Origin of the sequence: Bacteroides intestinalis, assembly GCF_003464595.1 — a bacterium.
GTDB lineage: Bacteria > Bacteroidota > Bacteroidia > Bacteroidales > Bacteroidaceae > Bacteroides > Bacteroides intestinalis_A.
Genome location: NZ_QRZF01000001.1, coordinates 230,687 through 346,029 on the forward strand (window position 1 = coordinate 230,687; position 115,343 = coordinate 346,029).

86 protein-coding genes (2 of these 86 running past the window's edge) are annotated in these 115,343 nt (G+C 42.8%); 40 read left to right on the forward strand and 46 right to left on the reverse strand.

What is annotated here, in order from left to right:
• The 9 genes from DWW10_RS00865 to proB form a co-directional block, all read left to right on the forward strand.
• A protein-coding gene (locus tag DWW10_RS00865) for a BamI family beta-barrel-assembly machinery protein (RefSeq protein WP_022394312.1) crosses the window boundary here: on the forward strand, nucleotides 1-1,285 show its 3' portion. The gene continues 116 nt to the left of window position 1, outside the view; the window shows 1,285 of its 1,401 coding nt (coding positions 117-1,401); its start codon lies off the left edge, out of view; its stop codon occupies nucleotides 1,283-1,285.
• Nucleotides 1,286-1,339: 54 nt separating this feature from the next.
• The gene (porG, locus tag DWW10_RS00870; RefSeq protein ID WP_022394311.1) at nucleotides 1,340-2,035 is read left to right on the forward strand and encodes a type IX secretion system protein PorG; all 696 of its coding nucleotides are present in this window, start codon (nucleotides 1,340-1,342) and stop codon (nucleotides 2,033-2,035) included.
• 6 nt (nucleotides 2,036-2,041) lie between these two features.
• Entirely contained in the window at nucleotides 2,042-2,776 is a 735-nt protein-coding gene (locus DWW10_RS00875; RefSeq protein WP_022394310.1) for an isoprenyl transferase, read from the forward strand.
• Nucleotides 2,777-2,804: 28 nt separating this feature from the next.
• Nucleotides 2,805-5,447 (forward strand): outer membrane protein assembly factor BamA, encoded by a 2,643-nt coding sequence (gene bamA / locus DWW10_RS00880; RefSeq protein ID WP_022394309.1) that lies wholly within the window; start codon nucleotides 2,805-2,807, stop codon nucleotides 5,445-5,447.
• Between the two features lie 23 nt (nucleotides 5,448-5,470).
• A complete protein-coding gene (locus tag DWW10_RS00885; RefSeq protein ID WP_022394308.1) occupies nucleotides 5,471-5,986 on the forward strand; it encodes an OmpH/Skp family outer membrane protein in 516 nt (171 codons plus the stop codon).
• A gap of 133 nt (nucleotides 5,987-6,119) precedes the next feature.
• Nucleotides 6,120-6,623, forward strand: a complete 504-nt coding sequence (locus tag DWW10_RS00890; RefSeq protein ID WP_118221809.1) for an OmpH/Skp family outer membrane protein — start codon at nucleotides 6,120-6,122, stop codon at nucleotides 6,621-6,623.
• Nucleotides 6,624-6,791: 168 nt separating this feature from the next.
• Nucleotides 6,792-7,631, forward strand: coding sequence for a glutamate racemase (murI, locus tag DWW10_RS00895; RefSeq protein WP_022394306.1), 840 nt, complete (start codon nucleotides 6,792-6,794; stop codon nucleotides 7,629-7,631).
• An 85-nt stretch (nucleotides 7,632-7,716) separates the two neighbouring features.
• Complete coding sequence (locus tag DWW10_RS00900; RefSeq protein WP_021968041.1) at nucleotides 7,717-7,953, forward strand: DUF2007-related protein; 237 nt, start codon at nucleotides 7,717-7,719, stop codon at nucleotides 7,951-7,953.
• Nucleotides 7,954-7,999: 46 nt separating this feature from the next.
• On the forward strand, nucleotides 8,000-9,082 hold the full coding sequence (gene proB, locus DWW10_RS00905) for a glutamate 5-kinase (RefSeq protein ID WP_022394305.1): 1,083 nt from the start codon (nucleotides 8,000-8,002) through the stop codon (nucleotides 9,080-9,082).
• A 120-nt stretch (nucleotides 9,083-9,202) separates the two neighbouring features.
• Here the strand turns inward: proB and DWW10_RS00910 are convergent, their stop codons facing one another.
• Nucleotides 9,203-9,649 carry a hypothetical protein gene (locus tag DWW10_RS00910; protein WP_118420629.1) on the reverse strand — a complete coding sequence of 149 codons (447 nt, stop codon included), beginning with the start codon at nucleotides 9,647-9,649 and terminating at the stop codon, nucleotides 9,203-9,205.
• The gene (locus tag DWW10_RS00915; protein WP_022394303.1) at nucleotides 9,646-11,127 is read right to left on the reverse strand and encodes an RHS repeat domain-containing protein; all 1,482 of its coding nucleotides are present in this window, start codon (nucleotides 11,125-11,127) and stop codon (nucleotides 9,646-9,648) included. Before DWW10_RS00915 ends, DWW10_RS00910 begins: the two co-directional genes overlap by 4 nt.
• Nucleotides 11,128-11,191: 64 nt before the next feature.
• On the opposite strand from DWW10_RS00915, the gene DWW10_RS00920 reads away from it, so the two are divergent.
• Nucleotides 11,192-11,380 (forward strand): hypothetical protein, encoded by a 189-nt coding sequence (locus tag DWW10_RS00920; protein ID WP_147350448.1) that lies wholly within the window; start codon nucleotides 11,192-11,194, stop codon nucleotides 11,378-11,380.
• Between the two features lie 404 nt (nucleotides 11,381-11,784).
• On the opposite strand, the gene DWW10_RS00925 is transcribed toward DWW10_RS00920, so the two are convergent.
• The 26 genes from DWW10_RS00925 to DWW10_RS01050 form a co-directional block, all read right to left on the reverse strand.
• A complete protein-coding gene (locus tag DWW10_RS00925; protein ID WP_022394301.1) occupies nucleotides 11,785-14,994 on the reverse strand; it encodes a DUF6443 domain-containing protein in 3,210 nt (1,069 codons plus the stop codon).
• A 13-nt stretch (nucleotides 14,995-15,007) separates the two neighbouring features.
• A complete protein-coding gene (locus DWW10_RS00930; protein ID WP_022394300.1) occupies nucleotides 15,008-17,776 on the reverse strand; it encodes an RHS repeat protein in 2,769 nt (922 codons plus the stop codon).
• 113 nt (nucleotides 17,777-17,889) lie between these two features.
• Entirely contained in the window at nucleotides 17,890-17,997 is a 108-nt protein-coding gene (locus tag DWW10_RS25940; protein ID WP_369905645.1) for a smalltalk protein, read from the reverse strand.
• A gap of 72 nt (nucleotides 17,998-18,069) precedes the next feature.
• Nucleotides 18,070-18,513 (reverse strand): N-acetylmuramoyl-L-alanine amidase, encoded by a 444-nt coding sequence (locus DWW10_RS00935; protein ID WP_022394299.1) that lies wholly within the window; start codon nucleotides 18,511-18,513, stop codon nucleotides 18,070-18,072.
• Nucleotides 18,514-18,660: 147 nt separating this feature from the next.
• Nucleotides 18,661-19,173: an HU family DNA-binding protein gene (locus DWW10_RS00940; protein WP_022394298.1), complete on the reverse strand. Its 513-nt coding sequence runs from the start codon at nucleotides 19,171-19,173 to the stop codon at nucleotides 18,661-18,663.
• A 544-nt stretch (nucleotides 19,174-19,717) separates the two neighbouring features.
• Nucleotides 19,718-19,996 carry a DUF4248 domain-containing protein gene (locus DWW10_RS00945; RefSeq protein ID WP_022394297.1) on the reverse strand — a complete coding sequence of 93 codons (279 nt, stop codon included), beginning with the start codon at nucleotides 19,994-19,996 and terminating at the stop codon, nucleotides 19,718-19,720.
• A 111-nt stretch (nucleotides 19,997-20,107) separates the two neighbouring features.
• Complete coding sequence (locus DWW10_RS00950; RefSeq protein WP_022394295.1) at nucleotides 20,108-22,537, reverse strand: DUF3987 domain-containing protein; 2,430 nt, start codon at nucleotides 22,535-22,537, stop codon at nucleotides 20,108-20,110.
• A gap of 740 nt (nucleotides 22,538-23,277) precedes the next feature.
• The gene (locus DWW10_RS00960; RefSeq protein WP_022394294.1) at nucleotides 23,278-24,558 is read right to left on the reverse strand and encodes a hypothetical protein; all 1,281 of its coding nucleotides are present in this window, start codon (nucleotides 24,556-24,558) and stop codon (nucleotides 23,278-23,280) included.
• Nucleotides 24,559-24,740: 182 nt separating this feature from the next.
• Nucleotides 24,741-26,153, reverse strand: coding sequence for a glycoside hydrolase family 30 protein (locus DWW10_RS00965; protein WP_022394293.1), 1,413 nt, complete (start codon nucleotides 26,151-26,153; stop codon nucleotides 24,741-24,743).
• Nucleotides 26,154-26,161: 8 nt separating this feature from the next.
• Nucleotides 26,162-27,148, reverse strand: a complete 987-nt coding sequence (locus DWW10_RS00970; RefSeq protein ID WP_022394292.1) for a family 43 glycosylhydrolase — start codon at nucleotides 27,146-27,148, stop codon at nucleotides 26,162-26,164.
• A 40-nt stretch (nucleotides 27,149-27,188) separates the two neighbouring features.
• Nucleotides 27,189-29,561, reverse strand: a complete 2,373-nt coding sequence (locus tag DWW10_RS00975; RefSeq protein ID WP_022394291.1) for a glycosyl hydrolase family 95 catalytic domain-containing protein — start codon at nucleotides 29,559-29,561, stop codon at nucleotides 27,189-27,191.
• Between the two features lie 11 nt (nucleotides 29,562-29,572).
• Nucleotides 29,573-32,365: a glycoside hydrolase family 2 protein gene (locus tag DWW10_RS00980; protein WP_022394290.1), complete on the reverse strand. Its 2,793-nt coding sequence runs from the start codon at nucleotides 32,363-32,365 to the stop codon at nucleotides 29,573-29,575.
• 6 nt (nucleotides 32,366-32,371) lie between these two features.
• The gene (locus tag DWW10_RS00985) at nucleotides 32,372-34,966 is read right to left on the reverse strand and encodes a beta-glucosidase (protein ID WP_022394289.1); all 2,595 of its coding nucleotides are present in this window, start codon (nucleotides 34,964-34,966) and stop codon (nucleotides 32,372-32,374) included.
• 24 nt (nucleotides 34,967-34,990) lie between these two features.
• Nucleotides 34,991-37,255: a GH92 family glycosyl hydrolase gene (locus tag DWW10_RS00990; protein WP_022394288.1), complete on the reverse strand. Its 2,265-nt coding sequence runs from the start codon at nucleotides 37,253-37,255 to the stop codon at nucleotides 34,991-34,993.
• 131 nt (nucleotides 37,256-37,386) lie between these two features.
• A complete protein-coding gene (locus DWW10_RS00995) occupies nucleotides 37,387-39,036 on the reverse strand; it encodes a family 43 glycosylhydrolase (RefSeq protein ID WP_022394287.1) in 1,650 nt (549 codons plus the stop codon).
• Between the two features lie 6 nt (nucleotides 39,037-39,042).
• Entirely contained in the window at nucleotides 39,043-40,011 is a 969-nt protein-coding gene (locus DWW10_RS01000) for a family 43 glycosylhydrolase (RefSeq protein WP_022394286.1), read from the reverse strand.
• A 75-nt stretch (nucleotides 40,012-40,086) separates the two neighbouring features.
• Entirely contained in the window at nucleotides 40,087-41,799 is a 1,713-nt protein-coding gene (locus tag DWW10_RS01005) for an RDD family protein (RefSeq protein ID WP_022394285.1), read from the reverse strand.
• 27 nt (nucleotides 41,800-41,826) lie between these two features.
• Complete coding sequence (locus DWW10_RS01010; protein ID WP_022394284.1) at nucleotides 41,827-43,086, reverse strand: glycoside hydrolase family 99 protein; 1,260 nt, start codon at nucleotides 43,084-43,086, stop codon at nucleotides 41,827-41,829.
• A gap of 263 nt (nucleotides 43,087-43,349) precedes the next feature.
• Entirely contained in the window at nucleotides 43,350-44,837 is a 1,488-nt protein-coding gene (locus DWW10_RS01015) for a glycoside hydrolase family 99 protein (protein WP_022394283.1), read from the reverse strand.
• A 94-nt stretch (nucleotides 44,838-44,931) separates the two neighbouring features.
• Nucleotides 44,932-45,657 (reverse strand): DUF3823 domain-containing protein, encoded by a 726-nt coding sequence (locus tag DWW10_RS01020; RefSeq protein ID WP_022394282.1) that lies wholly within the window; start codon nucleotides 45,655-45,657, stop codon nucleotides 44,932-44,934.
• Nucleotides 45,658-45,685: 28 nt separating this feature from the next.
• The gene (locus DWW10_RS01025) at nucleotides 45,686-47,671 is read right to left on the reverse strand and encodes a RagB/SusD family nutrient uptake outer membrane protein (RefSeq protein WP_022394281.1); all 1,986 of its coding nucleotides are present in this window, start codon (nucleotides 47,669-47,671) and stop codon (nucleotides 45,686-45,688) included.
• Between the two features lie 17 nt (nucleotides 47,672-47,688).
• On the reverse strand, nucleotides 47,689-50,865 hold the full coding sequence (locus DWW10_RS01030) for a SusC/RagA family TonB-linked outer membrane protein (protein ID WP_022394280.1): 3,177 nt from the start codon (nucleotides 50,863-50,865) through the stop codon (nucleotides 47,689-47,691).
• A gap of 41 nt (nucleotides 50,866-50,906) precedes the next feature.
• Entirely contained in the window at nucleotides 50,907-52,607 is a 1,701-nt protein-coding gene (locus tag DWW10_RS01035; RefSeq protein ID WP_022394279.1) for a PL29 family lyase N-terminal domain-containing protein, read from the reverse strand.
• A gap of 431 nt (nucleotides 52,608-53,038) precedes the next feature.
• A complete protein-coding gene (locus DWW10_RS01040) occupies nucleotides 53,039-54,745 on the reverse strand; it encodes a family 43 glycosylhydrolase (protein ID WP_022394278.1) in 1,707 nt (568 codons plus the stop codon).
• Nucleotides 54,742-57,066, reverse strand: a complete 2,325-nt coding sequence (locus tag DWW10_RS01045) for a glycoside hydrolase family 31 protein (protein ID WP_022394277.1) — start codon at nucleotides 57,064-57,066, stop codon at nucleotides 54,742-54,744. The genes DWW10_RS01040 and DWW10_RS01045 overlap by 4 nt, the downstream gene beginning before the upstream one ends.
• A gap of 10 nt (nucleotides 57,067-57,076) precedes the next feature.
• Complete coding sequence (locus DWW10_RS01050; RefSeq protein WP_022394276.1) at nucleotides 57,077-59,941, reverse strand: glycoside hydrolase family 3 C-terminal domain-containing protein; 2,865 nt, start codon at nucleotides 59,939-59,941, stop codon at nucleotides 57,077-57,079.
• A gap of 213 nt (nucleotides 59,942-60,154) precedes the next feature.
• Between DWW10_RS01050 and DWW10_RS01055 the strand changes: the two genes are divergently transcribed.
• A complete protein-coding gene (locus DWW10_RS01055) occupies nucleotides 60,155-62,752 on the forward strand; it encodes a hypothetical protein (protein ID WP_022394275.1) in 2,598 nt (865 codons plus the stop codon).
• 87 nt (nucleotides 62,753-62,839) lie between these two features.
• On the opposite strand, the gene DWW10_RS01060 is transcribed toward DWW10_RS01055, so the two are convergent.
• Nucleotides 62,840-64,075, reverse strand: a complete 1,236-nt coding sequence (locus tag DWW10_RS01060; protein WP_022394274.1) for a glycoside hydrolase family 99 protein — start codon at nucleotides 64,073-64,075, stop codon at nucleotides 62,840-62,842.
• A 25-nt stretch (nucleotides 64,076-64,100) separates the two neighbouring features.
• Entirely contained in the window at nucleotides 64,101-66,530 is a 2,430-nt protein-coding gene (locus DWW10_RS01065) for a glycoside hydrolase family 95 protein (protein WP_022394273.1), read from the reverse strand.
• Between the two features lie 563 nt (nucleotides 66,531-67,093).
• On the opposite strand from DWW10_RS01065, the gene DWW10_RS01070 reads away from it, so the two are divergent.
• From DWW10_RS01070 to DWW10_RS01105, 8 genes are all read left to right on the forward strand, one after another.
• Nucleotides 67,094-68,341: a glutamate-5-semialdehyde dehydrogenase gene (locus DWW10_RS01070; protein WP_022394272.1), complete on the forward strand. Its 1,248-nt coding sequence runs from the start codon at nucleotides 67,094-67,096 to the stop codon at nucleotides 68,339-68,341.
• A gap of 66 nt (nucleotides 68,342-68,407) precedes the next feature.
• The gene (locus tag DWW10_RS01075; protein ID WP_022394271.1) at nucleotides 68,408-69,361 is read left to right on the forward strand and encodes a Rossmann-fold NAD(P)-binding domain-containing protein; all 954 of its coding nucleotides are present in this window, start codon (nucleotides 68,408-68,410) and stop codon (nucleotides 69,359-69,361) included.
• A gap of 190 nt (nucleotides 69,362-69,551) precedes the next feature.
• On the forward strand, nucleotides 69,552-70,193 hold the full coding sequence (locus DWW10_RS01080; protein ID WP_022394270.1) for a PASTA domain-containing protein: 642 nt from the start codon (nucleotides 69,552-69,554) through the stop codon (nucleotides 70,191-70,193).
• Between the two features lie 59 nt (nucleotides 70,194-70,252).
• A complete protein-coding gene (locus DWW10_RS01085; RefSeq protein WP_022394269.1) occupies nucleotides 70,253-71,326 on the forward strand; it encodes an RluA family pseudouridine synthase in 1,074 nt (357 codons plus the stop codon).
• Nucleotides 71,323-72,297, forward strand: a complete 975-nt coding sequence (locus DWW10_RS01090) for a D-alanine--D-alanine ligase (RefSeq protein WP_022394268.1) — start codon at nucleotides 71,323-71,325, stop codon at nucleotides 72,295-72,297. The genes DWW10_RS01085 and DWW10_RS01090 overlap by 4 nt, the downstream gene beginning before the upstream one ends.
• Before the next feature lie 73 nt (nucleotides 72,298-72,370).
• Entirely contained in the window at nucleotides 72,371-73,528 is a 1,158-nt protein-coding gene (locus DWW10_RS01095) for a hypothetical protein (RefSeq protein ID WP_022394267.1), read from the forward strand.
• A gap of 8 nt (nucleotides 73,529-73,536) precedes the next feature.
• Nucleotides 73,537-74,223: a NigD1/NigD2 family lipoprotein gene (locus DWW10_RS01100; RefSeq protein WP_007660539.1), complete on the forward strand. Its 687-nt coding sequence runs from the start codon at nucleotides 73,537-73,539 to the stop codon at nucleotides 74,221-74,223.
• 4 nt (nucleotides 74,224-74,227) lie between these two features.
• Nucleotides 74,228-74,617 carry a rhodanese-like domain-containing protein gene (locus tag DWW10_RS01105; protein ID WP_022394266.1) on the forward strand — a complete coding sequence of 130 codons (390 nt, stop codon included), beginning with the start codon at nucleotides 74,228-74,230 and terminating at the stop codon, nucleotides 74,615-74,617.
• A gap of 95 nt (nucleotides 74,618-74,712) precedes the next feature.
• On the opposite strand, the gene rpmH is transcribed toward DWW10_RS01105, so the two are convergent.
• Entirely contained in the window at nucleotides 74,713-74,874 is a 162-nt protein-coding gene (gene rpmH, locus DWW10_RS01110) for a 50S ribosomal protein L34 (RefSeq protein ID WP_002558970.1), read from the reverse strand.
• Between the two features lie 189 nt (nucleotides 74,875-75,063).
• Here rpmH and efp point away from each other — a divergent pair, with 189 nt between their 5' ends.
• From efp to DWW10_RS01150, 8 genes are all read left to right on the forward strand, one after another.
• Nucleotides 75,064-75,630 carry an elongation factor P gene (efp, locus tag DWW10_RS01115; RefSeq protein ID WP_022394265.1) on the forward strand — a complete coding sequence of 189 codons (567 nt, stop codon included), beginning with the start codon at nucleotides 75,064-75,066 and terminating at the stop codon, nucleotides 75,628-75,630.
• Between the two features lie 167 nt (nucleotides 75,631-75,797).
• Nucleotides 75,798-76,121, forward strand: a complete 324-nt coding sequence (locus DWW10_RS01120) for a DUF1016 N-terminal domain-containing protein (RefSeq protein WP_022394264.1) — start codon at nucleotides 75,798-75,800, stop codon at nucleotides 76,119-76,121.
• Nucleotides 76,122-76,146: 25 nt separating this feature from the next.
• Nucleotides 76,147-77,136, forward strand: coding sequence for a glycosyltransferase family 2 protein (locus DWW10_RS01125; RefSeq protein WP_022394263.1), 990 nt, complete (start codon nucleotides 76,147-76,149; stop codon nucleotides 77,134-77,136).
• Nucleotides 77,137-77,155: 19 nt separating this feature from the next.
• Complete coding sequence (gene radC, locus DWW10_RS01130) at nucleotides 77,156-77,842, forward strand: RadC family protein (protein WP_007660545.1); 687 nt, start codon at nucleotides 77,156-77,158, stop codon at nucleotides 77,840-77,842.
• Nucleotides 77,843-78,204: 362 nt separating this feature from the next.
• Nucleotides 78,205-78,516, forward strand: coding sequence for a metal-sulfur cluster assembly factor (locus tag DWW10_RS01135; RefSeq protein ID WP_007660546.1), 312 nt, complete (start codon nucleotides 78,205-78,207; stop codon nucleotides 78,514-78,516).
• A gap of 45 nt (nucleotides 78,517-78,561) precedes the next feature.
• The gene (locus DWW10_RS01140; protein WP_022394262.1) at nucleotides 78,562-79,326 is read left to right on the forward strand and encodes a UDP-2,3-diacylglucosamine diphosphatase; all 765 of its coding nucleotides are present in this window, start codon (nucleotides 78,562-78,564) and stop codon (nucleotides 79,324-79,326) included.
• Between the two features lie 46 nt (nucleotides 79,327-79,372).
• On the forward strand, nucleotides 79,373-81,232 hold the full coding sequence (locus DWW10_RS01145) for a serine hydrolase (RefSeq protein WP_022394261.1): 1,860 nt from the start codon (nucleotides 79,373-79,375) through the stop codon (nucleotides 81,230-81,232).
• A gap of 114 nt (nucleotides 81,233-81,346) precedes the next feature.
• Entirely contained in the window at nucleotides 81,347-81,556 is a 210-nt protein-coding gene (locus DWW10_RS01150) for a hypothetical protein (protein WP_007660550.1), read from the forward strand.
• A gap of 124 nt (nucleotides 81,557-81,680) precedes the next feature.
• Here the strand turns inward: DWW10_RS01150 and DWW10_RS01155 are convergent, their stop codons facing one another.
• The 3 genes from DWW10_RS01155 to pta all read right to left on the reverse strand — a co-directional run bounded on the left by DWW10_RS01155 (nucleotide 81,681) and on the right by pta (nucleotide 85,504).
• Nucleotides 81,681-83,081, reverse strand: a complete 1,401-nt coding sequence (locus DWW10_RS01155) for an alkaline phosphatase (protein WP_118420634.1) — start codon at nucleotides 83,079-83,081, stop codon at nucleotides 81,681-81,683.
• 182 nt (nucleotides 83,082-83,263) lie between these two features.
• The gene (locus DWW10_RS01160) at nucleotides 83,264-84,466 is read right to left on the reverse strand and encodes an acetate kinase (protein WP_022394258.1); all 1,203 of its coding nucleotides are present in this window, start codon (nucleotides 84,464-84,466) and stop codon (nucleotides 83,264-83,266) included.
• A 27-nt stretch (nucleotides 84,467-84,493) separates the two neighbouring features.
• On the reverse strand, nucleotides 84,494-85,504 hold the full coding sequence (pta, locus tag DWW10_RS01165; RefSeq protein WP_007660556.1) for a phosphate acetyltransferase: 1,011 nt from the start codon (nucleotides 85,502-85,504) through the stop codon (nucleotides 84,494-84,496).
• Between the two features lie 308 nt (nucleotides 85,505-85,812).
• Here pta and DWW10_RS01170 point away from each other — a divergent pair, with 308 nt between their 5' ends.
• From DWW10_RS01170 to DWW10_RS01195, 6 genes are all read left to right on the forward strand, one after another.
• Complete coding sequence (locus tag DWW10_RS01170; protein ID WP_007660560.1) at nucleotides 85,813-86,151, forward strand: CidA/LrgA family protein; 339 nt, start codon at nucleotides 85,813-85,815, stop codon at nucleotides 86,149-86,151.
• Nucleotides 86,148-86,843: an LrgB family protein gene (locus tag DWW10_RS01175; RefSeq protein ID WP_007660562.1), complete on the forward strand. Its 696-nt coding sequence runs from the start codon at nucleotides 86,148-86,150 to the stop codon at nucleotides 86,841-86,843. Before DWW10_RS01170 ends, DWW10_RS01175 begins: the two co-directional genes overlap by 4 nt.
• 54 nt (nucleotides 86,844-86,897) lie before the next feature.
• A complete protein-coding gene (locus tag DWW10_RS01180) occupies nucleotides 86,898-87,815 on the forward strand; it encodes a DUF2156 domain-containing protein (protein ID WP_022394256.1) in 918 nt (305 codons plus the stop codon).
• A 76-nt stretch (nucleotides 87,816-87,891) separates the two neighbouring features.
• Nucleotides 87,892-88,935 carry a GNAT family N-acetyltransferase gene (locus tag DWW10_RS01185; RefSeq protein ID WP_022394255.1) on the forward strand — a complete coding sequence of 348 codons (1,044 nt, stop codon included), beginning with the start codon at nucleotides 87,892-87,894 and terminating at the stop codon, nucleotides 88,933-88,935.
• Between the two features lie 640 nt (nucleotides 88,936-89,575).
• Nucleotides 89,576-90,082: a cyclophilin-like fold protein gene (locus DWW10_RS01190; RefSeq protein WP_022394254.1), complete on the forward strand. Its 507-nt coding sequence runs from the start codon at nucleotides 89,576-89,578 to the stop codon at nucleotides 90,080-90,082.
• A 27-nt stretch (nucleotides 90,083-90,109) separates the two neighbouring features.
• Complete coding sequence (locus tag DWW10_RS01195; RefSeq protein ID WP_022394253.1) at nucleotides 90,110-91,366, forward strand: cupin domain-containing carboxymuconolactone decarboxylase family protein; 1,257 nt, start codon at nucleotides 90,110-90,112, stop codon at nucleotides 91,364-91,366.
• Between the two features lie 20 nt (nucleotides 91,367-91,386).
• Here DWW10_RS01195 and DWW10_RS01200 read toward each other — a convergent pair whose 3' ends face one another.
• From DWW10_RS01200 to folP, 5 genes are all read right to left on the reverse strand, one after another.
• The gene (locus DWW10_RS01200) at nucleotides 91,387-91,851 is read right to left on the reverse strand and encodes a cupin domain-containing protein (RefSeq protein WP_022394252.1); all 465 of its coding nucleotides are present in this window, start codon (nucleotides 91,849-91,851) and stop codon (nucleotides 91,387-91,389) included.
• Between the two features lie 79 nt (nucleotides 91,852-91,930).
• Nucleotides 91,931-93,250, reverse strand: a complete 1,320-nt coding sequence (locus tag DWW10_RS01205) for a TldD/PmbA family protein (protein ID WP_022394251.1) — start codon at nucleotides 93,248-93,250, stop codon at nucleotides 91,931-91,933.
• Nucleotides 93,250-94,788: a TldD/PmbA family protein gene (locus tag DWW10_RS01210; protein WP_022394250.1), complete on the reverse strand. Its 1,539-nt coding sequence runs from the start codon at nucleotides 94,786-94,788 to the stop codon at nucleotides 93,250-93,252. The genes DWW10_RS01205 and DWW10_RS01210 overlap by 1 nt, the downstream gene beginning before the upstream one ends.
• Before the next feature lie 98 nt (nucleotides 94,789-94,886).
• Complete coding sequence (gene cdaA, locus DWW10_RS01215; RefSeq protein WP_022394249.1) at nucleotides 94,887-95,651, reverse strand: diadenylate cyclase CdaA; 765 nt, start codon at nucleotides 95,649-95,651, stop codon at nucleotides 94,887-94,889.
• Nucleotides 95,652-95,710: 59 nt separating this feature from the next.
• Nucleotides 95,711-96,577: a dihydropteroate synthase gene (gene folP, locus DWW10_RS01220; RefSeq protein WP_022394248.1), complete on the reverse strand. Its 867-nt coding sequence runs from the start codon at nucleotides 96,575-96,577 to the stop codon at nucleotides 95,711-95,713.
• A gap of 125 nt (nucleotides 96,578-96,702) precedes the next feature.
• Between folP and DWW10_RS01225 the strand changes: the two genes are divergently transcribed.
• From DWW10_RS01225 to DWW10_RS01235, 3 genes are all read left to right on the forward strand, one after another.
• Nucleotides 96,703-98,670, forward strand: a complete 1,968-nt coding sequence (locus DWW10_RS01225) for a tetratricopeptide repeat-containing sensor histidine kinase (protein ID WP_118420635.1) — start codon at nucleotides 96,703-96,705, stop codon at nucleotides 98,668-98,670.
• A 155-nt stretch (nucleotides 98,671-98,825) separates the two neighbouring features.
• Nucleotides 98,826-100,775, forward strand: a complete 1,950-nt coding sequence (locus tag DWW10_RS01230) for a tetratricopeptide repeat-containing sensor histidine kinase (RefSeq protein WP_259320395.1) — start codon at nucleotides 98,826-98,828, stop codon at nucleotides 100,773-100,775.
• 99 nt (nucleotides 100,776-100,874) lie between these two features.
• Nucleotides 100,875-102,173 carry a UDP-N-acetylmuramoyl-tripeptide--D-alanyl-D-alanine ligase gene (locus tag DWW10_RS01235; protein WP_022394244.1) on the forward strand — a complete coding sequence of 433 codons (1,299 nt, stop codon included), beginning with the start codon at nucleotides 100,875-100,877 and terminating at the stop codon, nucleotides 102,171-102,173.
• Nucleotides 102,174-102,184: 11 nt separating this feature from the next.
• Here the strand turns inward: DWW10_RS01235 and DWW10_RS01240 are convergent, their stop codons facing one another.
• Nucleotides 102,185-102,577, reverse strand: coding sequence for a VanZ family protein (locus DWW10_RS01240; protein ID WP_007660575.1), 393 nt, complete (start codon nucleotides 102,575-102,577; stop codon nucleotides 102,185-102,187).
• 104 nt (nucleotides 102,578-102,681) lie between these two features.
• Between DWW10_RS01240 and DWW10_RS01245 the strand changes: the two genes are divergently transcribed.
• Both DWW10_RS01245 and DWW10_RS01250 read left to right on the forward strand, forming a co-directional pair.
• Nucleotides 102,682-104,052, forward strand: coding sequence for a sodium-dependent transporter (locus tag DWW10_RS01245; protein WP_022394243.1), 1,371 nt, complete (start codon nucleotides 102,682-102,684; stop codon nucleotides 104,050-104,052).
• A 3-nt stretch (nucleotides 104,053-104,055) separates the two neighbouring features.
• Nucleotides 104,056-104,985 (forward strand): ComEA family DNA-binding protein, encoded by a 930-nt coding sequence (locus tag DWW10_RS01250; protein ID WP_118420636.1) that lies wholly within the window; start codon nucleotides 104,056-104,058, stop codon nucleotides 104,983-104,985.
• A 5-nt stretch (nucleotides 104,986-104,990) separates the two neighbouring features.
• On the opposite strand, the gene DWW10_RS01255 is transcribed toward DWW10_RS01250, so the two are convergent.
• Complete coding sequence (locus DWW10_RS01255; RefSeq protein ID WP_022394241.1) at nucleotides 104,991-105,530, reverse strand: hypothetical protein; 540 nt, start codon at nucleotides 105,528-105,530, stop codon at nucleotides 104,991-104,993.
• Nucleotides 105,531-105,753: 223 nt separating this feature from the next.
• Between DWW10_RS01255 and DWW10_RS01260 the strand changes: the two genes are divergently transcribed.
• Complete coding sequence (locus tag DWW10_RS01260; RefSeq protein ID WP_022394240.1) at nucleotides 105,754-108,078, forward strand: TonB-dependent receptor; 2,325 nt, start codon at nucleotides 105,754-105,756, stop codon at nucleotides 108,076-108,078.
• Between the two features lie 2 nt (nucleotides 108,079-108,080).
• Here DWW10_RS01260 and DWW10_RS01265 read toward each other — a convergent pair whose 3' ends face one another.
• From DWW10_RS01265 to DWW10_RS01275, 3 genes are all read right to left on the reverse strand, one after another.
• Complete coding sequence (locus DWW10_RS01265; RefSeq protein WP_022394239.1) at nucleotides 108,081-108,731, reverse strand: ABC transporter ATP-binding protein; 651 nt, start codon at nucleotides 108,729-108,731, stop codon at nucleotides 108,081-108,083.
• 138 nt (nucleotides 108,732-108,869) lie between these two features.
• Nucleotides 108,870-109,580: a tRNA threonylcarbamoyladenosine dehydratase gene (locus DWW10_RS01270; protein ID WP_022394238.1), complete on the reverse strand. Its 711-nt coding sequence runs from the start codon at nucleotides 109,578-109,580 to the stop codon at nucleotides 108,870-108,872.
• Between the two features lie 34 nt (nucleotides 109,581-109,614).
• The gene (locus DWW10_RS01275) at nucleotides 109,615-111,750 is read right to left on the reverse strand and encodes a cation:proton antiporter (RefSeq protein ID WP_022394237.1); all 2,136 of its coding nucleotides are present in this window, start codon (nucleotides 111,748-111,750) and stop codon (nucleotides 109,615-109,617) included.
• Between the two features lie 207 nt (nucleotides 111,751-111,957).
• Here DWW10_RS01275 and DWW10_RS01280 point away from each other — a divergent pair, with 207 nt between their 5' ends.
• Nucleotides 111,958-112,965 (forward strand): aspartate-semialdehyde dehydrogenase, encoded by a 1,008-nt coding sequence (locus tag DWW10_RS01280; protein ID WP_007217016.1) that lies wholly within the window; start codon nucleotides 111,958-111,960, stop codon nucleotides 112,963-112,965.
• A gap of 113 nt (nucleotides 112,966-113,078) precedes the next feature.
• Here the strand turns inward: DWW10_RS01280 and DWW10_RS01285 are convergent, their stop codons facing one another.
• The gene (locus DWW10_RS01285; protein ID WP_118420638.1) at nucleotides 113,079-114,128 is read right to left on the reverse strand and encodes a winged helix DNA-binding domain-containing protein; all 1,050 of its coding nucleotides are present in this window, start codon (nucleotides 114,126-114,128) and stop codon (nucleotides 113,079-113,081) included.
• 164 nt (nucleotides 114,129-114,292) lie between these two features.
• Nucleotides 114,293-115,343, reverse strand: partial view of a RagB/SusD family nutrient uptake outer membrane protein gene (locus tag DWW10_RS01290; protein ID WP_022394235.1) — the 3' portion only. The gene runs 647 nt beyond the window's last position; only the last 1,051 of its 1,698 coding nucleotides appear in the window; its start codon lies off the right edge, out of view — the gene reads right to left on this strand; its stop codon occupies nucleotides 114,293-114,295.

The following is a 115,343-nucleotide window of genomic DNA, read 5'->3' on the forward strand; positions in this document are numbered from 1 at the left end:
CTTTGGTCTTGACACCATAAAAAAAGGTATATATTATAAGTTTACGATTGACCAACTGAAAAGAGAAATTTATAATGTTGACTCACTTCCTGTTGGATCAGACACCATCATAGACAGGATATTGATTGACACACTCAATGTTACGGGTTGGGTTACATCCGGTTTACAAGATACACTATTCAACAACCTTACTGACTCCGTTGACTTGAGAGAACCGATCACCCTGAAAGTACATGCAGCTGACGGAGTTACTACCCGTGAATATAAAATCACAGTAAATGTTCACAAGCAGGATCCGGATTCACTAATCTGGAGAGAAGCGTCATCATTACCTACTTCACCTGCCGCCAACAAGCAGAAATCAGTAATTCTTAAAAATGATGCCGAAGAAGAAAATCTATTTGTCTATACTTCTACAACATCAGCATACCGCAGTTCATTAGGAAATCCAGCCCACTTATCTTGGAATCCCATCGGAGTTACGGGCATGCCTGCCAATACAGATTTGGGATCTATTGTAAGCTTCAAAAACCAACTTTTTGTAGCCACCCCAAGTGGAGAAGTATTCTGTTCAGATAATGGCAATGTATGGGTAAATGCCGGCATACAGGAAGTTAAAGAGAACAAAGAGGTGCAGTCCATGCAAATGAGCACACTGGTTGCTACACTTGAAGCTGATGCACTAACAGGCATATCAGAGGAAACGTTGATTGGTATTCTTCTGGATGGAGGTCAAAAATACTTCTGCATAAGTACTGACGGTAAAAACTGGACAAGAAGCAAAGAAACAGTATCCAATGATTTCCCGGTAAAAGACATATATGCTACTGTATTTACGAATGCAAGCGGTATCAAGCAAACAGTAGTAGTGGGTAAAACGGAAACGTCTGCCAAAGCAGTAGTCCCCTGGTTCACAATGGATGGATTGACATGGGCTGACATGAGTACCCCAAGTGATTTCTATTGTCCGGCTATGGAGAATCCAGCCATCATGTATTATGGAGGTTTGTTCCACATGATGGGTGGAAAATTTGAAACGATCTACTCTTCACGTGTAGGTATCGCCTGGAATGAATCTGCTGATAAATTCAAGTATGCAATGAAAAAGACAGTAACTCCGGGAGAAGATGAAGACGACGAAGAAGAAGTTACATACGAAAGCCTCTTCAAGGACAAAGGAGATTATTCTTTGACTATTGATAAGAATCATTATATTTGGATTGTATGGAACGACGGTAGTGTATGGCGAGGCCGTCTAAACAAACTGGGTTTCAAGATACAATAATAAAATAGTCAATTTTCCGTTTCCTTAATAAATAAGGAGTAATAAGAAAACGGTATGACTATTACAAGAAATATAAAAATAGTATTTTTTCTACTCATGTTCCCTTTCTGTTGCGTCATTGCGCAAGAGGAATATACTTGGGAACTGGGGGGAGCCATTGGAGGGAGTTTTTATATGGGAGATGCGAATAGCAGTACCCTGTTTAAGAACACAGGAATAGCGGGAGGTTTCATAGCCCGGTACTTACTGAATCCACACATGGCAATAAAAGGTAACCTGACAGCCGGCAGGATTTCCGGCGACACGAGAGATTTCAAAAATGTATATCCAAATGAAGAATACGCCACCTTCAAACGGACGATATTCGATTTAGGAGTGCAATTTGAATATAACTTTTTGGGATATGGTATCGGTAACACGTACCGGGGTGACCGTCGGTTTACACCTTATATATTAGGTGGATTAGGTTTTACGTTTGCACCAAAACCTGTAAAAACGGTCTTCACTATGAACATTCCCATTGGAGTGGGAGTGAAATTCAAAGCAACCCCGCGCATCAATATAGGATGTGAGTTTACGATGCGGTTCAGTCTTAGCGACCAGTTGGATGTTACCCAACGGGAAGGCTTGCAACTGGAAGACCCGTACCAGATAAAAGGAAAAGGTTGGAAGAATAAAGATAGTTACGCATTTACTGTCTTTTTCATCACCTACGACCTCTTCCCAAGATGTAAGGAATGTAACAACTAAAAAAAGATGCAATATAAAGAACAAATTGATTTGAGCCGGATACCCCAGCATGTGGCGATTATCATGGACGGCAACGGACGATGGGCGAAGCAGCGTGGACACGAACGCAGCTACGGACATCAGGTCGGTGCAGAGACCGTTCATGTGATAGCCGAAGAAGCCGCCAGGCTGGGCATCAGATATCTGACCCTATATACGTTCTCAACCGAAAACTGGAACCGTCCTACAGACGAAGTTGCTGCTCTGATGAGTCTTCTTTTCGATTCCATCGAAGAAGATACGTTCATGAAGAACAACATTAGCTTCCGGATTATCGGAGATATAGAAAAGTTACCCGCAAATGTACAAACCCGTTTATACAATTGCGTAGAAAATACATCTAAGAATACAGGCATGTGCCTGGTACTTGCCCTTAGCTACTCTTCACGCTGGGAAATAACAGAAGCCAGCCGGCAAATAGCTGTCTTGGTACAGAAAGGAGAATTGACACCCGAACAAATCAACTGCGATTTAATGTCAAAGCACCTGACAACCAGCTTCATGCCTGACCCCGACTTGTTGATACGCACCGGTGGAGAAATCCGCCTGAGCAATTACCTACTTTGGCAATGCGCGTATTCGGAACTTTACTTTTGCGAAACCTATTGGCCCGATTTTCGGGAAGAAGAACTTCGTAAAGCCATTTGCGACTACCAGAGACGGGAACGCAGATTCGGCAAAATCAGTGAACAAATCAGTTAAACTCAAACATATTTAATCCAAAACATAAATGCACTATCGTATTTTCTCTATACTCACAGCGTTTATCTGCCTCTTTGGTTGTGTATTGACAAGCGCGGCTCAAGATGCCAATGGCACCGATGACGATGCAGCAAAACCGGTTATTCTCTACTCGGGAGCACCCAAAAAGTATGAAATTGCAGAAATTAAAGTAGAAGGAGTAAAGAACTATGAGGACTATGTACTCATCGGACTATCCGGTTTGTCTGTAGGACAAACAATTACAATACCGGGTGAGGAAGTCACTCAGGCTTGTAAGCGTTACTGGAAGCATGGTTTATTCTCCAACGTCCAAATCACCGCAGACAAGATAGAAGGTGACAAGATTTGGCTAACAATCCATCTGACTCAACGCCCTCGTGTCTCTGAAATTCGTTACCACGGAGTGAAGAAATCAGAGCGTGAAGATATCGAGAGCCGGATCGGTATGATCAAGGGCGGACAGGTGACACCCAATGTGATCGACCGTGCCAAGACTCTTATCAAACGCTATTTTGACGATAAGGGCTTTAAGAACGCAGAAGTCATCATCGCACAGAAAGACGATGTATCCAACGAGAACCAAGTAATCGTAGATATTGACATCGACAAAAAAGAGAAGGTAAAAGTGCATGAAATCACCATCGTTGGTAATGAAGCGATCGCAACCAAGAAGTTGAAACGCATCATGAAGAAAACCAACGAAAAGAATAAATTGCTCAATCTGTTCCGTACCAAAAAGTTCGTAGAAGAAAACTTCGAGGCAGACAAGCAGTTGATCATCGACAAGTACAACGAGTTGGGTTATCGCGATGCTATGATCGTAGAAGACAGCATCAAGCCGTATGATGACCGCACCGTGGATATCTTCATGAAGATTGATGAAGGAGAGAAATATTATCTGCGTAATGTAACGTGGGTAGGTAATACTCTGTATCCTTCCGAACAGTTGAACTTTATGCTCCGTATGAAGAAAGGTGACGTATACAACCAGAAATTGCTGGAAGAACGTACCATGTCAGACGAAGATGCTATCGGTAACCTCTACTACAACAACGGTTATTTGTTCTACAGCCTTGAACCCGTAGAAGTAAATATCGTAGGAGACTCTATCGACTTGGAAATGCGTATTTATGAAGGCCGTCAGGCTACTATCAATAAGGTTAGCATCAATGGTAACGACCGCTTGTACGAAAACGTTGTTCGTCGTGAACTCCGTACCCGTCCGGGTGACCTGTTCAGCCGTGAAGACCTGATGCGTTCTATGCGTGAAATCCAGCAGATGGGACATTTCGACCCGGAACAAATTAAACCGGATATCCAGCCAAGACCGGAAGACGGAACAGTGGATATAGGTTACGATCTGGTATCCAAAGCTAACGACCAGGTAGAATTCTCCGCTGGTTGGGGACAAACCGGTATCATCGGTAAGCTGAGTTTGAAGTTCACCAACTTCTCACTTGCAAACTTACTGCATCCGGGTGAAAACTATCGTGGTATCCTGCCGCAGGGTGATGGTCAGACCTTGACTGTCAGTGGACAAACCAATGCCAAGTATTATCAATCCTATAGCATTTCATTCTACGATCCATGGTTCGGTGGTAAACGTCCGAATGCATTCTCTCTGTCAGCATTCTATTCTGTACAGACAGACATCAGCAGCCGTTACTACAACTCAGCATACATGAACAGCTACTACAACAGTATGTATAGCGGTATGTATGGCTACGGTATGTACAACTACGGTAACTATAACAGTTATGAAAACTATTATGACCCTGATAAGTCTATCAAGATGTTCGGTGTAGCCGCTATGTTCGGTAAGCGTTTGAAATGGCCGGATGACTACTTCCAGTTCACTGCTGAGTTATCCTACCAACGCTATATCCTAAGCGACTGGCAATACTTCCCTGTAACAAATGGTAAGTGTAATAACCTCAGCATCAACCTGACTTTGTCTCGTAGTTCTATCGATAATCCGATCTATCCCCGTTCAGGTTCTGAATTCTCATTGTCTGTACAGTTGACTCCGCCGTACTCACTGTTCGATGGAACTGACTACAGCAAATACAGTACCAGCAACCAGGATGATATGAACAAAATGCACAAATGGATTGAATACCACAAATGGAAATTCAAATCCAAAGTGTACATCCCGTTGATGGACCCGATAGCAGTAAAACGTACTCCGGTATTGATGGGTCGTGTTGAATTTGGTTTGTTGGGACATTACAACAAGTATAAGAAGTCTCCGTTCGAAACATTCGACGTGGGTGGTGACGGTATGACCGGCTACTCCAGCTACGCAACGGAAAGTATCGCTCTTCGTGGTTATGAAAACAGTTCATTGACTCCTTACGGCTACGAAGGTTATGCTTATACCCGTCTCGGACTTGAGTTAAGATATCCGCTGATGCTGGAAACAAGTACCAGTATTTATGCGTTAGGTTTTGTAGAAGCCGGTAATGCATGGCACGATGTAAAGAACTTCAATCCGTTCGAATTGAAACGTTCTGCAGGTGTTGGTGTCCGTATCTTCCTGCCGATGATCGGTATGATGGGTATTGACTGGGCTTATGGTTTCGATAAAATACGTGGTTCGAAAGATTACGGTGGCAGTCAGTTCCACTTTATCTTAGGACAGGAATTCTAATTGTATCACAAAAACCAAACGTTATGAGAAAGTCTGTTTTATTAATGATCTTGCTGTTTGCCGTAGGCATGACAGCCAGTGCACAAAAGTTTGCCTTGATTGACATGGAGTATATCCTGAAGAACATTCCGGCATACGAACGTGCTAACGAACAGTTGAACCAGGTTTCCAAGAAATGGCAAAGTGAAGTAGAAAAAGTTGCCGAGGAAGCCAAAACGTTGTACAAGAACTATCAATCGGAAGCCGTCTTCCTTTCTGAAGAACAAAAAGGAAAGAAAGAGGAAGCGATTGTCGCTAAGGAGAAAGAAGCCGCTGAACTTCGCCGCACTTATTTTGGACCTGAAGGGGAATTATTCAAGAAACGTGAAAGTCTGATGCAACCCATTCAGGATGAGATTTATAATGCGGTTAAAGAAATATCGGAGCAGAAAGGATATTCGGTAGTTGTAGACCGGGCATCCGCAACAAGCATTATTTTTGCTTCTCCGCGTATTGACATCAGCAATGAAGTGCTTGAGAAGTTAGGATATTCAAATTAATTTCATACATTTGCTAGTCGAATATAGGCGGCATCTCAGTATTAAAAATAAGCTGGCTTATTTTGTTTTACATTTGCTTTGCATTATATTTGCACCAAACAACGACTAATTATTAAAATAAACAATAAACATTATGCTTAAAAAAATCGCACTACTCGTAGTACTATTCGCTCTTCCGTTAGGAGCGATGGCACAAAAATTCGCTCACATGAACTCTCAGGAGGTTATTGTTGCTATGCCGGAATATACTAAAGCACAAGCTGACCTTGACGCTATGTCAAAACAGTATCAGGAAGAAATGCAGCGTTCTCAAACTGAATTCAATAAGAAAGTTCAGGAATTCCAGCAACAAGCAGACTCTCTGCCGAAGAATATTGCAGAAAGACGCCAAAAAGAATTGCAGGACATGGCTCAAAGACAAGAAGAGTTCCAGCAAGATGCTTATCAAAACATGCAGAAAGCACAGCAAGATGCTTTAGTGCCTATCTATAAGAAATTGGATGAAGCTATTCAAGCTGTAGGTAAAGCAGAAGGTGTAATCTACATCTTCGACCTGGCTCGTACACCGATACCTTATGTAGGTTCAGAAAGTGTAGATGTTACTGCTAAAGTAAAAACTCAGTTGGGTATCAAATAAGAAGACTCATCGTTTAAAGATATAAAAAGGCGTGGACTGTATGCAGTTCACGCCTTTTTATATCTTTAGATAAGATAAGCTGCATCTCAGCATAACTTTTTCATGCAAGCATGAAAGTTCTGCATTCGATTTGCATTATCTTTGCAACGTGTACTAAGCTTTTCCAGTATGAAACAAGAATTACCTACTATTCCCGGCCCTATCGGTGTATTCGACTCCGGATATGGCGGACTTACCATCTTGAGTAAGATACGTGAAGCCTTGCCTCAATATGACTATATCTATTTAGGAGATAATGCACGTACGCCCTACGGCACACGGTCTTTCGAAATCGTATATGAATTCACACTACAGGCAGTCACTAAACTGTTTGAGATGGGATGTCATCTCGTTATCCTGGCTTGCAATACGGCATCTGCCAAAGCATTACGCAGCATACAGATCAATGATTTACCCGAAATGGATCCGGCACGCCGTGTATTGGGTGTCATCCGCCCTACCGTTGAATGTATAGGCAGTATTACACAGAGTCGCCATGTCGGTGTTCTTGCCACAGCAGGAACCATTAAATCAGAATCCTATCCGTTGGAAATTCATAAGCTTTTTCCGGATATTCAGGTAGCGGGTGAAGCTTGTCCGTTATGGGTATCTCTCGTAGAAAACAACGAAGCGGAAGGAGACGGGACAGATTACTTCGTTCGTAAATACATCAATGAACTGCTGGCAAAAGACACGCAGATTGATACCGTGATTCTTGGCTGCACTCATTATCCTTTGCTATTACCTAAAATAAAGAAGCACATGCCGGACGGCATCGCTACAGTGACGCAAGGTGAACTGGTAGCCGACAGCTTGAAAGACTACTTCCGCCGACATCCTGAAATGGATGCCAAATGTACCAAAGGTGGAAACTGTACTTACTACACCACGGAAGCAGAAGAGAAGTTCATAGAGTCAGCATCCACTTTCCTGAACGAAGCGGTAACCGTACAGCGAATAGAGTTATAATCATTAATATTTGACGGTAAAACAAATCTTTTCTCCGAAATACTTGTTATATTTGTAATATATAAACCTATTAATACTTACCATTATGAAATCAACAGACTATAGCCGCACAGTTGAAGTGTTCAAAGGATCACCGTGGGAAGCAGAACTTGTTAAAGGTCTACTCGAAAACAATGGTATAGCAACTATTATCAAAGACGGGCTTATGAGCACCATTGCACCTTATATAGCACCAGATGTAACCATTCTCGTCAGTGAGGAAAGATATGAAGACGCCATGGAGATAATCCGTGAGCGTGATAAAGGGAAAGACGAAGAATAATTCTTTCACTTTCCTTCTGAAACCACATAAGAACGATATACAACACATGGAACAACAATTTTCGAGAATAGCTGTAAAGGTAGGCAGCAATGTCCTGACGCGCCGTGATGGAACTCTGGACGTAACACGTATGTCTGCCTTAGTCGATCAGATAGCCGAACTGCATAAGACAGGAGTAGAAATTATACTTGTTTCATCCGGAGCCGTAGCTTCCGGACGTAGTGAAGTGCATTCTGCCAAGAAATTGGACAGTGTAGATCAGCGTCAGCTTTTCTCTGCCGTGGGGCAAGCTAAACTTATCAACCGTTATTACGAACTCTTTCGGGAGCATGGCATTGCTGTAGGACAGGTGCTGACTATGAAAGAGAATTTTGCTACGCGCAGGCATTATCTCAATCAAAAGAACTGCATGACGGTAATGCTGGAAAATGGGGTTATACCTATTGTCAACGAAAACGATACAATCTCTGTAAGTGAACTGATGTTTACGGACAATGATGAATTGTCCGGCTTGATAGCATCCATGATGGATGCGCAGGCATTGATTATTCTTAGTAATATCGACGGTATTTATAACGGTTCTCCTGCCGATCCCGCTTCTGAAGTCATCCGGGAAATCGGCCAGGGGAAAGATCTCTCTTCTTATATACAGACTTCCAAATCCAGCTTCGGCCGTGGCGGAATGCTCACCAAAACCAATATCGCCCGCAAAGTAGCCGATGAAGGCATCACCGTTATCATCGCCAATGGTAAGCGGGATAACATTCTGGTCGATTTGATTCAGCATGCTGAAACAACATTGTGCACCCGCTTTATCCCTTCTCCGGAGCCCGTATCAAGTGTCAAGAAATGGATTGCCCATAGCGAAGGCTTTGCCAAAGGTGAACTGCACATCAATTACTGTGCTACGGAACTGCTTTTTTCGGATAAAGCAGTCAGCATTCTGCCTGTAGGCATCATCGATGTCATCGGCGAATTTGAGAAGGATGATATCGTGCGGATTGTTGACTTCGGAGGCAAACCCATTGGTGTGGGCAAAGCAAACTGCGACTCTACACAGGCCAGAGAAGCAATGGGAAAGCATGGTAAGAAACCGGTAGTACACTACGATTATTTATATATAGAATAGACAAGCCAATTCATCGAATATGAGATTCCCTGTTCACATTCAATATCATGGGTAGAACCGATGTGAACAGGGAATCGTTTTGTTTAGTGATTTAGAGTCTCTTCAAACTTGCTTATATAACTATTCTTCTAACTTTTCAATATAGTCATAAAGTTCATTTGAGATTTCATAATAGACACCATCCGAATAGATGCCACCACTATCTACACAATACTCCGTTGTATCCGAAGGGGATATAAGATAAAGTTTGCATCGAGTATCTATTGAGTTTATAGATAAAGAATCTATTCTTTTTAGATTGTCTATATATGTTTTCAACAAACTGATTTCATTAGGTTCTACAATAGTATCTTTCTTCATACTATCACAGAAGACTCTTTCAAATTCTTCACAAGATACATCAACAATAGTAAAAATACCAATTAAATTTACATGATGTAATACAACCATTTTGATGTCAACATCATTTCTGGCCATCGTAATTTCTTCTGAAACCTTCCTTTCTGTTTTTAAAGAGCAACAAGAAAAAAGTAACAGAATAAGCAAAAATACCACATTCTTCATCATTTAGGTATTATTATTATTTCATCCTTAATTTCAGTTGACGTGGAACTTTTCATTTCATACAATGTTCCACCATGATCCTTTCGGGTAACTTCACCATCTTTAATTTCTCCCATTTTTTTTGCAGTTTCTTGTTCAGAACCAGTAATGACCCTTTCCTCCTCTTTATTTGTATAAGGGTTAGTTAAATCTCTTTTCCCATCTGCTTTTTGTTGTTCCGGGTTTTGATCATGTTGTAATGCATGATCCACTTCATGATTAAGTACAGATGTTGCAGATAACATAATGCCTTCATTCGTTAAAAGTCCATGTTTTGAAGCCCAAGTAATTGTCTTATTTTCAGTATCATATTTGCTACCTGCTTCAGATGATTCTGCAATATAATACACTTTATCCGATTTTTCCAGCTTAGCTAGCATGCCTCCCGCACCACGACTATTCAAATACTGAACTGACTTAGCAAAATCTTGTTTAAATTGAGCCGAAACTCCTGGAGCAAAATAGACTTTTCTTCCATCTGGATCTACAAATATTACAGGATTATTCATGCAATACGCATACGGACTCACCTCATAATACTTCTCCGCCAACGGATCCATCGTTGTAAACCGTCCCAGCGCAGCATCATAATGCCGTGCACCGTAATCCACCCAGTTCAGCCCGTTCTTCCGTTCAAACTCCTTGCCGTTATACTTATAAGGCTGTTCATTCTGCTTTCCCTCGCTAGTCTCCGCCATGGGAAAACCGAAGGGATAGTAGTGGTTAAACTGAACAGAACTTCCACCGGCACTCAGCACCATGCTTACATTGCCAAGATGGTCATTGAAATTGTAGTAATACGTGCCACCTTCAATATAGCCACCATCAACCAGAATCCTTTTCAAAGAACCATTCTCATAAATGACACTCCCGGCATAGTCACGAGACGTGCTGCCTTGTGTCACTTTGGGCTTCCTCCCATCGGCAGCATAAGTATATTTATGTGTTACACCGTCAATAGTAAGCTGTTCAGGCAAATGTAAGGAATTATAAGATATGGCGGTTATCTTTTTATTCAAATCTTTCGTAAGGTTGCCATTTTTATCATAAGCATAGCCCGGATTGGCAGTAGAGCCTTTCTTAAAGTCATTGGACTCAGGCAGTGTCACAGTTACGGCAGCATCCGAAACGTTGGTCAGTTGGTTACCGCTGTAAGTCATCGTCAGGTTATCGACCAGACCGTAAACATCAAGATCGCTCTGAGCAGTCTTGCCATAATGCTGCAAGGAAAGGATATTGCCGTCATAATCATAAGTCAGATTCTCCACATATTGAACACTGGAAATCTCGGTGAACCACGAACTGACATTATACTCATAAGTATCGGACAAAGAAGAAACACCATTACGACTGTTCTTCTTCAGACCTCCCAAATCGTCATACGTATTGTTTGCCAACGTAACGAAACTTCCACCATTCAGTTTATAGGTAACAGTTGTCACACGGTCAGCAGTAGGTATAAGTATATGCTTCCGTGCACGTAGACTGATCGGTAGCAGTATGCGTATGAGTTACAGTGACATGCTGACTAGTAAAAGTGCATATGTTAACCTTAATACCATAGTAATACGCATATTTGAGGCTGAAAACAACAGTACTACTACTTTTCAGTATGGTAACGATGCTGCCCGTCAGGTTCCTCTTACTATAACCCAAAGCATCGTTGGGATAACTATTGTTGCCGATAGCGAATAAAAAAATGAGGCTATCTCAAACCGAGCAGCCTCATGATCTTATTTAAAAGAAATTCGGAATCCTAATGCTTGAAGCAACAAGGTGTTGCATTTCTTTTCAGCACAGTGACAATACTTCTTATCAGAAACAAATGAAGGACAAAAATCATGTACACTTACTTACAAAATAAACAAGTAAAATCACTATTACTGCTATTTCTGAAAACCAAATAATTTTCGACTTTAGCCAAATAATAAGAATACGGTCGATAAAAAGAACAATGCACATAATAAATATGAATATAAATATTGCAGGAAGACTAAAAGGAGTCCATGTCGAATAATATACCATATTGAATATAAACACTATTATCAATATTGGAAAAAGCAATAAAATAGGAGTCAATCTTATCTTTTTCATACTAACTATTTTTTCGTTTTATGTATAGTTTTTCCCTGAGGGTTATGTCTTATGATAGATTTATATAAAACACTCGGAATAATAGGATGCAAATTTTTATGTGTTACGATAAAGCTTGATTCCCCAAAACTACGATTATCCGGCACTCTATATTTTTGTTGTTTATCGTTATAAGTCTTCAAACCAGCAGCTTTCATAACTTTTTGTACTGTTGTTGCGCAATTATTTCCTAATAAATCATATTCTTTATCGTTGCTCATATTAGTAAAAGTTTCTCTCATAGTGTTATCCTGTACTTCTGAAGAAGGTATTAAATATCCTTCAGAAAATCCAAAACTATTTATTGATAAATTATCTCCATCACCTTCCGTATTATATGGGCTATCCATAAACTCTTGGGGGCTATAAAATTCTCCAACTGCTATATCATCAGCTTTACGCCCTCCTGAGAATTTTCCAGATATATATACATTATCACCATTTATTGAATAATACTGCCATTTTCCTGTTTCACTTTGAATTAACATTGCCATGTGTTGTTTTTGGTAGTACCCATAATTTAAGATGACAATACTATCTCCATTAATATCAACATTAGCCACCGGATTATTTCCTGCATACTGATACGGTGACATCGAATAATACTTCTCCGCAAATCTATCCATCGTCGTAAACCGTCCCAACGCAGCATCATAATGCCGGGCACCGTAATCCATCCAGTTCAACCCGTTCTTACGTTCAAACTCCTTACCGTTATACTTGTAAGGCTGCTCGTTCTGCTTTCCGTCGCTAGTCTCCGCCATGGGAAGACCGTAGGGATAGTAATGATTAAACTGAATATTATAATTATTCATATCGATTACAGCACGAACATTGCCAAGATGATCGTTGAAGTAGAAGTAATACGTGCCGCCTTCAATATAGCCACCCTCAACCAGAATCCTTTTCAAAGAGCCATTCTCATAAATGACACTCCCGACATAGTCACGAGACGTACTGCCTTGTGTCACTTTAAGCTTCCTGCCATCGGCGGCATAGGTGTATTTATGCGTTATACCGTCAATAGTAAGCTGTTCAGGCAAATGTAAGGAATTATAAGATATGGCGGTTATCTTTTTATTTAAATCTTTTGTAAGATTCCCATTTTTATCATAAGCATAACCGGGATTGGCAGTAGAGCCTTTCTTAAAATCATTGGACTCGGGCAACGTCACAGTTACAGCCGCATCCGAAACGCTGGTCAGTTGGTTACCGTTGTAAGTCATCGTCAGGTTATCGGCAAGCCCATAAACGCCAAGATCGCTCTGGGCAGTCTTACCATATCGCTGCAAAGAAGTGATATTACCATGCTTGTCATAAGAATAAGAGGTATTATATCGTTCAACATCCCTCCCACCAGAAAAAGTTGCAGAAACAAGGCGGGATAAAGGATCATAACCATAAGCGTATTTACGGGTGATACCGTCAAGTCGCCACTGCATAGAAGAGATATTGCCGTTATAATCATAAGTCAGGTTCTCCACATACTGACTACCGGATATACCGGTAAGCCACGAACGAACATTGTAAGTATAACTGTCAGAAAGAGAAGAAACACCATTACGGCTGTTCTTCTTCAAACGGCCCAAATCGTCATACGTATTGTTCGCCAAAGTAACGGCACTTCCGGCATTCAGTTTATGGGTAACGGTTTTCACACGGTCCGCATGGTCGTAAGTATAGGTATATACTTGTGTTTGTTGGGCCTTGCCCGTGGCAGTATGTACATGCGTCACAGTCTTGGGTTTACCTGTAAACGTATAAACAGTAGTGGTAATATCATAACCGCCCAAGTGATTGGAAGAGACAGTCTTCTCCGGACGCCCTTTTTCATCGTAATAATAAGCGGTATAAAGTTTCTTGCCGCTGCCATCGAGCAACGTAGTTACCATACCCGTCAGCAGACCGCCCGCCGGATGGCTTTCCTTGGGGAAATATGACTCATTGTCGAAACCTGTCAGACTGCGGAAACCATAATCATCATAGTAGTTGATGGTATGCACTACAGGGGAATAAAGCGTCATATTAGGATTGTAGCCGCTATTTTCCAGACCTGAAGCTATGATTTTGCCATCATACGACCGTTTTAAAGAAGTCAGCATCGCCGTAGATCCCAAAGAAGCGATGGAACCCCTGAACTCACAAGTTCCCTGAATCACCGGACGGTTGTCAATGTCATACAGGTAGAAAGTGCAGAGCGCGGGACTTTTAGCAGTCTGTTCCCCATCCTGACTGGCAATCATGCGATCGGCACGGTCGTACTCGTATCTGATCCAGTCGGCACCGGGGAGCTTTTTCCAAATACAACGGTTACGGTCATCGTACTTATACAGATAGGCATATTGCGCCAGTACACCCGTACCATCTGTTGCAACCGTCCATGTGCCCGCAGCCGCAAGCGCATCGGCCGCCAGAGGAGGAAGTACGGCACGTAAGTTACTGTAAGAGTCATAGACATAATAGGTATCATGATAACTCGTACCATTCTTGCGCCGGGTAAGGAGCAAATGGCCCTGCTTGTCTTTAAATTCCAAGCTTATCCCCGTACCTTCCTCATCCGTAGTACGGGTGACATACAGTTCTCCTGCCGGGTAATACACTTTGCCGGATTGGATACTGACCTGTACATTGCCACGGGTATCCGTAGTCCGGTACCACCTGCATGACAATTCACCATCGGCTGTATTGCTGAGATACTCGGTCTTCACACGTTTACCGTTGTTATGCCACTCCTGTCCCGGACCGTACTGTTCCAATACCCGATCCAAAGGTGAAGCCTCATAAACAGGTTTGGAATACGCTTTGCCGTCGCCATAATTGGACGACAATTGGGAACGGGATTGAACGGTGCTCAGCGAGAGCGGATTTCCGTTATTGCCCGAAGCGGCATTCACAGGAAGCCAGGAAGCCGAACTACGGCCTGCAGCGTCATATTCCTGATAAGTCACCAGGTCCAGTTGGCCGGGAGTCATTCCCACCTGAACAGTCTGCCAGGGACGGCCCAGGTCATCGAAGTATTGGTAGGAGGTGATACTGTTGGATACCGAAAGACCGGTTGTTGCGGTCGTAGCAACGGTAGGAGCGGTAGTTTTCACATAATTATTGTTTCCGGTCTGCGCCTTCGGGTGATGCAAGGAAACGCAAAGCAGCAACATGAATAATAAGTTTCGTTTCATAATCATTGCGTATTTATTGTTTGTAATTGTATTGATAACTCTCTATAATCTTTCCGTTCTGGTCTTTCACGCACGCCAGGCGTCCGAAAGAATCATATTCGTAACTGGTCTTAGTACCATTGGGCATTACGAGCTGTTTCAGATTCAGAGCAGAATCATAATAATAAGTCGTTATCCGGCTACCCTCAAGTGAAGGGTTGCTTCTAAGTGCTTCTATGATAGCCATATCAGCCGAGGAAGGAGAAACGGCACTTGTCACTCTGTCTGTCAATACGGGACCCAATGTATCGAAAGAACCACCCCGGATCTCGGCAATGACTCGCTGCCCCTGATGGCCCCAGATATAGGAGACCTCTTCAAATTCACCATCCTTAGAAATAACCGTAGGATTACCGTATTTATCATAGCTTTGATATTTTATGCGAGGCTCGTAATAATTAAGTTGCTTCACATTTTGCAGAGCAATAAAATCTCCCCAGTCCTTATATTCATTGGTTGTCTTACCGACCAATGCCTCCCCCTTATACACAGATATTTCCAGTGCCGGAGAATGTATATTTTTCCAATACATTTTATCGTATATGCTACCCGACATGGCATCTTTCCAAAAATCACAGGTATATTTCTTGCGAACAATCTGTTCGTTTCCTTCGGAATTCACCAAAGTCTCCTCAATGATCTGTCCCAATTCATTATACTTGTAGCGGACCGTTTTATACACTCCATCATTGAACTCCTTCGACTCCTTGACAACATACTCGCCGCTAGTGATATAATAATTATAATAGTCGTAAAGTGAACCCTCTGTAGCCGTAGAAAAATCAGTATGAGTACTGAAAATTTCCTTGATCCCGGAAGCCGGACCATAAATATTGCAATAGGACAATACACGCAGATTCAAGTAATCTCGACGGTTGATTTCTTCATAAGTATTACTCAAGGAATAAACTATTTTACCACTATTGTCCGTTACCGTCTTACCTACCAGTTTTCCGCATTTCCACGCGTTCGACCATTTTGGGATCTCAGTCCGGTTTCCGCGCATCGTTCCATAATACCACTCGTCCATAAAATCACTGAAACGATATTCGGTTTTCCCTTCGGGAGCAGCAGGTGTGCCCATGTACTCCGTCACGCATGAATAGACCACCGTGCTACCCTGCTGGAAGTAATCCGAAAGAGGAAAGGCATGGTATGCGTCTACGCGTGTCCGTTCACCCAGTAAAGTGATAGCACCTTCAAAACCCGGAGCCCAATATGCCTCCAGCAAATAAGACTGAGAGCAATAATCATTGGGATCAACTGTACGTATCGCCCTTCCATTACCGCTTTCATTCAGTCCGTATTTATACCATTTCTTCTCCTGTAGATTGCCGCTTTCATTGTAGACATTCATTTCTTTGATGCGCAATCCGCCGTAGAGCACACCATTCTGTCCACGATGGGGTTCATAAGTGAACGTCGTATATCCTTTGGTGGGATAGACTATTTTAGTCAATATCCCCTTCTGCATATACGCCTCATTTAGCGACCGGTTCAATCCCGGAATCGTACGGTTGTTGGGAAGTGTAAAGTTGGGCACATACAAGGCATGGGGAGAAGAGGTGCTGGGACCGTTGCAATATCCCCAATAGTCAATAGACATATATCCTTCCGGGCGTTTGCCATTGTACTCAAAGCCATAAGAGTATATCTCCTTGTTGTCACTGCCATAGAAACGCGCAGCATCCAGATAGGCATGGTCAGTCTTGGCTAGACGGACAGATTTCACCAAAGTTCCCTGCTGATAAATGCGAATCTGTTCCAATGAACGTATTTCAGTCGATGAATACTGAAATTCCACTCTATTCCCCTTATGGCTGATCTCCTTTAGGATAGGTGTGTTGAAACTCTTGCGAGTAATTCCCGTAACGCCGTCGATGCTGCTTTGAGTAGTACCCTGCATATTATCCTTGAATGAATAGGTGGCTTCTATAACGGGACGGTGAACCAATTTATCGGTCGCCCCCCAATTTATCTCCTGATAAGAGAAGTGAATGGTATCCCCCTTATCCGCCGAAATAACCTTAGTCAGATAATACGTGAAGTTCCTGGCAATGTCCCCGTCTGAGTCGCGCACACCAAATTGGTATTCGTTACCATGCTCATCACGTGCCACAGGCGTATAGCCGGAGCCGTATAAATAAGTAGTCGATACCGGAACGGTGAACTCCTTATTGTCTTCCAGCAGATAATACTGCCCGCTATGTTCCGGAAAAGAGAAATTATATACATCATACTCTGAGTCACGGTATTTGCCTTGAATTGTATAATCGGACTTACTGCCGTTGATGACGTAGTCCAGCTGCAGTTGGTCGGAATACAAAGATCCTGTTTTATCATTCTTTACGATATCCTTCACCTCCTTGATGAAAGGTTCTCCTTTTTCACCTTTGGTCAGGTAAGCACTGGCCGCCCGTGCACTGTAGCTCACCGTTCCTCCCGCCATCAGCGTCCAGCCGTATCCTACCTCCATCGGAAGATCGTCATACTTCAAACCTGAAGCGTGATACTTGAACTCGATAGGGATCTTGATCCCCTTCACCTCGATGGTATGAATAGGAATTGTAATATCCACCAGCCCCGTATACAGGTTAGTCGGATAATATCCGAAGCGGTCTGCCATCGTTGCTTTGGGCGACGGAGTGGTCAGTTGGGGCAGAGAAGGGACATCGGACGACTGCCCGTGCATGCCCGCAGTGCACAGTATGCCGAGGATAATGGTTAATATTCTTTTTTTCATATAATTCTACTTATTAAAAATGTTTGATTGATATTTTGTAAATTCAGACAGAAGATTTGTGAATGTGGAAAGAATGTGCCAAAAGAGATTTTCCGGCACACCCTCATTTTATCTTAATGCATCACATTCATTGCATTTGCTCCCACTACTCCTGCCACAGCCGAAACTACTGCGATGATCACTTTAAAGATCATACTCCATACAGATTTTTTAATTGCCATTATTTTCCACACCTCCTTTCCACCAGCCTTTAATTTTTAATTTATAATTTCTAATTTATAATTTATAATTTCTCAAAGCTCCTTCCTCACCTCGAAGCACGGACATTCCTTTATCCACTCCTCCGGCTCAATCACCCCATCCCCATTCAGGTCCGGACTGAGGTCACGATGTCCGCAAATGCAGACATTGTTTTTGAATCGTTTCAGTAATTGTGCCACCAGCAAATGCATGGCACTGCGCTGCTCCGGCGTGCGTGTATCCTTGGGACGCCCTTTCGCATCCAGACCGCCTTCATAGCATATCCCGATGCTATGGGCATTGTGTCCTTTACAATGTGCCCCCACAACCTCCAGTGGGCGGGTATTCGCCACTGTACCGTCACGACGGATATAATAATGATAGCCAATGCCGCGAAACCCACGACGACGATGTACCGTTTCCAACTCCTCTACCGTAAGACTACAATCCTCTCGGGTAGCGGAACAGTGAATAATGATATGATCAATTGTTCTCATATGAAGATTTATGATTTATAATTTATGATTTATAAGCCGCGCAATGCACCCTCACCGCTTCGTATCCGGTTTCCCGCATCGCACCGCCTTTCATTCTTTAATTTTTAATTTCTAATTTTTAATTTTCAAAGCCTCCGGCTTTAGACCCTATCCCAGCGGATCATCTTCTATGCCACCATCTCCGGAACCGCCCTGGTTGCCGCCACCTTCCTCTCCATCGGTGCCCGGCATATTCAGCCGCTTGAGCTGCGTTTCAAGGTCGACAAAGTCGATGCGGTCCTCCGCACGGGTGGTAGCAGGGTCCAGATTGGGACGGATGGCACTCGAAGCACGGAAATTGATGCGGACCGACTTGATCTTCTCAGGCAGACAATCCTTCTTCACTACCGAACCTATGGTAGTAGCAGAAAGGCTGAAAACACCAAAACCGTCGACATTGACGGAACGACCGTTGTAGAGTTCACTGCGCAAGGCTTTCACAAAATTGGTGAGTACACTCTGAATGTCGCCCAAAGTAAGCGAGCTGCTTTCTTTCATCTGGGTAGCAATACTGTTCAGGGTGGCCGACTTGCCCCAAACCAGAAGTTGGGGATAGTACTTACCCGAACCGTCCTTCAGGAACGGGTTCTTACGAAACTGTTTTTTGTATGTTACTGACATAATAATTGATTTTCTGAAGATTGATAATTTTCGTTTATCAATCGGTATGAATCGGTATCGAGCGAAGAAATGGCAGAGGCGACGTCTTATCTCCGGGAAATTCCTCACAGGGTCCCCGCATTGAGGACATCACAAAGGTACGGAGCAGAGAAAAAAGGGATGGTTGAAACGGGATGTACCGGTATGTACTTGTACGAACTTTGTCGTACTTTGTCATACAACTAGACTTCAAGCGGGCATGTTTGGTGCATTCTTGTAGGGTTTGGAGGGAAAGTTGACGAGTTAACAAGGGGACAAGGGGACAAGGTTCCATGCGGCACAGAAGCATTGCGCAGCCCCCTGTTCCCTTGTCAACTCGTCAACTGGTTTCCTTCCTTTCTTTCCCAAAAAGCACAAAAAGTGACCGTTTGAAGTTCAATCAGAAAGCAATGATATAATGAAAAACAAGCAATGCCGTGGCATGAAACATAGCTTGTTCCACGCCACAACATTGCTTGTTGACAGCCCAAGTGCGGGATGTATTACCTATGACGCGTCACCCCGTTCAGGGCGCATCCAGATATTTCACCAGTATCGCTACCTGACGCCGGCTGAAGAGCTGGTCATTCTTCCCCTCGGGGCCATTGTAAAGCTCACGATGCAGAGACGGATTGAAGTTTATCCAACGGCGGAGCTTCCTCAAAGCCGCTTCGGACGAAAGGCAGGGAAAATAAAGTTGTGCCAGGTCGGACTTCAGATATGCCCTGACCTCAAACCGGAGAGCCTCGGAACCGGATTCTTCAGGAAAAACCGTTTCGGTATTTGTGTACTTTTTTAGATTCATACTGTTTTTCTGTTTTCTATTATTCATGCTTTATTCAGGAAAAATCGGAACACCAAAAAGACCTCGGAAAGCGTTTCCGGTGCTTGTATAGGGGTCAATTTAGGGTCAGGGTCACTTATACCCCCGCCCGGAGCCCGTTTTACGTTTCTTCCGATAGCCATTCTCCTCTTTTACAAGACATTGAAGTTTCAACGCTTTACGTAAAAGCCGTTTACCCGTAGATTCGGACATACCGGTATTCTCCACTGTTTGAACAAACTCCGTATAGGTAAATTTCCTGGATAGAGATGACAAAATTTCATCCAACCGATGAAAACGGTGCATACTGACAGGGGGCTGAGTGGTATCAGGAAGCGAAGTGCTGAGCAGCAAGCTATGCTCAATCAGCGTGCGAATGATATCCATTGCCGTATGGAAATCTTCATCCGTACACCCATATTCCTTGGCATAACGGTAATCTTCCCACTTGCGGAAAACGGTGAGTACAGCGGCCAGTCGCATACCCAACAATCCGGCACGGCGGATGAGGCTGCCTGAAGAATCACGCCCCTCCACCAATGCACGACGCAGCAATTCGCTGAACATCTCCGTATGAAGCTGCCACTGTGAAAGACTGAAAGTGACCAGCGTAGGCGACTCCAAAAGTACCTTGTGCATCTCAAGCAACTCCTTTCCCAAACTCTGGAAGTAACGCCGAAGATCCACCTCTTCATCACCCGGAGCACACGATTCCCATTGTGGGTTTTGCTGCCGGGTGTAGAATGCGAAACGGGAAAAAAGCCCCACTTCGAGCGAACGGAAAAAAACGAGGAACTGCTCTTGAGTACCGGCGATATTGAGTGCCAGATGCGGATGCTGCACCACTATCGGATCGCCATCTATCTTGTACGATGAAGAGACTTCCTCATGATGGGCGGCCTTACACAGAATATCCTCATATTTGCCACAATCCTGCCCCAGCGAGGAAATCATCGTATTGATTTCTGTAGTAGTCATGCAGCATCCCACTTCACCGGCTGCTGCCAGATGTTCGATAAGACGGCTCTTGCTGGTGGTAGCCGATATTTTAAGGTACTGTACTTTCGGCTCTTCCGGTTTCAGGTTGATGTCCGGCAGGCGTTTCTCGCGTCGTGCCTGCTGCTGTTCCGCATCCCATCCCAGCAAGGCTTGTTCATAAGCTTTCTTGTTCATGCGGCGTATCTGGTCGTAATACTCCTGCGTGGGATCCAGTAAAGCAGCAGTAAATCCCAGAATACCTTTACCCGCACCGGCAGGAGCCACACTGGCCAAATAGAAATGGGGTGAATACAACGATTTCTTATAGTAGAAACGGACGTATGGAAAGAGTGCGCTGCAACTGTTCAGGCACCCCAGCAATGCCATGTCACGCTCACGCTTGTCGCTTGTATAACGGCAGCAGCGTGTCAGCAAATCGGGCAGACGGGTAAAGACATCGTCGGGAATATAAGGTGCCTCGGCACGCAAATCGTCATTTTTTTCCAACACTACTTCCGGAGCATCTTCCTCATTGGAGCTGTAGCCGGGGTTATAAGTGACCCTGACCCCTTTTTGACCCCTATCCGGCTGTTTGTTTTCTTCCTGCAACTTCCCAACGAACTGATAACCAGCCAACACGCGTTGACGAATATCTTCAGCCGTGAAATCACCCGACGCATAACGTCCGGAGAAAAGGGAGACCAACTTTTCAAGTTCTTCAAGAGAAAAACCTTTACCTCCTGCCACACGCCCCAACTTCAGTGCAAGGTCGTTGCGATTGCCGCGACGAAAGGGATTGTTCCGTTCAAATTCGTCGAGCAAACGGGAAATAAACCCGCATGCTACAGACGAAGTACCCGGATCGATAATCTGCAATGCCTTTGACTGCCCGTTTGCCGAAACCTTCGGCGGAATAGTTGCCGGAGTATCCGGTAACGCCGGACACTCCGGCATTTCAAATGCCACAGCCTCAGCATTCCAATATGCTTCCGGGTCATAACTGTAAAAACAAGGCTGAGTCAGAATCTTGCATTTCTCATCGTAAGGATGTCCTACATGGGTACTTACCATACTACCCACAGCAGCATAAAGGCGTGCATAATCTTTCTGCACATCCTCTTTCCGCACCCGAACCAGTACTTTGATTCCCTCGCCGGAAATACTGATAAACGAAATACAAGTAAAAGGTAAAGAGCGTGTCAGTTCCAACACCTCCTGTGTCCGTTCGCCGGTATGGTCCAAGTCAATGCACAGCAGTCCGCTATGCACCGACAAACACTGTACCGCATGCCCTCCCCGGCAAATGCCGGCGGGTACAATACAAGGCATTCTGTCCTTTACGGCTTGTGCTTCGGCTTCATGCCCCGGCAGAGCTTTCAACCGGCGATACTCCTGTACCTGCCGGCAATAGCCGTCGCTACGCACCGTATCTACAAATTCCCGAATAGTAATAGTACGTGATGTTTTACTCCGCACGCCCGGAAATTCAGAGACGGAACCGGGAAATTCCGAATCTACGATTTGTTTTTGATCTGTATCCTTCATCTTTTCAATGTTACAGCATCAGGCAACAGGCACTATTGTCGCTGCCACTGTAAAGGAAAACATAATAAAACAAATCACCCTTGAGTTTTTGTACACTTTTATTTTTTAATCATCTCATACCCAATGATATAAAAATCGAAAGTGTACATTTTACGTATTTACATCTTTTAATGGTTTATCCTGCTTCTTACAATCCATATTTAATTTTCTCCCTTTCTCTTTTTCTTTTTTCGTCCTCTTCCTCATAGTCCGACTGAAGCTTGGTGAGGTTCTTCAGAACGCGCTTCACTATCCTGAACGCTTCCTCGCTTAATGACTTATTCTCTGCCAGATCAGCACAAAAAGTGTCCAAATTCCTCAACTTCCTTAACTCCTCAATATTAATTTTAAGTCGCTCTTCCAAAACTTTACCCGTCTATCCTGTTGCCACATTTTATTTCAGTTTGCATCAGGTTAAGCTCGGGATATCCACAAAGGATAGACAGGGGGAAGACCTGTAGTACACACAATGACTACTTATGCATAGAGAAAATATATTATCAATTATAACAATTCCAATGATTTTTGCATGAATCGTCATAGTCAAAAAAATTACTCTGCAAAAGTACTAAAGTTTAGTCTCCCAATACGCACACATGATCATTTTCTGCAGGTAATTTATAATAAAAACCTACACGGACGAAATCTTACCTTATCCTTATCAATCATTCATTCATTTTCTTTATTACGTTATGCCTATTTTACTTAATAAGTATGCTCGCACGTTGGTCATTGAGTATATACAAGTTTTCTAAATGCTTATTGATGATGGCTTCACCACCTCCTACTTGTATACGGTTGCCACCTTCGGCACCAAAGCCTCCCAATGCCGCCGAGCGCACATCGGCCACATAGCCGGGTGAGCGTCCTTTCACATATGTATAACCAAAGAAGAGAGGAGTCACATCGGCCAGTCTGGCTTTCTCCTTCCATTCCAATTGAAGTTGTACGAACATCTCACCGGGGCAAACGGCTATTGCAAAGTCATTAATAAGGAATGTAGCGATATGGACATCTACCTTACGATTTTTGTCCTCGCGAGTAGAGAATTGCAACGAGTCTGTACGCATTTTGAAAGAAGTGTTATCACTGGAGGCATGTAGTGCATTGGCAAGTTTAATCACTTCGATTCCGAGCAATTCTCCTGTGCGCTGAATGGGCTTGTAGTCTGTTTTGATAGGATCATCGGGTCCTGAGCGTCGCCGACTAATCATCAGCCCTTCTACATTACCGCCACCACCGGCTACAAAGAGGCAGATAGCTTTGTTATCGAACGCTTCTTCCACCTTCCTACAAGCATATCCGGGATAGTCGGCCGAAATTTCATAGCTGAAACAACCAAGGTCTGCATGCATGGCATAACTCATAACAATGGCACGGGCATTGCCTTGCATATCTTCTACCTTAATTACTCCTACTTCGGGGTCAACCGGACCGAAAGGTATCCGTTCGGGGTTTTCTACATTGTAGTGTTCATCGCCTATCCACGATTCGCGAGCCTTACCGTCTTTACGGATAATAAGGCGATTGAAACCCAATTGCGGAAACGTACGTGTGCCTGCTGAAATACGTGCGGGGAACATATTGCCGATTGCCTCGCCTACTACCTTAATGATGCACTCTTCGAAGAACGGGGTATTATTAGGTTTCTTTTCACGGGGTCTGGCATCAGCCATGTTGGGGTCTTCGTGAGTATGCGAAGCACAGACCAGCAATTGCGTGATGCCATATTTCTCTTTGCAAACCTGTGCCACACGATCGCTGTGAAAACTGACCAGATCGACAGATACCTGCGCTACCCGCATATTACCTATCTCCATTACATGTGCACGTGCATACACAGAGTCGTGTAGCGGGATGTTCTGCTTGGGAGTAATGTTGATTTTAGCCGTTCCGGCCATTAGCTGTCCTTCGGCAGCATTGAGTGTGCCCGATAGAGCGAAACATCCACAGAGCAGAATGAAAAGGAATACTTTTTTCATGATTAAAATATGATTATTCAGTTAATACTTTATGTAATTCTGTATAATGAGCATTAATTATACAAGCCGTTAATAACAAGATGTTACCAACGGCTTCCAAATATTTTCCAACATATAAGAGCCGGTTTAATTTTTGCTCGGCATTATTTAAACAAGCTCTTACAGGATACCGGATGAAAAGATTATTTCTTCCAACTTACCGTATGGAAAGAATGAGGAGGCAAAGTCAATGTAACTTTTTGTTTCCCCATCTCAAGACTCATCGTTTCTTCCATATCGGTCACATTGGCAACAATCACACTGACCGTACCATCGGGATTAACGAAAGCCAGCATATTCTTATCCGACGGTGTTTCCAGCCTATAAGCACCTGTCTGTACAAAATGCCCTAAATGCTTCATCAGATAAAATTCGGGATTATACTTCACGGTTTGTTGCTTCTTGTCAATGGATACCATAGAATTCTGATTCCATCCCCAAGGACTAATGCCCGGAGTAGGAAGAATCATATTCCAATAGTGATAGGAATTGATACCATTATTGAAATAGTGCTTCATCAGGTTCCATGTATATTCAGCATAATCCCATGAGTTTGCTCCGTTGCCACATTCAGTCTCGGTTTGCATCAGGTTCAGATTAGGATATTCACGATGGATAGTCGGGATAGCCTTCTTACCATCCCACTGGAAACCAACGCCCTTAATGTACTTAGCTGCCTGTTCATCCCGCAAAGCAGTGCGCACATAATCCGGATTGGATGTATTGATAGTTCCAAAATAAATATCAGTTTTGATGTTCTCTCGCTCAAAAGTCGGCCCCAGATAATGCCCCAGGAAGAAAGTCAGATCTTCCGTGCGCCATTTACAACTGGGAAAAACCTGGTTGGAACAAGGTTCATTCTGAACATGAATACATTCCAGCGGCAATCCTTCAGCTTCATAAGCTTTGATAAAACGTGCAAAGTAATCGGCATACGTTTTCAAATAACCCTCTTCCATCCGGAAACCGGTACTGAATTCTGCTATAGCTTCACGCGGTAGCAATCCATTCACGTCTTTCTCTCCAGACGGACGGACCGCAGAAGCATAATGATTATTCGTCTTCATCCAAGCCGGAGGACACCAGGGAGAAGCCCAAATGCGCAAGTCAGGATTTATCTGGCGGGCAGCTTTAATATAAGGAATCAGAATATACCTGTCACGGTCGATATTGAAATTCACCAGATTAAAGTCTCCTGCAACATCCGCCGAAGAGTAAAAACTCATGGCAAAGTCATTGGCTCCCATCGGAAGACGGCAATAGTCGAAGCAAGCTCCATCTTTGCCAAAGATAGCTTGAAGAACAGTTTCACGATCTTCAGCCGACAAAGCATTCAGCGCATCCCAACCCATTTCATTGAAGCAGCCACCTATACCCGTAATCAATTGTAAGCGTTGAGTCGGGTCAAGCACAATCTCTGCTGCGGTAGTTGCACGTTCCGGCTTTACCTTCTGTTTCACCCACGGAGAAGTCTGAGTGGTAGTATACCACTCGACTTTCTGCGCTGACACAGTTCCACTTAGCAGGAACAGTAAAATCAGACTTATTAACCTCATAAGCTATCTTATTTTCTTTGTTTCACCATCTGGATAGTTCCGTCTTCATTGTAGTAAAGTTTATCCACACAAATAGAGCGCAACCAGTCATGATTAGATAAAGCACTGTTGTGGTAGAATGCAAACCACTGGCCTTTATATTCTACGATAGAACCGTGATTGGTATAGCTGTCGGTAGGCTCCATATAGATACCCATAGATTTCCAGGGACCGAGCGGGTTATCACTGATAGCATAGCGCATACGGTTGTCACCTTTCACACCGTCATTCCAGTTTTCATCGTGATTATCGGAATAAGAGAGATAGTATTTTCCATTATATTTATGAATCCATGTAGCTTCGTGGAAGTCTTCCAGACCTTCCATTTCCTTCATTTCTCCATCCAGTTCCACCATATTATCTTTCAGCTTGCCCCCTTTACAAATCTGGCCGCCACCGTTATAGATATAAGCCTGACCGTCATCATCCACAAATACACAAGGGTCGATCAACGGGTCCATTCCTTCAATATATCCCTGCACAGTAAAGTTAGCAGCCGGTTCTTTGCTGGTAGCTACACCGATCTTCCAACTATCATTCCACTTCGTATCACTGGGATGCGGGAAGTAGAAATAGTACGTACCATCCTTGTAAGCACAGTCGGGAGCCCACATAAATCCACCTTCTTTACGTCCCCAGGGCACTTGTGACGAATTCAGAATTTCACCATGATCTTTCCAATTTACCATATCATCCGTAGAGAACACATGATAACGGTCCATCAAATCGCAACCACGCGGAGGATCTATATCATGCGAAGCATATACATACAAACGTCCGTCCGCCCATACATGTGCCGAAGGATCGGCTGTATACATGTGCGTGATAAATGGATTGGGAGCCATACTGTCAATTCCGGCTGCCTCTTCTTTCGCCGAATTGCTTTTAGGCGACTGACAAGAAAACATAGCTCCCACCAGGAATAATGCAAAAATAGGATAAAAATGCTTTTTCATAAGTAATGTGTTTTATATTAGTAATTAATAGCAACCATTGCTATTGATAGTCTATTGTAGCTTTATAAGGTTTCCCTTGCTTCAACTGAATAGTACGATCATACAACTGCCCTGCTTTCATTCTTATCTCCCGGTCTTTCGCTGAATACAAGGTTACAGACACCTTATTCTGCGAAAGATCCCACGAAAGATGTTCAATGGTAACTCCGCAACGAGTCTTTATTACGCTGATACTGCCTTGTCGGATACCCTCCACCAAAGCTGGTAATAATTCAAGCCCTTCTTCATTGGAGCCAACCAGCATTTCTATCAATACACCGGGCACGGCATGACAAACATCAGTACAGAAAGTCCCGTGGTTCGGATAATGTGCGGTAGACAAACTGTTATAATAGAAATCCTTCTGAGTAAGCGTCATCATTTTCTTCCTTAACGAAGAAGCATCATGTAGTCCGGCAGCAATCAAGGCAGCGTGAAGATAACCATGACCGGCATTCTCATAATTATATTGATCTCGCATTTGCAATGCCCTGTGAGCAGCCTTGTAAAGTTCCGGTGTCTTATCTTCCGAGAATTCCCGATAAGGCCATACCATCATCAAGTGGCTGGAATGGCGATGATTATAACTCTCTTCAAGTCCCGGCCATCCCCATTCTTTGATAGCTCCATCCTTATTAATCCGGTAGGGAGGCAATTCATTCAATAAGCGTTGCCAACGGATTTTGCCACCATTTACGCCCTGCTCTTCTCCCAGTAAATCGCATACCTTAACCAAAGTAGACAACAGGAAGCGAGCTCCGGAAAGATCAAAAGCGGAATTATTAAGCAAAGATACCCGCAAATTGGACGGTTGGTTTTCCGGTGAAACAGATCCTGCTATAATGTAGTGTCCTTCATCATCCTTGTACTTCAGGAAGTCTTCATAGAAATCTCCCATACACTTCAGCAAAGGGAACAAACGATTTTTCAGGAACTCTTGATCTTCCGTTATCAAATAGTGTTCCCAGAAAGGATAAAGTAACCAAGCTTCTTCACCCGTTGCATAATGGTAAGGATAGAAATCATTGATAGAGGCCATCAATCCTGAAGAAAGTCCGGGCGTGTTTCCACAGGCCAACATACCCCGACAGCCCAATAGTTTGGCAGCATTGGTTTCAAAGTCTTCCCGCCACACCTCATTCAGATGGAAATAACCTTCCATCACTTCAGGCATGGCCCCCGTATTGCCACCACTGACTTGTAGATTCAGATTGGCATCCAAATGATAGTAACCGCCCCATCCGGCATTACAGTCGCCAGTCCAGATTCCTAACAAGTCAGGAGGAGTCAGTTCGTTTCCGGAAGATAGGAAATGATACCTTCCGGCCTCAAAGATACGCTCCCATAAAGCCAGTACAGGCTGATCGGTATTCTTTTGCTTCTCCAACAGTTCTTCGTTAGATAGTGAGCGTTCCTGAGGAGTCGCACCCAAATCAATCCGCACCCGGTTATAGATAGAGGTGTGGAGAGCTTTATGAGCTTTCAATAATCCATTATAATTGGCACGAACCGCATCAAGCTCTTTTTTCAGAAATCCTTTACTCCATTCAGCCTCGCAATTCTCCGGATACTTTTGAGTTCGGGACAGCAAAAGGATTTCCGAGGCATCCTTTATGTATAAGGTATCGTTACGCAAAAAAGAAGAGCCCCCTTTCTGTTTTACGCGGATACCTCCTTCATAGCCTATAGTATCCATAGGTGCGGCATAGTTCACACGGATATTCAGATAATCTTTCGTATGCAGACATTTTGTTTTCAGTTCTTTCGGGAAATTCATCTCTGCGGGCATTTGCAAACTGATGGCACAATTCAGTTTACCAGCAGAAGGTGCCTGTAGTTCGAAGACTGCAACATCGGCATCTCTTGAAACAAACGCCCGACGCTTCCATGCTCCACATTCATCACTCCACCGGACAGTAATTTCACCGGTTTCATAATTACAAATACGGCGATAATCTCTTACCGCTCCGGAAGCATCCATATCTATTTTAAGTGCAAAGCCCGGATGTCTTCCACCCTCTCCCCCGTCTTGCCAATGCGAGGTACGGACAGCCAAATCATTCGCTTCTTTAAACTTCCCGGTTGCGCAGTATTTCTTTATCAAATCGAGCGTATCACGGGGAACCTCCGCAAACGTACGTGGGTTCTGCCGTGGAAAGTTGAAAGAGCGATCATTGAATACCACCGTTTCATGCAAAGGATTTCCAAAAACCATGATACCCATCTTACCGTTACCTGCCAGCAGAGCTTCCTGCCACTTCGTATAAGTATCAGGAAAATGAATGGAATATCCTTGACGTACAGCCGGCTGGGCGCATACTCCCAGCGATGCTATACCGATTAATATGAAGTATAGTATCTTTTTGTTCCACATAATGACCTTATTTATTTCAGTGTGAGTAATCTGCTGCGCTTTAAATTATACCCTTCAGCAGAAATCGCAACTTTTCCCCGGGATACATATTCCACCGTTACCGTTCTCTTCTCTCCCGGTAACAAATTAAAATAGCCGTCGGAAGCATAAGCCGGCAAAATACGTTTATCTGTATCCGCCTCACGGACATTGAGTTTCAGAGCGAGGGCAGGCATTACTCCGGTGTTCTGTAATTCTATTTGTATCTGATTCTCCTTTTGCCAGATCAGTTTACAGTTTATGGAAGCTTCTTCCAAAGCATTGAATCCCTCGAAATTACCCTCACCGTTATCTTGCCAATAATCATTGATCGAAATAACCTTGCCACGCTTATCCTGAAGTATCAGACGTTCCATATATACTCCGGATACAGCAACCGGTTTATCTTGTACGAAGCATTCTGTCAATCCATTAGCCAGTACATTCAGCCTGGAAGTGCGCTTAAACAATGACTTACCTCCAAGGGAATAAACTTCATAGATAACTTTAGCCCCCTTTATTTCTTTTAAAGAAGTATTTACAACAACAACTTTCTGATCATCCAGATTCTTCTGAATATGAATCGGCTCACACGCCTTACGGCATCCATAGAAAGAACCGAAAGTTTCATAATCCCAGGAATAAATCTGCCAAACCATGCTGGGCCAAGCGGGATGACTCATCCACAACAACAGCCCACTTGTGCTATTCCACATTTTACTGTTCCAAGCTTCCATCATGGCACGGTGACTGTCATAATTGACAATCTGTGCTTTCCGGCTAAAGTCTTTCAGGTCCGTTGGTTTTCCATATTTCTGGTCTATCGCCTCCATAAATTCCCTTTGGCCACCATGTAAGTCATGATAATACCACACATCACTGATGGGCCAGGCATCTTTCACATCCATCATAGCCAGGATGGATTCTTCCGTAGGAATGGAAGTTGAACCTTGTTCAGTATTGAACCCATGTGCCCGGTCGCGATAGTAATCCACCGGATTCTTATGATAGTTCCATGGACCGCTTGGTCTCAGGTTGCAATGGGTAGAATTCGGACTGTAATAACGGGTACCGTCTTTCTCGGCAATCATCTTTGCCAGATGTTCTTCGATATATACAGGTGCAAACCCCTCATTCCGGGGATTCCAAACAGCAATGGAAGGATGATTACGGAAACGTACCACTACATCTTCTGCATTCCGCAAGAATAGGTTATCATCATTTACCGGCATATTGTAGCCTTGCGTACTCAGCCAGAAATCATTGAAAACCAGCATACCATATTCATCACACAGCTCATAGAAGCTCTCTTCCGTGCTCTCGCCTGTCCAGTTGCGGATCATATTAAAGTTCGCTTCCTTGTGCAACCGGAAATAAGGTTCAAGATGTTCACGCGAAACGCGCTTCATGGCATCATCCATTCCCCAATTTCCTCCTTTACAGAAGATACGCCTGCCGTTGACTTTTATCACCATATAATGCTGCATGGCTTTATCGGGTGCCGGCACAAGAATATCAGAAGAAACATTCTTTTTCAGACGAGGCATACACATGCCGCCTTCTATATATTTGCGGTTTATATTATCAAAGATAGGTTCGCCCTGCCCCATAACCGTCGGACGATATTCCACCCGGCGGATAGAATCATCGGGGAAACAGACTTCCAATTCATAAGAAAGCTCACGGACTCCGAAACGCACTTTCTTAGAATCAGAGGGTACGCCTTTTTCCGCTACAACCACATCCATCGTATAAAGTTCCTGACGACCGTAATTATTCGGCCACCACAAACGGGGAGACTTCAGTTCCAATGCCTTGTGCGCATCCGGAGTAAAGACAACCGTTTTCCGCTCTTTCGGTGCAAGGTTTACTTCCTGAGTCACCTTTTTACCTTCAAGATTCAGGTCAACGGATACTTGTCTGGCTATCGGTTGCAGGTTCTCCACTTCCGTACGTACGGTAACTTCAGCGACCGTAGTATCCGGTAATGCCAGATGAGTAACTACCTGTGTATCATGCAGACGGATACCGTTCGTGAAACGTAAATGTACATCCTGCCAGATTCCTATATTCCGGTCACGGATACCCGGCACCCAGTCCCATCCCTCTGAAGAAATAAAGGTAGGCCCGTCCAGACACAATTGTCCGCCATTCATACCGTTTCCGGCGGATGGAGATTGTTCATGAGGAATTCCCGGGTTAGGCGGTGGAAGAATACGAACAACCAACGTATTCTTGCCATCCACCAAATGGTCCGTTGCGTTAAATTCACCCCGGATAAAAGCACCTTTCATTGCACCCAGACATACATCGTTCAGCCATATCTCAGCTTGATAATTGATGCCTTTGAAAACCAACCAGGCTTCCCGGCCTTCTGTAGGAACAGGTGAATTGAATTCCAAACGATACCACCAATCCATCCTGCAAAGGGTGTCGGGAATTGTCAGATTATTCAGTCCATAATAAGGATCGGGATACACACCCTGATCCACTAAAGTAGTCAATACAGTACCCGGAACGGTTGCATTATACCATCCATTTTTGCCATCCGTCAGTTTCCAACCCCGGTTCAACAGAAAATCATTCTCACCAACCTTCTCTACCACCGCTTCCACCGGTATCTGCGCTTTCGGCGTGGGCATCATGATTTGCGCTTTCGACTTCGGTAATGTCTCTTTCGGCTGAGGATGAGTCAATCCCCAATTTGCCACATTCTGTGCTACTAATGAAGTAGCACAACCCAATAAGAGACAAAATATCCACTGAAATTTGGCATTCCGTTCCATCCTTACTTATTTTTCCGGGTGAGACATCAGATAATTATATTTCTGCAATACCGAAACCACTTTCTGTAAACGAATATCAGCAGAAGAAGCACCTACCATGATCGTATAATCGCCGGAAGGATAGACAAACTTATCTTTCGCCTCATCCCAATAACGCAACAGGTCTTTACGTAATTTCAAAGTCACCTTCTTGTTTTCACCACTCTTCAATGTGACACGCTCAAAACCTTTCAGCTCTTTGATAGGCATTACTTCATCCCGTTCAGGCAACTTCACGTATACTTGAGCAACCTCATCACCTGCATATTTACCTGAATTCTTCAGTTGGAAAGAAACATTTATCTCCTCTTCACCATCTGCCACTTGCAGGTTGGAATACTTAAACGTGGTATAACTTAAACCATAACCGAAAGGATACAGAACATCCCCTTTGAAGTATTTATAAGTACGTCCCTTAGTAATATCATAATCATCAAACGGAGGGAGCTCATCCAGACTTCTGTAATAGGTCAACGGCAGACGGCCACCCGGATTATAATCACCAAACAAAACTTCCGCTACAGCTTTACCTCCGCTTTCACCGGGATACCAAGCATTCACGATAGCCGGAATATGTTCATCCATCCAGTTGATAGCCAATGAGCTACCTGCTACCAATACAACTACGATATTCGGATTTACTTTGTAGATTTCCTGCAAGAACTCTTGTTGGTCCGCCGGAAGTTGGATATCATATCTGTCTTGCCCTTCACGTTCTATTGACTTATTAATGCCCAATACGGCAACCACTGTCTCACACTCACGCACTGCCTTTCCGGCTTCACCGTACAAATCCAGTCGCGTCACTTTTCCTACCTGTGGAACACGCCATTGCAGTTTAGCAATAGCATAGTCACGGTTATCATAATATTCCGCCTTCAACTGATAATCTTTTCCGGCTTCCAGATAAATAGTAGCAGTATCAGTCCGGACAGCATGTCCCGGCCACGCATCAATCAACATCTTACCGTCAATGCTCAGGCGACAACCGTCATCCGATGTGAAACTAAGTGTATATTGTCCGGTAACCGTAGGACGCAATTTTCCAGTCCAACGGACAGACAAAGGAGATTTAGGCAAGAAGGGGTCCGGTGCCTGGTTGGCAGGCTCAAAGTTGATCCACTCTTCTTTACGCACTTTCGGAGTTCCCTGCAACTTGGTATTGTCAAAATATTCGGCCTTCAATCCTTCCGGGAAACTGGCACCCTGTATAAGTTCCATTCCGTCTACAGCAGACTTCCATGGGGCGTATACCACTTTTACATCATCGCCTACCCTGTCTTTAATACCTTGTAATACAGAGATCGGAGCGATTACCGGCAATCCGCTATAATCACCAAACTCACTGCTACCCGCATTGATGCCTACCACTGCTATGGATTTTACCTTCCTGGCGTTAAGCGGCAACATTTTCTTTTGATTCTTGAGTAATACGATACACTCACGTGCAGCATTCAAAGCCACTTCCTGATGTTCTGCCGATCCTATCACAGCAGGAGATATTTTCGTATAAGGATTCTGTTCTCCACTATCGAACAATCCTAATTCCATACGCGCTCTCAACACACGATAGGCTGCGGAGTCGATGTCCGCATCCGTAACCATATATTGACGGTATGCACTCAGCAAAGGCTGGTCATATACATCATCTCCACATTCCAGATCCAAACCTGCTTTTATGGATAAAGCAGCGGCTGCTTCTTTAGTCTTTACATATTTATGCGCATTCACTAACAAAGAAGGTCCACCGCAATCGGAAACCACATATCCTTTAAATCCCCAGTCCTTACGAAGTACTTTCGTCAATAACCAGGCATTCAAGGTACAAGGCACATCATTCAGGGCATTGTATGCTGACATGATGGAAGCTGATTTACCATCCTTCACACACGCTTCAAAAGCCGGAAGGTAATATTCACGTAACTGTTTCTCTGAAATCTGCGGATTACATACAAAACGATTGTGTTCTTCATTATTGGCTGCAAAATGCTTGGGAGTCGACACAATCTTCAGATAACGGTCATCATCGCCTTGCAGACCTTTCACAAAAGCGGTACCCATGATCCCACTTAAATAGGGATCTTCTCCGTAAGTTTCCGGAGTACGTCCCCAACGTGGGTCACGCGCCATATTCACTGTGGGAGACCAGAAGGTCAGCAAGTCACTGAACTGGCTTTTCTGCTCCCGTCCCTGATCCAGTTCATTCCAACGGGCACGGGCTTCATCAGAAATAACCGTAGCTACCTGCAATTGCAGTTCCGGATTCCAGGTTGCCGCCAGTCCGATAGCTTGCGGGAAAACGGTAAAGCGTCCCGGTCGAACCACTCCGTGAAGCGCCTCGTTACCGTGGTAATACTTAGGAATATCCAGACGGGAAATTCCCGGAGAGGTGGCACGCAACAGGCTGATTTTTTCTTCAACCGTCAAGCGTGATAATAAATCCATGATGCGCTCATGCATCGATGCTTTCTCATCCTTATATAGCTCTTGAGCCTGTGCCACTCCGGCACAGGCAATTAGAGCTAATAATCCTGTAAATACAATCTTTTTAAGTGTTTTCATGGTTTTTTCCTATTGACTTATACCTTATTGTTTTTCTGCGGATGGAGGCACTGCATCACCTGCACTACCCCATGCCTTATTGGGTCTGCTACCCATCACCAATACCAATTTTCCGCCTTCTTTTATGTCGTCATGACTAAACCAAGGCTTATTCCATTCTTTTCCGTTCAATGTTGCAGACTGGATGTATTTATTTTCATCCGACGCACCTTGTGCTTCTATTTCAAATACCTTTCCATTGCTCAACATCACCTTAGCCTTAGTAAACAAGGGACTACCGATATTATAAGCAGGGAATCCCGGTGTAACCGGATAGAACCCTAAAGAAGAGAATACAACAAATGCCGACATACCGCCACCGTCTTCATCTCCCGGTACCCCCATCAGGTCGTTACGGAACCAAGTCTTCAGCAACTGACGAATACGTTTCTGTGTCTTCCAAGGCTGACCTGCATAGTTATACAGATAAGGAATATGCAAAGAAGGTTCATTGGCCATTGAGAATTGTCCTACATTTCCGGTATGATCCGGTATCTGTGCATAGAAAGCATATTTGCCACGTCCCAACGGTTCACGGAAAGTCTGATCCAGATTTGCTATAAACTGTTGGTTACCACCCATCAAATCAATCAGATCGGCTACATTGTGAGGAACATCCCAACGATAAACCCAACCATTATTCTCACCATAATATTCACGGGCCCCCATACCTCCGGAGAAACGATAATCGAATGGTTCGATCCACTTACCATTCTTATCCTTCGGATGGAAGAAAGCTGTTTCAGCATTATACACGTTACGATAATTATGAGCACATTGCAGATAGTGAGCAGCATCTTCTTTCTTTCCCAACATATCGGCTATGCGCGACAGGCACCATTGATCGTATGCAGTTCCCAATGTAACTGCAATCGGCTGACGCTTTTCGAAATGATGTACATTCGGGTCTGTTTCTTTTTCTCCTTCCTGAAGTGCAGGGATATATCCATTCTTCTTATAGAAATCATCAATCCAACCGGCAGCAGCACCCGACCACGGAGCCAGTGTTTTTTCTTCAATTCCTTTACGGCAAGCTTCATAGGCCTTAGCCAAATCGAATTGTAAGCCTTTAGCGGCCGCATCAGCTACTGTTGCTACGGCATGATTGGAATTCATACGGCGGGAGTCACCTGTAATTTCAGGGAAGGTAGGCATCCACATATTACCCATTTGTTCAGCCATACGCAGATAAGAGTCAATCACATTCTTTTCCGTATCTTCGTCAATCAGAAGGCGTAGGGGGTGAGCAGCACGATAGGTATCCCAAATCCAGTCGTCCGTATAGAAAGGTTCGCCATTATCCTCATGTACTTTTCCGTCAAACGCACTGAAATAACGACCACCCTCACTGATACAAACGGGACGTTCGAATATGCGATAGAGTGACGTATAAAGAATTTGCTTATCTGTCTCACTGCCACCTTCTACTTGAATATCGCTCAATGCTTTATCCCAGATTTGACGTCCTTTTTCTGCCAAAGCCTCTAGATTATAGTCCGGTAATTCACGTTGCAGGTTCTCTTTAGCCTGTTCCTCGCTTATAAACGAAATACCATAGCGCAGATTTACCGTTTTCGTTCCGTCGGCAAAGTGCAGAACAGTACAGGCATTGCGTCCTTCAGCTTCCTTTGTGCCTGCATCTATTTTACCATCAGCCAGAATACCCGTTTCTATAGGGGTAATGTCCGATTCTATATACAGGTACACACGCGTATTATTCTCCAATTGCTGGTAACCGCTCACAAATCCGTCACCAGCTTTGATGGCACCGTTTCGTGAATTAATCATCATATATACAGGTTTATCCTGCTGGCTATAATCTATTTGATAAAGAGCCGACTGATGAGAAGGTGCATACTTCACTTTAATTTCCTCGTCATCGAGAATCACCTCATAATAATAGGGTTTCAACTTCTCATCATCATAGCTATAGGCTACAACCGGACGAAGATTCTCTCCCTGATACGGACTCAGGTTGAAAGCTGAGCTTCCACGATGACTGGTTACAATCAAAGGAAGACCGTTCAACTGATCTGTTGTATAATCCGCCCGTTCGGGATAAACACGAAGCATACTATTCGGCAGATGAATAGTCGGGAAAGTGGGCACCAGCAAGTGGCTGATATTTCCCATGTAAGGATTTACATAGTCCACCGGACCTTTCACGGCAGCTACTTGGTTTTGTACTCCACTACAAGCGCCCAACATGGAAACTAAAGCTACAGAAGCCAGGCAATGTGTAATTTTCATAATATAACAGTTTTAGTTTATATTTATTCTCGAAGGCAAATGTAAGGCTCAGCACTTTCCCTTTCAATTAAAAAAGACTTAATCGCTAATTAAATTTGAATAAAGTGGTTAAATAAGTCTCTTTTTAATGATTATTTCTGTCCGCGGGTCTGTTTTACGACCTGTATAGTCCCATCCGGATTATAGAACAACTTGTCTACACAAACCGAACGTAGATTTCCCTGTCCTGAAAAATCAGAAGTGTGATAGAAGGCATACCATTGACCTTTATACTTTACAATAGAACCATGACTAGTGTCACAAGTGGTCGGTTCCAGATAAATCCCCTCATACTTCCATGGACCTAACGGGGAGTCGCTTGTTGCATACCTCAAACGATTGGCGCCTGGGTTATTATCTGCATACGATAGATAGTACTTACCATTGTATTTATGTATCCAGGTCGCTTCATGGAAATCACTCAAGCCGGTCATCAGTTTAACCTCTCCGTCCAGTTTCGTCCAGTCATCTTTCCGTAACTTACCACCATAGCATTTACCTCCACCTCCATTATAAATGTAAGGTTGACCATCCTCATCTATAAATACGCAAGGGTCGATTTCCGGAGGCATACCCTCGATATAACCTCTTACACGGAATTCCTTATTCGGATACTTACTGGTAGCTACTCCCACCCGCCAGGTACTATTCCAATTAGCAGCATTGGCTGGGTGCGGGAAGTAGAAATAATAGGTTTGATTCTCCGGATTATAAGCACAATCAGGAGCCCACATGAAGCCATCACACCCCCAACCATTATGTTTCCGCACTGTGGCTGCATTCATGATCTCTCCATGATCGGTCCAATTCACCATATCTTCCGTAGAAAAAACATGATAGCGATCCATACGGTCACATCCAAGTGCAGGCTCCATATCATGCGAAGCATATACATAAAGCACTTCTTTTCCATCAATGTTCCATACATGCGCAGAAGCATCAGCCGTGTAAAGAGGTCCCTTTATCCAACTATTGTACATCGGTGACTCCCACTCTGCAAACAGGGGGTTACCCATTGCTTTCGTAACAGGGTAAGTGAAAGAATTAGAAATATCTTCCAACTCACCTGTACGCGTTAAAACGAACTTATCAATGTTTCCCGGTGTATTGGCGCAATACTTCAGTACATGTTTCCCTTTAGTCAGCTGGATTCCATTAGCTTTCACTTTATGGCTAAAATCCGTCCATCCCCCAAGAGGCATATCTATACTGCGGCTTGCACCACGACCATCTACCTCAAAGTAGAAACTTCCCTCCGAGCCGTCCCCTTTCACGCAGAATGTTTCAATGGCATAGGCGCCATCCTCATCTACCTCAATCGTATAACACATCCATTCACCTGGCTGTACATCACCGATATAATAACCTCCGGAAGCCTTACTCTCTGCACGAACATCAACGGCATGGGAACCTCTGTACCCCGCATCAGCCAGTTTAGAGTCGCTCTCATAATAGGCCACATTCTGTGCTCCCTCATCAAAGTCTTCCGCTTCTAAAGTACCGGGTACGCGATGCGGACCTTTATAGGCCGTTCCTTTATAAGCTTTCAGATATTTTTCCGAATCATAGTCCATATCATAATCGTACTCATACGGCCCATCAGGAACCGGAGGATCTACCTCTGGCACTTCAGGGGGAACTTCTGGAGGTATTTCTCCCGGCGTGTCTTTATCGCTGCAAGCTGTAAGAGCAAGTGCAGCAATAAAGAAACCCAACTTCAACAGATGAATAAATAGACGCATACGATTTTATTTTGTTTGTTCTACTACTTTTATAGTTCCATCCGGATTATAGTATAGTTTGTCTACACAAATAGAGCGAAGGTTTCCCCTGCCTGAAATAGAACAGTTATGATAAAAAGCATACCATTCACCGTTATATTCAGCTATAGAGCCATGACTTGTATCGCAACCTGTCGGTTCCAGATAAATACCCTGATATGTCCATGGTCCTAGCGGTGAATTACTGGTTGCATAATTCAAACGGTTAGCCCCCTTGCCATTTTCTGCATGGTTATCAGCATAGGACAAGTAGTACACGCCGTCTTTTTTATGTATCCAGGCAGCCTCATGAAAATCTTTCAGACCCTCCATAGCACGCAGCGGTTCTGCCAGTTCCATCATATTATCCTTCATTCTGGCACCCACACAACGACCTCCACCGCCATAGTAGAAGTAAGCCTGATCATCATCATCCACAAAGACACAAGGGTCTATCATGGCAAAGCAATCGTCTTCCATTCCTATCATGTCAATGTACTTGTCCTGTACAGTGAAGTCTTTGGCAGGATGTTTACTGGTAGCTATACCCACTCTCCAGGTATTGTTCCAGTCATCACCACTCGGGTGCGGAAAGTAAAAATAATAAGTACCATTCCTATATGCACAATCGGGTGCCCACATGAAGCCACCATCTTTACGTCCCCAAGATACTTGCGAAGAGTTCAGTATTTCACCATGATCCGTCCAGTTCACCATGTCATCCGTAGAGAATACATGATAGCGGTCCATCAAATCGCATCCACGCGGAGGATCGACATCATGGGAAGCATAAACATACAGGCGTCCGTCTTCCCATACATGGGCGGAAGGATCAGCTGTGTACATGTGAGTAATGAAAGGATTCGGGCCTAAAGTAACTGGTTTAGCTTGTTTCTGGCTGTTGCAACTCATCAGTGTCAACGACAAGGCAGCCAAGGTAATCAAATAATTTTTCATACGCTTTTTTATAGTTTTTATGGTTAATATGAGCAAAATTAGAGTTGCATGATTAACAAAGCTCTTAATTTCAACTTAATAATTCGCTGTTTTTTTCTTTTGATAAAAATAAGTAACCGACATGCCGCATAATATAAAGATAGCAAGTAAACAAGATAAAAAATAGCCTATATTATCCAATGAATTCGGCATAAAATACATCTGTTTTCCTCGCCCTATTGAGAGCCCAGATTTCAGGTAATTTAAATTTTCTATATTATCTCCTAATAATAAAGCTCTATCTGCAAGTTTTTTCAAATTCTCACTATCAAACATATAATTGAACCCATTACTTGCATAATGTTTAGATAAGGGTTGGTAATAAATAAGCCCCGTGAACATATCCTGATAATGCTTTTTATTTAGCGGACTCCAATACAAAAAGTGATCGAAACGATCTTTCCCGAAAGGAGATCCATCAAAATTAAATGCAAATCCTTCTTCAGGCATCTGTTCAAATGCTACATCCCATTTCCCATGCTGGATAGGGAACATCATTCCAAACCCATAAAAAGCCGATGCAGTGTTAATCATAACATTGGCCACTTTGCCCGGATATGCCTGTTCAAGATAATATCCACAGTTACCGGGAGTAAGGTATGCATGTCGATAATTCATTATTGTTAAAGACTTTTTCAGACTATCAGACTTTATAGTCGAAATTATACTTTCTGCCATCAAACTGTCCCTGGTATATATCAAGCTTTTATCTATCCAATCTTTATCGGTAAAAAAGATATTAACAGGATTGTCTTTATCATGATTAAAATAATACATTTTCTTAAGAAAATTGAACCAATTAGTTCTTGTCCACAACAGATCTACCGTTTGATTCTCCATCATAAAAGCAGCCAATTCCTTTTCAACGATTGTATCATTCGAGAAAGAAGTATCAACAAATGTCTTATAAGCATCACGTGATTCAGCACTTCCAATCTCAGTAAATAAGGTTCCTACATTATCGACAAAACGCTCGTCAGTTACCAGATTGTAAATCATATCATACTGGGTCATTTCAGGATGTATTCGTTCACAAAGAATCACATGGTCATATGTCTTAAATAACTCCAATACATAATTATTTATGTCCTGACGGTTTTGTTGGAGATAATCCACATATTTTTTTACAGAGTGAGATGTAGGGCGGGGAGTGACAAACATTTGTTCATTATTATAAAAATCGGGAGTATTTGTAGCAACTGTATTTGTTAAACGGACAGCAGTAGCCACAACAATAAGTATTAAATAGCTACCAATAATTCTTTTCTTATATAACAATAGTCTTACTATTGGTATAGCAGTCTCGTCTTTAATAATCGAAATTTTAAAGACTCTTTGTTTCCGTGTAGCCAATATACATATTACAATAAGAAATAGTAGTTTGAAAAATTTCAAATATAGCTTATCTAATTCCCAGATATAGATAGGTGAAAAATTAGAGAAACAGGCCAGCCATAAAACAACAGCAGGAAAACTAGTAAACCCCTCCCTGAACAGAATTCGTAACCATGACGGACTACCTCCAGCAGAACTCACCATTCTGCCATTAAAAAACGCCAATCCAAAGGTTTGTCCACAGATACAAAAACTGATTACATAATATAACAGCCAAATAATAAAGAAACCGGGTAAGAAAGGTACAAAATAGAAATACGAAATTACCCACGCTACTATATTAAAGATAAAAACAGCCACTGTACAATCAATCAAAAATGCAGCGCAACGTTGAAAAAAAGATAAGTGTTTCATAATGTATAAGATTTTAGTGTTACTTTCTTATTTCGCATCCCGCCGGGGCATCTCAAAGCTCAGCGGCTTCTCACAACGAAGCATCTTTGCCGCCTCACCCGTCAGCCACAGGTAATGATCGGACGGCATCCCATCCATACCCACAAACTTGACTTCTTTTCCCACCGGGGGATTATCTGTACACTTGAAAATGGCAGTACCTTCATTCACTTCATCGAACATAGCTACATACAGCATCGTAGCCCCTGCATTGATTGCCGTAGAAATCTGTTGCCAATAAAAGCGTCCGCCCTGACGGGGAATAGAACCGGAAGGTTTCACATCATCCTTGAATGCATGGCGACTTAGATTGTGCCAACTGAATCCAGGAGTTACACAAGGCACATAACCGATATTATTCTTTTTACACCAGGCAATATCATCCAGAATGACATCACGATAGCGGTCCATATCATTGTGAAGCAGTGGGGTAAAACGTTGTACCATCCATGGCAGAATGATATCAGCCTGTCTGATAAGCTCATGCAAATAGGGATCATGGATGCAGTCAGCATTCAAGTCTCTCCAGAAAGTAGGCACACCCAGCATCACACTACATCCGCCGTACTCCGGATCATTCTTCAGAAAGTCAATAAAACGCTCCAACCCAATATTACGAATATCATACGGACGGTCCGGGAAGCCGACTCCCCAAATAGTAACCAGCGGTTTCCCATTATAAAAGACATAAGTCTGTTCACCCTCCTGATTGGTCACACGCAACGAATCAACCAGGTATTTCCAATCATCCATCAACATGGAACAATCTTCATTCTTAGCCGCCAGACCGGACAAATCATACATCACACCAATAGCACGTCCATATTTGGAAGCCGCTCTCATGGCGTGCTTCAAAACAGTGCTCCGTTTGCGTGCTTCCGGACGGGCAGCTCCAAAGAAACGTTGCATAAACACTCCGTCCAACCCATACTCCTGCATCCACTTAAAATGCAAGTCTACCGTACTTTCATCCGTTGAAGAAAAGAAACGGGCAGTAGAACCATCAGCCAGTTTCTGTCCAGTCGGATATGTCTTCTCATATTCATTGACATCCGGCCACATATCGATACGGATACTATTTTCATCAGGGTACATCACACCTTTCCCCGGTTGATGAAACCATCCCTGATATCCCGCCATAACAAGGCCCTTGTACGATGGGTATTTAGTAGTTTTAGAATGCTTGGGGACTGCACTCAGACTTCCAGATAAGAAAAAAACGAATAACAATAAAAGACATTTCCTCATGGTTGCAAAAATTTAAGTAGATATTAAAAATAGGACTGTTACTGTCCGTTCCGACGATTGGTACTGATATCATCGTAGTAGTAGTACTATGTGCCATCTTAAATGGTATCTTTAAAAAGGAGGAAAAGCATACCTGCTACATACCAGAACCATACTTGCTCCGTACATTCTCCAGTCAGAAGTACCTCTGAGTGGAGAAACACTGGAGATGGTACGGAGCAAGTATGGTTCTGGTACGTAGCGGATAGATGCAAATCCTTAATTTATCTGGAAGGCCAGGAAGCTTTCAAGGGAATTTCTCCCCGTAGCATCTTCTTGCCTTGACCTACAAGCCATAGGTAGTGATCGGTAGGCAATCCGTCTTCAATACCCATAAAGGTTATATTCAAATCCTTAGCACGCTGGCACCAATCATTGCCGGTCAATCCTTCAACCATTTTGCTGCTAATGCGGTATCCTCCGTTTTGATAAACAACATAATAGTCAACGGCAGACTCATTACTCGGAACATCACTCTGATTCAAGCATTTATAAATGGCTGTACCCTCGTCTATTTCATCAAACATAGCAATATAAAGCAATTGCGCACCCGACTTAATGCAATGATACATCTGATTCCAAAGGAATTTGCCACCCACACGTGAATTTATACCATTATTGGGATGCATATTACGATCGGAAGAACCCGGGAAACAAAGCGGAGCATATTCCACCTTATTTTCTTTGCACCATTTGATGTCATTTTCCACAAGACTATGAAAATTTGAGTAGTTATCATTACCAAAACGACCGACAAACCATGGCATGATAACATCGGCAGCCTTTATCAAGTCATGCAATTTTGCATCCGGTAATGCATCATTCCTTCTTTCACGCCAATAAGTAGGAACACCTAACATAATACTGAATCCCTTTGCTTTCAAACCATTCATCAGTTCTTCAATATCATTGAGTGAATAAGGCCGGTTATCATTGAAGCCTACGCCCCACAGCACTATAAGAGGTTTTCCGCCTTGGTAGAGATAATACTTTTGTTTAGCATTTCTATTCAACAACTGGAATTTGTCCATGATAGCTTGTGCATCAGCCAGAACCGCATTGGTATTCCGGCTATTATCAGACATAAAGCCCCCTAAATCGTACATGACACAAATGGCACGCTGGTAAGTATTAGAACCTTTCATGGCCGATTCCAAGACCTTATCAAAGTGATCTTTTCCATCCGGGTTATTTATAACTTCACCGACAAAACGTTGCATAAATACACCGTCAAGTCCATACTCCTTCATCCATTTGAAATGGAGTAGTACACTGGACTCATCATAGGCACTATAGACCGTAGCAACTTCTCCATTCGGATATTGGAATTTTCCGGGGGTATATTGTTTCTCGTACTCCTTCATGTCGGGCCAGAAGTCAATAGAATTACGTAATACACCAGGTTCAAACATGTCGTTTTCACGATAATGATACCATTGAGTATTCGTATGCTTACTATGAGAACAGCCGTCACCAGGAGCACCAAACCAGCCTTGATAACCTGCCATCACTAAGCCACGATAAGTATCAAAAGGCTCGCCATCTACGTGAGGAGTAAAATCGGGGGTATTGTACACTTCCTCAGGCATAGGAGGATCCGGTTCATCAGGCTCTATAGCAGGTGGAATGAATGCATCATCTCCGCCACCACAAGACGTAGCACCTGCCAAAAGAACACATAATACCAAATAATATATTTTATTCAATCTCATTTTTCTATTTTAAATAGTTAAGACAAAGGCCGGAAGAACAAACATTCGTCTCCCCTTCCGGCCAACTATCACAATCTTATTACCCTTAATAAAACTACTCGTTAGGAACTTCTATCTTTACAATCTCTGTATAATTGTATTTTTCAAATTTATCCTTCACTCTGGCTCCCATACGAGCGAAATAAATATATCCACGCTTCACAGGTACCTCAACTGTATAAGTCAAACTTTTACCATCTTCCGCCTTTTCTATTTTATCCCAAGTCTTCATCACATTGATTTTAAACGTATTCGTATTGTAATAACCAATGCAATTGGAAGCACCACAAAAATTATTCAAACTAAGAAATGGACGAATTTCCGTAATCTGAGGAAGCCCTTCAGTTTTCGGAGCATCCAATCGGCAAGACATGGTGAGTGTAGTCCCTACAAGTTCTGTTTTAAAATCAAACACTTTCAAATAGGGGGTTACCTCAAAATTCTGGCTGGTCTTATTACCAATGCCCATGCGGATAGTATCTGCAGGCCACCATGACCCTTCCGGAACCATATCATATGTACCGGCAAAGAGTTTGGTATTGTTAAATGTACCATCTTCCTTAACAACAAGATCCTGACTTCCAGGATTGACTTTATAGCTCACTTCCCATATACGAATGTGGCAATCTCCCCGGTCGGAAACGATACCTTCTCCAGTAGTAGAGTCTATAATCTTTCCATAGAAATGGCAATCGGGTGCATCGAAATTATCCACCTCCATGCATGATGCCATTAGCAATGCTGAAGTACCAAATAATAAACTATATATTAACTTTTTCATATCAATACTTTTTCTAAAATTATTCCATTTAATAACCATCATTACGAATCAACAACGGGTTCTTATTGATTTCGCCACCCGGAATCTGCTCATAATAATGACGCTTGTCAAATGTTACTCTACGACCTTCACGTTCTACCTCATTCAAGAATATCCACTTATTTTCATCGAGAACCAAATACGGAAGTAATGTATGAGTATACACGCCATTTTGGAACATGATGTCGGCTACTCTCCAACGACGAATATCGAACAAGCGGTGGTTTTCGAAACAAAGTTCACGGGCACGTTCATCACGGATATATTGCAAATTCTCATCGATTGCAAAGCCATAGGTTTCGGAACCTACATCTATCGGATTAGTAACCATCTCATGTTGATGGGCACCTGCGCGGTCACGTATCTCATTTATATGTTCGAAAGCTTCTTTTTTCAAATCTTCGTTACCGGTAATCAGCCCCAATTCATAAGCTGCTTCTGCCCAATTCAGCAAAATCTCACCATAACGGAATACCTTCCAAGGCTGATAGTTGGTGAAGAATACACGTGCATTGGTTCCCTCGGCCTGTACGTACTTGCGGATGCAAGCACCCATACGTGAATAACCTTCATCACCTGTACCTTCTGCCAGACCATGAATACCACTAACCTTTATCTTCGTACCATTAATGTCCTTGTATTCACCTGGCTGAGATGCTCTTACACGATACTGGTTGGTATAGTCATTGACACTTCCCTGTGTTTCTGCAGTACCATCAGCGGCAAGCCCCGGATAGCTTTTATATACACCACCCTGGAAATCCAATTCCGTACCAGACATAGATTCCTTCATACCACTGAAATAGAAATTGGCACGGCATCTCGCTTCCATTTCACCATTATTCCAAAGCTCCCTGTAATCATTAAAACGTACCGGCTCACCAGTTTCTTCATCAATGATGGCAGGCATTTCATAAAGCCCCATGATTTCCCATGCCGGCTGAAGTGCAACGCCTACGTCACCTGAAAGACCTTCACCCTTCGGCAACACCATGCAGTCCCAACAATGGAACAAACTTGTGTTGGTAGGAGTACTGGTATTAGGACCATACTGCTTAACCATGATGTCCTCTTCCGTATTCGGATTCAAAAAGACTTCAGTATAAGCTTTTTCTTTATCTGCACCTGTATGCAGTTTAAATCCGGCATCCTTCAAGTATTTACATGCATCATAAGCATATTGGAAAAATTCTTGTGCTTTGTCTGCAGGCATACCCATCAGACCGGCAGAAACAGCCGGACCAGTAACAGCAGTATACTGATTATATTTGGCGATGGAACCCGCATATAGCATGGCACGAGACATCAATGCCGCGGCTGCATAACGGTTAGCACGCCCCACTTCATCTTTAGAAGCTGTAGCATTCTCCATGGCAAATTTCAAATCTTCATAGATGAACTTCCAGCATTCATATTCAGTATTACGCGGTTGCTGCAATTCCTCTAATGGCGCTTTAGGATCAAGCACTTTATCCACAATAGGTACACCGCCATAGCGTTTCACTATTCCGAAATAGTAGAATGCACGTAGGAAACGAGCTTCGCCCAAATAGGCATTATAATCATTCTCTTTATAATTGGAACGATAATCTGGTAGTTTTTCCAGCATATTGTTGATGTCGCGGATACGGTCGTAATTCCAATATCCCCAACCATCGCCATAAGAAGTGCCACGGCCTGCTGCCTCAGCAGCACAAGACGCCGGACTACCTTTCTGGGCCTGCCATCTATTACCGCTATGCCAACCACTGGCATTTACTGTTGCATATCCCTTATCGTCACCATTCTGACTATAATTGAAATCTTCTATCGGAAGATCCTGGTACATCAGAGCGAGATACTTCTTGATACCATTGTCCGATTGAAACAGCACATTTTCATAAATAAGTCCTTTCGGCTCCAGATCCAAATCATAGCAAGAAGTCGCCGTAAGTCCCAATGCAGCTGCTACAAATATATATTTTAATGTTTTCATATTCTATCCTTTTATCTTTAGAATTTGATTGTTGCACCAATGTTAAACGTACGGTTCACAGGATAATTGTAGAACAAAATACCGGAAGAATCACCATTATTAGCTCCACCCTGACGACCGGGACGTTCCGGATCTATATTATCCAAACCAGTAAAAGTCAAAAGGTTATAAGCATTGAAATAAACACGAAGGTCTTTAATTCCTGCTTTGGCTACCCAAGTTTTAGGTAATGTATAACCTACTTCCAAAGTTTTCAGACGCAGATATGAAGTGTTCTTAATACCCGTTCCTGCATTACTGAAACTGTGCCCTGTAGCTGGATACAAACCTGATACCCACTGAGTATTCGGATTGAAAGGATCGTCGCTTGGGTTAATCGTATGCCAGCGGTCAAGGTAAATATCCAACACTGCACCACCATTAAACGGACCAACTTCCGTAAATACCTCATCATAAGAATTGTATACGCCTGCTGCGCCCTGCCAGTTCAGAGAGATGTCTACACCTTTCCATTCGGCTCCCATCACAAAACCATAGTTAAATACCGGTAGGTTATAAGTTGCCATCGGGTGGTTATCATCACCGTTGATTACACCATCACCATTCCAGTCTTTATAGTAATAGTCACCAGGTAAAGTTCCTTGACCATATCCACCACCGGTAACATTGTGATAACGGATCTGTTCATAGCTGGTAAAACGTCCACCTTCTTCGTAAGAGAACCAGATATCTTTGTTACGTCCAGATACATCTCTACGACGCCAAGCATCCATAGAGTTACTAGCCTGACTGTCCAAACGATAATCCCAACGGTTCTTTGTGGCAGAGATCTGTCCACCTACCCAATAGTTTACTCCAGCCACTCTATTACGGTGATTCAAACTGATTTCCCAACCGAAAGTCTGGTCACTGTTCAGGTTTTCCTGAGGTAAAGATGCACCGACTGTACCCGGAACAACAGTTGAAGAGGTAGCAAGCAGACCACTACGTTTACGCTTGAAGACTTCAAACGTACCGCTTAACTTTTGATTCCAAAGATCGAAATCTAAACCAAGATTATAAGTTTCGGCAGTATACCATGTCAAATCAGGATTAGGAATAGCAGTCGCAGCAACACCGGCCATTAATGCACCATTATAGAACCAGCCAATCTTGTCTTTTTCAATATTATAAGCTATCACTGTCTGAGGATAAGTACTGGCACCACCATCATCACCCATCTTACCGTAAGAACCACGAATCTTCAAGTTGGTGAGAAAAGGAATCCATTCTTTCATAAATGCTTCTTCACTTATACGCCAACCAGCAGAAACGGATGGGAAAAATCCCCAACGCGAACCTTTCGGGAAACTGGAAGAACCATCATAACGGAAAGAGAAATCTACCATATAGCGTCCTTTATAGTCGTAGTTTACTTTACCTACAACTGACTGACGAGTCTTGTCACCAGCGCCTCCCATCGAACCTATCTGATCCTTCTCTTCACCATAAATCAGGTATTCACCATCCAACTGCATAACACGTTGTGCATAAAAGTTATCCCAATTGTTATACTGTTCTTCGAACAATACCATAGCCCCAACATTATGATCACCAAATTTATTGGCATAGTTCAAAGAAAGCTGCATCACTGTTCCGTAATTCGGGTCAGTATTACGTCGCAAATTGCTGTCAGCATTGCGATCGAAACTTTCCATTGTGCCATCTTCACGCTTATTGTACAATTTATAAGCACGTTTATAACTTGTATTATTGGTAGTATAATAGTCGTAGCTATAAAAAGCCTTTGCATTCAAGCCCTTTACTCCCGGAATATCATAAGTCAAAGTCAAAGCGCCATTGAAATTATAACGTTTCTCACGGCGATAACCAGTAAGGTCACTATTGATAGCAGCTACAGGATTTTCAGGTTCACCCATTTCACTATCCCAGGCGGGGTAATTATGATCACCATCTACATATGCCTCTGAAGTCGGCCTATAAGTCCAGGCTTTTTTATACACAGACCAGATATCGGTAAACGGTTGATTCTTTTCGTCCATATAACCACTAGTTTGTATAGTAGCCTTCAAACGGTCGGTAATCTTGGCATCAATATTGCTACGGAAATTCCAGCGATCGTAATTCAAAGAACCACCTTTATAAGAACCTTCCTGCTTCAAATAACCGAGGTTAAAAAAGTAGTTCACCTTCTCAGAACCACCATTCACACTAACGTTATATTGTTGCTGTGGGACGTTATCATCGAACAATTCTTTTGTCCAGTTCGTACTCTTTTTCCTTCCAGTACTGTATTCCATCATTTGTTGCCAAGTATATTTAGCAGGAGTGCGGTTCGGATAAGTGTTGTCTCCAAAAGCATTATAATACTTTTCATTGATAAGCAACATATGGTCTGCCGCACTTGCTGTTTGCGGCACATAGAGGAATTGCTGCCAACCATAATTAGCGGAGAACGTAATGTCGAACTTACCATTGGAAGCTTCACCATGCTTGGTAGTAACCAAGATTACACCATTAGCAGCACGCACACCATAGATAGCTGCAGAAGCATCTTTCAATACAGATACGTTATCGATTTCATTAGCATCCATACGAGAAAAATAAGCCTTATCACGAGGAATACCATCAACTACAATCAGCGGATCACCCATACCACGAATATCAATGGCATTATCAAATTCACCAGGCTGTGAACTCTTCTGTGAAATACGCACACCTGGAACCTTACCGGAAAGCATGTTCACCACATTCTCATTCTTAGTTACGGCTATTTCCTTATTGTTGATAGCTGAAACCGCACCTGTCAGTGTAGCTTTCTTCTGCGTACCATAACCTACAACCACCACTTCTTCTAAAGCTTGACTGTCTTCTTTTAGTGTAATTTTCAAGTTAGTTTTATCTGCTGCAACTATAGCATCAATATAACCGATAAAAGAAATAGTCAACTTCTCTTTTGCATCGGCAGCAATCTCAAACTCACCATTAATATCGGTAATGACACCTCGAGTGGTACCATTCACCCGAACATTGGCTCCAATGACGGTTTCACCGGTTTGGTCAACCACAGTACCGCGAACGATGCGGTTCTGTGCCGACATAGGCAATGCCGTCAGGAGACATAAAAGCACAGCCATCATCGCTTTCCATGAAAAGGATGCACTTTTTTTTGTATTAGATATTTTATGTTTCATATTTAGATTTTCTATTTATTAAAGAAATCTTCATTTTCGGTTTATTCCGGTATAGTTGTACCTTCCGGCATCATACGACGATTGAAGAAGAAGAAACCAAATTGGTCAGCTTTATGAAGTCTCTTCCATCCATAAGCATATTCATAAATAGCAGCAATGGCAAAACGGAAACCGTAACCTGTATACGTGTCATTAAGTTTAATTTTAGCTGTTTTGGGATCCATTGTTACACCTGCATATTTAGCAAACGTTGCTTCGTATAATTCAGGATGTTCTCTATCATCATTAAAACCACCAAGGATTTCATCTCCACCATTAACTTCTTTACCTGTAGCCGGATTCATCCATTTTCCATACGCTTCCGGTACGAGAATAGAAATACCACGGAAATACCAATATATACCACGAGAGAGTTGTGCATACTTTTTAGCAATATCAGTCATTACAAGTGTGGTTCCATCACAATAAATAACATTGTCACCATCAGCTGTTTGTACCTGATAATTTGCGCCAGCCCAATTTTCTAAGAAGCTCTTTCCTCTGTGAGTGATTTCAGCGTAATCTTCTTCCCAATTTGTGAATGTTTTCTGAATGTCAATTTCCTGAGCACCCAATGGCAGGCTTTTTTGACGACCGCCCCACTCACCTTCATATTCTTCATTAAATCCACTAACAAAATCAAGGTTAGCTAATTCATCATTAATACAAACATAAATCTTAGCCTTTACTACATCATTAGCCAGAACATTAATCAAGAATCCCTTACGATCTGCATTTCCATTAAAACTGGTTCCCGGTCTTTCACTAAATGCCCATGTACCGTCTTTTTTCAAACTCTTGCTAAGAAGCTCCTGCTTTTCCTGTGCTTCTCCACCTGGCTGTTTACTACCACTTGCAACTACAAATTCTGCATTAGCCGGAAGTTCACTGAATAAATTCTTGAAGTTAAAAGCTCCTAAGAGGTCAGAACCTTTAATAGTCATTTCCTTGAAACCATTCGCAAGATCATTAGGGCTATAATCTGCTTTGATCGTAACGCCACCCAAATCTTCAGCAACAGATGAGAAATCATCAGACACTTTCACAGTAAAGTAGTTAGAACCAATAATTGTTCCTTTTAAATTCAATTGAAGAGATACAGCATAAGTTTTTCCGGCTTCCGCTTCACCAAGTGCCTTAATAGGAACTTTAATAAAATCACCTTCCAATGTTACATCTCCACTTACTTTAAACTGCTCACCATCAGCGGCACGGGTAAGTACATGGGATTCAGCAATTGTAAATTGTGCACCATCCAAGCTCTTGAGAGCCGGTCTTGCCAAGAAATTCACTGTAGTAGCAGTACTGCCAATCTCTACAATTCCATCTATTGTCTCTGGACTATAGATCAACGAGTTTACTAAAGACCCCAATGGAAGGACGTACTTTTCGCCTTCTATTGTAATAATAGCCTCCGTATCAGTAACTACTATAGAGATATTTCCTCCACCTGGCTTAATTACAATCTTTTGTCCGTCACTCAACGTTAACGTATACGTGCCGTTATTTTCATCTACCTTTGTAATACTTGCACCGGTCATCAATGCTTTGCCCAATTGTGTTTTGATGTCATCAATTGCCACTTCAATTACTGACACTCTTGATTTCAAATCATCAACATCATCATTATTACATGAAGTAAAAGTTCCTGTTGAAAGAACCACCGCTCCAAACAGGAGCGCATTTAAGAATCGTTTGTTCATAATAATTAAATTAAAAGTTGGTAAATATATAATTTGAGTCACTTAAAAAAGTTTATCTTTTCAGTTTGTCCAAAGAGGACTATTTGCAAGAGGATACTTTACGTATACTTGTGCATTTTTCATATTTATTAAAATCATGTTTAAAATTATATGGGCAAAATTATGAGGCTATCGTTAAAATAGTCCTTAAAAAGACATTAATCGAAGTAGGTTTTTTGAAGAAAAACAAGGGTTTCAGAGCTTTTTAACTCTTTCACATTAAAGAATCATATATAAATGGATTAATCGAAGAAAAATAGACTTCAAACAAAGGTTATTCTTAGATTATATATTATAATTAAACCTCTCATAAAAACAAAACTTGTGGCTATACAACCCATAAATAAGTTATATAACCACAAGCTTTAATTAAAGATTTCTGTATTGATCAGTTATTTGCCTACACCATTCTCATTAAAAGCACTAATAGAGAAGTAATATTCAGAATCTCTATTGAAATAACGGGCCTCATATTGATTTTCGTAAACCACCATAGAGTGAGTCAATTTCTCTTTTTGTGTTCCCCAACGTAAAATATACCCTGTTACATTTTCCTGCGGATTCCATGTAAACCGGTAGATACGTTTATCATTATTATCATGCGAAGCTTGGAATCCTGTAACTTCGGCAGGCGCCTTACCTCCACCTTGACCAAAGACACGCAAATCGAACAGAGAAAAACTTCCTTCCATATCTTTAGTGTTACAGATTTTCAGATATTGTACTTTCGCAGGAACATTCAGAGTATGCAGCTTATGAGGAGCATCCTGCAGATTCTTTTCTTCATCCACCAGACGAGTCCAGTCTTTGCCATTTGTAGAACCTTCTATATAATATTGATAAACCACAGGATCATGGGGCGCATGTACATTAAAATTATGATCTGCGAAATTCACCTGAATGGCATTCACTTCCATTGTTTTTCCAAGATCAATTTGCAGCCATTCACCAGCATTGCCTGTTTGAGCAGCCCACCAGGTTTCCACCTGTTCATCATTAGCCAATTCCGGTTCATAGCCTTCAAGGTGTGAAGACGAGGATACTTTTTTCTTATATGAAAGCAAGTTCCACCCCATGCTAATATCTTCCTTTTCAAAATCGACCTTCCGATCAGGAATACAGAAAGGATAATCAGCAAAAGTTGTCAACGCATACATGCCATATTTCTCAGAAACAACTACCGGGAATAAACCTAAACGGCGCTCAAACCAATGACGAACAGAAATAGTCATAGATGCTACATGCCAGTAATTACCATATTTATCTTTGAATGTATGTCCATGACCAGCACCACCGATGAAACCTCCGGGCTTAAAAGAGAATGGATTGTCTTCCACATATTCAAACGGACCTAACGGATTATCACCAACATAATTACCATCACCATAAATACGGTATTGAGTACCAGGAGCTGCATATTGCAAGTAGTAGCGACCATTATGTTTCAGTACACATGGACCTTCATTCCAACCTTGACGTGGCTCTTCATTGTTCTTACCAGGAACTTCCCAACCATATTTATCACAATTATGTTGAATCAAAGCTTTAGGCTCTCCAATAGCTCGGAAGCCATCTTTGGGATCCACTTCCACTCCCATGATCGGATCCACATCCGAACATCCCCAATAAAAATACACTCTTTCATCATCATCTTTAAAGAACGCCGGATCATGTTGAGGATACTCAAACTTTGTATCTACTTCTTCCCAAGTGTCCTTTTCAGGGTGAGCGTTTTTATAAATACGGGTGTTTCCACTGGATGCCGTAAAATAAAGAGTATCACCATAAACAAGGATGGTTGGAGCATAATCTTCCATCGTTGGAATGGTTGTACAAGGGATATATTCCCATTTTGCCAGATCTTCAGAACGCCAGTATCCACCGGATTTAGAGGCAAACATATAATAATATCCTTTAAAATATTCCAGTACAGGATCGGCCGCTTCACGCCGTGACTCATCATTAGGTTGAAAACGATAGTTCAGATCAATAGGATTGGTTACAATTCTATCATTCTTGACCGGAACTTGCTCCGAAGTACAACTACTTATCACTCCTGAGACTAAAGCTATACTCACTAATTTCGCTAATTTCTTCATGGTAGTTTTATATTTATTTTTTTTCCTTGGTATCCCACATTTACAGTATATGACTCATTATCCAGCCCTAAACCATCTTGTCTATTTACAAGAACAATATGAAATTTACGTTCTTGCAACATACCATCATAGCTACCTTGACGAGGATGAATAATCAGTTTTCGCTCCTTATCATTCCACGTCATACGGATAGTGGAATATTTACCTTTTTCATAATTATAATTATCATCCTCATCTTCATACAGGGTAAATTCTCCATCAGCTCCCGGATAAATACGAAGCTGTAAATCGTCCCATGATTTCTCTGTTGCAAATTGAACAGCAGGACCAACGGGAATGATAGAACCAGCTCTCACATACAATGGAATAATATCAACAGGTGTTTCACGGGTGATTTCACGTCCACCGTCTTGAACTTCGCCAGTCCAGAAATCAATCCACTGGGTTCCTGCCGGCAAATATAAAGAGCGGCTTCTGGTCTCGCTGGTAACTGGAGCTACTAATATAGATTTTCCAAAAAGATATTCATCACCCAAATCCAGCACTTTCTTATCTTCAGGGAAATCAGAGAATAAAGCACGCATCAGGCTTCCACCTTCAGAAGTAATCTTCCATGAAGTTGAATAAATATAAGGCAACAGGCGATAACGGAGATTGATCATTTTCTCTTGTGCATCGAAAGCCCAATATCCACGTTCACCAAACATGAAGATTTCACGAGGTGTGTTTGTACCATGCGAACGCATCATTCCAGTAAAAGTAGCAAATTGCATCCAGCGTACATACAATTCATGAAATGCCGGATCCTTTACACCTTGCGGAAATTTATTGGCAGAGAAGAAACCACCAATATCAGAGTTCCAATAAGGAATACCTGTCAAAGAGATATTTAACGCTGCAGGTATCTGATTACGTAGCACACCCCAATCAGAAACCACATCACCCGACCACGCTTGTGCTGCATAACGCTGCTGGCCGGCAAAGGCAGAACGAGTCAGAATGAAAACACGCTTATCAGAAGTTTCCTGTCTTTGATGATCATATACACCTCCCACGCTCACAATCGGAAAAGCATTACGGACCTTGCGGAAAGAACCCAGATAAGTCTGAAAGTCCAAATCACCCTCTTTTATCGGACCATGTTCCGGTTCGGTTGCATCCAGCCACCAACCATCCATTCCGATGCTGAACATATTCTTATTCATATATTTCCAGTAGATGTCTCTTGCTACCGGATCATAGGTATCATATACTTTCACTCCATTATTCTGTGGAAAAGTCTCATGCACCATCAACTTATTCTGTGCTTTCAATTCTGCATAAATCCCGGTTTCCGGACCAAAAGAAGGCCATACTGAAATAATGGCATGAGCATTCAAACGATGTACTTCTTCCATCATCTTTTTAGGATCGGAGAACTTCGGATTACGGAACTCAACTGCATTCCAGTCTTTATGATCCTCACCCCAATAACGCCAATCCTGAATAATACCATCCAAGGGAATTCTTAAATCACGATACTTCCTGACCACACCTACCAACTCATCCTGACTAACATAGCGTTCTCTTGATTGCCAAAAGCCATAAGTCCAAAGAGGGAACATAGGAGCTTGCCCGGTTAGTTCACGTAATCCAGCCACAACTCCATCCACTCCACCACCATAAACAAAGTAATAATCACACAAATCACCCACTGTCGAATCAAAGGTCATACCTTCTGCATTATCAGTGAAAGTTGTAGGAGAATAGTTATCCCAGAATAAAGCATAACCTTTGATAGAATGAACCAAAGGAATACAGATTTCCGTATTGGCTTGCTGCAAAAATAAAGTTTGGTTACGCTGGTTCATCCGTCCCTGCTGGTGTTGCCCCAAACCATAAATAGCCTCATCACTATCCAACACGAAAGTCTGGCGAACCTGATAGGTAGAATTTCCCGCATCATTGAATGGAACAAAATCAATAGAAGCAGGCTTCTCAGCTAACAAGACCTTACCATCTTTATCAGTAAAACGAACTTGTTTTTGGGCAATATCCATAATTGCTACTAATTCGGAAGTAGTAAGAACCACTTCACCTTTTGTCTCTTGCAATTTGTATTTTACCTTCTCCGGTTGCATAGTGACAGACAATGATTTCTTCTCAGGTGTCTTTCCGGCTGGATATTTCTTCACACGAATGATAGAAGAAGAAAAACATTCCAACTCTATACAAGCCTTTTCAGTCTCTACTTTTACCCCATTTGGAGTACGCAGAACAGATTGCCCCCATGACGGGACAATCTGTACACAGATACATAAGAATGCTAATAGTTTTCTCATAGTATCAAAATTATATAGATAACACTTTATATTTGGTAGTAAATACAACTGGAGCCGTATTCTCCTTATCCACACTGAAAGGTATCAGCCTCTCTTCTCCCGGAGCCAACTCATAATGAACGTTATCGCCTACTTTATTACCCCCGACATACATTTCAATTTTTCCTGTATCCATCAAAGTCCCATTGTTTTTGACAGACACCCAAATAGTTTTCTGATTCTTTACCAAGTTTTCTTCCACTTTGAATAAAGTCAAACCGAAATCTGCTGCAAATTCATGAGTATATTCAAGCATAGCGGACAAACCTTTCTTGGAATCTACATAACCCACACTATCCTTAATACGGTCTTTGGCCACATACTGAGGACTTACACCTCCAACTAAGATTTTGAAGGTACCTTTCTCTACAACCCGGTCCATATGATCGTTCAAAAGTGATAGTTCATAAGGTGTCAGTTCAAAAGAAACCGTTTTCGCTTCACCTGGTTTCAGATGAATACGGGTAAAGTCTTTCAACTCTGTAATACGTGTCTTCACACTGGCATACATATCCGTTACATACAGTTGTACCACCTCATCACCGGCCCGTTGACCTATATTCTTCACAGTAGCCTGCACTGTAATATTACCATTTTCTTTTTCCTGTACTTTCAGACCAGAATATTCAAATGAAGTATAACTCAAACCATATCCGAAATAATAAAGAGGATAATATTCCATATCCGAATATTCATAACGACGACCGGAAGTTTTAAAGTTATAATAGAGAGGGAGCTGACCTACGTGACGTGGGAAAGTCATCGGCAAACGACCGGCAGGATTATAATCACCAAACAGCACATCTGCTGTTGCCGGACCACCTTCTTGTCCCGGCAACCAATTCACAAGGATAGCTTTACACAATTCTGATGCCTTAGACAGATTATAAGGACGCCCTGCCTGAAGAATCAATATAACAGGTTTTCCGGTTGCACAAACAGCTTCCAATAATTCCTGTTGTTTACCCGGCAGAATCAAGGTTGCATAATCATGGTTCTCACCGGATGTCTTATATACATCCGTCGTCGCCTCACTGGTTGAACAATCTCCCAAAACCAATAGCACCACATCTGATTGTAAAGCTACTTTTACCGCCTTTGCAATATTGTTTTCACCCAAGCTTGTAAAATCACAACCTTGCTCATAAATCACTTTTGTCTGTTTTCCTACCGCTTGTTTGATACCAGTCAACACAGATTTCAACTGACCAGGCTGAAGTTTAGGAGTGTAATCACCAGGCTGAAGATCATCTGCACCGGGACCTAACACAGCAATCGTACGCATGTCTTTAGACAGAGGTAAAATATTATCCTTATTTTCTAACAGTACAATAGATTCGCGAGCAGCCTGACGTGCCATTTCTTTATGACTATCTGAATTCCACCCCGGATAAATCTTATTCCAGTCCAACGGTTTGTTAGGTGCTTTTTCAAACAGCTCATTGCGGAACATCATACGTAACATTGTGCGGCACACCTCGTCAAGGTTTTCCATATTGATTCGTCCATCTTTTGCAGCCTGTATCACCTCCTTATCATTATAAGTATCACCACAGTTTGTAGCAATACCGGCTGCCAAAGCCTGGTTAGCAGCTTCTATTTTATCTTTAGCCGTATAATGCTTACGGGCAGTCAAATTACCTATAGCACCACAGTCGCTAACGATAAAACCGCTGAATCCCCATTCCTCACGTAAAATATTATGTAGTAATTCTCTACTTTTAGCTACCGGAACACCCAGGAAATCCGAATAAGCCATCATCAAAGATTGGCAATCATAGTTACGAATCACATGACGGAACGGAACCAGATGTACTTCGCGCATTTCACGTTCAGACAATCCTATATCGTGAGAATCGCGTCCTCCCAATGGAGCACCATGACCACCAAAATGTTTCGGAGTAGTATACAACCCCATAGATTGGTAGCCTTTAATCCAAGCTCCACCAATTTGTGATACCAAAACCGGATCTTCTCCAAATGTTTCTTCACAACGTCCCCAACGGGCATCCTGTGCTACATCCAATACCGGAGACCATGCCTGCATAGTACCTGCCGAAAGAGTTTCATCGCCAACTGCCATCGCCACTTCTTCCGTCAACTTCTTATTCCAGGTTGCTCCCATTCCCAGGGCTTGGGGGAAGATAGTAGCTCCACTACCATATGAGAAGCCATGTACAGCTTCCACCTTTGTAATGGGCGGTACATATAAGTGAGGAATACCGGGAATACCCCAGCCCTCACGTATCAGTTCCATTTTATCTTCCGGCGTCATCACAGACAGCAGACTTTCTACACGTTCTTCCACCGGAAGTGTAGGGTCCATATAGCGGAGCAAAGTTTTTTCTCCTTTCCGATCTTTCAATTCCTTATCAGCTAAAAGAACAGATACTTCCTTTACCATAAAAGGCTTAACACGATCACCTCCCTTAAAAGCCAACCGGACATGTGCTCCATATTTAGGTGAAAACTTCAACCGCATCTCTTTAGCGCTACCCTGTACCTGGTAATCGACAGGCACTCCCAAATTCATAGGATCATATGTAACAAAGATATTCATCAGTTGCTTTAAGTCTTCTTTAGAAACACCTTGCATCTGAACCCCAAGTTCACATACATCACCAGGGGTCTGGATAGTAAACATCAACCATTGGTCTGTTTTCAAGTCCTGCCCACTAACTTCCCACATTGTCTTTTGATCTTTATCAAAAGCTAACGAAGCTTTTTCCACATTGGTGGATGCTGAAACGGATAAAATATCACTTGGCTGCTGAGCCATTAGAAAAGAGCAGGATATTATTCCTGCAAATAAGAATAAGTGCCTTTTTAAGTTCATATTATCAGATTTTAATCTATTTTTATGCAAAGTAAACGGCAACCGCTTAATAAAATGATAAAACAATAATTAATGAAACATTAAAATCCACTTAATGAATCACTTTTGCAGGAAAAGCGAAGCCAGGCTGTAATAATTGCATAAATAAGTAATCGGTTTTCACTAAAAAGCATTACTTTTGTACGAGCTAATACTTCATTAAGGACATACAAAATGAAAAAGACACAATCTATTATCTTTCTTCTGTTGATGTGTATGCGTTCAGTCGCTCAGCTTCCTGAATATGGTTTGCATATCCAATCCTATCCGCTTCAGAATTCTGAGTTTACCAGTATGGTATTAGAAGATGGAAAGCCCATAGAGACTAAAGGAGACAAAATTACCCTGAGTTTTAACCTCTGGGTGAGACCCGATAATGTATTCGGAACCGTATTCCGCATCATTACTGAAAATAATAAGAATGTCGATCTGATGTACAGTGTCAGTGAGAACGACAGACGCTTCCCAATTCTGGTCACCGGAGATGCAGTATACCCCATTCAAAAAGAAGTGAGGCGTGAGACTTGGACTTCAGCCAGCCTGACCCTCGATGTTAAAGAGGGAAATATTACCGTATTATATGATAGTACGGAAATTAATGTGAATTACCCTGATCTGAAAGGTGCACAGAAACTACGCTTTGCTTTCGGCTATTGTCCCTATGAGGGTTTCTCTTTAGCCGATGTGGCTTCCGTTAATTTAAAAGATATCAGTATCAAGCGCGGATTGCAGGAAATACGTTTGTGGAAAATGGCACGCCATAATCAAGAAGTCTGTTATGACGAGATTTCCCACAGTCCGGCTTCCGGCAAGAATACCCGTTGGATCATAGACCAGTATATCACCTGGAAGAAGATTCATTCACAGCAATTCAAATCTTCTCCCTCTGTAGCATTCGATCCTACTGTCGGAACCTTCTACATAGCCAACAATAAACAAAAGCTGTATGTTTTCCATACGGATGAAAGGATAACTGACACCATTCAGGTAAAAGGCGGCGAGTTTGTAGCCAACTATCCCAACCAGTTGATATATATACCAGAGCAACATCAGTTGTTATCCTACAACCTGAATGAAAATCTATATTCGTTCTTTGATCCTGTTTCACAAAGCTGGAAAGGGACACAGGCAGCCGTACAGGAACATGACTATTGGAATAATACGCTTGTTTATAATCCAGCCAATTCTTCATTGATCAGCTTCGGTGGATATGGACATTATCATTATAATAACAAGCTATTAATCTGCTATCCTTATGAGGATACCCCGCAGCGTCACCTCAATCTGACAAATATTCATCCCAGATACTCTTCCAGTTCTGTCATAGTTGACAGCACACTTTATATCTTCGGAGGACGCGGTTGCCCATCCGGACGGCAGGAATTATCTCCCCGTAACTATTATGACTTGTATGCTGTCAACCTTTTGACCCAGCAAACCAATAAACTATGGGAACTTACTCAGATTCCGGATGGAGGAGACTTTCAACCCAGTGAGAACATGGTTTATGATCCTGAAAAAAAATGTTTTTACTTCTTCAGTACCCAGCAAGGTGGTACGTTGATGAAAATTGATACTCAAACACCGCATTTCGAACTCATGTCATTGCCTATAGGATTGAAATTAGAGGCTCAGTATATGTATACCAACCTATACTACTCCCCTAAACAAAAGAAATTATATACGGTGATTCACCAGGCTGAAGTAAGCGGTAAAGCTGATATAGATATCTATGAACTGAATTTCCCTCCGATTCCTATTTCATCCTTTAAGCAGCCGGATGTAGTTGCAGACAATGCCGGTCAAAACGATCAGTCATCTATATGGCTGTACATCATAGTTGGGGTACTGATTATTGCCGGAATGGGAGTTTTCTATTATAGAAAGAAAAAGGCTGAAATAAACCGGGTCAAGACCGCCACCGGAAACAACAAGAAAGCGGAAACAAACAGTCTCCAATCAGAAACAGCGAATGGCTCTCTAATCAATGATAGATCTGAGATAAAAATAGAAATGCCCATACACACAGAGACAACAACATTCCACAACTATGATTTCTCCAAGGGATGTGTTTGTTTCTTTGGTGGTTTCCATGTTGTGGATAAAGAAGGCAATGACATTACAGCCTTATTTACTCCAACCCTTAAAGCCTTATTGATATTGCTTGTGCTCTATACCGGAAGAGATTCCAAAGGAATCATTGGCCATAAGCTAATCCAACTATTATGGTATGACAAGACGGATGAATCTGCCAAGAACAACCGTAATGTATATATGAGTAAACTACGCGGTTTATTGGAAAAAGTAGGTGATATCAAAATATTGAATCAAAATAGCTTCTGGAGCATACAGTTTGAAGAAGGAACAATTTGCGACTATCTGGAAGCACTTCATTTATATAAAGAGAATAATAGCCAGAACTTAGAGAAGCTGCTCGAGTTATTGCTACGTGGTATGATGTTACCCAATATGGAAACCGATTGGATCGATACGTTCAAAAACGATTTTTCAAATAGCACTATCGATCTGCTTTGCAGATTACTGAAGCGGGAAGACCTCTCGGAGACGTTAAAGCTAAAAATTGCAGATACACTATTCCAACATGACTACATCAACGAGGAAGCTCTTTGTGTAAAATGCCGCATTCTTTGCCAACAAGGTAAAAAAGGGCTTGCCAAGACTGTCTATGATGCTTTCTGCAAAGAGTATGCTGCTTCGCTGGGTACAGAATACAAGTTCTCCTTAATGGAAATTATCGACGAACAAAACTGAAACAAATAGATACTCCAAAAGAAACGTCTGACCTGGATACTCCCAAGTCAGACGTTTCTTATATTATAATCCGGATTCTACTTTGATTTATTTGCGTTCCGGTTGTTTCATTTCCAACGGTTTTTCTTTACGCAACATTTTACCGGCCTGACCTACCAACCATAAATAATGGTCACTTCCGATCCCTTCTTCAATGGGCACAAATGTACTGGCACCAACAGGAACTTTCTTAGCACACTTAAAGATGGCTGTACCCTCGTCTATTTCATCAAACATGGCTACATAAATCATCTCAGCCCCTTCCTTGATAGCACCGGATAACTGTTTCCAGAGGAACGAACCCTTATTGCGCGGTATTTGCACACTATTCTCATGACCTTTCATGTTACGCCAGGAGAAGCCCGGAAAAGCCAGAGGAGCATAGTCTACTTTATTTTTCTTAGCCCAGGCAATATCATCTTTAATCAATTTCTGATAACGGGGATATGAATTCTCATTATAACGCCCCACAAACCACGGCATCACAACATCACACCGTTTTATCAATTCATGCAAGCGAGGGTCCGACTCGGTATCACCATTCAGTTCACGCCAATGTGTAGGTACTCCCAGCATTACACTAAACCCCTGTGCTTGCAGACCATTAATAATCTTTTCTGCTTCGTTCAGACCATAACGGCGACGGTCATTGAACCCTACACCCCAGATTGTAACCAGTGGCTTTCCGTTATGATACAGATAGGACGGGTTCTTAGCATGATCCTTTAAAGCATGGCGCTGAGCTATGTCGGCAATATCCTTTAGCAAAACCTCTTCATCACCGGGACGCATACCACTCAGATCATACATCACGCAAATGGCCCGTTCATACTTATTAGCAGCCTTCATAGCTGAATTCAGTACTACGTTGAAGTGATTCAATCCGCTCTTATTACGAATCTCGCCTACAAAGCGTTGCATAAAAACTCCATCCAGTCCGTACTCTTTCATCCATCTGAAGTGAGTATCCACCGTAGATTCATCATGCGAAGAGAAAGTATAAGCCGGAGTACCATCGGCAAACCTGAATTCCGTCTTATACAGTTTCTTGTACTCCGACACTTCGGGCCAGAAATCAATCGTACAAGAACCGGGACGAAAACCGTCGTGCCCGGTATAGTGATACCAACCACGGCCGGCACCGTCATCAGGGGCATTGAACCACCCCTGATAACCGGCCATCACCAATCCTTTGTACGAATTATACTGCTTGCCAGCAGCTTGTGCTGTAACACCTATTGAAAACAGCAAACATACAATAAACCAATTTATTCTTTTTACCATAACCTATTCCATTTATATCACCTTTTTAAAAAGCTCTTTGCAATGTGTACTTTTCTCCCGGTCGAGTCTGTATATCATACTCATATATCCTGTACAAGATGGGGTACTGTGCCCTTAGTCCTTCGGCCACCAAGGGTTCCTTGATATCTCCACGTTTCATCAACGGGTTCGGATTATCACCTTTAGCCTCTTTCAGACCAGCACCTTCCAATGGTACATACGAACGTATACGCAGGTTTCCACCGATACGTGAAGTTACAGTAGCCGTCGTCAGTTCACCGCCATCCCAGTCCATATCAACTTCGAAAGCGCCACGTGCCACCAAACCTTTCACACTACCTTTGTTCCATGCCGTGGGCAGGGCAGGCAACAGGTGCAGAGCTTCATCATGGCTTTGAAGCAACATTTCGGCCACGCCTGCCGTGAAACCGAAGTTTCCGTCAATCTGGAAAGGCGGATGTGCATCGAACATATTCGGATAAGTACGTCCGTCAGGATTATCCTTCTCCACCAACTTCAGCATATTTTTGATAATCGTATACGCATGATCCCCGTCGAGCAAGCGTGCCCAAAGATTGATTTTCCAACCGATGGACCACCCCGTAGCCATATCACCCCGATAGAGGAGCGAACGCTTGGCGGCCTGGAAAAGCTGCGGATGGGCATAAGGAGAAATCTGATTACTTGGGTAAAGCCCGTACAGATGAGAGACGTGACGGTGATCATTATTCGGATCATCGACATCGGCAAGCCATTCCTGCAACTGGTTATGTTTACCTATCTGCATAGGAGGCAAGCGCTTGATCATGCCTTGCAGGCTATCGCAATACGATGTATGGCCGGGATATAACAACTTCGTGGCGGACAGTACCGAAGTCAGTGCATCCAGTACAATCTGAGTGTCCATGGTACATCCGGCGGTCAGCATGGTTCCCGTTCCCGGAGGACCTTGCTCGGGAGACATGGACGGCGCACAAACCATCCAACCGTACTTAGGATGTTCTACCAGGAAATCGAGGAAGAAATCGGCTGCCCCTTTCAAAGCCGGATAAGCAGTCTGCAAGAAGGCCTGGTCACCCGTATAAAGATAATGTTGCCACAAGTGCTGACTGAGCCACGCACCGCCCAAAGGCCAAACATACGAAGCACCATCCACCGGACCGGCCATGCGCCACAAGTCCGTATTATGATGCACCGTCCAGCCCCGACAATCGTACAAGGTACACGCAGTTCCTTGTGCCGACTCGGACAATTCTTTCACCATTTGGAAAAGAGGTTGATGCATTTCCGGCAAATTGGTTACTTCTGCCGGCCAGTAGTTCATCTCTGTATTGATATTGATGGTATATTTTCCATCCCACGGAGCCAGCAATTCATGATTCCAGATGCCTTGCAAACCTGCAGGTTGCCCACCGGGTTGTGAAGAAGAGATAAGCAAATAACGTCCGAACTGGAACATCAGGGCTACCAATCCCAGGTCTTTTCCCTCGTTAAAGTGCTTAATGCGGTAAGAAGTTTCTTCCTTGCTGGAAGCACCTACATTCAGCGAAACACGTCCGAACAGCTTTTGATAAGCCTCCTCGTGAGCAGCAAGGGCTTGTGCATAGGGGCGTTTCATGGCCTGCGACAAGAACTCTGTTGCACGGCGGGTTTCATTGGCACTTACATCTTTATAATTGACAAAGTTGGTGGCAGCGGTTACATAGATCACTGCTGCGTCTGCTCCTTTCACTTCGATGCAGTCGTTGGTGACGTTGACTTTGCCTTTCTCGGCCTTTATCTGCGTACGGGTTTCAAAGCGGATGGCACCCGGAATGCCTTCGTGTGCAGAGCCATGTCCGGACAGCAGCAGGCTTTTACCGTTCTTTTTTATTTCGTATTCTTTGTACGGAGTGCTATATCGAGTGGTAAAATTGACTGCTCCCGGTTTGTCGGCTTCGATACGCACAATCAGAGCATTATCTGCCAAGGATGTAAACATGGTACGGATATAGTTTACTTCACCTATTTTATAGCGTACGGAGGCTATTGCCTTCTCCAAATCCAGTTCCCTGCGATAATCGGAATAGTCGGCGTGTCCATCAAATTCCAGCATCAGGCTACCAATGGTTTGAAATGGCATGCCGTGTTGTCCGGTAAAGAAGTTGTCGGCAATCATTTTTTCAGCTTCCTTCTCACGTCCGGAGAAAAGCAACTCCCTAACTGTGGGCAATACACCGAGTGCTTTCGGACTATCATTCCGGTGCGGACCACCACCCCAAACAGTCTCTTCATTCAACTGTATCTGCTCGTTAACTACTCCGCCATAGACCATGGCGCCTAAACGCGAATTACCCAGAGGTAATGCTTCAGTCCATACTTTAGCCGGTTGCTTGTACCACAGCTTCAGATCGTCAGCTTTGGCCATCACACAGCAAGCACACAGCAAGCACAGACTTATTAAACGGTTTTTCATGATTCTTAAATTTACATTTTCCAGATGCAAAGAAAAGCGTATCTCATTAATAAAATCGATTAAAATGCATTAATATCGACTTAAAATTATATTAATGCATATCGGACGATGAAATTTACTCAAAATGGAAAAGGAAGGAATAAAAGAGTGATAAGGTGGTAGGGTGATAGAGTGATAAAGTGGCTGCGCTATATATCGCAGGGATTTGTCAGAATTTATCAATAGCAAGATGAACTTTTGTAACTTTCTGATTATCAACATCGTTAAACCATACCCTATTCAGTATACGACTGAACTCTATTAAGTATACGACTGAATGGCATTCACTATACGACTGAATTAGGTTCAGTATACGACTATTTTAGATATATATATCATTTGTAAATAATATGCACCGCTATCCTGTTTTTTTAGTTCATAACCCGATAAAAATGAGAAAATGATATATAGAGCCTTGTCATCCCCTCCTTTCTCTACACATTCTTTTTCAAAGAGATAAAGCAGGCATTCCCAATATAATTACTACATTTGCAGAATAATCAACTACAAAAAGTACAAAGAAGATGGACTTAAACAGAGTATTTGCCACCGTGCAGGAAGCCAGTAGGGAATTGCTGTCGTTAAGCGACCGGGAAATCAATCAGATACTGCTGGCTGTAGCGGATGCCGCCTTGGCAAAGTCAGACTTTATTCTTGCAGAAAACAAGAAAGACCTGGAAAGGATGGACCCTAAAGATCCGAAGTACGACCGACTGAAATTAACCGCCGAACGCCTTCAAGGCATCGCCGCGGATACACGCAACGTAGCTACCCTCCCCTCTCCCGTAGGGCATATACTGAAGGAGAATACACACCCCAAAGGAATGAAACTTAAAAAAACAAGTGTTCCATTCGGTGTTATCGGCATCATATACGAGGCTCGTCCGAACGTTAGTTTCGACGTATTCGCACTTTGTCTGAAAAGTGGCAATGCCTGCATATTGAAAGGCGGTAGCGATGCTGACTACTCCAACCGGGCTATTATTAGCGTAATACACGAAGTTTTGGAACGTTTCCAAGTCAACCCTCATCTCGTAGAATTATTGCCTGCCGACAGGGAAGCAACAGCCGAACTGCTAAATGCAAGGGGCTATGTGGATTTGCTTATTCCCCGTGGCAGCAGTAGCCTCATCAACTTTGTGCGTCAGAATGCTACCATACCGGTTATTGAAACAGGTGCAGGTATTTGCCATACATTCTTCGACCGCTATGGTGATGTGGAAAAAGGTGCTGCCATTATCAACAATGCCAAAACCCGTCGCGTCAGTGTATGCAACGCTTTAGATTGCCTGCTGATTGATGAAGAGCGCCTCAGTGACCTGCCGGTACTTTGTGCTCCGTTGCCAGATAGCCATGTGATAATCTACGCAGATACACATGCATACAACGCCCTGAAAGGCAGCTATCCCACCGATTTACTGAAAGAAGCTACGGAAGAAGATTTTGGAACGGAATTTCTGGATTACAAAATGTCCATCAAAACCGTCCAGTCTATCGGCGAAGCCATAGTACATATCCAAAAATACGGCTCCAAGCATAGCGAATGTATCGTAACGAATGATAAAGCTCATGCCGAACAGTTCTGCCGTGATGTGGATGCCGCCTGTGTGTATGTCAACGTACCAACGTCCTTCACGGACGGAGCACAGTTTGGACTGGGTGCCGAGATCGGTATCAGTACACAGAAACTTCACGCCCGCGGTCCGATGGCGTTGGAAGAGCTCACCACATATAAATGGATTATCGAAGGCGAAGGACAGATAAGAGAGTGATAAGTGGTAGAGTGATAAGTGATTAGCCAAAGCCCCACTATAAATTATAAATCATAAATATATAAGATGAAGAAGTTTACTTGTGTGCAGGACATCGGAAATCTGAAAGCTGCACTGGATGAAGCATTTGAGATTAAGAAAGACCGTTTCAAATACGTAGAGTTAGGACGAAACAAGACGTTGATGATGATATTCTTCAACTCAAGCCTGCGTACCCGCCTCAGCACGCAGAAAGCTGCAACAAACCTGGGTATGAATGTTATCGTACTGGACATCAACCAGGGAGCATGGAAACTGGAAACGGAATGCGGAGTCATTATGGACGGCGACAAACCGGAGCACCTGCTGGAAGCTATCCCCGTAATGGGTTGCTATTGCGACATCATCGGTGTACGCTCTTTCGCACGATTCGAGAATAAAGAAGATGATTACAACGAAATCATCATAAACCAGTTCATTAAATATTCCGGACGCCCTGTATTTTCAATGGAAGCAGCTACACGCCATCCATTGCAAAGTTTTGCTGACCTCATCACTATTGAAGAATACAAGAAAACGGCACGTCCCAAAGTAGTAATGACCTGGGCGCCGCATCCGCGTCCATTGCCACAAGCCGTGCCCAACTCATTTGCAGAGTGGATGAATGCTACTGATTACGATTTCGTCATCACTCATCCCGAAGGCTACGAACTCGACCCGCAATTTGTAGGACATGCCCGCGTAGAATACGATCAGATGAAAGCATTCGAAGGTGCAGACTTCATCTATGCCAAGAACTGGGCTGCCTACGCCGGCGATAATTACGGACAAATTCTAAGTAAGGACCGCGAATGGACAGTAAGTGATCGTCAAATGGCTGTAACCAACAACGCCTACTTCATGCACTGCCTGCCTGTACGCCGTAATATGATTGTAACGGATGATGTCATCGAAAGCCCTCAATCCATTGTAATCCCCGAAGCCGCCAACCGTGAAATATCGGCTACAGTAGTATTGAAAAGACTACTCGAGTCACTTTAAAAAGTGATCCGGACAGCGGACATTGAACTATTATATAAATTTCGCCTTAGTTTGTCTTACACTCTAAGGCGAAATTTGTATTTTTGCTCAAAAAGCAAAGATAAGCTGCACCTCAACATTAAAAATAAGCAAGCTTATTTTGTACTGCTTTCGGTTTACATTATCTTTGCCCCAAATAACGCTAAGGATTATGACAATAAAAGAGTTTTTTTCTTTCCGACAGAATAAATTTTTCTGGGTAAACCTGATCGCAATGATCGTTGTGGTTGCCCTTGTACTGTTTGGAGTTTTGAAGGGACTGGATATATATACCCGTCACGGCGAAGCGGTAGTAGTGCCCAATGTAAAAGGCATGGGAGTGACTGAAGCCGAGAAAATATTCCGCAACCAAGGGCTGACCTGTATTGTTTCCGACTCCAGCTACGTAAAGAACTTACCCGCCGGATGCATCCTCGAACATAGTCCTGCTGCCGGACAGAAGGTAAAAGAAGGACGTACCATCTATCTGACAATAAATACACTGAATGTGCCTTTACAAATCGTTCCCGATGTAGCAGATAATAGTTCCATGCGTCAAGCGCAGGCACGCTTATTAGCTACCGGTTTCAAGCTAGCCGAGAACCAATACATACCCGGTGAAAAAGATTGGGTATATGGTGTGAAGTACCAAGGACGTACACTGACCAATGGCGAGAAAGTTCCCGTAGGTTCCACACTAACCTTAATAGTAGGGGATGGCGGAGCCTTAGCTCAAGAGGCAGATTCTACAAATACGGAAACCACAGGTACTGTTTCTTCCGGTGATTCTGCCACTGATGACTCTTGGTTCTAAACATAATATTCGGGGAATAAGCGACTTTCAATCATAATAACACATAGAAAAAACGAGGAATGATAGAAGAATTGCCGGATGACATAACGATTGATGATGACCTGGACGACGTAGAACCTGTCGGTGATGAGGCACAACTCTATGAGCACTTCCGTGTGGTAGTGGACAGGGGACAGGAAATGATGCGCGTAGACAAATACCTCTTCGATCGTCTGACAAATGCTTCACGCAACCGCATTCAGAAATCAGCAGAAGCAGGTTTTGTAATGGCTAACAACAAGCCTGTCAAAAGCAGCTACAAGGTAAAGCCTATGGACGTCATTACCATTATGATGGACCGTCCACGCTATGAAAATGAGGTCATTCCCGAAGACATCCCACTCAATATTGTTTATGAGGATAAACACCTCATGATAGTGAATAAACCTGCCGGACTTGTTGTGCATCCGGGGCACGGTAACTACCACGGAACTCTGGTGAACGCCATAGCCTGGCACATGAAAGATCATCCCGATTACGATGCCAACGACCCGCATGTCGGTCTGGTGCACCGCATTGACAAAGATACTTCCGGTTTGCTCGTTATAGCAAAGACACCGGACGCTAAAACCAATCTCGGCATACAGTTCTTCAACAAAACCACCAAACGACGTTATCGTGCATTGGTATGGGGAATCGTTGAACAGGACGAAGGAACCATTATAGGTAACATCGGCCGGAATCCCAAAGACCGTATGCAGATGACCGTGTTGCCCGACGACCAAGGTAAACATGCCGTAACCCATTACCGGGTACTGGAGCGTCTGGGTTACGTCACCCTTGTGGAGTGTATTCTCGAAACAGGACGTACCCATCAGATACGTGTACATATGAAACACATCGGCCACGTACTCTTTAATGACGAGCGCTATGGCGGACACGAAATTCTGAAAGGTACTCATTTTAGTAAATACAAACAGTTTGTAAACAATTGCTTTGATACTTGTCCACGGCAGGCATTACACGCAATGACGTTGGGCTTTGTACATCCCGCCACCGGTGAGGAAATGTACTTCACTTCTGAAATGCCCGACGACATGACCCAGCTGATAGACAAATGGAGAAGCTATATCAGTAACAGAGATTTAGAATGAAACGCACGATTGCTATCGTTTGCGGAGGTGATACCTCCGAATTTCAGGTTTCCCTGCGCAGTGCGCAAGGAATCTATTCCTTTATCGATAAGGAGAAGTATACATTATATATCGTCGAAATGCACGGACTCGACTGGCACGTGCAACTTCCTGACGGCAACAAAGCTCCCATCGACCGGAACGACTTCAGTTTTCAGGTAGATGGCAAGAAGGTGACATTTGACTTTGCCTATATCACCATTCATGGAACTCCGGGTGAGGACGGACGTTTACAAGGTTATTTCGACCTTCTTCATATACCTTATTCCTGTTGTGGTGTGCTGGCAGCCGCACTTACTTACGATAAGTTTGCGTGCAACCAATATCTCAAAGTATTCGGTGTGCGCATTGCAGAGTCTTTAGTACTCCGTCAGGGACAGTCTATTTCCGATGAAGATGTAATAGAAAAGATTGGTTTGCCTTGTTTCATCAAGCCCAGCCTGGGTGGTTCCAGCTTTGGCGTAACAAAGGTGAAGACCAAAGAACAAATACAACCTGCCATTGTTAAGGCATTCAGTGAGGCACAGGAAGTCCTGGTGGAAGCCTTTATGGAAGGTACGGAAGTAACCTGCGGCTGCTATAAGACAAAAAAGAATTCAGTAGTATTCCCTATTACGGAAGTAGTAACAGAAAATGAATTCTTCGACTACGACGCCAAGTATAACGGACAGGTTTCTGAAATTACTCCCGCCCGTATCTCCGACGATTTGACTCACCGGATACAGACTTTGACTTCAGCCATCTATGATATCCTGGGAGCTTCCGGCATTATCCGAGTAGATTATATTATCACTGCCGGAGATAAAGTCAACCTGCTGGAAGTGAACACTACACCCGGAATGACAGCCACCAGTTTTATACCCCAACAGGTACGTGCTGCAGGTTTAGACATTAAAGATGTAATGACTGATATAATTGAGAACCAGTTTTAGTGACTAAGGGTTAATGATTAGTGATTGGCACTCAGCTGCTTCACTATTCACAACCAACTAAACGTTAATCATTATGAATATGGAATTTGATGAAATCCGCCCTTATCATGACGAGGAACTCCCTCAGATTTACGAGGAATTGATTGCCGATCCGGCTTTCCAGCAGGTGGCGTCTGCTGTCTTTCCAGAAGTTCCTTTTGAGGCGCTTGCACAGAAAATGCGTGCTTGCAAGACAAAATTAGAGTTTCAGAAAGCATTCTGTTACGTTATTCTGAGAAAGTTTTCCCGAGATACGACCCAGGGAGTGACTTTAGACCATACAGCACAGCCGGAGCACGAATCTGCTTACACTTACATCTCTAACCATCGCGACATTATTCTTGATTCTGGTTTCCTGTCAGTAGAATTGATAGACAAAGACATGGACACGGTAGAAATCGCCATCGGTGATAATCTATTGATCTATCCTTGGATTAAGAAGTTCGTACGTGTCAACAAATCCTTCATTGTACAACGCGCCCTGACCATGCGCCAGATGTTGGAATCCTCCGGACGCATGTCACGCTATATGCACCACACCATTAAGGATAAGAATCAATCCATCTGGATTGCCCAGCGTGAAGGACGTGCCAAAGACTCCAATGACCGCACCCAGGAAAGTGTACTCAAAATGCTTGCCATGGGCGGAGAAGGCGATATTATTGATCGTCTGACTGAAATGAATATTGTTCCATTGGCCATTTCATATGAATACGATCCCTGTGATTACTTGAAAGCACAGGAGTTTCAGTTGAAACGGGATATACCGGATTACAAAAAAACGCAAGCTGATGACTTAAAGAATATGCAAACCGGACTGTTCGGCGCAAAGGGACATGTACACTTCCAGGTGGCTCCCTGCATCAATGGAGAACTGGCTAAATTAGACCGTTCTCTTCCCAAGCCGGAGTTATTCTCAGAAATTGCTGCACTCATAGACCGGAATATTCATGCGAATTATCGTTTGTATCCCGGTAATTACATAGCCCATGATTCTTTATCGGGTACTGAAACCTTCGCCGGTCAATACACGGCCGGAGAGAAAAAACATTTCATGGATTACATTGACCAACAACTTGCCCGCATCGAATTGCCTAATAAAGATATGCCGTTCTTGCGTGAAAAGATATTGCTGATGTATGCCAATCCATTGACGAATTATTTGGCTACCCAAACTGATAATCCGAAATAGAATAAACAATGAAAGGTAAGTTACAATTTCCGGTTTCTTTATCCTGGCTTTTGCCTATACTGTTATGTGTACTGGTTTCCTGTAGCGATGATGACGACTACTATTATCCATCTGTGAAACTGGATTTCCTGACTGCACAAGCAGGTGCCGACGGTAGTTTGCAGTCCATATTGACAGATGAAGGTGAGACGCTTGCAGTAGTGGAAGATGCATCAAACACACGTATAGATGCCAATTCTTCCCTCCGCATTGTCAGCAACTATGGCAAGGCAGCAACTGCCAATGGAGAGTCCGGAGCAAAATTGTATGCAGTACTGAAAGCAATATCTCCTGTTCCACAACCCGAGGATAAATTTAAAGATGGAATAAAACGTGATCCGGTAAATGTATTAAGTATCTGGATGGGCATTGATTACCTGAACTTAATGTTGGAAATCAAATCACAAAATAAAAGCCATGCGTTCCACTTTATAGAAGATGAAATCATCACGGACATAGAAACAGGAACCCGGACAGTACGCCTATCCCTCTATCATGATGATGGCGGAGATGTACAGGCTTATACCAAACGTGCTTATGCATCCGTCCCATTACGGCAATATGCTGAGGATGGAATCAATAAGATAACGGTTTATTTCAGCATCAACACGTATTCTGGCAAAGAAGCGACTTACGAATTTGAATATAATCCTTAATAAGATGAAAATGAATTCTTTTATTGCAGGCATTTGCCTGTTTTTCTCATCACTTTTCTCCTGCCAGCAGAAAGGAGACTTTAAGTCCGTCTCTGTGGAAGATTTCTCCACACTGATTGCCAATCCTGAGATACAACGTCTGGATGTACGTACCGTAGCCGAATATTCGGAATCTCACATTCCAAAGAGCATCAACATTAATGTGCTTGATAAGACTTTTGCCGAAATAGCCGATTCAACCCTGCAAAAAGATAGACCTGTAGCCTTGTATTGCCGTAGTGGCAAACGCAGTAAGAAAGCTGCCGCCATCCTTAGTGAGAAAGGTTATGTGGTTTACGACCTTGATAAAGGTTTCGAAGAATGGAAGAAGGCAGGAAAGGAAATAGAAGAATAATAGAGAAAGAAGTAAATTGGCTCAAATAGAAAAGCCGCAAAGCACTTTATCAGTCCTTTGCGGCTTTCTTATTCTTTATTACAAAGAGAGTTTGCTTATGCTTTTACTCCGTTGTATTCGTCAGAAACAGTCAGTTTCTTGCGGCCTTTAGCACGACGTGCAGCTAATACTCTGCGACCGTTAGCGGAAGCCATTCTCTCACGGAAACCGTGTTTGTTTTTTCTCTTTCTGTTAGAGGGTTGAAATGTTCTTTTCATTACTGTATATTGTTTTATGTTATTATTTCACGTAATCGGGCTGCAAAAATAGGGACTTTTTTCAAAATAACCAAGAGTTAAGTCTTTTTCTCTCAAAACTTTTTGCGATTTTTACTGATTTCCATTACTTTTGCACCCGCAAAGCTCACTGAAGACAATTATATAACATCTAAAATAAAAAATATTAGTATGATTAATGCCCAAGACATTAAAAACGGAACTTGCATCCGTATGGATGGCAAGTTATATTTCTGTATTGAATTCCTGCATGTAAAGCCGGGAAAAGGTAACACTTTCATGCGTGTTAAACTGAAAGACGTAGTGAATGGCTATGTGCTGGAACGTCGCTTTAATATCGGTGAAAAGCTGGAAGACGTACGTGTAGAGCGTCGTCCTTATCAGTTCTTATATAAAGAAGGTGAAGATTATATCTTCATGAACCAGGAAACTTTTGACCAACACCCCATTGCTCACGACCTGATCAACGGTGTCGACTTCCTGCTGGAAGGAAGTGTATTGGAAGTAGTATCTGACGCTTCTACAGAAACTGTCCTTTATGCTGACATGCCTATAAAGGTTCAGATGAAGGTTACTTATACAGAACCGGGTGTGAAAGGTGACACTGCTACAAATACATTGAAACCTGCCACTGTTGAGTCTGGTGCAACTGTACGCGTTCCGTTGTTCATCAACGAAGGCGAAATGATTGAAATCGATACTCGCGACGGTTCTTATGTAAGCCGTGTGAAGGCATAAGCCGGTCCCCGACTACATAGTACGATTATACAAGCTGCCTGTCAGAAGAATTAAACACTTCTGGCAGGCAGTTTTTTTTCTATAGGGAAGCAAAAGAATATACGATTGGGAAGATTATCGGAAAAGAATGATTTATCTTTGTAAGCAATAAGCAATAGAATTGCACCATGAGTAAACTGATAAAGACAGACAACGAATATAAAGAGTGGATAGGCGAACTGAAACAGCGTATCCGCCAGAGCCAGATTAAGGCAGCGGTAAAAGTAAATACGGAGTTATTACGATTATACTGGAGTATAGGAAGTGATATAGTCCGGTTGAAAGCGGAAGCAAAATGGGGAACTAACATAATGTCCCAAATTAGTTTAGACCTCAAAGAAGAATTCTCTAACTTAGGAGGATTTTCTGAAACGAACCTACGCTACATAAAAAGGTTCTATTTATTTTATGGACAGAATCAGCGAGTACCCTACCCAGTATTGAAGAAATAGAAAACGAACTAAAAGACTAACACCTATGAGATACTCCGTCATCATTCCTGTATATAATCGTCCCGATGAAGTGGACGAACTCTTGCAAAGTCTGACCGAACAAAGTTTCAAAGACTTTGAAGTCGTGATTGTGGAAGACGGTTCCTCCATCCCCTGCAAGGAAGTAGTGGACAGGTACCAGAAGCAACTGGACATACACTATTATAACAAACCCAATTCCGGTCCCGGACAAACCCGCAACTATGGTGCCGAACGGAGTACCGGAGAGTATCTGATCATTTTAGATTCTGACTGTATCCTGCCCAAAGGCTATCTTGCCGCCATCGAGAAAGAATTGCAGGTTACCCCTGCCGATGCCTTCGGCGGACCGGACCGGGCACATGAGTCTTTTACGGATATACAGAAAGCTATCAACTACTCCATGACTTCCTTCTTCACTACCGGAGGCATCCGGGGAGGAAAAAAGAAAATGGATAAATTCTATCCACGCAGCTTCAATATGGGGGTCAAGCGAGATGTATATGCCGCATTGGGGGGATTCTCTAAAATGCGTTTCGGAGAAGATATAGACTTCAGTATCCGCATATTCAAAGGCGGTTATCGTTGCCGGCTGTTTCCTGACGCATGGGTGTATCATAAACGTCGCACAGACTTAAAGAAGTTCTTCAAACAAGTACATAATTCAGGGATTGCACGTATCAATCTGTATAAGAAATATCCGGAGTCTTTGAAAGTTGTTCATCTCTTGCCCGCTGCATTCACATTGGGAGTAGCTATACTATTACTTGGTAGTCCTTTCTGCCTTTACAGCCTGATGCCCATTGCTTTATATGCGCTACTGGTATGTGCGGATTCTTCCATCCAGAACCGAAGCCTGCGCATCGGCATCTATTCCATTGCCGCCTCCTTTATCCAGCTTATCGGATATGGCACGGGATTCTGGAGAGCCTGGTGGAACCGCTGTATACTTGGCAAAGATGAATTCGAAGCTTTCAAAAAGAACTTTTATAAGTGATTAGCGATTCACAATCAACATGGAAAAACTAACTATCAATCAGTGGGCGGAAGAAGACCGTCCGCGGGAAAAGATGATGCTGAAAGGTGCAGAAGCCTTGAGCGATGCCGAATTGCTTGCCATCCTTATCGGTTCGGGGAACACAGAAGAAAGCGCAGTATCACTTATGCAGCGAGTACTTTCCGCCTGCAGTAACGACCTGAACCAATTGGGAAAATGGGAAGTACAGGACTTCTCCCGTTTCAAAGGTTTCGGTCCTGCCAAAAGTATCACCATCATGGCAGCACTGGAACTGGGCAAACGTCGCAAACTACAAGAGCGTCCGGAACGCACCACCATCCGCTCTTCCAAAGACATCTACGAAATCTTCCACCCGCTTCTCTGCGACCTGGCACACGAAGAGTTCTGGGTTTTACTCCTCAACCAAGCCTCCCGCGTCATCGACAAATCCCGCATCAGCCGAGGTGGTATCGACCAGACTACTGCTGATGTACGCAGCATCCTGCGTGAAGCTTTAATGCAGCGTGCCACACAAATAGCCCTGATACACAACCATCCTTCGGGCAGTCCACGCCCCAGTACAGACGACCAACGCCTGACGCAACTTGTCCAGAAAGGAGCCCAAACCATGAACATCCGTCTCATCGACCATGTTATTGTAACAGACGGAGTATATTATAGTTTTAACGATGAAGGAATGATTTGAGAGAAAGGATTAAAAGAAGCCGCCCGCATCTCCCTTAGCGCCATTGCAAAAGATAGCATCTTTTGCTACAAAAGGTGGCATGTTTCACATCAAAAGATAGCATGTTTCGCTGCAAAAGATGGCATCTTTTACATCAGCACAATAAAGGATGCAAATGAAAGAGAGTAATGTTTGATGGGAAAGGCTTTAATAATCTGTTTGCTGAGTATCTATAACAGGCTTTTTCAAAACCCGTTCCTTTGTAGTTTCAATTTATTTCTTTAGCTTTGCTTTAAGAAGATAGTCTGTGCTCAGCATAATGCAAATAAATTTGCTTCTGTTTTCGGTTTCAACTATCTTTGCCTAACTAAAATAATACGAATATGACCAAGTTTGAAATAGAAGAAAAAATAGTGGCGATGCTCAAAACCGTATTCGACCCGGAAATTCCGGTAAACGTGTACGATCTGGGACTTATCTATAAAATAGATGTCTCCGACAGCGGAGAAGTTAACATTGACATGACCCTGACAGCTCCCAACTGCCCGGCAGCCGACTTTATTATGGAAGACGTGCGCCAGAAAGTGGAATCAGTGGACGGTGTCACTGCTGCCACCATCAATCTGGTATTCGAACCGGAATGGGACAAGGATATGATGAGTGAAGAAGCCAAGTTGGAATTGGGATTCTTATAAGTACTCAAGTAGTAAGCAGTTAGTAACAAGCAGAATAGCACGGTTATGAAGAACGTATATTTCCTTTCGGATGCACACCTCGGCTCACGTGCCATCGAACACGGGCGCACACAAGAACGACGCCTCGTCAACTTTCTCGACAGTATCAAGTACAAAGCTTCTGCCGTGTATTTGCTGGGCGATATGTTCGACTTTTGGTATGAATTCAAGACCGTTGTGCCGAAAGGCTATACCCGTTTCCTGGGCAAACTGTCCGAACTGACGGATATAGGAGTGGAAGTACACTTCTTCACAGGAAACCATGACATTTGGTGCGGAGACTATCTGGTTAAAGAGTGCGGTGTCATCATGCATCGCGAACCGCTTACAACGGAAATATACGGTAAGGAGTTCTACCTCGCCCACGGTGATGGTTTGGGTGATCCTGACAAGAAATTCAAGTTCCTGCGTTCCATGTTTCACAACGAGTTTCTACAAGTTCTTTTTTCTGCCATACATCCCCGTTGGAGTATGGAATTGGGACTGAACTGGGCCAAGCAAAGTCGCTTGAAACGCGTTGACGGTAAAGAACCCGAGTATATGGGTGAAGACAAAGAATTCCTGATACTCTACACCAAAGAGTATCTGAAGAGCCATCCGAATATTAATTACTTTATCTACGGACACCGTCACATCGAACTGGATCTGATGCTGAGCGCTACCGCCCGTATCACCATACTGGGAGACTGGATTAATTATTTCTCTTATGCCGTTTTCGATGGTGAGAATCTTTTCCTTGAGAATTTTATCGAAGGAGAAACCAAACTATAATCCTCCCCCGGCAACCTTAAAGTGCCAACCAACCGTTTGATCTGATATGAACCTTTTAAGTCCCAAATATCTCTTTGCCGGATGTTTGCTTATGGCAGGCACTCTTTCGGCATGGGGACAGTCCGCTCCTACCCTTGCCATCCGCATTGATGACCTCGGAGCATTCCATTCTGTCAATGAAGCCTGTATTGAAACCTACCAGTCGGGTATCGCCCGTTCTGTAGAAGTAATGCCCGTAGCCGCCTGGTATCCGGAAGCAGTCCGTCTGCTAAAAGAGAACCCGGGATTGGATGCCGGTTTACATTTAGTGATTACCAGTGAATGGGAAAATGTAAAATGGCGTTCCTTAACCCATTGCCCCAGCCTGACGGATGAGAACGGATACTTTTATCCGATGATGGGACCCAATCCCGCCTATCCGGGACAATCGGTTATGGAAAATAAATGGGATATAAAAGAGGTAGAACAAGAGTTTCGCGCACAGATTGAGATGGCACTGAGAAACATTCCCCAACTCAGCCATATGACGGGGCACATGCTGTCCACCGGATTCACTAAAGAAGTGAATGAACTGGTGCTACGCCTGGCAAAAGAATACAATCTTCCTTCCATTGATCGCATGGGTTCACCACAAGATTATCAATTCACCTACATTGGTTATGACGGTCCGAGCCGGACCTCTGCCGAAAAGGAAGAAAGCTTCATACGTTCCCTGAATAAGCTGGAAGCAGGCAAACGATATCTGTTCCTCGATCATCCGGCACTGGACAATGAGGAGATGAAAACCGTCTTTCATATCGGCTACGAACAAGTAGCACTCGATCGGCAAGGTGTCACAGACTTACTTACCAGTCCGCGTGTGAAACAAGTCATTGAAGAGAAAGGTATCAAGCTGATTTCTATCAATCAACTCACCAAAGGACTGCCCCGCAGCACTCCCTCCAAGAAACTGGAGAAAGCAATGGAAAAATACCTGGAAGCGGTGAAGAATGCCGGCCAAGACCTGCATAGCATCATGATTGTACAGCATGGCAATGTACTTGCAGAAAAATGGATGAGTGAAGGAAAAGAAGACGAGCCCCATGTACTAAACTCTGTCAGCAAGACTTTCACAGCCTCAGCCATAGGATTTGCAATAGCCGAAGATAAACTAAAACTAACGGATAAAGTAATTTCCTTCTTCCCGGATCAGTTGCCTGCAAATATAAGTGAGAACCTGGAAGCCATGACTATCCGCGACTTACTAACTATGACTTGCGGACATGACGGTGATCTCAGGAGTAATGAACGAGCAGCAAAAAATGCAGATAAAGGTTGGGTAGAACAATTTCTTGCCTATCCCGTAGATCATAAACCGGGAACATTCTTTGCATACAACAGTCCTGGTACTTATATGCTTTCGGCCATCGTACAGAAAGTAACTGGAGAAAAGTTAGTGGATTACCTATATCCTCGCCTGTTTCGTCCACTGGGGATTGTCAATGTGAAATGGCAGGAAAGTCCGGAGGGCATCAATTGCGGTGGCTGGGGTTTGTACCTCAAAACTGAGGACCTTGCCAAGATGGGGCAACTCTTCCTGCAAAAAGGAAAATGGAAGGGACAGCAGGTATTACCGGAGGAATGGATTGCCGAGGCATCTGCCAAACAAGTTGCTTCTTTCCCGGCAGGAATGGATCCCGAAGCAGCCAAGAAATCAAAGATTAGTGAGAAGACGAACGACTGGATGCAGGGTTATGGTTATCAAATGTGGCGTTGCCGCCACAATGCCTACCGCGCCGATGGAGCAGACGGACAATACATTCTCGTAATCCCAGAAAAAGATGCCGTTATTGCCGTAACAGCACATATCGGAGATATGCAGGCTGAACTGGATTTAATCTGGAAATACCTGCTCCCGGCACTGTAAACAGATGCTTCGTCTATTTAATCTTCTGTAAATGTCCCCGAGAAAAAGGAAATAAACGAAACCTTTTCATTTTAATCTTGTAATATATCCATAAACCATTAAAAATATACAGTTATGGATGATTTGATTTATAGGAATAATGCAATTGCCGAAGAAAATATCGACCCGCATGGTCGTCCGGCAAAGGATGAATTCGAGGAATTCAGTGAAGAGGTCTCTGAGCATACAGATCTTGGGTACAAGGATCAGAAAGTAAAGTCTGCAAAAGAGCGAAAGAAACGCCTCGAAGAAATGGACGAAATAGTCAAGGAAGACTTAAAGTAATAACAGCTAATATGAGTGTAGAAGTAGCAGCACGTTATTATACAACAAGCGCGGATTATGCGGATACGGATTGTGTAGTCCGTATTATCCGCTTAATCCGCGCCTGAAACAAATCAATATCTGATTATTTATATCCCGCAACCTTTGCTATACGCTTCGGGATTTCCGTATTATCATATTTGCCAGCAAATTCCTTAGAGCCTGCACCCACCGCATATACAGGTACATATCCTGCTGTATGGCTACCGCTTGTCCAACCTACCATAGCAATCTGGCTCATTACTTTTCTTGCAGATGCAGCCAACGGTTCAGTCTTCGAGTAAAGAGTTTCTTCGAACACGACCTTGTTCTTTACAAACGACTGTTCAAACTCATCACGCAACATCTTTTCCTGTTCCCAAGTCAAAGGCAACTCTTTCCAAAAGCCCATCTTTTCTGTCAACAGCGCTTTGGCATCTTCCCAAGTAACATCATGTCCTTTTGCCTTACGCAAATCAGTGATAGCAACAGAAAGTAAATCCTGAGATTGTTTTTGATTCTTCAAGGCTTTCAAATGCAATTCATACTTGCCTGTACCCAATCCTAAACCACCAGTTTCATGGTCTGCCGTTACCACAATCAAAGTTTCTTTGGGGTGCTTCTTATAAAACTCATACGCCACTTTGATAGCATTGTCCATATCTATCACTTCTTCGAAAGTAGTAGCAGGGTCATTTGAATGGCAAGACCAGTCTATCTTTCCACCTTCTACCATCAGGAAGAAGCCTTTATTCTTACCTTTAGTCAAAAAAGAAATAGCGCTTTCAGTAATCTCTGCAAGAGTCAAGTCGCCATCTTTACGGTCAATAGAATAAGGCAGGCAAGAAGGGTTGGCATCATCTTTCTGAATCAGCACCATCTTATCAGCCTGAGCAGCTTTAGCTTTAAAATCGTCTACACCTTTTGCAATCGTATAACCGGCTTCCTCAATGATGGGGAAAATGCTTGGAGCTTCTTTCTTGTCAGCCGTAGTAGTTGGCTTCAGGAAACCACCACCTGCATAGAAATCAAAGTTAGCCTTCGGCAAGTCAAGAGCAATCTCGTAATACATATTACGATTAGGCTGATGTGCATAGAAAGCAGCAGGAGTAGCATGGTCTACACTGACACTGGTAGTTACACCAACTTTCTTCCCGGCTTTCTTAGCCCTCTCGGCAACAGTCTGAATCACATTCTTCTGGTCATCCATACCGATAGCACCGTTATACGTCTTCACTCCGGTAGCCAAAGCAGTTCCGGCAGCAGAAGAGTCCGTTACAGAGTTGGTTGCAGAGAAAGTTGTGGCAACACCCACAGCCGGGAACTGAGTAAACAACAACGGTGTCACACCAATGCGTCCTTCCTGTTCAGCCAGATACATTTCCGTACCGTTCACCTGGTTCACTCCCATTCCATCACCGATGAAATAAAATACATACTTTGCCTGCTGCGCATATGTCATACCTGTCAACAAGACAAAGAACAATAAATACATGAATCTTTTCATAAATTGGTATATTTAAAGTAGTTTGAATAAATGTCGCTTTCTCTTAAGAAACAAGCAAAGATAAGGATTTTAAGCCAGTGCTTGGAGCAGATACTGTTAAAAAAATAAAGCCGGAAGGCAATCCGCATTGCTTCCGGCTTCATTATTACATCGCGATTGCGAACATATTAACTTTTCAAGGATTATTTCTTATTTAAGATAGCCATAGTATCCGAGGCAATCATCAACTCTTCGTCAGTCGGGATCACTACAACTTTCACCTTAGAGTCTTCAGCAGAAATCACTGCTTCTTCTCCACGAATCTTATTCTTTTCCAGATCCAGTTTCACACCCATATATTCCAAACCTTCGCATGCACCTGAACGGCAAGAAGCCTGATTTTCGCCTACACCACCTGTAAATACAATGATGTCCACGCCACCCAAAGCAGCAGCATAAGCACCGATATACTTCTTAATACGGTAGAAATACATCTTTTCAGTCAGGTCGGCCATTTTATTGTTACCGGCAGCAACAGCAGCTTCCAACTCGCGCATATCACTGGATACACCAAAGACACCCATTACACCGCTCTTTTTATTCAGCAAGTCAGATACACCGGCAGCAGTCAGATTCTCCTTTTCCATAATGAAAGTTACGGCACCGGCGTCAATGTCACCGCTACGTGTACCCATCATCAAGCCTTCCAGCGGAGTCAAGCCCATGCTGGTATCAATGCTCTTACCATCTTTTACAGCAGTGATAGAACCACCGTTACCAATGTGACAAGTAATAATCTTCTTTCCTTCAGGATTCACACCCAAAAATTCGCACACACGTTGTGAAACGTAACGGTGAGAAGTTCCGTGGAAACCATAACGACGTACACCATACTTCTTATACAATTCGTAAGGAATAGCATACAAATAAGCATAGTCAGGCATAGTCTGGTGGAATGCAGTATCGAATACACCAATTTGCGGTACGTTAGGCAATATAGCAGAGATAGCGTTTACACCTTTCAGGTTAGCAGGATTGTGAAGCGGAGCCAGATCGTTGCAAGCGGTAAAAGCATCCAGTACTTCCTGTGTCAGTAGTACAGATTCGCTGAATTTCTCACCACCATGCACCATACGATGACCAACTGCGTTAATTTCATTCAAAGATTTGATAGCACCATATTCAGGACTGGTCAATGTATCCAGAATAAATTCTACCCCCACGGTATGTTCGGGAATATCTTTCTCCAGAACTTTCTTTTCGCCGTTAGGCAAAGTAAATTTCAGGAAAGAACCTTGCAGGCCAATTTTTTCGATACCACCCTGTGCGATCACTTCTTTATGATCCATATCAAACAATTTATACTTGATGGACGAACTACCGCAGTTTAATACTAAGACTTTCATTTTATATATTCAGATTTAATAGTTATTTTATTCTTTTGCTCCAATAGCCTGGTTGGCAGTGATGGCAATCATGCGATAAATATCTTCGATGGAGCAACCGCGTGACAAATCGTTCACCGGACGAGCAATACCCTGCAAAATCGGACCTACTGCATCTGCATGGCCTAAACGTTGTACCAATTTATAAGAAATATTACCTACTTCGAGGCTCGGCACAATCAGCACATTTGCGTTTCCTGCAATCGGAGAGCCCGGAGCTTTGCTGGCACCTACTTCAGGAACCAATGCAGCATCAGCCTGCAGCTCGCCGTCGAGAGCCAAGTCAGGAGCCATTTCATGGGCAATTCTCACAGCTTCAATTACTTTATCCACAACCTCATGTTTAGCAGAACCTTTAGTTGAAAAGCTCAGCATCGCTACTTTAGGTTCCATACCTACCACTGACTTAGCAGTACGAGCGGTACAAACCGCAATCTGCGCCAGTTGTTCTGCATCCGGAACCGGTGTAACAGCTACATCACCCATCACCAAAATACCGTTCTTTCCATATTCGGGAGCGTGTGTCAGCAACAACATTGCACCGGATACACAAGTGATGCCCGGAGTTGTCTTAATGATTTGCAATGCCGGACGCAATACATCACCCGTCGTATTGCGTGCACCTGCCAATTGACCGTCAGCATCACCATTCTTAATAATCAGACAGCCCAGATAGAGCGGGTTAAGTACCAACTTACGAGCTTCTTCGATAGTCATACCTTTTTTCTTGCGAAGTTCACACAACAATTGTGCATACTCTTCTTTCTTCGGATGATTCTCCGGATCAATAATAGTAGCCTTACTGATGTTTCCAAGTCCCCATTCTGTTGCACAAGCGTTGATTTCGTCCGGATTACCCAGAAGAATCAAGTCAGCAACTCCATCTGTCAAAATTTGATTGGCAGCTTTCAAAGTACGTTCTTCCGTTCCTTCAGGAAGAACAATACGTTGGCGGTCGGCTTTCGCACGCTCAACGATTTCATTAATTAATCTCTGCATATATATAAATTGTGTATAAAAATTCGGTAGATGTGTTATTCACGCCGCAAAAGTACACAATTTTGCAATATCAACATTGCAATTCGGGGCATTTTTGTGTTCCAAACCGCAATTATTATAATATTTAACACTAACCTGGCACAAAACGTACAAATAGAAAGAAATATCGCAAGAAACTGTGACAGCCAATCTACAAAACACCTAACTTTGCAGCGTTTTCAGTAAACAATTCAACTTTTGGTCAGTTATTAAGAAGGTTATTGCCCAAAGAGAGTTGAATTTAATAATAATAAATAGGTAATAGTAGTATGATTCGTCAATGCGCCATCCTTTTCGGATGCCTGGCTTTGGGTGAATTGGTTGTCTTTCTTACGGATATCAAGCTTCCGTCCAGCATCATAGGTATGCTGTTACTCACCCTTTTCCTGAAATTGGGTTGGATTAAACTGCAATGGGTGCAGGGATTGTCCGACTTTCTGGTTGCTAATTTGGGATTCTTCTTTGTTCCTCCCGGTGTAGCTCTCATGCTTTATTTTGATATTATCGCTGCCCAATTCTGGCCGATAGTGATTGCTTCTTTAGTTAGTACCCTGTTGGTTTTAATCGTTACAGGGTGGGTTCATCAATTAGCACGCAAAATCAAATGAGTTACTTAGACAACGAATTCTTCTTGTTAGCCGTTACTTTCGGCGTGTTTTTCTTTTCAAAACTGTTGCAAAAGAAAACTGGTATTTTATTGCTTAACCCCATTTTGTTGACTATCGCCATCCTGATTATCTTTCTGAAAATGGCGCATATCAACTACGAAACCTACAACAAAGGCGGATACCTCATTGAGTTCTGGCTGAAACCGGCAGTAGTAGCCCTTGGCGTACCTCTATATCTACAATTGGAGGCCATAAAGAAGCAATTGGTCCCGATCCTGCTTTCACAATTGGCAGGTTGTATCATCGGGGTAGTTTCCGTAGTGGTGATTGCCAAACTGATGGGAGCACCGCAGGAAATTATTTATTCATTGGCACCTAAATCTGTTACTACCCCTATTGCCATGGAAGTAGCAGATACATTAGGCGGCATTCCGGCACTGACGGCTGCCGTAGTGGTTTGTGTCGGTTTGCTGGGTAGTATTGTCGGAATAAAAACCCTGAAGCTTACGCGTATTAAGAGTCCGATTGCCCAAGGATTATCTTTGGGAGCTGCCGCCCATGCCGTGGGAACTTCCACCGCCATGGATATCAGTAGCAAATACGGAGCTTACGCCAGTCTTGGGCTTACACTGAATGGCATTTTCACCGCCCTACTTACGCCAACTATTTTGCGATTATTAGGGTTGCTATAACAATTTCTCCTTATCTTTGTTATTCTTTATATTCAAACTAACGAAAACGACGATATGATATCATTTAAAGACATCGAACTTAAAGATAAAGAACTCATTACATCTTATACACAGCATAGTCCCCGACGCAACTGTGACCTTTCATTCTCCAATCTCTGTAGTTGGCGTTTCCTTTATGACACCAAGTTTGCAGTACAGGACGGCTTCCTGATACTGAAATTCTGGGCAGGAGAAGAATTGGTATATATGATGCCAGTCGGGAACGGAGATTTAAAGAAAGTGCTGGAGGATATGATAGAAGATGCCAACCGTGAAGGTGAACGCTTCTGTATGCTCGGAGTATGCGCAGGCATGCGGGCTGACTTGGAAGCCATAATGCCTGATAAGTTTCATTTCGAAGCGGACAGAGATTATGCCGATTACCTGTATCTTCGCACCGACCTTGCCACATTGGCCGGTAAGAAATTCCAAGCCAAACGGAACCACCTCAATAAATTCCGCCGGACCTATACTAATTATGAATATGTTCCTCTCACTTCCAACCGTATACAGGAATGTCTCGATCTGGAAGCCGAATGGTGCAAAGTGAACAACTGCGACCAGCACGAAGGTACGGGTAACGAACGTCGTGCACTCATCTATGCACTGCATAACTTCGATGCCCTTGGCCTGACAGGAGGTATTCTTCATGTAGATGGTAAAATTGTAGCTTTCACTTTCGGTATGCCCATCAACCAGGATACTTTCGGCGTACATGTAGAGAAAGCAGACACCACGATTGATGGTGCCTACACCATGATAAATTATGAATTTGCCAATCATATTCCCGAACAATATACTTATATCAACCGGGAAGAAGATTTGGGTATCGAAGGACTACGCAAAGCCAAATTGTCCTACCAGCCAGTGATTATCCTGGAGAAATATATGGCTTGCCTGAAAGATACCCCTGTAGATCCAGTGAAATGGTAAGATTCTTCTAAGTAGTTAATAGCAAGTAATAAATAATCAATAAAGATAGTAAGCATCTGAATAGGAGATAGAAATAATGCGTGAAAAGGTAAAGAAGTTGTGGAAGCTTTGTTTTAACGACAATGACGAGTTTGTGAATATGTACTTTAATCTTCGCTATAACAGCGAAGTGAATGTTGCCATCGAAAGTGGTGATGAAGTCATTGCCGCCTTACAGATGCTTCCCTATCCGATAACTTTCCATGGTAATAGTGTACCGACTGCATATATTTCGGGTGCTTGCACTCACCCCGACTACCGTAGCCGGGGCGTTATGCGAGAATTGTTGTCCCAGGCATTCGGGCGCATGTATCGTAATGATATCGCATTTACGACCCTTATTCCTGCCGAGTCTTGGTTATTTGATTATTATGCACGCGTAGGTTACGCAACGGCTTTCCGTTACGGTAAACGCACTTTTCATTTGCCAACAGATGAAACGGATGCTCCTTCTCTCACTTCATCTGCAGAGACTGGTTGGTGCTTTCAGGCTTACACAGACTATGATGAAGATGTCTACCAATATCTGAATCGCAAAATGCAGGAACGCCCTTGCTGCCTGCAACATACAAAGACAGACTTCTACGTCATACTGGCCGACCTCAATCTGAGTTGTGGGTGCATTTTCACTCTTTCGAATGAATCTGGAATTGCCGCTCTTGCCATTGTCTATCCCGATGAAGAAGCTTCCAAACTATTTATAAATGAACTATTTGCAGATACTCCCGAAGCAGAGCGTTTGCTGCTCACCCACATCTGCCAAGACATGCAGGCCGAAAGTCTTGATATCATCATACCTCCCGTAAAAGACCAAACCTCTTTCGATTTGGGTATGATACGCATCATTCAGGCCAAACCTGTACTGCAACTTTATGCAGCCGCACATCCCGAGGAAGAAATGAACATTGATCTCATTGACAACGAACTTTCAGCCAACAATGGTTATTATTACCTGAATAAAGGGAAATGTATGTATAGTCACAGACGCCTCCCAGGCGCACATGAGCAACTAACTATCGGGCAATTAACAGAAAAAGTATTTGCTTCGGAACAAGCATACATGAGTCTGATGCTGAACTAACAAAAACATCAGCCTAGCTTAAATATGTAATGAGCTAAATGATAACTTTGTTCACTCCACACAGTAACTCCATTTACATGCCGAAGTAAAAGACGTTACATGCCGATGTAAAGGCCGTTACAATAAGGGGTAAAGGTCGTTACATCCGGCAGTAAATGCTTTTACATCTTGCAGTAAATCATCGGTAAATACTATTGGCTGATTATCAACAAACTAACAAAAGTCCATCAGTAATCTTTAATTCATTCCCATCTCGTTTTGAGGGAGAGTTGACGAGTTAACAAGGGGACAAGGTTCCATGCGGCATAGGAGCATTGCGCAGCCCCTTGTTCCCTTGTCAACTTGTCAACTGGTTTCCTTCCTTTCCATCCCGATATAAGCTAAATCATGTCTTGGAATTCCTTATTTTATATCTATATGGGTTGTAAGACATTATTCAAGGTAGTCTCAGTCGTTATTCAAAGCTACCTCAGTCGTCATGTTAGGTATCCTCTTCTTTTAAAATTAATCTCGCCAACTGGCAAAAACAGTAATTCAGTTACTTTTATCTGTAATCTGTATACAACGTTTATGGAACATCTTCGGTAATTTTGCATTGTGAATGAAGCAGATATAAATCTTAATTTAATAAAGAAGTGATATGAAAAAGCTATTTTTATTTCCAGTAATGTTATTGTTTGCCCTTACAATAGCGGCATGCAGCAATTCTCCCAATGGTTTTGAAGAACCGGATACAGAACAACCGGAAACTTCCGGAAATGATGATGACGAAGATAATAAACCAGAAGAAAATAGTATGAAGATTAAAATAACCGTAGGTAACCGTGAAGTTACCGCAACGATGAAAGACAATGTTACGACTCGTGATTTCCTGTCACGTCTGCCTATAGAAGTTACAATGAACGATTATGCCGGAGCAGAAAAAATATTTTATCCGGAACCTGCATTCAATACCGAAGGTGCTCCCAAGGGACATACTCCATCCCGTGGAGATATTGATCTGTATGCTCCTTGGGGAAACGTCGCTCTCTTTTATAAAAGTGGAAGTCATAGCAGTGAACTGATACCTCTGGGACGCATCGACGGAAACGGAATAGAAGCTTTTGACGTAGCAGGCAATGTAGTCGTGAAGATTGAAAGACAATAGAATCTACCATCATAAAAACAAGATATTATGAATTTGAAAAGAATAATCATTGCCATAACGGTTGTTTTAATCGGTACAGGCAATATAAACGCACAAGATATGAAAACAGAAGTTCCAAAAATCAGTGACTTCCCGGTAGGGGAAGAGAATACTGGCTACGCACAGTATTTCACAGGTAAATCCTGGCTGGCACCTTTGACTACCAGCAAAGAATTAAATGTACCGATGTCCAACGTTACGTTTGAGCCCGGTTGCCGCAATAACTGGCACAGCCACACAGGCGGACAACTACTGATTGCCGTAGGTGGTGTGGGCTATTATCAGGAACGCGGAAAGGCTGCACGCCGCCTGTTGCCCGGTGATGTAGTAGAAATCGCTCCCAACGTAGAACATTGGCACGGTGCCGCCCCCGATAGTTGGTTCTCACACCTTGCCATAGCGTGCAATCCGCAAACGAATCAGAACACCTGGCTTGAGGTGGTGAATGATGAAGAATATGCGGAAGCTGTAAAAGACAGAAGCAGTGAGAATGGAAAGGATGAGAATAGAATTGATTTATGTAAAAAGAGCTACACCCAACTATTCGGTGGAGAAGCTTTGACCGGAGAAGGAGCAGATCCGGAAATAATGGATATACTTCAGAAATATATCTTTGGAGAAGTGTTCCACACAGGTGATCTGGATATGAAAACCCGTGAGATGATTACTTGCGTATCATTAGCCGCCATGCAGCAACTGCCACAACTAAAGAGTCATGCCGGAGCTGCACTAAACATAGGGGTAACTCCTATAGAACTGCGCGAGGCTATCTATCAGTGCGCTCCCATTATCGGTTTCCCAAAAGTATTGAATGCATTGGGCACAATAAACTCCACATTCACGGAAAGAGGTATCAAGTTACCTTTGGAAAAACAGGAGACAGTGACAGAAGAAAATCGCTTGGAGAAAGGTCTTGCTATTCAAAAACCGCTTTACGGAGAGACTATGAAGGAATTACTGAAAGACGTTCCGGGCGGCATGGGAGCCGACGTAGCACGTTTCCTGACTGAAGTTCATTTCGGAGATTTCCAAACCCGAAGCGGACTGAATACCCAAACGCGTGAATTATTGACCTTCTGCGTACTAACTGTAATTGGTGCAGAGCCCCAACTACAATCACATCTGCAAGCCAATCTGAAAGTAGGTAATAGTAAGGAAACGCTGACTGCCGCTGTCATACAATGTATGCCTTATATCGGTTTTCCGGCTGCAATAAAGGTACTGGATATTATCAAAGAAGCATGATACTTTTTTCTATAAATCCTTTATTGACACAACCGTTTTAGCAAATCTTCATGATCCGGATAAAGTTTCGATAAACGATCGAACGTACCCAACTCAAAATCATCGAAGGTAAAACCGGGAGCAACGGCACAACTGACCAATGCATATCCGAAATGCGAAGGCAATTCAGCAGCAAACCAACATCCGGGTTCAATGGCAACCTGCTGTTCGCCCGAAAAGTCAGCAGTCATCAAGTGAGTAACTAATCTACCATCGGGATGGATCACATGTAGCATCAAGGGATATCCCGCATGGTAGTACCATACTTCGGGAGAAGTCAGTCTATGGAAAGCTGATTTATCCTCATTTTCCAACAGGTAATAAATGGAAGTCATGGCTGATTTATCGTTATCAACCAGCTTTTCGGAACGAAATACTTCTTTGTAGTATCCACCTTCAGGATGGCGACTCATATTCAGATGATTTATCCAGTCAATTGCTTTCATACCTATATTATTATTAATCAATCCCGCTCTTCCATGATAAACATCATAGAAAAGCGGGATATCTTTTATTTAGAATCTCTTAAAGTCCACTGAAGTCAACTCCTTCAAACACTAATGAAGGAACCAGCCAGCTACGATCCGTACGAGCATCATTACCGATAGCCGCCAACGAATTCCATAGCGTCAGGAAGTTTCCGGTAACATTCATTTCATTGACAGGTTGCGTCAATTTACCGTTCTCTATGAGGAATCCTTCGATGCCGTAAGAAAAGTCGCCTGTGTTACTATTGCTGTTACCACCATTCAAACCGGTAACAAGGATACCATTCGCTACATCAGCAATTAAACCATTAAGATCTTTATCACCCGGAGTAAGTACCAGACGTGACGGACCACTAATAGTAGGAGCTACACTCATCTTCTTGGCATTATAAGTATCAAAGAAGTAAGTCTTCAACACACCATTCTCAAAGATTGGACGATGTTCCGTTGCCACACCTTCATTATCGAAATAACGTGAACCATTGGCACCTATCACATGTGGGTCATCCATTACGGTCAGTTTATCAGAGAATACTTTCTGATCCAGTTTATCAATCAGGAAAGAGTTCTTTTGCTGCAAAGAGGAACCATAAAGAGCGCTCAATACAGGGCTTAGCATACGTCCCGAATTTATCGGATCAACCACCATTGTGTATTTACCAGACTTAGCTTTCTTCTGTCCCAATTTACGCAATACACGTTCCAATGCTACTGAACCGATATCTGTTTTAGGCAATTTATCATAGAACAGGGAGCTTCCATACCAATAATCAGACGGGCGGGCTTCACCCTCACCCTTAATGGCCACACTGGCAGAAACTGAATACCAAGTTGATTTGGATTCACCCTCAAAGCCGTTACTCATCAGACGATAAGAAGCATTTTCACCATCACTGTATGAGGTCTCTACTGAGATGATACGGTCATTCTTACCCATAACTTCTCCAGCGGCAGCACGGGCCAAAGCTACTTTATCATCCGGATTGATGCCAAAGATCTTATCATCGAACATCTGCAAATCGGGTTTCCCACCTGTATAATAGCGGGCAGGATCTGCCAATACACGGAATTCATCCGGAGCCAGATAACGGGTAGACTCGATACCATTCTTGATAAATGTTTCAAGTTCTTTCTTATCCAGACGATTGGTAGAATAATTACCGTAACGTCCGTCTACATACACGTTAATTCCCATTCCACTTTCAGAAGCCTGTTGCAGACGATCCATCTTAGCATCACGCAATTCAAAAGAAGTGTTTGAATTGGCATACAATACAACTTTGGCTGCCTGGCAACCATTCTTCAGAGCGAAATCCATCGCCCATTGAGCCAGTTTTTTATTATTATCTGTTATCATCAGTTTTCTCCTCCTACAGTTAATTTACTTACTAAGGCCGAAGGCATACCACAAGTCACCGGACAAGACTGTCCGTCCTTACCGCATGTCCACGTACCATTATCGATCTGATCATTGCTTGCCACCATCGTAATGTCTGCCAATGCTTTGGGTCCATTACCGATAATGTTGATATCTTTGATAGGTTGCGTCAGCTTACCGTCTTCAATCATATAACCGAATTTTACGAAGAACGTAAAGTCACCTGCACCAATCTGCACCTGTCCGTTGGTGAACTGCTGTGCATAGATACCGTTCTTTACAGTAGAGATGATATCTTCTTCCTTCATATCTCCGGCTTCCATATACGTGGCACGCATACGAGGAATAGGAACATTGCGGAAAGTATCGCGACGTCCGTTTCCGGTAGGAGCCACACCGTAATGTTTAGAACTGATACGGTCGTGCAGGTAACTGGTCAATACGCCATCCTTCACGATATAAGTCTTCTGTCCTTCTATACCCTCATCATCGAAGTTTACAGAACCACGATTGAAAGGAATCGTACCGTCATCTACCACACTGATATGTTCATTACATACTTTCTTGTTCAACTGATCGGCAAAGATAGAAACATTCTTACGGTTGAAATCAGCTTCAAACGCATGTCCGATAGCTTCGTGCAACAAGATACCCGAACCGCCGGATGCCATCACCACAGGGAGTTCACCACCTTTAGGCTTAATGGCTTTAAACATGATTGCTGTATTGTCTACAACTTCGCGAGCTATCACTTCGATGATATCATCCGTCATAAACTCAAATCCTTTACGATAGGAACGAGTGGCGTAGTTATTTTCCATACGTCCGTTCTCTTCCATAATACAGAAAGCCATATAGGATACCATCGGACGGTAATCATAGTAAGTCACACCTTCTGAATTACAGAACAGCACATGTGTTGTGTTGTCGCTCAAAGAAGCCTGCACCTTACGTACACGATTGTCCAACGCAAAGACTTTATCATTCAGTTTTTGTAGATAAGGCATTTTCTCCTTCAGGCTCACTTCTTCCCAAGGGGTAACTACAGAGTAACGGTCTCTTTCAATCGTCTTCTCCTTAAATGCAACAGGCTTTCCAGCCTTACCGGAAGAAGCAATACGGGCAGCCGTACGTGCGGCACGCAACATTTCTTCCAACGTTACACCTTCTACATAGGCATAACCGCTTTGATCACCGGCTAATACACGCACACCCATGCCAAAGTCAATATTTGAACTGCAATTGTTCACTTTGCCGTCCATCAGGGCTACAGCATTATTAAAAGAGTGTTCAAAATAAAGGTCCGCATAATCCCCACCTTTTTCAAGTGCAGCAGTCAGCACCTTCTTCAGGTCTGCCTCCGTTACACCGAAATGATTCATAGCCGCAGCTACAGCAGATTTGTTATCCGTGCCTCCCAAAGCTCCCCGTACCGTATCAGGCAAGGCAAGCGACGGAGCAGCCAGCGAACCTAATACTGCCAGACTCCCCATCCGTAAGAAATTCCGTCTATCCATCTTTCTTTTTTTTAAGATTGCTAATAATATGTTCTTTATATAAGTTCTGTTTTTCAGTATATAAGACGTTATTTAGTATCATTTTGTCACACCCGAAACTAATTTTCTTTTGTCAACAGGCTTTCCAGTTCTTCCGCATTCAAACGTAAGTGGAATTGCCCTCTATAGGCTACAGAAATGGACCCGGTTTCTTCGGACACAATAATAGCAAGTGCATCGGATTCCTGAGAAATTCCCATCGCTGCACGATGGCGTAACCCTAGTTCCTTCGGTATATCCAGATTATGCGATACCGGCAAAATACATCCCGCTGCCTTTATACGCCCTTTACTGATAACCATTGCACCATCATGCAAAGGGCTGTTCTTAAAAAATATATTCTCTATCAGACGCTGGTTAATATCAGCATTGATAATTTCACCCGTACGCACCACATCATCCAAAGGGAAGTTATGTTCAATCACAATCAAGGCTCCCACTTTTTGTTTGCCCATACTGATACATGCCATTACTACCGGCATGATTTCATCATGCTGCATACTCTCCTTCTTATTCCCTGTAAAGAAACGTACCAAAGCACTGGCATGCTGGTGTGAACCAAGCGTCAGCAAAAAGCGCCGTATCTCATCCTGGAAGAGGATAATAAGTGCTACTACTCCTACACTCACCAACTTGTCAAAGATGGAACCGAGCAGTTTCATCTCCAATACCTGTGACACTACCAACCATATCAATATGAATATCAGGATACCTGTAAACACATTGATGGAACCGGAAGCTTTCATCAGCTTATACGTATAGTAAAGCAGAAATGCAACCAGAAGAACGTCAATAATATCTTTTACTCCAATATCAAAAAACATAAGAATTATGATTTATGAATTATGAATTATGAGCTAAGTGACTTTCCTTATATCACTTATCACTCTATCACCTTATCACTATTTTTCCGCATTGCCTCCACAATCTTCACCGTTTCTACGGCTTCGCGTACATCATGTACCCGGAGAATATCAGCTCCTTTCAACAGGCAAATAGTATCAAGTACCGTTGTTCCGTTCAATGCATCCTGTGGAGTGTTACCCAATAAGCGATAGATCATGGACTTACGGGAAACACCTACCAACAAAGGCAATTCAAAAACACGAAATTCTTCGAGATGTGCCAGAAGTTCATAGTTATGTTCTACCGTCTTACCGAAACCGAAACCGGGATCAAGAATAATATCCTTCATACCCAGGTCACGTAACTGCTGCACCTTCTGAGCAAAAAACAAAAACACCTCTTTCAGAAGATTATCGTAGTGCGGATGTTGCTGCATATTCTGTGGAGTTCCCTGCATATGCATCATAATGTAAGGCACATTCAGTTCGGCCACTGTACGAAACATATCCGTATCCATCTCTCCTGCAGCAATATCGTTGATAATTGCTACTCCATACTCTTCCACACACATCCGTGCCACATCCGCTCTGAAAGTATCAACAGAAATAACTGCTCCGGGTTGTGTTTTACGCAAGATTTCCAATCCCATGCGTAAACGTTCCATTTCTTCACGGGGAGAAACGTTTTCTGCATTCGGCCGGGAAGAATATGCACCGATATCTATAATCCCAGCACCTTCATTCACTATCTGTTGCGCCCGTGCAGCTATTTCAGCTTCAGTTTGCATACGTGAACCGGCATAGAAAGAGTCAGGAGTAATATTTAATATTCCCATAACGCAGGGCACAGAAAGGTCGAGCAAAGAACCGTTGACATTGATATATTTAGAAGGTAATGTTTCCATGGATAGTCCTTTTTCGTTTATACTTTGCAAATGTAAACAAAAAAGGTCAGCATAATCCTATAAAATATAAAAAAACAAATTAACTTTGCTCAGGATTGTCAACTAACAGGTAAAAGTAGTAAACTATGAAAATATACGAGATGGGCAGATTGGCCTCTCTTTTCCTACTCTTTTTCTGGTTGCTTATTCCGTGGCGACTTTGCGGACAAGAAACAAGCGAACAAGAAAAGTATCACGTAGACAGTACATTGTTTGTGTACTATCAACATTGCAAGGCAGAAATCAAATCTCCCTCTGTCATGCAAATGCTTGATACACTCTTTCTTATGGCCAAAGAAAAAGGAGATATACGAATGCAAGCAGTAGCCATCTCCAGCAAAACAGACCATTTCTATTTTAGTCCGTCCTTTGAAGGCCAGGAGGACAGCCTGATATTGTATACCAACACCATCAAAGACTTTGCCCGGAAAACCAATCAGCCCCAATATTATTATTTTGCCTGGGGCAACCGCCTTATAACTTACTATACAAAACAGAAGAAATTAAACCTGGCCCTCTATGAGGCCAACAAGATGCAGCAAGAATCGGAAAGCCGGGAGGAAATCGATGGTATGCAGAATTGCTATCAGGCACTATTACGCATCTATCAGAGCAAAGAACTCTATAAGCAAGCCACTGTATATGCACAAAAACTGATAGATCTCACATTAAAATATAATCTGAATAAGTATAATCTGACAAACAAATATCTTGAATTAAGTAACTGCTACCTCCGTACCCATGAACCGAAAAAAGCTTGGGAAGCTCTTGAAGAAAGTAAATTGTATATAGGTAATGAACTAAACCAAGGAGCTTATCTATGCGGACTACTCCGTTATTACATTCACACCAAAGATATGGTCAAAGCCCGGGAAACATTAAAAGAAACCACACAACTTTTTAGCAAGAATACAGAATTACGTATTAAGCGTGCCACTAATCTACTAGAAATTGAAACCAATTATTACATAGAAACCGGTGAATACGATAAAGCCCTGAATGTATTCCAGCAAGCCTTTGAAAAGCTTAGTCAAAATGGATTTATCACCCCTACACTATACCGCACACGTGGGTCTATCTATACTGCTAAAAAGGACTATCAGAAAGCAATTGAGAGTTATGAAAAAGCTTTTGAACTCAATGATTCACTGAATAGTGCTCAGGAAGACATAGCTGTAGGAGAGTTCGCAACCATTTTGGGAATGGAACATCTTAACTTGGAAAACAAAGAGTTAATACAGAAAAATCAAGAAATACAATTAGAAACACGCCGGTATATCATCATTCTATTATGTATCATAGTAGTAATTGTCGGCATTATGTTTTTTCGCGAAACCCGGCTGAATAAAGTTCTACGCCGTGCTAAAGATGCAGAACAGAGTGCCAGCCGTATGAAAACTGAATTCATACAGAATATGAGCCATGAGATACGTACACCACTCAATTCCATAGTTGGTTTCTCGCAAATACTCAGTAGCAAGATTTCTGAAGAAGACGAAGAATCGAAAGAATATACAACTATCATCGAGCAAGGCAGTAATCATCTGCTTCAATTAGTAGACGACGTATTGGAATTATCCAGTCTTGATAGTGGCACTACCATCCCTACCGACACAAAGAGTGAGCTAAATGAGCTTTGTCTACAATGGATGGAACGCGCAAAACGCCAGGTTAAACCCGGAGTCGTTCTTTCTTATCAACCTGAACAGAACGAACTCTATCTGTATACCAACCCAGCACGTCTTGGACAGGTAGTATTACAATTACTGCACAATGCAGCAAAATTTACAGAAGAAGGTGGTATTACACTTAGCTGGCGCATTCTTCCCAAACAAAAGCAAATCATGATTTGCATCACCGACACCGGCATTGGCATTCCCCAGGATAAACAAGAATTTGTGTTCGAACGATTCGCCAAATTAGATACATTTTCAAAAGGTACCGGATTAGGGCTTGCCCTCAGCCGCCTCATTATGGAAAGAATGGGGGGCAATCTTGTACTTGATGCCCAATATACGGATGGGTGTCGCTTTATGCTGACTTTACCTATATAATAGGCACAAAAAAAGTGTCATAAAAACTTTTTATTCCAATAAAGAAAGGCTAAATTTGCAAAAAGAGTTTTGCCTCATTAGTAATGAACACTAAAAAGCCGTTTTTTCCTATTTTCATCATTTTGTATTGTCTCGGCACTTTATGCAGTTCTCCAATGCAAGGACAGCAAAGAGACACACAAAAAGAATACAACGTAGATAGCACATTATATGCTTATTATATGCGTTGCAAAGCCGAAGTGAGTTCTCCTATCACTGTACAAATGTCAGATACACTTTTCCTTATGGCCGAAGAAAAAGGAGACCAACGCATGCAGGCCGTGGCATTATGCAATAAACTGGATTTCTATTATTACCAAAATAGCCAACTGGACAGCATCAGTCATTATGTAGAAGTAATTAAAGACTTTGCAAAGAAAACCAATCAACCTAAATATTACTATTTTGCTTGGAGTAAACGACTGATCAATTACTACATCAAACAATACCAGTATAACACAGCCTTATACGAGGCTAACAAAATGATGAAAGAGGCAGAACAAGAGAAATACATGAATGGCATAGCTAATGCCTACAATGTCTTAGGTTCTATCTACCATCTCAAAAGATTATTTAATCTGTCTATCGACAACAAAAAGAAGGAAATAGAAATCATTCTACAATACGATCTGGATAAGTACAATCTATCTATCTCCTATTCAGGATTAACAAACCTTTATTGCGAATTAGGGGAAGCAAATAAAGCACTTGAGAATCTCAACAAAAGCGCCTCCTGCCTTTATAGTAGCACGCAAGAATTCTACTATCATGTGCGTGCAGCTCAATATTACCTCTTTATTGAAGACTATTCCCAATCCTGGAAAAGTCTGCAAAAGGCCAAAGAATTATATCTCTCAAAGAAAGAGGTACAGAAAAACGTAGAAGAATATTATGAAGTCCTACAAAAATACTACACAGAAACAAAACAATTCAAAAAAGCATTAGAAGTCCTGGATTACATAATTGCTACATTCAACCCGAACGGAAGGTACAAAGTGGAAGCTATGCGTAGACGCGCATCTATATATTATGAAATGGGGGACAATTCCAAATCGGCACAATACTATCAGGAATATTACGCTTTAAATGATTCAATTCAGATAACAAATGAAGATATTGCCGCAGGAGAATTTGCCGCCATGCTGGGAGTAGAACGCCTGAATCTCGAAAAAAGCGAGCTGCAACAACAAATACAACAACGCGATTTGGCAAATAAGCAACGCATCATCATCTTTTTGATTATCTTATTAAGTCTTGGATTCATTATTTTCTATCGCGAGCATCTGCTCAACAGCCGATTACGCATCTCTCAGAAACAACTTAGCGAAAAGAATAAGGAGCTGATTCGCTCACAAGAAGAACTGAAACATGCCAAAGAACAAGCGGAAGAAGGTAGCCGCATGAAATCAGAATTTATACAGAATATGAGTCATGAAATACGTACGCCACTTAATTCTATCGTAGGATTCTCCCAAATACTCAGCAGTTATTACAGTGACAACGATGACACCAAAGAGTACGCCCATATCATTGAACAGAACAGTACCAACCTGCTGCAATTAATTAATGATGTTCTCGATCTTTCTTATCTGGATGGAGAGCAAAACATACCTGCAGAGACCATAGCGGATATTACAGGCGTCTGTCAGACTTGCATAGATCAGACATATTCTTATCTGAAGCCTGATGTGCAACTCATATTTACCCCCGAACGGGAAAACTTCTCCATGCAAACTAACCCCGACCGTATCTCGCAGGTTCTAATGAGTCTTTTACAAAATGCAGCCAAGTTCACAACACATGGCAGTATTACTCTTTCCTATCACATTCGCGAAGAAGAAAAGATGATTCTCTTCAGTGTCACCGATACAGGTATAGGTATTCCGGTAGAAAAACAGGAAGCCGTCTTCGAGCGTTTTAACAAACTGGATACATTCGTTCCCGGTACAGGATTAGGGTTATCTATCAGTCGTCTGATTGCAGAGAAAATGGGCGGTAGCCTGACTATTGATCCAACCTACAACACTGGTTCCCGTTTTATTCTGATTCTACCTTTGAAAGAATAAAAACATTTTCATTGTAAATGTATCACTGTAACGCAGAATATCTATCTTTGCAACGTTTTAGACTACAGGAAATAACAACGTTTAAAAAAGGAGATAGTTATGGATATCACCGCTCTATATAAGATATTTTTGGAATGTACCAGTGTGACTACGGACAGCCGCAACTGCCCTGAAGGTTCTTTATTCATAGCACTAAAAGGTGACAATTTCAATGGAAATGCTTTTGCTTCTAAAGCATTGGAATCAGGAAGTAGCTACGCCATAGTAGATGAACCCGAATATGCACCTGCAGGAAATTCGCATTATATACTGGTAAATAGTTGTTTGCACACTCTGCAAGAACTGGCTAATTACCATCGCCGCCAAATAGGGACACGAATCATCGGTATCACAGGGACTAATGGAAAAACTACCACCAAAGAACTGATTGCCGCTGTTCTTTCCCGAAAATACACTATACTTTATACGCAAGGTAATTTGAATAATCATATAGGAGTCCCTCTCACCCTGTTGCGTCTGAAAGCAGAACATGATCTCGGCATCATAGAAATGGGAGCCAGCCATCCGGGTGACATAAAGGAGTTAGTGAACATCGCCGAACCTGATTACGGAATTATCACGAATGTAGGTAAAGCGCATCTGGAAGGTTTCGGTTCTTTCGAAGGGGTCATCAAAACCAAAGGTGAACTATATGATTATCTTCGTGAACGTAAAGATTCCACTATCTTCATCCATCACGACAACTTATATCTAAGAAACATAGCTTGGGGATTGAACCAGATTTCTTATGGAAGTGAAAATGAATTATACGTCAACGGACATGTTACGGGCAACTCGCCTTATCTGACTTTTGAATGGAAAGCAGGAAAAGACGGTGAGCATCATGAAGTGAAGACACAGCTAATCGGTGAATACAACTTCGCCAACGCACTTGCCGCTGTCACTATCGGGCACTTCTTTGATGTAGAATCGGAAAGAATAGATACTGCTCTAAAAGAATATACCCCGCAGAACAATCGTTCACAACTGAAGCAGACAGCAGACAATACATTGATCATTGATGCATACAATGCAAACCCTACCAGTATGCAAGCCTCAATCAGCAACTTCCATAATATGGAAATTGACAATAAAATGCTGATATTGGGAGATATGAGGGAATTAGGAAAAGACGGTCCGGAAGAACATCAAAAGATTGTAGACTTCCTGACGAAATGTGGTTTTAAAGATGTAATGTTGGTAGGTGAACAGTTCGCTGCTGCAAGACATGACTTCCCGACTTATCCTGATGCCTCGGCAGTTATCGAAGCTTTACAAAAGAATAAACCTCATGGGAAAACCATCCTGATTAAAGGATCCAACGGAATTAAACTGAGTACAGTGATTGATTACTTATAATCGATCACTGCTTATTGTTTTTTCGCCATCCACGGACGCAGTACAAAATAGCCTATCATCGAGGCTATGAACGCTCCTGTTGTATTCGCTACAAAATCCAACCAGTCCCCGCCACGGTAAGTTGTACAATATTCCTGCAACAACTCCACCATTCCACTGAACAATACGGGGCATACAAATGCCCCTACCCATGCATGCCATAGAGGAGAATCATTTCTACGGTGTGCCCGCAGGAATTCCAGCCACAACATACCGGACATACCCAAATACATACAAATATGTACAATTTTATCAATATTCGGTATTCGGCTTAATTCCGTTGTTGGCGGTTTAAAGAACGACAGATAAATCACTGTCAGTATAATCAGCAACGATACCGGATATTTTTTAATATAGTATAGCATATCTCAATTTATGAACGATTTGTGCGCAAAAGTACAGAACATTTTCTATATTTGCATGTTCTAGTAGAGAATAATAACGAAATGAAAGAAAAATCTACTTTTTTATGACTAAAAATGACAGAGCCAATTTTGGGAGCAAATTAGGCGTCATACTTGCTTCGGCAGGTTCCGCAGTCGGTCTGGGTAACATCTGGCGGTTTCCCTACGAGACTGGCAATCATGGCGGTGCTGCGTTTATTCTCATTTACTTAGCATGCGTACTTATTTTAGGAATCCCTATCATGGTATCCGAATTCCTTATCGGACGACACTCACGTGCCAATACAGCAGGAGCTTATCAGAAACTGGCACCGGGTACACACTGGCGTTGGGTGGGGCGTATGGGAGTACTGGCAGGTTTTCTGATCCTGAGCTATTACTCCGTAGTGGCCGGTTGGACACTGGAATTCATTGGTGAAGCTGTTACCGATAACTTTGCCGGAAAAACAGCAGCCGATTATATCAATACCTTCAATTCATTCTCTTCCAATCCCTGGCGCCCGGTTATTTGGCTGGTACTCTTTCTGCTTGCCACCCACTTCATCATCGTGAAAGGGGTGGAAAAAGGTATCGAAAAGTCAGCTAAGATTATGATGCCGATGTTGTTTATTCTGTTGATCATATTGGCTGGTTGTTCAATCTCATTGCCGGGTTCCGGTGCCGGTCTGGAATTCCTCCTGAAGCCGGAATGGGATAAAGTGAATGCCAACGTATTCCTGAGTGCTATGGGACAGGCTTTTTTCTCCCTGAGTCTGGGTATGGGGTGCCTTTGCACTTATGCATCGTACTTCAAAAAAGACACGAATCTGACCAAGACAGCCTTCAGTGTCAGCATTATCGATACATTCGTCGCCATATTGGCAGGACTTATCATCTTCCCCGCTGCATTCTCGGTAGGTATCCAGCCGGATGCAGGTCCGAGCCTTATCTTCATTACGCTGCCCAATGTATTTCAACAAGCATTTAGCGAAGTACCTTTATTAGCTTACATATTCTCAGTCATGTTTTATATTCTTCTGGCAGTTGCCGCACTGACTTCCACTATTTCCATGCACGAAGTGGTAACAGCCTATCTACACGAAGAATTCCATCTGAGCCGCAAACGTGCAGCAAGCTTTGTAACAGGCGGTTGTATGCTTCTGGGTACTCTGTGCTCACTTTCACTCGGTGTAGGTAAGGGCTACACTATATTCGGTTTGAGTTTATTCAACCTGTTCGACTTTGTCACAGCTAAGATCATGTTGCCATTGGGTGGTTTGTGTATTTCCATCTTCACCGGCTGGTATCTGAACAAGAAGATTGTCTGGGAAGAAATAAGCAATAACGGAACACTGAAAGTGACATTTTACAAATTGCTGATATTCATATTGAAGTTTATAGCTCCGATAGCAATTACACTCATTTTCATCAAAGAATTGGGTTTCTTGAAATTGTAGGAGATGCAGAATTTATTTAAAGATTACTTTTACTTTTCCCGGGGAGAAAAACGAGGTATCCTAATGCTCACAGCAGTTATTTGTATCGTTTTTCTCGCCGGGTACCTTATATCTGCCTGGCAACGAAAGGAGCCCTCTCCGGATGATATAGCCATACAAGCCGATGCCGAACAAGAATATGAAGAATTCATAGCCTCGTTGGAAGAGAAAGAGCAGCCCAGTGAAAGGCAATACACGACTTATAAGAAAAAAGAAGAGAACATTCCTGTAATCCTGGCTTCTTTCAATCCAAACACTACAGATTCTATCACATTCCGACGCTTAGGATTACCAGCCTGGATGGCTAAGAATATCCTGCACTATCGGGCAAAAGGTGGAAAATTCCGTAAACCGGAAGATTTTAAGAAGGTATATGGGATGACAGAAGAACAATATTCTGCTCTTTTACCTTACATACATATTCCACCGGAAGATACAGTACATCACATCCCACAATTGTACATTGCCCAAAACGTACCGATGAAGAATATCAAGTATGAACCCGGAACCATTCTTGATCTGAATCGCGCCGACACCACCGAATTAAAAAAGATTCCAGGTATCGGAAGCGCCATTGCTCGTCTGATAATTGGTTATCGACAACGATTAGGTGGATTCTACCAAATAGAACAACTAAAAGATATCAACCTGAATATTCAGCAATTGCGAGCCTGGTTCAGCATCGACCCGGCAAATGTCCACCGCATCAACCTGAACCGTATCAGTGTAGACAGATTGCGCTCCCATCCCTATATTAACTTCTACCAAGCTAAAGCCATCGTAGAATATCGCAAGAAAAAAGGCTCGCTAACGAGCCTTAAACCTTTCTCCCTCTATGAGGAATTTACAGAAACTGACCTGGAAAGAATCGGTCATTATGTTTGTTTTGAATGATTCAATCACTTTTCCAAAACTCCTGATTTTATTGCAGTATCACGTTTATTCTTCAAGCGCTCTTTTTCTTGTTTATATTCATTTTTAAGAGCTTTTACCTTGGCTTTCTTTGCATCTTTAGATAAAGAGCTATTCTCAATTGCCTCCTTATCCTTTTCAAAATTAGCTTCCAATTGATCCAATCGGTGATCATAATCACCTTTCATGATACCACGCAGCCCTTTCCTATTATCCATACTTCCGTAATGCTCTTCCCATAACTTAACCTGCTTCTCTGACAAGATAGCTTTAATGGCAGCTTTGTGTTCAAGAGCCAATGCTCTTTTCCTCTGCCCTTTCTCGTACCCAGGAAGATTACTCTGTCCGATAGCTTTAAACTTGGGGCCAACTTCCCTATTTAGTTTTTTGATTTTTGCAATTTGATCGGCTGACAGGTTCAACACCTTATCCGATTCGATTCGTTTGAAAGAATCGAAAGTTACATCCTGCGCATATGCAAATGACACAAATGCCAATGTAACTAAAGTAAGAACTACTTTTCTCATAATGTAATCTATATAAATTATAAAAATCGAGGTAAAGGTATAACAAAATGTCATAGATACTAGCTACCCATTATAGAAACGAACTTAAAAGTAGTTTGTTTTTCTAAATAAAAAAATAGTAATGGATGCAACCTTACTCCGCTTTTCTTCGTCTAAACAACAGTAAACAACCTGAAACAGGACCGGCCATTCTGGAATAAGGAATTAAAATCATAAAACGACAATGAAAAGATTATTAATAGCCATACTGTTAAGCAGCATGGTGCAGGGAATCTTTGCCCAAAAGATAGAAATAAAAGGTACTATACGTAATGCCACAGATAACGAAGCCGTAGAATTTGTAAATGTGGTATTACAAACCATCGACTCTGCATTCGTAAGTGGAGTATCAACTAATAATAACGGCAATTTCATTTTCAATAAGATAGATGCAGGAGACTACAGATTAGTACTTTCCAGCATCGGCTACAATACACAGTATGTTACGTTGAATGGGGTGAAGCGTAATACAGATCTGGGAGATATTCATCTGGAAGATGCTGCTGTAGCACTGGAAGGTATAACCATCAATGGTTCTAACCAAATCAGCCGTCCGGACCGGAAACTGGTATTCCCTTCCGAACGACAAATGAAAGTCTCCACCAATGGCGTCAACCTGCTACAAGAACTAATGCTTCCGCGCATTCAGGTTAATCCGATGAATAATGAAATCGGAATATCCGGTGGTGGCGAATTACAAATACGTATCAATGGAGCCAAAGCAGATATCAATGAAATAAAGGCCTTACGTCCAGCTGACATTATCCGCATAGAATATCATGACAATCCGGGATTACGCTATGGTAATGCCGAGATCGTACTCGATTACATCGTTCGTCGCCCCGATACGGGCGGAAGTTTCGGCACAGACCTTAGCCAGGGAGTCAATGCTATGTGGGGAAATTACAATGTATTCGGTAAGGTCAACCACAAAAAATCCGAGTTCGGACTTTCTTATTACATGGGTCCCCGTGATTTCTATGGCATGTACCGGGATAATGAAGAAACTTTCCGCCTGGCAGATGGTAACACCATTCAGCGAATGGAAAAAGGAGAGCCCAGTCATGCTATGTTATTTATGCAAAATCTGAATGTGAATTACAGTCTCCAAGCATCCCAGAATTCTTTATTCAGCGCTACCTTCCGCCTGCGCGGTAACAATCAGCCGAATTGGGATTATCAAGGAGTACTTTATAATGTAAATGATGAAACGGATATGGTAAATATGATAGACCGTACCAAGAATAGCTGGTCGCGTCCATCCTTAGATCTCTACTTTCAACAAAGCCTGAAAAACAAACAGACCTTGGTATTCAACCTGGTAGGAACCTATAACCGGGAAAAATCACACCGCATCTATCAGGAAAGTCTTCACGATGAAATGCTGACCGATATAAACAATGATGTATTGGGTGACAAATACTCCCTGATTGGGGAGGCCATTTACGAAAAACAGTTTTCAAAAGGTAATGCGCTAAGCTTCGGTTTGCAGCATACCCAATCTTACTCTAACAACGAATACCGGAACGGGCATAATTACGATACCCGGATGAATCAGGGAAATAGTTATATATTCAGTGAATACCGTGGCAAGATAAACAAACTGGATTACAGATTAGGAATCAGCCTAACCCGTTTCTATTACAACCAAAGCGGAAATGATGATTCTTCTAAAAAGTACAGTGTAAACCCGAAAGCTACGTTGCATTACACTTTTTCTGACAACTCATACCTTCGTTGGAAAGCCGAAGTATTCAATGCAACTCCTTCATTGAGTGACCTGAGTGCTATAGAACAAACTATAGACTCTTTCCAGATACGCCGTGGTAATCCGAACCTGAAATCGTACATGTGCTATCGTACGGAACTGACTTATGAGTGGAAGAAAGGTATTTTCTACAGTAACCTATGGGGTGCATACGATTACCGTCCCAATGCCATTATGGATGAAAAGTTACAGGAAGGCAATAAAATAGTACAAACGTGGAATAACCAGAAAGACTGGCAAAAGTTATCCGGACGTCTGATGCTCCGTGTAGGGCCACTATGGGATATGCTGCAACTTTCATTCACAGGAGGAGTCAATCATTATATGAGTCATGGAAACAATTACTCTCACACTTATACCAACTGGTATTACGAAGGACAAGCTTCATTCAATTACAAACGATTCTCCTTGTTCTGGCAGATCAATACCAATTGGAACAACTTCTGGGGAGAGACCCTTTCAGGAGGAGAAAACATCCAGATATTAGGTCTATATTATAAATATAAAGATCTCCGTTTAGGTGTAGGTGCCTTCAACCCATTCACTGATAATTATAAAGTAGAAAATGAGAATTGGAATCAATTTGCCTCATACAAGACTAAAAGCTATATTAAGGAAAGCTCACGTATGTTTCTGGTCAGCTTATCCTACAATTTCTCTTTCGGACGTAAGTTCAAAGTAACACAAAGAAAAGTAAACAATAGCGATAATGATTCAGGAGTAATGAGTACGGGAAAATAAGGTTAAACTATTTCCCCGTCAACCATGTGCACCGTACGGTCCGTAATCTGTGCTAGTCCTTCATCGTGAGTGACAATCACAAATGTTTGTCCGAAACGATTGCGAAGGTCGAAGAAAAGCTGATGCAATTCTTCCTTATTATGAGTATCCAGGCTACCCGAAGGCTCGTCAGCCAGTATCACAGCCGGATGATTAATGAGGGCACGGGCTACGGCCACACGTTGTTTCTCCCCACCAGAAAGTTCATTAGGCTTATGCTCGGCGCGATCTGTCAATCCCATAAATTCCAATAGCTCCAGTGCAGATGTGGTAGCCTCTTTCTGACCCACACCGGCAATAAATGCAGGTATCATCACGTTTTCCAATGCCGTGAATTCCGGTAAAAGCTGGTGAAACTGAAAGACAAACCCGATATGTTTGTTACGGAAAGCCGACAGTTCCTTCTCCTTCATACGGCTGACCAAAGTACCGTCAATAGTTACCGTACCGCTATCAGGTGCATCCAAGGTTCCCATAATTTGAAGTAAAGTAGTCTTTCCTGCTCCACTCGGGCCAACAATACTAACGATCTCGCCCTTATCTATATTCAAATCAATCCCCCGCAAAACTTGCAGGCTACCAAAACTCTTGGTTATTCCTTGTAATTGTATCATATATACTTCATCTTTATCTAATGTCAAGTACTGATTCTTTGCCACCGCATTGGCAAAACTTTGCCACCGCGATGGCAAAGTTCTGCCAATGGGATGGCAACGTCTTGCCAACATGGTGGCAAAAGATATGCTTGCCGATCATAATCTCTTCAATACATACTCCGCCAGATAGCATCCAAATACCGCCGGCATATAGCTGACTGTTCCGCATGTTGATTTCTTATTCATTTCATCCTCAGTCAGCAGCACCGCTTTCGGATCCGCCTGTTCCGTACTGAATACCACCGGAAGTTTACGTTTGATTCCCATTTTCTGAAGCCGTTTTCTGACTGCCTTACTTAGTCCACAATGATAGGTATCCCATATATCGGCAAAGCGAACCTGGGTTATATCACTCTTTGCTCCGGCTCCCATACTGGAAACAATCTTAATATGTCGCTTTAAAGTTTCTGCAATCAAATGACATTTCGGAGCCAGCGTATCAATGGCATCCACTACAAAATCATAGGATGCTGCATCCAGCAGTTCGGGAATATTCTCATCTTTCAGGAATACCGGCAACACCGTCAATTCAATTTCCGGATTAATATCCCGGAAACGTCTCTCCAAGATTTCCGCCTTGCTCATTCCCAATGTAGAATGCAAGGCCGGAAGCTGACGATTGAGATTCGTAGGTTGCACTGTATCCGCATCCACAATCGTCATGCGTCCCACTCCGGCACGACAAATCATCTCCGCTGCATACGCTCCTACTCCACCAAGCCCCACTACAAGCACGTGTGCCTGCTGCAAACGTCCCATCTTCTCCTCACCCAATAAGAGCCGTGTCCTCTGTCTCCAATCTTCCATCCTCACTAATCACTTATCACTTTGTTGCTAATCACTAATTACTCTTCTTGAACCATTTATAGAACCATTTGCCTACCTTTTCATAATGCTGATCTTCATTATTACCACGTGGATTAGAGAAAGACAGCATATCTTGCGGTTCACCCAACTGATCCGGATAGAGCACTATCAAGCTATTGTTGGCAAAATACTTTCCTAACTGGGCAGGAAGTCTTTCGAATGCAGGATCATAAGAAATAGAACCACGGCGGGCACTGATAATCACCAGTAAGTGATCATAATTCACTTGTCCGGTCAACAACAGTAAATCCCCCCAATCATCCAAACGGGAGAAATCAGTCATTGTCGAGCTAAACCTCTTCTTTACCAGTATTTGTAAGAGCGTAGTAGTTTCTTCATTAGCGAAGAAGTGTACCCGGCATCCCAATGTACTTCCCATACGGCAGAAATGTTCTACCCACTTCTGGAAGCCCGCTTCATATTCTGCTTTCGGCGGAACAGCAATATTAATTCTCCGTATGGTATTAATTGGCATCAGGAACTTTGCAATCATCACTTCCCGGTGCAAACCTTTCAACAGGTTCTCCGCCAACATACCAAAGAAGGAATCCACAATATTAACCTTACGATGCAAACCAATTACCACATCCGTCACTCCATGCTCTTTTGCCGTATGAATAATACCTGAAGCAATATTCAAGTCATAACGGCTGATTTGTTTCAGCGGCACATCCACCGATGCCGTTATCATAGCCGCTTTCTCCAGATAACGCTTTCCGCGAAGTTCCAGAGCTTCCGATGCATTATTATCATTAATCACATTCAATGCCACCAGATTATCTCTCTGTTTAGGATCACGTATCAACAAGGACAGACTCACCAAATCTTCAATCGTATCCGGATTGGCAACCGGTATTAAAATCTTTTCCAGCTCTACCGGACGTTTTTCATCCTCCAGATGGGCCTCATCGATAGCGATCTTACGGGCAGCACGTTCAGTAATAAATGAACTTACCACACAAGTCACGAGGATTAGCAATACAGTACCATTCAGAACATCGTCATTCAGCAGTCTTTCACCATTAGGCAGAATTATATTATATCCGACCAGTACAGCAGCCAATGTAGCCGCAGCCTGGGCATTGCTCAAGCCGTACATCAGTTCCCGCTCAATAGCTGCCATTTTATATATCTTCTGCGTCAGCCAACAAGCAATCCATTTACCAGTCAAAGCAACAGCAATCATTACTCCAGCCACCTTCAATGCATCACCATGACCAAAAATCACATGTATATCAATCAGCATTCCCACACCAATCAGAAAGTAAGGAATGAAAAGTGCATTACCCACAAATTCCAGGTGATTCATCAATGGAGAAACATGCGGAATAAGCCGGTTCAATACCAAGCCGGCAAGGAAAGCTCCGAGAATGCCTTCCATCCCTACAAATTCCATTAAGCCTGCCCCCAGGAATACCATGGCAAGCACGAAAATGAATTGCATCACATTATCATCGTATCTGCGGAAGAACCAGCGACCAATGCGAGGGAAAGAGTACATAATCAATCCACCCAGGAAAACCACTTTGACAACCAGCCATACCCAGAACAGTCCACCGGATTCCCCCTTAAACATACCACCTACCACAGCCAAAACCAACAGCGTAAGAGTATCAGTCACCGCCGTACCTCCCACTGCAATACTTACACTACGATGTCGGGAAACGCCATATCGAATCACGATAGGATATGCCACCAGCGTATGCGAAGCATACATACTTGCCAACAGAACTGAAGTGATTAAACTATATTTCAGGAAGGTCATGTTCACCACAAGACCGATCATAATTGGAATGATAAAAGCCAGTAACCCCAACATTACGGCCTTTCCCCTATTTTGCTTGAAGTCTGACATATTCATTTCCAGACCAGCCAGAAACATGATATAGTATAAACCCACCTTGCCAAACAACTCGAAACTACTATCCCGTGCTAAAATATTAAACCCATGCTCGCCAATTACCAATCCTGCCAATATCATACCGATGATATGTGGGATACGGAGTCTGTTCAACAAAATAGGAGCAAACAATATAATAAGAAGTACAAGGAGAAATATCCATGTAGGGTCGGTAATGGGAAGTTTTAGACTGAAGTCAAATAAGTCCATGGGCTTCAAGTTTTAGGTTTACGTTGCAAAATAACAAAAAACTTTTCATTTTATACGTTGTCATACAGCAAATTGTTATAAATTTGCAGCCAATTCTATCAAATGTGAGTTGACAAGGATTAGAGATACAAGTAGACAAGGTCGCCTTGTCCCCTTTCTTTCCTCGTCAATTCGTCAACTTAATTAATAAACTAAAAACAAAAGAAAATGAAAGTAGCTATTGTTGGAGCAAGCGGAGCCGTGGGACAGGAGTTCCTGCGTGTGCTCGATGAAAGGAATTTCCCGTTGGATGAGTTAGTGTTGTTCGGTTCTAAACGCAGTGCCGGAACAAAATACACATTCCGCGGTAAACAGATCGAGGTAAAACTCTTGCAACACAACGATGACTTTAAAGGGGTTGATATCGCTTTCACTTCCGCAGGCGCTGGTACCTCTAAAGAGTATGCCGAGACCATCACCAAACATGGTGCCGTGATGATCGATAACTCCAGTGCTTTCCGTATGGATAATGACATACCTTTGGTAGTTCCCGAGGTAAATGCTGCCGACGCAAAAGATCGTCCACGCGGCATCATCGCCAACCCTAACTGTACCACTATACAGATGGTAGTGGCACTGAAAGCCATCGAACAGCTTTCTCACATAAAGACTGTACACGTTTCTACGTATCAGGCTGCCAGCGGTGCAGGTGCTGCCGCTATGGATGAATTGTACACACAATACCGCCAAGTGTTAGCAGGTGAATCTGTTACTGTTGAAAAGTTTGCATACCAGTTGGCATTCAACCTCATTCCTCAGATTGACGTATTCACTGATAACGGATACACCAAAGAAGAAATGAAGATGTTCCACGAGACCCGTAAGATTATGCACTCCGACATTAAAGTAAGTGCAACTTGCGTACGCGTTCCTGCTCTTCGCTCTCACTCTGAAAGCATTTGGGTAGAAACAGAACGTCCTATTTCAGTGGAAGAAGCTCGTGAAGCTTTTGCAAAAGGCGACGGCTTGGTATTGCAGGATAATCCTGCCGAAAAGGAATATCCAATGCCTCTGTTCCTTGCAGGCAAAGATCCCGTTTATGTAGGTCGTATCCGTAAGGATCTGGCTAATGAAAACGGTCTGACTTTCTGGATTGTGGGTGACCAGATCAAGAAAGGTGCTGCACTGAACGCAGTACAGATTGCAGAATATTTGGTAAAAGAGAATGCTCTCTAAGCATTACCATTCAGAAAGGAAGGAAACGAGTTAACGAGTTGACAAGGGAACAAGGGGCTGCGCAATACTTCTATGCCGCAGGGACCTTATTCCCTTGTTAACTTGTCAACTCGTCAACTTTCATGAAACAACAAACATTCCTTTATAGCTTTTTCGATAAGCTTCTTTGCAGCAGGCCTGCACCCTGGGAAGAAAGATGTATCAAAAACTCCTTTCTTTGAAGCCTTACGCCAATTCCCGGTAATACGACCTTGATGAAGAATAACAGGTTGGAATATACCAAAATTGTTATAGGCATACTGCGCATGCGATTCCTTTATACAGTCAAAGCGGTTTTTATAACTCACCAGATATTCATCAAACGGCGGAAGAAACTGGAGAATACTTTTCTCATCAACTTCCACCTCCCCGGTAAGTCCGGGTGAAGAGATATGTATCATCATTTCCCTGTCATTATATCGTTCTGTTATAATTTCCTGCCCAAGTGACGCTATAGCGCTACGTGCTTCACGTATGTTCAATGCAGACCACCACACAAAATCTTCCAGTGTTGCCGGCCCATGACTTCTGAAGTATCTCCGGGTAAGCTCAGCAAGAGCCTCTTCACGAGATAGCTCTATTGCATCCGGAATTCTTTCACAGGTCAATGCATATGTGTGTTTCCCATTCTTCTCAATGCCACTGCATATTGTTCCGTCCGCCTCACCAAAACTTAGATACATTTTAACGATGGGTTCACTGAGAGTTATACCTTTCAAGTGAAGCTGTTCAAGAGCTTCCTGGCACGTCAGATGTTGTCCGGTCAAGATTTCTTCTATTTGGGGCTTATACAGCAGGCAATCCTCTCCCGTCAAACCATGATGCTTTGCATAAAAACTGAACTTTGACAACATACTCTTAGCAGACAACTCAGTCATCCATTTTATATCCTTCCCCGGAATATAATGCCACGTAGGACGCATCACATGAGTACGCAAAATCCGCCCTGAATCCAATGCCTCCTGAACAGCCGTCAACGAAGGTTTCGCTATACGCAACCCGACTGCCCACTTAGCCGCCCTGATCTCTTGCGCCTGCATAGCACCCATCCATTCAACAACCTCCTCCGGCTTTTCAAACCGTGGTCCTGCAATTCCCTGTGATAACATTCTTAATTTAAGCATACTTCTAATGACAAAATTATTATTTTACTAATGGACAGCTTTTTACAAAGATAGAAAATATTCTGTGATATCCAACCATTCCTCTATATCGCAGCAAAAAAAGAGGTTGAACTCTAAGTAAATAGAATTCAACCCCTTTCAGTTACACCATTAACAATCTCACCTTATTTCCAGAACGGATTCTGTTCCATATTCGAGTTCAAAGTCAGCTGAGTTGTAGGTATCGGATAGAAATAATGCTTGGCTTCGTAAGTACGTGGCTGGTTAAGAGTGTTAGAACCAATCATATATCCATCATTATTCACATCGACTTCCGGATTCTCCACATTCTTCATGTTAGCTCCAAGATAGATCGTAGGATTCTTGGAAGAATCAAGTAAATCAAGTTTATGCCAACGAATTAAATCCCAATAACGAGTCCAGTTATCACACATCAACTCACAACGACGGCAACGGCGGATCTCCCAAAGCAAATTGCTAACACCCATATTGTTAGCCGGATCAGCTTCCGGTTGAGTAGTTATACCGGGCAGTCCAGCACGCTCCTGTAACTTATTAATGGAATTGTCAAGATCAGCTTGTGTCAATGTTCCAAGTTCTGCCTTAGCCTCAGCGAAGTTCAGATAGACAACAGACAGCCAGAAAAGCGGACAGTCAGTATATTGCTTGTTGATGCTGTTACGATCGCCTACTGCCAATTCCTCCGGATTATCATATTTAGCTATACCGTAACCGGTAGTAGAAGTAAATCCTGCAACTCCGGCGCGGCTATAAGCACTACCCTTGAAACATAACACAGGATCGAGAGTAACCGCCAATCGCTTGTCGCGGACAGCAAGAACAGACTCAAGATTGTACTTGCCATCTGCATCTTTCACTGCGGCATCATTTGTATCCATTGTAGTGGTTGCTTTGGGCTTACCGTCAAGGAACAGATAACTATCGAAAGCATTTTTGGTCATACCGCTGGTACCACTTGTATTAACTGTATAGTCAATGGTGGAATGCATGAAAACATTCTGAGAATAAGGCTTGAAGAAAATCATTTCAGGATTAGAGCTAAGCGAAATTGAATTATAGTTTCCTTTGTAGCTCGGATTCAATGAATATCCCTTACTCATCAATGCTTCACAAGCAGACACACATTCACGCAGGTACTTCTCAGCACGAGTGTTGTCAGCAGCCTTACCGGCATTGTCACTTGCATTACGATAC

What these genes read in the sequence shown, in the direction of transcription:
- DWW10_RS01075 (WP_022394271.1), top strand. Translation starts at nt 68,408, where the DNA reads ATGAAGAAGTTTACTTGTGTGCAGGACATCGGAAATCTGAAAGCTGCA.
- DWW10_RS00875 (WP_022394310.1), top strand. Translation starts at nt 2,042, where the DNA reads ATGCAATATAAAGAACAAATTGATTTGAGCCGGATACCCCAGCATGTG.
- DWW10_RS01255 (WP_022394241.1), bottom strand. Translation starts at nt 105,530, where the DNA reads ATGAGAAAAGTAGTTCTTACTTTAGTTACATTGGCATTTGTGTCATTT.
- DWW10_RS00995 (WP_022394287.1), bottom strand. Translation starts at nt 39,036, where the DNA reads ATGCGTCTATTTATTCATCTGTTGAAGTTGGGTTTCTTTATTGCTGCA.
- bamA (WP_022394309.1), top strand. Translation starts at nt 2,805, where the DNA reads ATGCACTATCGTATTTTCTCTATACTCACAGCGTTTATCTGCCTCTTT.
- DWW10_RS01070 (WP_022394272.1), top strand. Translation starts at nt 67,094, where the DNA reads ATGGACTTAAACAGAGTATTTGCCACCGTGCAGGAAGCCAGTAGGGAA.
- DWW10_RS01285 (WP_118420638.1), bottom strand. Translation starts at nt 114,128, where the DNA reads ATGCTTAAATTAAGAATGTTATCACAGGGAATTGCAGGACCACGGTTT.
- DWW10_RS00940 (WP_022394298.1), bottom strand. Translation starts at nt 19,173, where the DNA reads ATGTCAGTAACATACAAAAAACAGTTTCGTAAGAACCCGTTCCTGAAG.
- murI (WP_022394306.1), top strand. Translation starts at nt 6,792, where the DNA reads ATGAAACAAGAATTACCTACTATTCCCGGCCCTATCGGTGTATTCGAC.
- DWW10_RS01095 (WP_022394267.1), top strand. Translation starts at nt 72,371, where the DNA reads ATGAATATGGAATTTGATGAAATCCGCCCTTATCATGACGAGGAACTC.
- DWW10_RS00965 (WP_022394293.1), bottom strand. Translation starts at nt 26,153, where the DNA reads ATGAGGTTAATAAGTCTGATTTTACTGTTCCTGCTAAGTGGAACTGTG.
- DWW10_RS01205 (WP_022394251.1), bottom strand. Translation starts at nt 93,250, where the DNA reads ATGATAACAGATAATAATAAAAAACTGGCTCAATGGGCGATGGATTTC.
- DWW10_RS01045 (WP_022394277.1), bottom strand. Translation starts at nt 57,066, where the DNA reads ATGAGAAAACTATTAGCATTCTTATGTATCTGTGTACAGATTGTCCCG.
- efp (WP_022394265.1), top strand. Translation starts at nt 75,064, where the DNA reads ATGATTAATGCCCAAGACATTAAAAACGGAACTTGCATCCGTATGGAT.
- rpmH (WP_002558970.1), bottom strand. Translation starts at nt 74,874, where the DNA reads ATGAAAAGAACATTTCAACCCTCTAACAGAAAGAGAAAAAACAAACAC.
- DWW10_RS00950 (WP_022394295.1), bottom strand. Translation starts at nt 22,537, where the DNA reads ATGAAGGATACAGATCAAAAACAAATCGTAGATTCGGAATTTCCCGGT.
- DWW10_RS01010 (WP_022394284.1), bottom strand. Translation starts at nt 43,086, where the DNA reads ATGAGGAAATGTCTTTTATTGTTATTCGTTTTTTTCTTATCTGGAAGT.
- DWW10_RS01065 (WP_022394273.1), bottom strand. Translation starts at nt 66,530, where the DNA reads ATGAAAAACCGTTTAATAAGTCTGTGCTTGCTGTGTGCTTGCTGTGTG.
- DWW10_RS01225 (WP_118420635.1), top strand. Translation starts at nt 96,703, where the DNA reads ATGAAAATATACGAGATGGGCAGATTGGCCTCTCTTTTCCTACTCTTT.
- DWW10_RS00960 (WP_022394294.1), bottom strand. Translation starts at nt 24,558, where the DNA reads ATGAAAAAAGTATTCCTTTTCATTCTGCTCTGTGGATGTTTCGCTCTA.
- DWW10_RS01185 (WP_022394255.1), top strand. Translation starts at nt 87,892, where the DNA reads ATGCGTGAAAAGGTAAAGAAGTTGTGGAAGCTTTGTTTTAACGACAAT.
- DWW10_RS01190 (WP_022394254.1), top strand. Translation starts at nt 89,576, where the DNA reads ATGAAAAAGCTATTTTTATTTCCAGTAATGTTATTGTTTGCCCTTACA.
- DWW10_RS01055 (WP_022394275.1), top strand. Translation starts at nt 60,155, where the DNA reads ATGAAAAAGACACAATCTATTATCTTTCTTCTGTTGATGTGTATGCGT.
- folP (WP_022394248.1), bottom strand. Translation starts at nt 96,577, where the DNA reads ATGGAAACATTACCTTCTAAATATATCAATGTCAACGGTTCTTTGCTC.
- DWW10_RS01280 (WP_007217016.1), top strand. Translation starts at nt 111,958, where the DNA reads ATGAAAGTAGCTATTGTTGGAGCAAGCGGAGCCGTGGGACAGGAGTTC.
- DWW10_RS01080 (WP_022394270.1), top strand. Translation starts at nt 69,552, where the DNA reads ATGACAATAAAAGAGTTTTTTTCTTTCCGACAGAATAAATTTTTCTGG.
- porG (WP_022394311.1), top strand. Translation starts at nt 1,340, where the DNA reads ATGACTATTACAAGAAATATAAAAATAGTATTTTTTCTACTCATGTTC.
- DWW10_RS01085 (WP_022394269.1), top strand. Translation starts at nt 70,253, where the DNA reads ATGATAGAAGAATTGCCGGATGACATAACGATTGATGATGACCTGGAC.
- DWW10_RS01035 (WP_022394279.1), bottom strand. Translation starts at nt 52,607, where the DNA reads ATGAACAAACGATTCTTAAATGCGCTCCTGTTTGGAGCGGTGGTTCTT.
- DWW10_RS00920 (WP_147350448.1), top strand. Translation starts at nt 11,192, where the DNA reads ATGAGTTACAGTGACATGCTGACTAGTAAAAGTGCATATGTTAACCTT.
- DWW10_RS01060 (WP_022394274.1), bottom strand. Translation starts at nt 64,075, where the DNA reads ATGGTAAAAAGAATAAATTGGTTTATTGTATGTTTGCTGTTTTCAATA.
- DWW10_RS01175 (WP_007660562.1), top strand. Translation starts at nt 86,148, where the DNA reads ATGAGTTACTTAGACAACGAATTCTTCTTGTTAGCCGTTACTTTCGGC.
- DWW10_RS01100 (WP_007660539.1), top strand. Translation starts at nt 73,537, where the DNA reads ATGAAAGGTAAGTTACAATTTCCGGTTTCTTTATCCTGGCTTTTGCCT.
- DWW10_RS00910 (WP_118420629.1), bottom strand. Translation starts at nt 9,649, where the DNA reads ATGATGAAGAATGTGGTATTTTTGCTTATTCTGTTACTTTTTTCTTGT.
- DWW10_RS25940 (WP_369905645.1), bottom strand. Translation starts at nt 17,997, where the DNA reads ATGGCAATTAAAAAATCTGTATGGAGTATGATCTTTAAAGTGATCATC.
- DWW10_RS01230 (WP_259320395.1), top strand. Translation starts at nt 98,826, where the DNA reads ATGCAAGGACAGCAAAGAGACACACAAAAAGAATACAACGTAGATAGC.
- proB (WP_022394305.1), top strand. Translation starts at nt 8,000, where the DNA reads ATGGAACAACAATTTTCGAGAATAGCTGTAAAGGTAGGCAGCAATGTC.
- DWW10_RS00925 (WP_022394301.1), bottom strand. Translation starts at nt 14,994, where the DNA reads ATGAAACGAAACTTATTATTCATGTTGCTGCTTTGCGTTTCCTTGCAT.
- pta (WP_007660556.1), bottom strand. Translation starts at nt 85,504, where the DNA reads ATGCAGAGATTAATTAATGAAATCGTTGAGCGTGCGAAAGCCGACCGC.
- DWW10_RS01050 (WP_022394276.1), bottom strand. Translation starts at nt 59,941, where the DNA reads ATGAACTTAAAAAGGCACTTATTCTTATTTGCAGGAATAATATCCTGC.
- radC (WP_007660545.1), top strand. Translation starts at nt 77,156, where the DNA reads ATGGAAAAACTAACTATCAATCAGTGGGCGGAAGAAGACCGTCCGCGG.
- DWW10_RS01235 (WP_022394244.1), top strand. Translation starts at nt 100,875, where the DNA reads ATGGATATCACCGCTCTATATAAGATATTTTTGGAATGTACCAGTGTG.
- DWW10_RS01125 (WP_022394263.1), top strand. Translation starts at nt 76,147, where the DNA reads ATGAGATACTCCGTCATCATTCCTGTATATAATCGTCCCGATGAAGTG.
- DWW10_RS00935 (WP_022394299.1), bottom strand. Translation starts at nt 18,513, where the DNA reads ATGAGAACAATTGATCATATCATTATTCACTGTTCCGCTACCCGAGAG.
- DWW10_RS01250 (WP_118420636.1), top strand. Translation starts at nt 104,056, where the DNA reads ATGCAGAATTTATTTAAAGATTACTTTTACTTTTCCCGGGGAGAAAAA.
- DWW10_RS01135 (WP_007660546.1), top strand. Translation starts at nt 78,205, where the DNA reads ATGACCAAGTTTGAAATAGAAGAAAAAATAGTGGCGATGCTCAAAACC.
- DWW10_RS01200 (WP_022394252.1), bottom strand. Translation starts at nt 91,851, where the DNA reads ATGAAAGCAATTGACTGGATAAATCATCTGAATATGAGTCGCCATCCT.
- DWW10_RS00985 (WP_022394289.1), bottom strand. Translation starts at nt 34,966, where the DNA reads ATGAAAACACTTAAAAAGATTGTATTTACAGGATTATTAGCTCTAATT.
- DWW10_RS01040 (WP_022394278.1), bottom strand. Translation starts at nt 54,745, where the DNA reads ATGAAGAAATTAGCGAAATTAGTGAGTATAGCTTTAGTCTCAGGAGTG.
- cdaA (WP_022394249.1), bottom strand. Translation starts at nt 95,651, where the DNA reads ATGTTTTTTGATATTGGAGTAAAAGATATTATTGACGTTCTTCTGGTT.
- DWW10_RS00990 (WP_022394288.1), bottom strand. Translation starts at nt 37,255, where the DNA reads ATGAAAATTACACATTGCCTGGCTTCTGTAGCTTTAGTTTCCATGTTG.
- DWW10_RS01180 (WP_022394256.1), top strand. Translation starts at nt 86,898, where the DNA reads ATGATATCATTTAAAGACATCGAACTTAAAGATAAAGAACTCATTACA.
- DWW10_RS01240 (WP_007660575.1), bottom strand. Translation starts at nt 102,577, where the DNA reads ATGCTATACTATATTAAAAAATATCCGGTATCGTTGCTGATTATACTG.
- DWW10_RS01260 (WP_022394240.1), top strand. Translation starts at nt 105,754, where the DNA reads ATGAAAAGATTATTAATAGCCATACTGTTAAGCAGCATGGTGCAGGGA.
- DWW10_RS00930 (WP_022394300.1), bottom strand. Translation starts at nt 17,776, where the DNA reads ATGAAAAAAAGAATATTAACCATTATCCTCGGCATACTGTGCACTGCG.
- DWW10_RS01270 (WP_022394238.1), bottom strand. Translation starts at nt 109,580, where the DNA reads ATGGAAGATTGGAGACAGAGGACACGGCTCTTATTGGGTGAGGAGAAG.
- DWW10_RS00980 (WP_022394290.1), bottom strand. Translation starts at nt 32,365, where the DNA reads ATGGAACGGAATGCCAAATTTCAGTGGATATTTTGTCTCTTATTGGGT.
- DWW10_RS00975 (WP_022394291.1), bottom strand. Translation starts at nt 29,561, where the DNA reads ATGTGGAACAAAAAGATACTATACTTCATATTAATCGGTATAGCATCG.
- DWW10_RS01245 (WP_022394243.1), top strand. Translation starts at nt 102,682, where the DNA reads ATGACTAAAAATGACAGAGCCAATTTTGGGAGCAAATTAGGCGTCATA.
- DWW10_RS01020 (WP_022394282.1), bottom strand. Translation starts at nt 45,657, where the DNA reads ATGAAAAAGTTAATATATAGTTTATTATTTGGTACTTCAGCATTGCTA.
- DWW10_RS01210 (WP_022394250.1), bottom strand. Translation starts at nt 94,788, where the DNA reads ATGGATAGACGGAATTTCTTACGGATGGGGAGTCTGGCAGTATTAGGT.
- DWW10_RS01265 (WP_022394239.1), bottom strand. Translation starts at nt 108,731, where the DNA reads ATGATACAATTACAAGGAATAACCAAGAGTTTTGGTAGCCTGCAAGTT.
- DWW10_RS01025 (WP_022394281.1), bottom strand. Translation starts at nt 47,671, where the DNA reads ATGAAAACATTAAAATATATATTTGTAGCAGCTGCATTGGGACTTACG.
- DWW10_RS00900 (WP_021968041.1), top strand. Translation starts at nt 7,717, where the DNA reads ATGAAATCAACAGACTATAGCCGCACAGTTGAAGTGTTCAAAGGATCA.
- DWW10_RS01155 (WP_118420634.1), bottom strand. Translation starts at nt 83,081, where the DNA reads ATGAAAAGATTCATGTATTTATTGTTCTTTGTCTTGTTGACAGGTATG.
- DWW10_RS01105 (WP_022394266.1), top strand. Translation starts at nt 74,228, where the DNA reads ATGAAAATGAATTCTTTTATTGCAGGCATTTGCCTGTTTTTCTCATCA.
- DWW10_RS00890 (WP_118221809.1), top strand. Translation starts at nt 6,120, where the DNA reads ATGCTTAAAAAAATCGCACTACTCGTAGTACTATTCGCTCTTCCGTTA.
- DWW10_RS01090 (WP_022394268.1), top strand. Translation starts at nt 71,323, where the DNA reads ATGAAACGCACGATTGCTATCGTTTGCGGAGGTGATACCTCCGAATTT.
- DWW10_RS01160 (WP_022394258.1), bottom strand. Translation starts at nt 84,466, where the DNA reads ATGAAAGTCTTAGTATTAAACTGCGGTAGTTCGTCCATCAAGTATAAA.
- DWW10_RS01275 (WP_022394237.1), bottom strand. Translation starts at nt 111,750, where the DNA reads ATGGACTTATTTGACTTCAGTCTAAAACTTCCCATTACCGACCCTACA.
- DWW10_RS01195 (WP_022394253.1), top strand. Translation starts at nt 90,110, where the DNA reads ATGAATTTGAAAAGAATAATCATTGCCATAACGGTTGTTTTAATCGGT.
- DWW10_RS01150 (WP_007660550.1), top strand. Translation starts at nt 81,347, where the DNA reads ATGGATGATTTGATTTATAGGAATAATGCAATTGCCGAAGAAAATATC.
- DWW10_RS01145 (WP_022394261.1), top strand. Translation starts at nt 79,373, where the DNA reads ATGAACCTTTTAAGTCCCAAATATCTCTTTGCCGGATGTTTGCTTATG.
- DWW10_RS00970 (WP_022394292.1), bottom strand. Translation starts at nt 27,148, where the DNA reads ATGAAAAAGCATTTTTATCCTATTTTTGCATTATTCCTGGTGGGAGCT.
- DWW10_RS01005 (WP_022394285.1), bottom strand. Translation starts at nt 41,799, where the DNA reads ATGAAACACTTATCTTTTTTTCAACGTTGCGCTGCATTTTTGATTGAT.
- DWW10_RS01170 (WP_007660560.1), top strand. Translation starts at nt 85,813, where the DNA reads ATGATTCGTCAATGCGCCATCCTTTTCGGATGCCTGGCTTTGGGTGAA.
- DWW10_RS01140 (WP_022394262.1), top strand. Translation starts at nt 78,562, where the DNA reads ATGAAGAACGTATATTTCCTTTCGGATGCACACCTCGGCTCACGTGCC.
- DWW10_RS01120 (WP_022394264.1), top strand. Translation starts at nt 75,798, where the DNA reads ATGAGTAAACTGATAAAGACAGACAACGAATATAAAGAGTGGATAGGC.
- DWW10_RS01030 (WP_022394280.1), bottom strand. Translation starts at nt 50,865, where the DNA reads ATGAAACATAAAATATCTAATACAAAAAAAAGTGCATCCTTTTCATGG.
- DWW10_RS01015 (WP_022394283.1), bottom strand. Translation starts at nt 44,837, where the DNA reads ATGAGATTGAATAAAATATATTATTTGGTATTATGTGTTCTTTTGGCA.
- DWW10_RS00945 (WP_022394297.1), bottom strand. Translation starts at nt 19,996, where the DNA reads ATGAATCTAAAAAAGTACACAAATACCGAAACGGTTTTTCCTGAAGAA.
- DWW10_RS01000 (WP_022394286.1), bottom strand. Translation starts at nt 40,011, where the DNA reads ATGAAAAATTATTTGATTACCTTGGCTGCCTTGTCGTTGACACTGATG.
- DWW10_RS00885 (WP_022394308.1), top strand. Translation starts at nt 5,471, where the DNA reads ATGAGAAAGTCTGTTTTATTAATGATCTTGCTGTTTGCCGTAGGCATG.